This is a genomic window from Cytobacillus spongiae (genome assembly GCF_021390075.1).
The window spans coordinates 2997884-3113226 of the sequence record NZ_CP089997.1 but is presented as its reverse complement, the minus strand read 5'-3'; the positions used below and the strand labels follow the sequence as shown (position 1 = coordinate 3113226).

Below are 115343 nucleotides of genomic sequence, written 5' to 3'. Positions count from 1 at the left end.
ATGAATGGAAGTAAGAGGACATTGTACAAAGATGATATTCCGAAAAACAAATGACAATATATTTTAAAAATTTTTTCTATATAGTAGATTTTATGTATACGTTTTCTTGACGCTCTTATGTGTTGGGAGTAAAATGAACATGTCACATAATTGTAAGAAAATGATATAACATTTTCTAACTTATTTAATTGGTTAATCCATCCTTTTATAGGATTTCATCTTATTAGGATTAGCTAAAGTTGCTTTCATTATTTAGGGGGGGAAATTCATGGCAAGTAATCGAGAGTTTTTTAATCGCAGATTGCATTCGTTGCTAGGGGTAATACCGGTTGGGTTGTTCCTTGTGCAGCACCTTGTAGTGAATCATTTTGCTACAGGAGGAGAAGAGTCTTTCAACAAAGCTGCTCATTTTATGGAGAGCTTACCATTTAGGTATGTTTTGGAAACTTTAATAATCTTTTTACCGTTATTATTTCATGCTATTTATGGACTTTATATTGCTTTTACAGCAAAAAACAACACAAGCAAATTCAGTTTCTTCCGTAACTGGATGTTCATGCTACAACGTTTTTCTGGTGTTGTCACGTTAATCTTCGTAACATGGCATGTGTGGGAAACACGTATAGCGGCGGCATTTGGAGCAGATGTAAACTATCAAATGATGGAGAATATTCTGTCTACCCCATTTATGTTTTGGTTCTACATCATTGGAGTAGTATCAACCGTTTTCCACTTTGCAAATGGCTTATGGTCATTCTGCGTAAGCTGGGGGATTACAGTTACTCCAAGGTCTCAAGTTATTTCTTCTTACGTAACAATGGGAATTTTCGTAGCACTTTCAATCGTAGGTATTCGCGCTATTTTAGCATTCGTCTAATAGTCTGCTAAATTATAATAGAAATATGAATATATTTAGAGCGGAACATGTAACAGAGCGTATCTCTATAAAATATTAGTTTTTAAGTTCGGATTATGATAATGGATTACGGGAGTGAGTCACGATGAGTAAAGGGAAAGTTATCGTAGTCGGCGGTGGTTTAGCTGGCTTAATGGCAACAATTAAAGTTGCAGAATCAGGTACTCCAGTAGAATTATTCTCTCTAGTACCAGTCAAGCGTTCTCACTCTGTTTGTGCCCAAGGTGGTATTAATGGAGCGGTAAATACAAAAGGAGAAGGGGACTCTCCGTGGGAACACTTTGATGATACGGTTTATGGTGGAGACTTTTTAGCTAATCAACCACCTGTTGAAGCAATGACAGCAGCTGCACCAGGAATTATTCATTTATTAGACCGCATGGGAGTTATGTTTAACCGAACTCCTGAAGGATTATTAGATTTCCGCCGCTTTGGTGGAACGCAGCATCACCGTACGGCATTTGCTGGAGCGACAACTGGTCAACAGTTACTATATGCGCTAGATGAGCAAGTGCGTCGTCATGAGGTTTCTGGATTAGTTACAAAATATGAGGGCTGGGAATTCCTTGGTTCTGTAATTGATGATGATGGTGTTTGTCGTGGAGTTGTTGCACAAAACCTAACATCGATGGAAATTAAATCGTTCGCGGCTGATGCTGTAATATTAGCAACTGGTGGCCCAGGAATTATTTTCGGCAAGTCAACAAACTCAGTTATTAATACGGGTTCAGCAGCTTCTATTGTATATCAGCAAGGGGCTTATTATTCAAATGGAGAATTTATTCAAATTCATCCAACTGCAATTCCAGGGGATGACAAGCTTCGTCTGATGAGTGAATCTGCTCGTGGTGAAGGTGGACGTGTATGGACATACAAAGACGGTAAACCTTGGTATTTCTTAGAAGAAAAATACCCAGCATATGGAAATCTCGTTCCGCGTGATATTGCAACACGTGAAATCTTTGATGTATGTGTAAATCAGAAGCTAGGAATTAATGGCGAGAACATGGTTTACTTAGATCTATCTCATAAAGATCCTAAGGAGCTTGATATCAAGCTTGGTGGAATTATTGAAATCTATGAAAAGTTCATGGGCGATGATCCACGCAAGGTACCAATGAAAATCTTCCCAGCTGTTCACTACTCAATGGGTGGTCTGTGGGTAGACTACGATCAAATGACAAATATCCCTGGATTATTTGCAGCAGGTGAGTGTGATTACTCCCAGCATGGTGCAAACCGATTAGGAGCAAACTCTTTACTGTCTGCTATCTATGGTGGAATGGTTGCTGGACCAAAAGCAATTGAATACATCTCTGGACTTGAGAAGAGTGCAGATGCCATTTCTTCTTCTGTATTTGAACGGTTTGTTAAACAGGAAGAGGAAAAATGGAATCAAATCATGTCAATGAATGGAACGGAAAATGCATACGTTCTTCATAAAGAGCTAGGGGAATGGATGACAGATAATGTGACGGTTGTTCGTTACAATGACAAGCTTTTAAAAACAGACGAGAAAATCCAAGAGCTATTACAACGCTATGACAACATTAATATTAACGATACGGCTAAATGGAGCAACCAAGGAGCAATCTTTACTCGTCAGCTTCAAAACATGCTTCAATTGGCACGTGTTATTACACTAGGTGCATACAATCGAAATGAAAGTCGTGGGGCACATTACAAGCCAGAATTCCCAGATCGTAATGATGAGGAGTTCTTAAAAACAACAATGGCTAAGTTTGTTGATGCGAAATCAGCACCAGCTTTCCATTATGAAGAAGTGGATACGTCGTTGATTGAACCGCGTAAGCGTGATTATACGAAGAAGAAAAAGGGGGAGAAATAAGACATGTCTGAAAATAGAACTGTTAGTTTTATCATAACTAGACAAGATAGTCCTGAATCAGCCCCTTATCAGGAAGAATTTAAATTAGCCTATCGACCGAATATGAACGTAATCTCCGCTCTTATGGAAATTCGTCGTAATCCAGTGAATTCCCAAGGGAAAGACACAACTCCAATTACTTGGGATATGAATTGTCTTGAGGAAGTATGCGGTGCTTGTTCTATGGTTATCAATGGAAAGCCTCGCCAATCATGTACAGCATTAGTCGATCAGCTAGAACAACCAATACGATTAGAGCCGATGCGTACATTCCCAATTGTACGTGACTTGCAGGTTGATAGAAGCCGCATGTTCGACTCGTTGAAGAAAGTAAAGGCTTGGATTCCGATTGACGGAACATATGACCTTGGACCTGGACCACGTATGCCAGAGAAAAAACGTCAATGGGCATATGAATTATCTAAGTGTATGACTTGCGGAGTTTGTTTAGAAGCATGTCCGAATGTGAACAGCAAATCAAACTTCATAGGACCAGCTCCTCTATCACAAGTGCGTCTATTCAATGCTCATCCAACAGGTGAAATGAACAAAGGTGAGCGTTTAGAAACATTGATGGGTGATGGTGGTCTTGCAAACTGTGGAAACTCACAGAACTGTGTTCAATCTTGTCCAAAAGGGATTCCTTTAACAACATCAATCGCAGCCCTAAACCGTGACACTACATTCCAAGCATTTAAAAACTTCTTTGGAAGTGACCAAATTTAATTATTTGATCTAATAAAGCGTAGTGATTCTTCATCTCACGTTCATTATAGAACTGTCGACTCATCATTCATGGGTCGGCAGTTTTTGATTTAGCATAAGATACCTCTTAATTTTGTCCTTCGAAATGATTGTCCGATCTATTTCTACGAATAAGAGACTATCTCTAGCAAATAATCGATAGTTTAGAAATAGGTTAGTATCGTCTGAAACTATTGTGGAATAAAAGTAAAGCAATGACTGAGGGAAGTAGTTTCATCACAGAAACGAAAAACAAATCTATTTTCAAATAATTTTAAAAACTTTATAATGTAACTAAGGTGAAACTGAATTGTCATTCATTTTGGAGGAGAAAAATTTTTTAGGAGGCAATAAAATGAGTCGTATTAGCTATATTGATAATCTTTCTGAATGGAAAGAAGGGTTTGAGTTTTTCTTTCCAGTAAAGGTTCGATTTTCTGAGACAGATATGTTTGGACATTTAAACAATACGGTTCCGTTTACATATTATGAAGAAGCAAGAACCGAATTTTTCAAAAGTAAGGGGTTTATGCAAGAATGGGTTAAACCAGATTTCGAAGCGATTCCAGTTGTAGCTGATTTGCAATGTGACTATTTAAAGCAAGTATTCTATGATGAACGAATTAACATCCATGTGAAGGTGAACCATATTGGTACGTCTTCAGTTGATCTTCATTATATGGGTAGAAAAGAAGATGGCACCATTTGCTTTGTCGGAAGGGGTACGATTGTTCAAATTTCAAGAGTTTCTGGAAAATCAGTTCCATGGACAGAAGAGATGAAGAATATGCTTGTTAACAAAGACAAGGTTAAAGTGAAGGGCTGAAGCATATTTTGAAAATAACCATTCTCTAACAGGCAATATTAGTCACTTCATTCCTTCGTTTTACATATGATATGGTGACTAAATATATACCCATCCCACGGTTCATATAGCTGGCGAAGGCAAGGAGGGTTACAATACTTGAAAGAGAATGAATTCAAACACAAACCTTTACTAACGAAAAGAGAAAGAGAAGTGTTCGAGCTGTTAGTTCAAGATAAAACAACGAAAGAAATCGCTAGTGAATTATTTATAAGCGAAAAAACGGTTCGGAACCATATTTCGAATGCGATGCAAAAGCTTGGCGTTAAGGGGCGTTCTCAAGCTGTTGTAGAGCTCCTAAGAATGGGAGAACTAGAACTTTAAACTAAGACCGGCTATCTTCCTCGGGATAGCCGGTTTGTACATAGGAAGAGGAAAAACGAATCCAATAGAAACCCGTCTAAACGCTTAAAGTTTTTGTTTCATCATAGTTCTGTCTTGATATTTACCCGTAAAAAGTAGACAATAAGAACACAAGAAATAGACGAATATGTCGAATCTAGCTAAAACCAAGATTCTTATGGGAGATGTTGATAATGACGACAGATCATCTTAATATAAATCATGACTTAGATATTGTGGCAGAAATAGAGAAGGACTTACGTTATATTTCAGGAATTATCAAACAAAAAGGCCGAGAAATTTTAAGTAATTATACCATTACTCCTCCACAATTTGTTGCATTGCAATGGCTTTTTGAAGAAGGCGATATGACAATTGGAGACCTTTCAAATAAAATGTATCTAGCATGTAGTACAACAACGGATCTTGTGGATCGAATGGAGAAGAATAAGCTAGTTGAGCGTGTGAAGGACCCGAATGATCGACGTGTCGTTCGAATCCATCTATTAGAAGAAGGCACGCGAATTATCGAAGAAGTAATTGAAAAGCGACAGGCTTATCTACAGGAAGTACTAAAGAATTTTTCTACTGATGAAGTTCGACTTCTGCAAGTGAATTTTAAAAAGCTGCATCAAGATATGCGTGAAGAATGAGGCGAGAAGTTTGGAACAACCGATCGGTGTAATTGATTCGGGAGTTGGTGGTCTCACAGTAGCTAAGGAAATCATGCGCCAGCTTCCAAATGAACAAGTCGTTTACCTAGGAGACACAGCACGTTGCCCATATGGTCCCCGTACTGGAACTGAGGTTAAGAAATTTACTTGGCAATTAACTAGGTTTCTATTAAAAAAAAATATTAAAATGCTTGTCATTGCTTGTAATACTGCAACTGCTGTTGCGTTAGATGAAATTAGAAATGAGCTACCGATCCCTGTTATCGGTGTGATTTATCCAGGTGCACGTTCAGCAATAAAGGTGACCAAGAATCATAAGATAGGCGTCATTGGTACAGAGGGAACTGTGAAAAGCAAAGCATACGAAAAGGCGTTAAAAGAAATAAACAACCTAATTGATGTGGAAAGCCTTGCATGTCCTAAATTCGTCCCGCTAGTTGAAAGCAATGAATATGTTGGTCCTGTCGCAAAAAAAATCGTTGCTGAAACGTTAAAATCAATCAAGAATCGAGGACTAGACACATTAATTTTAGGGTGTACCCACTATCCACTGCTAGAACCATTAATCAAAAATGTAATGGGTGAATCCGTAACTGTTATTAGTTCTGGGGAAGAAACAGCAAGAGAGGTTAGTACAATTCTCTTCTATAATCGGCTTTTAAATAAAAGTGAAAAAAAGCCTGTTCATGAATACTATACAACAGGGTCTGTCCCGATTTTTAAAAAAATTGCATCTCAATGGCTGGAAGGGCCTATTGATCATATAATGAAAATCAAATTATAAAAGTCTCTGAAGTGTGAATTCGAGGCTTTTTTATTTTGGCCATCATAAGGTCTTTCATCGAATACTCAAACGTACAAGGGAAATTTCCTCTAAACTCGGTCTATTTTAAAAAATAGCTCGTATACATAGTAGTACAAACTGTCTTTGGAGGGATTTTATATGTCTGTTAATAAAAAAACAACTATTGTTTCAGCTGTTCTAGTTTCGTCTGTATTGCTCTCAGGCTGCGGGTTGTTTGGAGGAGAAAGCAAAGAGAAAGTGGACCCACCACAGGAAGTGTCTTATACGGATGGTGGTAATGCTGAAGGAACAAATGGAGTAGAATCGAGCGAAGCAGGTCAGGAAGAAGCAGTAGCGAATTCAATTATGACAGAGCTCTATTTAGTTGATAAAAATGGATATGTTGTTCCTCAAACCTTATCCTTACCGAAAACATCCTCTGTTGCTAAGCAAGCACTAGAATATCTAGTTGCAAATGGTCCAGTTTCAGAAATGCTCCCTAATGGGTTCAAAGGAGTTCTACCTGCCGACACACAAATGAGTGTGAATATTCAAGACCAAGTAGCAACAGTTGACTTTTCTAAAGAATTTGCCAATTATCAGCCAGAAGATGAGTTGAAAATAGTAGAATCAATCACTTGGACACTAACCCAATTCGATTCAGTAGAAAAGGTCAAATTGCAAGTCAATGGAAAAGAATTAACGAAAATGCCGGTTAATGGAACGCCTATCGCAAATGGGCTTACGAGAGCGAATGGCATCAATATAGATACAAAGGATGCTGTTGATATTACAAATACAAAAGCAGTTACCGTGTACTATCTTGCAGGTGAAGATGGTTCATACTACTATGTTCCAGTAACACGACGCGTAGCGAATGAACAAGATAATAATATCGTCGCTGTTGTCAATGAGCTCGTTAAAGGACCTAACTATGCTTCTAATCTATTGACAGACTTTTTACCAGATGTACAGCTTCTCGATGAGCCTAAAGTAGAGAATGGAAAAGTAACCCTTAATTTCAATGAAGCGATCTTTGGAAGTATGGAAGAGAAGATGGTTTCCCAGCATCTATTAGATTCCCTTGTTCTCTCTCTAACAGAACAGCAAGGAATTGAAAGTATTGCAATTACAGTAAATGGAGAAGGGGAAATTGTGAACGAGAAAGGAGAAAAACTGGCTGAGCCGGTAACACGTCCCGAAAAAGTAAACACAGGTAGTTTTTAATAAATCCTTTTTTGATATACTATATATTGTACATGTTGAAGAGGTTGGCAAATACTGCCGCCTCTTATTTGTTGCAAAATAGATGTTTATTGGAACTTAAGGAGGAAGTAAAATGCGCTTTGACGGACGAAATCATGATGAGTTAAGACCGATACAGATTGAAACGGATTATTTAAAGCATCCAGAAGGCTCTGTGTTAATCACAGTTGGAGATACAAAGGTTATTTGTACAGCAAGTATTGATGAACGAGTCCCCCCATTTATGAGAGGTGAAGGGAAAGGATGGATCACGGCAGAATACTCGATGCTACCTCGCGCAACGGATCAAAGAAATATCAGAGAATCTGCAAAAGGGAAGATCGCAGGAAGAACGATGGAAATTCAGCGCCTGATTGGCCGATCTCTTCGAGCGGTTGTAGACCTTGAAGCATTAGGGGAAAGAACGATTTGGTTAGATTGTGATGTAATCCAAGCGGATGGGGGAACAAGAACAGCTTCCATTACCGGTGCATTTGTAGCGATGGCCCAAGCACTACATAAACTACATAGTACAAAGAAATTAAAAAAATACCCAATCACTGACTTCCTAGCTGCTACGAGCGTAGGAATTATCGCTGATAAGCAAGTTGTTTTAGACTTAAACTATGAGGAAGACTCAAAGGCAGAGGTAGATATGAATGTCGTTATGACAGGAAATGGTGAGTTTGTCGAGCTCCAAGGTACAGGTGAAGAAGCCACATTCTCCTTTGACGAGCTACAGCTATTAGTAAAAGCGGCCCAAAGCGGTATTGGGCAAATTTTTGAACTACAGCAGGAGGCATTAGGTGAAGAAATTTCACAAAAAATTAAAGGGATTTAAAAAGGGGAATAGACAAACATGAAAGAAATGATCATTGCTACAAAAAACAAAGGGAAAGCAAAAGAGTTTGTTCGGATATTTGAACCGATGGGTTTTCAAGTGAAAACGTTAGCTGATTTTCCAGAGCTAGAAGATGTAGAGGAAACCGGAACAAGCTTTGAGGAAAATGCCACACTAAAAGCAGAAACGATCTCGAAACAGCTTGGGAAAATGGTGATCGCAGATGATTCGGGCTTAGTTGTTGATGCTTTAGATGGAGAACCAGGCATTTATTCTGCTCGCTATGCCGGTGAAGTAAAGAATGATGAAGCGAATATGGACAAGCTTTTGGATAAGATGAAAGGAATGGATCATCGCTCTGCTCGCTTTTATTGTGCGTTAGCTGTTGCTTCTCCAGCCTTTCATACATTTACTGTTCATGGCACCTGTGAAGGTTCAATCTTGCATGAGAGAAGAGGAACAAACGGATTTGGCTATGACCCTATTTTCTTTGTAGAGGCGATAGGAAAAGCAATGGCAGAGTTAATGCCTGATGAAAAGAATCAACTTAGTCATCGTGCGAAAGCAATCAAAAAGCTAGAGGATCAAATTTCAGCACTATAGTGAGAGGAATGAACACAAGTGAGGAAAATCTTGATAGTGAGTGACAGTCACGGTTCTAAGGCCGAGCTTCAAAAATTAGTAGAGAAGCATGGAGATGAAGTGGATCTCATGATCCATTGCGGAGATTCTGAACTCTCAATTGACGATCCAATCATAGAAAAATTTCAAACGGTAAGAGGAAATTGCGACGTGGATCGACGGTTTCCAGAGGAGTTAGTTACAAGTGTTGAAGGCTACCGAGTATATGCGACACATGGACATCTCTATTCAGTGAAAACATCGTTGATGAGTTTGAAATATCGAGGGGTAGAGAAGCAGGCAAACATTGTTTGTTTTGGTCATTCCCATGTACTCGGAATGGAGCTAATTGATGGGATGCTGTTCGTAAACCCTGGAAGCATCAGGCTACCGAGAAGGCGAGTTGAGAGAACATACGTCATCCTTGAAATACACTCTGGTAAAGTAACCGCCAAAGTGTACGACGATGATCAAGGTGAGCTCTCTGAATTAGAAAGTTCTTTTTTACTTTCAAAATCACTGTGAACATAATATAATCTTAGGAGAGAGTGACTCTCTCCTAAGAAGATAAAAAACTTTATAAAAAGTGTTGACTTTATATTACTAGGGTAATATAATAAATATTGTCGTTGAGACAACAAATAATAAAAATTAAGTCCCAGTAGCTCAGCAGGATAGAGCAACGGCCTTCTAAGCCGTCGGTCGGGAGTTCGAATCTCTCCTGGGACGCCATTTAATCTACATACCAATAAATTCTTACTCACCATTTTGATGGTGAGTTTTTTTCTGTTTGTGTGAAAATCGAGCGAACGCTCATTTTTTAAGCGTTCGCTCACACATGGGCAGTATTCGCTCGCTTTTCTTGATTTTCGCTCGGAATCTACAAAGATTCGCTCCAATTCGACAGGGTTTCGCTCAAACAGTAGCAGGTTTCGCTCATAATTAGGGATTAGAGCAAAAATTATATCCATAGAGAGCTTGACATACTTACTTTATATCAAAAAGAGTCTATGTGCTTAATTCACCTTCAATACAAATGTATAAGACACGCTTCCATTTTCCCATTCTGCCTTGACTTCATAAAGATATGAACCATTATCCGGTGGTGAGATCATATGATTCGAGCTTACTTCAACTTCATTCCCTCTACCATTTTCATTCCAAATATATATTCTAATGCTAGGGTCTTTTTCTATTTGAATTTGGATTTTTTCCTGCGCATGGACAGTAATCGGGGTTATTTGTTCAGCCATTTGCAAAGGAGAGGCGTGATCTGTTGTAATGCTTTCAGTCTCAAGGCCCTTTTTTCTTTCCCAGCTATAGCCACCTGCTTCAAGTGGGAATTCTTCACCACTGGCTAGAATGACTCCTTTTCTTGTCGGCGGGAACTCCTCTTCTGTAGATGAAATAATCTGATTTGAACACCCTGCAAATAAAATGAGAGTCAAGAATATTAACAAAAATTTATGAGATGACATTCCATCCCTCCTCTTATATTTTGACGAGAAGCCTAATCTAATGTTACATCTGTTTTCAGTCATTTCAAAAAAATTTTCAAACTGAAAGAACGTGAATGTATCAACAATGTAAGCGTATCCAAATTAACAGACTTATCTAAATTGTCAAATAATTCATAAAAAGGGTGTTGACGAAGGGAGAAAATCGGCGTAAGATAGTCAACAAATAAACAAACTATGAAACAAAATCTAACATAACATCAACGAATAAACTCACATACAGCAAGGGATTTCATGTTTTTTTTTACTATTAATTTCATTAGTTTAAAGCGTCTTATGACTAAAGTGAGAGGTGGATCAAGTGTCTAACCAAGTTATTTTCTTAAATGGCGAATATGTATCAAAGGAAGATGCCAAAATCTCTGTCTATGATCACGGTTTTCTATACGGTGATGGAATCTTTGAAGGTATTCGTGTATATAGTGGAAATGTTTTTCGAATGAAAGAGCATATGGATCGTCTGTATCGTTCGGCAAAATCAATTATGCTTCAGATACCTTATGAACAAGAAGAGTTCACGAGGCTAGTCGTTGAAACGGTCGAAAAGAATCAATTAGAAGATGCTTATATTCGAGTAGTAGTATCGAGAGGAGTCGGAGATCTTGGGCTCGATCCGTTTAAATGTAAGCACGCAAATGTAGTAATTATTGTAGAACCTTTAGCGATATTCCCAAAGGAATTATATGAAAAAGGTCTAGAGATTGTGACGGTTGCCACTCGAAGGAACCGGCCAGACGTATTAAGTCCAAAGGTGAAATCCTTAAACTATCTAAACAATGTTCTCGTTCGAATAGAAGCACATCTAGCAAATGTAAGTGAAGCCCTTATGTTAAATGATCAAGGGTATGTGGCAGAAGGTTCAGCGGATAATGTATTTATCTTAAAGAATAATTGCTTTTATACACCACCTGGGTATGTTGGGGCATTGGAAGGGATTACTCGAAATGCCGTCATGGAAATTGCAGAGGAGTTAGGGTACGAAGTAAAAGAAGAGCCTTTTACTAGACATGATGTGTATACAGCAGATGAAGTGTTTCTAACAGGGACAGCTGCTGAAGTCATTGCGGTTATCAAAGTGGATGGGCGTTCAATCGGGGATGGATATCCTGGAGATCATACGAAGAAATTATTGGAAGAGTTTCGCAAAAAAGTAGTTAGTGATGGGGTAAAGGTTTTTTCAAAGCAACTGGCACCACATGTTAGCTAACTTCATAACTAAAAGCGCAGATGAGGATAAGTAGTTTTATGAACAAGAATCCACAGAGAGCCGGGATGCTGGGAACCGGTGATTCAACCATAAAATGAACTCACCTCGGAGCATTGATTTGAAAGCATCGCAAGTAGAATCAATCGGGTGCCCGCACCCGTTATCAAAAAGAATAGCGATCAGCTGTTCGAAAGTGCACGCAATCTTGCGTGAATAAGGGTGGTACCGTGGAGAGGAGTTCCAATGCCTTTTCATCCCTTCAGCCTATGGAGTAGTAGGTGTATGAGGGATGGGGAGGTTTTTTTAATGGCATAAAAGTAAATCGTAGTTAGGTTATTCGTTGTTAAATGGTTAATCGGCTCTAAGAAATAACGATTCTTCATATCTGGTATATTGCAGCTAAAACAGGAGTAGAGCCAAAAATTTATGATTTTGAGGAGGTAACACATAATGTTGCAAGAGGCTGCCTTTACAAATATAAAGGCTAAACGGCAAACGTTAAGTGGTGCAGAATTGTTATTGAGAGCCTTGGAAATGGAAAAAGTAGAAGTGATTTTTGGCTACCCTGGTGGAGCAGTATTACCACTATATGACAAGTTATATGATTCGAAAATTTTACATGTACTTCCTCGCCACGAACAAGGAGGGATACATGCAGCAGAGGGGTACGCAAGGATTACGGGAAGACCGGGTGTTGTGATTGCTACATCAGGACCCGGAGCAACCAACATTGTTACGGGGCTCACTGATGCCATGATGGATTCACTTCCATTAATCGTTTTTACTGGTCAGGTACCATCTGGAGTCATAGGAACAGATGCATTTCAAGAAGCAGATATTCTTGGAATTACCACACCGATTACAAAATATAACTATCAGGTTCGAAACATCAAGGACATTCCAAGAATTGTTAAAGAAGCCTTTTATATTGCTACAAGTGGTAGGCCAGGGCCTGTACTAATCGATATACCCAAAGACATCGCTACATTAGAAGGGGATATTCCAGAGGAACAAGATATTGACCTTCCTGGCTATCAACCAACGACAGAACCCAATTATATTCAAATTCGGAAATTAACAGAGGCAGTTAGTAGCTCGAAGCGCCCGGTTATTCTAGCCGGCGCAGGTGTTCTCCATTCGAAAGCTGCGAGACAACTAAAGGATTATGTGGAACAGCAGAAAATTCCTGTCATTCATACACTTTTAGGCTTAGGAGGGTTCCCAGCTGATCATCCACTCTATATGGGGATGGCAGGGATGCATGGATGTTACGGGGCGAATATGGGCTTATATGAATGTGATTTGCTGATCAATATCGGGGCGCGCTTCGATGACCGATTAACAGGAAATTTGGAGTGTTTTGCTCCACATGCTAAGGTTGCGCATATTGATATCGATCCAGCAGAAATAGGGAAAAATGTGAACACCCATATCCCAATAGTAGCCGACGCGAAGGCGGCGCTTCTGCAATTAATTAAACAAGATGGGAAACAGCCTCAGCATAATGAATGGTTAGATAAGATTCAACAATGGAAAGGAGATTATCCATTTTCTTACGAATCATCTGCTAGTTCATTAAAGCCACAGCGAGTGATGGAAATGCTGTATGAAAAAACAAAGGGCGAAGCAATTGTCGTCACAGATGTTGGTCAGCATCAAATGTGGGCGGCACAATATTATCCATTTAAATATGCTGATCGATGGGTGACATCAGGTGGGCTAGGAACAATGGGCTTTGGTTTACCGGCAAGCATTGGCGCACAGTTGGCTGACCGTAGTGCATGTGTGTTAGCGGTACTTGGCGATGGCGGTTTTCAAATGTCCACACAAGAACTTGCGGTTATCAAAGAGTTAAACTTGCCGATCAAAATCATTATCTTTAACAACCTTGCACTTGGAATGGTAAGGCAATGGCAGGAGATTTTCTATGAATCACGCTTTTCTCACAGCAAAATGACTGTTCAACCGTCTTTTGTAAAGTTAGCTGAAGCATATGGAATCAAAGCCTATCAGATACAAAATGAAGAAGAAGGAGAGCGTATCCTACAAGAAACACTATCTAGTCAAGAGCCTGTGTTACTTGATTTTCGAGTAGACCCAGATGAAAACGTCTATCCGATGGTAGCGCCTGGGAAAGGAGTTCATGAAATGGTGGGGGTGATAAAATGCAGCGAATCATCACATTAACCGTATTGAATCGTCCAGGGGTACTCAACCGAATTACGAATCTATTTTCAAAAAGAAACTACAATATCGAGAGTATATCGGTTGGGCTTACTGAGGTAGAGGGCGTGTCAAGGATGACCTGTGTGGTTCAAGTAGATAACGAACGGGTCATTGAACAAATTACAAAACAACTAAATAAACAAATTGATGTCTTAAAAGTAATGGATATTACCGATCAATCAATGGTGGCAAGAGAACTTGCACTTGTTAAGGTACTATCGACCCCACAGACTCGGAACGAAATCAATGCACTTATTGAGCCATTCCGAGCTTCTGTAATTGATGTTAGCAAAGATAGTCTCGTAATTCAAATAACTGGTGAATCACAAAAGGTTGAAGCGTTTATCGATCTGCTAAAACCTTATGGCATTAAGGAGATAGCACGAACAGGAACAACCGCCTTTCAAAGAGGAAGTCAACGAGCCTCGCATCAACAGAAATCTTATTCAATCATCTAATTGTTTAGTAGAGAGAAGGGTCCAGCCTGTTGATCAAGCACTTTAAATCCAAGATAAAATCTAAGTATAGAAAGGGAGATTAGAAGATGGCGACAATGTACTATAACGGAGATGCAAATGAAGGGTATTTAAAAGGAAAAAAGGTAGCGGTAATTGGATATGGCTCACAAGGTCATGCGCATGCTCAAAATCTAAGAGACAGCGGAGTAGAAGTGGTTATTGGTCTTCGAAAAGGTAGGTCATGGGATAAGGCAGTGGCTGATGGTTTTTCTGTTCAGCCAGTTGGGGAAGCTACTGCACAGAGCGATGTAGTCATGGTGTTATTACCTGATGAGCAACAGCCGAAAGTATACGATGAAGAAATTTCACCTAATCTATCAGGGCAGGCATTGATGTTTGCTCATGGGTTTAATATTCACTTCCATCAAATTGTTCCCCCTTCTTCAAGCGACGTATTATTAGTCGCTCCAAAAGGACCGGGTCATCTTGTTAGAAGGACATATGAGGAAGGGGCTGGTGTTCCTGCATTATTCGCCGTGCATCAGGATGTAACAGGAGAAGCGAGAGAACTAGCATTAGCTTATGCAAAAGGAATTGGCTCTTTGAGAGCAGGAGCACTGGAAACCTCCTTTAAAGAAGAGACAGAAACGGATCTGTTTGGGGAGCAAGCTGTACTTTGCGGAGGGTTAACATCTCTTGTAAAAGCTGGATTTGAGACGCTAGTCGAGGCCGGATATCAGCCAGAACTTGCTTACTTTGAATGTCTACATGAATTAAAGCTGATTGTCGACTTAATGTACGAAGGTGGATTAGAAGGGATGCGATATTCTATCTCTGATACTGCCCAATGGGGAGACTTTGTCAGCGGACCTCGAGTGGTAAATGAGAATGTAAAGGAAGAGATGAAAGCAGTCCTTAAGGATATTCAAGCAGGACAATTTGCAAAAGGTTGGATTCTAGAAAATCAGGCAAATCGACCAGTCTTTAATGCAATTTATCAAAGAGAAAAAGAGCATCAGATTGAACAAGTGGGAAGAGAGCTTAGGAAGATGATGCCATTTGTTCAAAATGGGAAAAAGAAAGAAGTGGTCACTAGTGCAAAAAATTAAGATATTTGATACCACGCTAAGAGATGGGGAGCAATCAGCCGGTGTCAATCTTAATTTTTCAGAAAAGTTAGAAATCGCAAGACAGCTGGATCGCCTACAAGTTGATATTATTGAAGCTGGTTTTCCAGCAGCATCAAAAGGGGATTTTTCTTCAGTTCAGCACATTGCGAATTCGATAAAAAACTGTTCCGTTACGGGCTTGTCCCGATCGGTCATATCTGATATTGATTCAGCTTGGGAAGCGCTTAAAGGAGGAATTGAGCCTAGATTACATTTGTTCATTGCTACTTCTCCTATTCATCGGAAATATAAGCTGAAGCAATCAAAGGAGCAGGTAATCGAAACAGCGGTAAATTCGGTGAAATATGCGGCAAGTAAATTTCCGATTATACAGTGGTCCGCCGAAGATGCCTGCCGAACAGAACTCCCTTATTTAGCTGAGATTGTAGAAGAAGTGATTCAAGCCGGTGCTTCCGTAATCAATATCCCTGATACGGTTGGATATATTACACCAAAAGAATACGGTGAAATTTTTCAATATTTAAATAATCATGTTCCTTCAATTAATAAAGTATCTCTTTCTGCCCATTGTCATGATGATCTTGGTTTAGCCATCAGCAATTCATTAGTTGCTATAGAAAACGGAGCTACCCAAGTGGAAGGGACTATTAACGGAATTGGTGAACGAGCAGGAAATGCTGCATTAGAGGAATTAGCAGTAGCATTGCATATTCGTCAAGACTATTATCATGCTTATACATCACTACAATTAAATGAGATTAGCCGAACAAGCAGCTTAGTTAGCAAGCTAACAGGGATGGTTGTACCAGCAAACAAAGCCATTGTAGGTCGTAATGCATTTGCACATGAATCAGGAATTCATCAAGATGGTGTGTTGAAAGAAAAATCAACGTATGAAATCATTTCACCAGAATTAGTTGGTTTTCATTCGAATTCTATGGTTCTTGGAAAGCACTCAGGAAGACATGCATTTAAAAATCGTTTAAGTGAACTTGGTCTATCCATTGACGATAAAGAAATTCAATCGCTATTTTCCGTATTTAAAGACCTTGCCGATCGCAAAAAGGAAATGACGGATGAAGACCTAGTAGCGATTGTCTTGGAAGAACAAATGTCAAAAGAAACAAGATTCTATGAGTTGATTCACCTTCAAGTTCAATATGGTACGAATCAAGTTCCGACAGCTACTGTCACTCTGTCAGGAAGTCAAAACGAAGTAATACAGGAAGCAAGTACAGGTGGAGGAAGTATTGAAGCTTTATATAATACTTTAGAAAAATGTGTGAATGGGGAAGTCAATCTTCTCGACTACCGCATTCAATCTGTCGGAGCAGGCAGAGATGCATTAGCACAAGTGTACGTGAAATTAAAGTATTGTGAAGTTGAAACAAGTGGGCGTGGCCTTGCTCAAGACGTACTAGAAGCTTCAGCTAGAGCCTATTTAAATGCAATTAATCGCGAGATATACATGAGGAAATTGACGAAACAACCAGTCAAAGGATAACTACAAATATCAGGATAAGGGAGGAATTGGAATGAGGAAGCAAATTGCTGTACTTCCAGGAGATGGGATCGGTCAAGAGGTTGTCAAGGGGGCAGTCGAGATTCTGCGAGCAATTGGTGAACGATTTGACCATCAATTTCGGTTTACTTATGGGGAAATTGGAGGCATTGCACTTGATTCAACGGGAACTCCTTTACCTGACGATACTATTGAACTTTGTAAAGCTAGTGATGCAGTTTTGTTAGGGGCTGTAGGTGGACCCAAATGGGATCATAACCCTCCGCACCTTCGACCTGAACAAGGGTTATTAAAGATTCGTAAAGAGTTAGGTTTGTACGCAAATTTAAGACCAACCAGCTATTACGCTAGTCTAGCTGATTCTTCACCTTTAAGGAGAGATGTGATTGAAGAGGTAGACATGGTGATTGTAAGAGAATTAACAGGCGGCTTGTATTTTGGAAAGCCTAGTGAGCGAACCTACTCAAATGGTGAGGAAGCTGCTGTAGATACATTATATTATGAACGAGCAGAAATGAAGCGTGTAATCCAACAAGCCTTTGAATTAGCTCAAAAAAGGAGACAGAAAGTGACATCTGTTGATAAAGCAAACGTGTTAGAATCGAGCCGAATGTGGAGGGAAGTTGCAGAAGACGTTGCGAAGAACTTTCCTAATGTAACCCTTGAACATATGTTGGTTGACAATGCAGCAATGCAGCTTATTAAAAACCCTAAGCAATTTGATGTCGTTGTGACAGAAAATATGTTTGGCGATATTTTAAGCGATGAAGCTTCTGTTCTAACAGGTTCACTTGGAATGCTGCCTTCTGCTAGCTTGTCAGAACAAGGTCCCTATTTATTTGAACCAATCCATGGTTCAGCGCCAGATATTAAAGGATTAAATCTTGCCAACCCGATTGCGATGATTCTTTCCGCAGCTATGATGCTTCGTATATCGTTTGGGATGACAGAAGAAGCAGATGCAGTAGAATGTGCTGTCCAGCAAGTATTAGAAAATGGCTATCGTACGAAGGATATTTATTCATTTGGCAAAAATGCTGTCACAACAGATGAGATGGTAGAAGCTATTAAAGCAGAGATTCTAGATAATGGAACGATTCTTCATATTATGGGAGCTTATGCTTAATAAATATTACAGAGGGGGATGACGAATCAAATGTCTCCCCTTTTCACTTCTAGCATGATTATAGGGGGGAGTATCATGGGGAAAACCATAGTAGATAAGATTTGGGAAAAACACGTCGTCTTTCGTGAGGAAGGAAAACCAGACCTTCTCTATATCGATCTTCACTTAGTACATGAGGTAACTTCACCACAAGCCTTTTCGGGATTACGTATGAAGGGAAGAAGGGTGAGAAGACCTGAACGGACTTTTGCGACAATGGATCACAATGTTCCTACACAAAACCGAGAAGTAATTAAAGATAAAGTGGCTTTAATCCAAATGACGACTTTAGAGAAAAATTGTCAGGAGTTTGAGATTAGGTTAGCTGATATGGAGAGTCCCGATCAGGGAATTGTTCACGTAGTGGGGCCTGAGCTTGGTTTAACTCAACCAGGAATGACGATTGTTTGTGGAGACAGTCATACGTCTACACATGGGGCATTTGGCGCATTAGCTTTTGGTATTGGAACAAGTGAGGTGGAGCATGTATTAGCTACGCAAACACTTTGGCAATCGAAACCCAAAACACTAAAACTAGAAATTAATGGTCAGCTTTCAAGAGGGGTAACAGCAAAGGATGTAATTCTCTATATTCTAGCAACCTACGGTATAGACTTTGGAACAGGCTATGTAATCGAATATTGTGGTGAAGCAATTAGGAATATGACGATGGAGGAGCGAATGACAATTTGCAATATGTCCATTGAAGGAGGAGCACGTGCAGGCCTTGTTAGTCCAGATGAAGTCACTTTTGAATATATCTATGGAAGAAAATATGCTCCAGAAGGAGATGAGTTTACTAAGGAGAAAGAAAGGTGGTCAGACCTTAGCTCTGACGCTGATGCTGTCTACGATCGGGAGATTTATATTGATGCGGCTACAATTGCACCAATGGTAAGCTGGGGGACAAACCCTTCAATGACAAGCAGCGTGACAGGTTCTTTACCATACCTCTTTGACATTAAAGAATCCTCAAAGAGAATCTCTCAAGAAAGAGCTTACCACTATATGGGGTTAAAAGAAGGCCAGAGTATTCAAGATATATCAATACAGCACGTCTTCATTGGGTCATGTACGAATTCCCGACTAGAGGACCTGCGAAGTGCCGCTCAAATGATTAAAGGAAAGAAAGTGCATCCTAATGTGAGAGCATTAGTGGTTCCTGGTTCACAACGGGTGAAAAGGGCTGCAGAGGAAGAGGGATTGGATGAGGTATTCATCAAGGCGGGATTTGAATGGAGAGAGTCAGGGTGTAGTATGTGCTTAAGTATGAATGATGATCGAGTTCCGAAGGGAGAGCACTGCGCTTCTACATCCAATCGGAATTTTGAAGGAAGACAAGGTGCAGGAGCTAGAACACATCTCGTAAGCCCTACCATGGCAGCTGCAGCTGCATTATACGGAAGATTCGTAGATGTGAGAGAAATGGTAGAGAGAGAATTAGTTCACTAAGAGGAGGGGATGAATATGGAAGAACACGTTGGTACAGCAGTGAGCATGGACCGATCAAATGTAGATACAGATCAAATCATTCCAAAGCAATTTTTAAAACGAATTGAAAAGACTGGCTTTGGCACGTATTTATTTTATGACTGGCGTTATACAGAAACAGGACAACTAGACCCTCGCTTTGAGTTGAACAAAATCAACCATCAAGGATGCACGATCTTAATTGCTAATGAAAACTTTGGCTGTGGATCATCTCGAGAACATGCGCCATGGGCACTTTTAGACTACGGGTTTAAAGTAATAATTGCCCCAAGCTTTGCGGATATTTTTTATCAAAATTGCTTAAAAAATGGCATCGTCCCTGTTCAGTTAACAAAAGAAGACGTTAAATATTTGTTGGAAAAAGGAGGCGAAGAGAAATATCGATTAACTGTATCAATTGTAAATGAAAAAGTGACAGACGATTATGGATTTATTGGGTCCTTTTCATTGCATCCCTACTGGAAGCAAATGCTTATCAATGAGTGGGATGAAATAGAAGTAACCCTGCAGTTAGAGGATGAAATAGCGAAATTCGAAGAGAGGTAGAGCTATTAATGAATTTGAGGTAGGTGTATAGCCTGCCTTTTTGTTTTTTTAAGCTTTACATGCTAAACTTACGTAAAATGACAATGCATAAGGCGGTATAAAGCATGAAGAAAAGAGATCGAAATCAATCAGAACATAAGGTCGTTCTCTTTCCGAATTTGGAAAAAAGGTTAATGGAAAAGGGCTTGGATTGCTTAACGCAAAAAAAATATCAGCAAGCTATCCAATTACTAGAGGAAGCTAAGCAATACACCTCAGACCATGAAGAAATCTATATTGGCTTAATTGTAGGTTACTATGAAACAGGAAACCTTCAGGAAGCAAAGCGGTTAGCAAAAGAAGTTTTACATAAAGGGTTAGGAGATTATATTCATACGGTAGATCTTTACTTAATGATTCTTGTACAGCTACATGAATATGAAGAAATCGTCTCCACAATTGAAGTACTATTAGAAGAAAAGGAAGTGCCAGCGGAAAAGCTGGAGCATTTTTCTAAATTGCTTCATTTTAGTAAGCGAATGGTGGATAGTCAAGGACATCTTTCTGAAGAAGAGGAGAACGGTAGCACTGAACTCCCTAACCTGCTCTCTGTCGAAGATCCAAATGAGCAAATGCTCATAATTGCACAGCTTCAAAGTAAAAATATTCGCCCTTATATTGAACAAATTGAGGCATATTTAACTTCAGATAGCGGACATCCGTTTATGAAAACAATGCTTATAAATCTCTTAGTTGAACAAGAATATAACAAAGAAATAATCATCAAGAAATTGAATCGAGAGGACAAGATGAATCCAGTTCACCTCCCAGTGTTCGGTGAGTTTCCTCAAATGAAGGCAATCGTAAACGAGTTACAGCAACAAGTTGAAAATGAAAACCCAGTTCTATACGGCAATATTGTCAGTTTAGTAGAACGACATTGCTTTATTACCTATCCGTTTGCGTTAGATCCCGATAATGTAAAAGCTTGGGCTGCTGCATATCACATTGTTGGGAATGAATTCTTTGGAATAAAGGAAGAAACATGCGACATTATTGAACAGTATCAAGCACAAATAAGTGATGTAGAGGAGATAAAGGCTACTATCTATAAATTAGAAGAAATTTCTTTTCCTATTATTTAGGCGGGACTGTTGAAACAAAAACAACGTATGTTATAATGTAGTGGTTGTAATGTGTAAAAAAGTACTTTACATATTAAAGAATGGATAACCCTTGTACCGCAGGGCTATATTCATACTAATTCGGTTACGAATGAAATGATAATAGATTTTTGGAGGGAAACATTTTATGTCTACAAAAGTAGAAAGATTAGAAGGGAACCAAGTGGTTCTTACAATTGAAGTAGATGCAGAGAAAGTAAATGAAGGATTAACCGCTGCATTCAATAAGGTTGTTAAACAAGTAAATGTTCCAGGATTCCGTAAAGGGAAAATGCCACGTGCTATGTTTGAAAAGCGCTTTGGTGTGGAATCATTATACCAAGATGCAGTGGATATTCTTCTTCCAGAAGCATATACAAGTGCAATTGATGAAGCTGGAATTGAGCCTGTAGATCGTCCGGATATCGACGTAGAACAAATTGAAAAAGGCAAAAGCCTTATCCTAAAAGCAACTGTAACAGTTAAACCTGAAGTGAAGCTTGGCGAATACAAAGGTTTAGAAGTAGAACCGCTTAGCACAGAAGTAGCTGACGAAGATGTTACAGCTGAACTAACATCTCTTCAAGAAAGACAAGCTGAGCTTGTTGTAAAAGAAGAAGGAACAGCACAAAACGGTGATACAGTTGTAATGGACTTTGAAGGATTCGTTGATGGAGAAGCATTTGAAGGTGGAAAAGCTGAAAACTATTCACTTGAACTTGGTTCAGGTCAATTTATCCCAGGCTTCGAAGATCAATTAGTTGGAACGGCTACTGGAGTGTCTAAAGATGTAGAAGTTTCATTCCCAGAAGAATACCATGCAGCAGAACTTGCAGGTAAGCCAGCTGTTTTCAAAGTAACAATTCATGAAATTAAAACAAAAGAACTTCCAGCGCTAGATGATGAATTCGCTAAAGATGTTGATGAAGAAGTTGAAACTTTAGATGCTTTAAAAGAGAAAATCAAAACGCGTTTAGAAGACAACAAAAAGCATGAAGCAGAGCATTATGTGCGTGATACAGTTGTAGAAAAAGCTGCTGAAAATGCAGAAATTGATCTTCCAGCTGTTATGATTGATACGGAAGTTGACCGCATGCTTCAAGAATTCGAGCAACGCTTACAACAACAAGGTATGAACCTTGAGCTTTACTTCCAATTCTCGGGACAAGATGAAAGTGCACTACGTGATCAAATGAAAGAAGAAGCTGAAAAGCGTGTACGTATGAACTTAACTCTTGAAGCAATTGCGAAAGCTGAGAGCATCGAAGTCACAGATGAAGAAGTAAACGAAGAAGTTCAAAAAATGGCTGATATGTACAACATGACTGTTGAAAACATTCAAAAAGCATTAGGTAGCTTAGAAGGGTTAAAAGCAGACCTTAAAGTTAGAAAAGCTGTTGAATTTCTTGTGGATAACAGCAAGACAGTTGCATAAGATAAAGTAAACGTTTTTCCAATTAGGCAAAAATTGTTACATGATGATATAGAACAAGGCGCGATCTAATCGTGCCTTGTTTTCTACAATTTATACTTACATACATATGATAAAAATGAGTAACACTAGTTTTTATATACCGGTTTATGGTTAAGCTGAATAAGTACATAATTTTTTAGCGGACCACCATTCAACACATTCATTCCATTTGATTGAGCCAGTTCAATAAGAGTTATTATTACCTATGAAGGTAGTATATGTGTTAAAATGCAAATTACATAACAAGTGAATGTGTGAAAAAGGTTTGCGGTGATCCGCTCATTTTTATATAGGTAAGAAAGTTTGTTCAAGGGGTGAAGATATTGTTTAAATTTAATGATGAAAAAGGGCAATTAAAGTGTTCTTTTTGTGGAAAAACACAAGACCAAGTTCGTAAATTAGTTGCCGGTCCAGGTGTATATATATGTGATGAATGTATCGAATTATGTACCGAAATCGTAGAAGAGGAACTTGGGACAGAAGAAGAAGTTGAATTTAAGGATGTTCCGAAGCCTATGGAAATCCGAGCAATTTTAGATGAGTACGTCATTGGGCAAGAACAAGCGAAAAAATCGTTATCGGTTGCTGTTTACAACCATTACAAACGAATTAATTCAAATAGCAAAATTGATGATGTTGAATTATCTAAGAGTAATATTGCGATGATTGGTCCTACTGGAAGCGGAAAAACATTATTAGCGCAAACATTAGCAAGAATACTGAATGTTCCATTTGCGATTGCAGATGCAACTTCTTTAACTGAAGCTGGTTATGTAGGGGAAGATGTAGAAAACATCTTATTAAAATTAATCCAATCCGCTGATTATGATGTAGAAAAGGCTGAAAAAGGAATTATCTACATTGATGAGATTGATAAAGTGGCTCGTAAATCTGAAAATCCTTCTATCACTAGAGATGTATCAGGAGAAGGTGTTCAGCAGGCATTATTAAAGATTCTTGAAGGTACAGTAGCAAGTGTACCTCCACAAGGTGGACGCAAGCATCCTCATCAAGAATTTATCCAAATTGATACGTCCAACATTTTATTCATTTGCGGCGGTGCATTCGATGGTATCGAACAAATCATTAAACGCCGTTTAGGTCAAAAAGTTATTGGATTCGGATCAGATAATAAAGAAGCAGAAGTAGATCAAAAAGAGCTACTTTCTAAAGTGTTACCAGAAGATTTATTGAAATTTGGGCTTATTCCAGAATTTATCGGTCGTTTGCCAGTCATTGCTAGCTTAACGCAGCTAGATGAAGAAGCGTTAATTGAAATTTTAACAAAACCGAAAAATGCACTTGTTAAACAATATCAAAAAATGCTTGAGCTAGACGATGTGGAGCTTGAATTTGAAGAGGAAGCACTGCATGAAATTTCAAAGAAAGCAATTGAAAGAAAAACAGGTGCTCGTGGTCTTCGCTCCATTATTGAAGGAATCATGCTCGATGTTATGTTTGACCTTCCTTCACGTGAGGATATTGTTAAATGTATCATCACAAAGGAAACAGTTTTGGAAAATAGTGCACCGAAGCTTGTACTTGAAGATGGAACGGTTATTGATGAAGAACGTAAAACATCTGCATAATCTTTCTGAAAAAGGGGTTTGGAATGTAACTATTCCAAACTCTTTTTTTGCTTTCTCGATGTCGTGCTCCATTTTGCTGTAGAAATTTGTTCTTCCTCCCTCTTTGCAAATTAGCCGATATAATTAGGAATATGGCACACACTGGAGGATAGAAAACACAGTATTACTAAACACAAGCAGCCTATAAGTTTTCTGTAAAAATTGGTTTATTCCAACTTGGTCAAGGAGATACTAGCAAATATCACCTAGACTATTATGCAGGAGGGATCACGCGATGAGTTGGACGGGGATTGCTTTATTTATTCAGCTATTTTTCGGAATCGTAATCGGGCTGTACTTCTGGAATTTATTAAAAAACCAACGGACTCAAAAAGTATCAATAGACCGAGAATCAAAGAAGGAAATGGATCAACTGAAAAAAATGAGATCCATTAAGCTAACAGAACCACTTTCTGAAAGGGTACGTCCTTCAACCTTTGACGATATAGTTGGTCAAGAAGATGGAATCAAATCGTTAAAAGCAGCGTTATGTGGACCGAACCCACAGCATGTCATTATTTATGGACCACCGGGAGTCGGCAAAACTGCTGCGGCTCGCCTTGTGTTAGAAGAAGCGAAGAAGAATGCAAAAACCCCTTTTCAAGAATCATCTGTTTTCATCGAATTAGATGCAACCACTGCTCGATTTGATGAAAGAGGGATTGCTGATCCTTTAATTGGTTCTGTTCATGATCCAATCTATCAAGGGGCAGGTGCTATGGGGCAAGCGGGAATTCCACAACCCAAACAAGGTGCTGTAACGAATGCACATGGGGGAGTGCTTTTTATTGATGAAATTGGCGAACTTCATCCTATCCAAATGAATAAGCTCCTCAAGGTACTCGAGGATCGAAAAGTATACCTTGAGAGCGCATACTATAGCGAAGAAAATACGCAAATTCCAAACCATATACATGATATTTTTAAAAACGGACTTCCAGCGGATTTTCGTTTAGTTGGTGCAACAACGAGAACGCCAAATGAAATTCCACCTGCCATTCGCTCTAGATGTATGGAGGTCTTTTTTAGAGAGTTAACAGAAGATGAAATTTTCGATATTGGTAAAAAAGCAGCTGAAAAGGTAAAGTTGTCAATCAGCGATCAATCATTAAATACATTGGCATCCTATTGCCGAAATGGAAGAGAAGCAGTGAATTTGATTCAAATTTCAGCTGGAATTGCGATAAATGAAGACCGAGATTATATGAAAGAAGAAGATCTAGAATGGGTGATTCATTCAAGTCAGTTGAACCCGAGGATGGAACGAAAAATTTGTTCAAACCCAGCAGTTGGACTTGTGAATGGTTTAGCTGTACATGGACCAAATACAGGAGCATTATTAGAAATAGAAGTAACGGTGATACCTGCTAAAGAAAAAGGTTCTATTAATATTACTGGTATTGTTGAAGAAGAGAGTATTGGAAATCAAGGGAAATCTGTAAAAAGAAAAAGCATGGCAAAAGGATCAATTGAGAATGTGATTACGGTACTTCGTGCTATGGGTGTACCAGCAGATGAATACGATATTCATGTGAACTTTCCAGGCGGTGTGCCAATAGATGGACCTTCAGCAGGAATTGCGATGGCAACGGGTATATACTCTGCCATTTACAAACGTCCTATAGATCATACTGTTGCGATGACAGGAGAAATAAGCATCCACGGAGCTGTAAAGCCGATTGGTGGAGTGCTACCGAAAGTAAAGGCTGCTTTAAAAGCCGGAGCCAAAACCGTCATCATCCCAGAAGAAAATATGCAATCCATTCTAAAAGAAATAGATGGTATTGAAATTATCCCAGTAAAACACTTTAGTGAAGTGTTAGAAATGTCATTGTTAAAAGAGTATTCAAAGGAACAACCACTGTCAGAAACCATCGATTTGTCGAAACGGGAAAGCGTATAAGGAGAAACTTCGGTTTATAGGAGCTATTGCTATGAACCGAAGTTTTATTTCTTTTGGTTAAGGATGAAATTTCACATATTTTATTAAGGGATTAATGATACTATAAATAGATAACTCTTGTGAATAGACACTTGTACTTAAATAAGATAGAATTGTACAAAGAATTATTCTAATTCCTAATAACGGATATAGTTTTTGCATTTGGAGGTGCAATTGAATGGCGAATACGAAAGAAATCATCGTCCCCCTCCTGCCGCTTCGAGGTTTACTTGTTTACCCTACAATGGTACTACATTTAGATGTAGGGAGAGAGAAGTCTGTACAGGCCCTTGAAAAAGCAATGGTAGATGACCATCTCATTTTTTTAACGACGCAAAAGGATATTTCAATAGATGATCCAATTGAAGATGATCTATATCAAATGGGGACGTTAACGAAAGTTAAGCAAATGCTTAAACTCCCTAACGGTACAATCCGAGTTCTCGTAGAGGGACTACAAAGAGCGGAAATTGTTTCATTTTTTGATGAAAAAGATCATTATGTTGTGAGCATTAAACCTCATGAAGATGAATCAACAAAAGATGTTGAAGATGAAGCATTAATGAGAACCCTGCTCGAGTACTTTGAGCAATACATAAAATTGTCGAAGAAAGTTTCTGCAGAAACGTATTCAACTGTCTCTGATATTGAAGAGCCTGGTCGACTGGCGGATATTGTCTCTTCACATTTGCCTCTAAAGCTTAAAGAGAAGCAAGAGATCTTAGAGATTACAACTATTAAAGAACGATTGAACCGAGTGATTGAAATCATTCATAATGAAAAAGAAGTATTAAACCTTGAAAAGAAAATAGGCCAGCGCGTAAAGAAATCAATGGAACGAACACAAAAAGAATATTACTTACGCGAACAAATGAAGGCCATTCAGAAAGAGTTAGGCGATAAAGAAGGAAAAACAGGTGAGGTCGCAGATCTTGCAGAGAAAATTCAAAACGCAAATATGCCAGATCATATCCTAAAAGCTGCCTTAAAAGAGCTTGACCGCTACGAAAAAGTCCCATCAAGCTCCGCTGAAAGCTCTGTCATTCGAAACTATTTGGAATGGTTAATTTCTCTCCCTTGGTCGAATGCAACGGAAGATGATCTAGATATACTTAAAGCGGAACGGATTTTAGAAAAAGAACATTATGGCTTAGAAAAGGTAAAAGAGCGTGTTCTTGAATATTTAGCTGTTCAGCAATTAACGAACTCATTAAAGGGACCGATTTTATGTTTGGCGGGACCTCCAGGAGTTGGGAAGACGAGCTTAGCACGCTCAATCGCTACCTCATTAAACCGTAATTTTGTGCGAATTTCTCTTGGGGGTGTTCGCGATGAATCAGAAATTCGTGGTCATCGAAGAACATATGTAGGTGCGATGCCAGGTCGGATTATCCAAGGGATGAAAAAGGCGGGAACAATTAACCCTGTTTTCTTATTGGATGAAATTGATAAAATGTCTAGTGATTTTAGAGGAGATCCCTCAGCAGCGATGCTAGAAGTTCTTGATCCAGAACAAAATCATACATTTAGTGATCATTATATTGAAGAAACATATGATCTCTCAAAAGTGTTATTTATAGCAACAGCAAATGACTTAAGTACAATTCCTGGCCCATTAAGAGATCGTATGGAAATCATTACAATTTCGGGTTATACAGAATTAGAGAAAATTCATATTGCAAAGGATCATCTTTTTCCTAAACAAGTAAAAGAACATGGATTATCTAAATCTCAACTGCAAATTCGTGAAGATGGCATTCGTAATATCGTTCGTTACTATACTAGAGAAGCAGGTGTTCGTGGTCTAGAAAGACAGCTTGCAACTGTTTGCCGGAAAACGGCAAAAATTATTGTATCTGGTGAGAAGAAACGCCTGATTATTACGGAGAAAAATGTTGAAGAATTTCTAGGAAAACCGAAATTCCGATATGGACAAGCAGAGATTGAAGATCAAGTAGGCGTGGCAACAGGGTTAGCATATACAACTGTTGGAGGAGATACGTTACAAATTGAAGTATCTCTCTCTCCAGGAAAAGGAAAATTGATTTTAACTGGAAAGCTTGGAGATGTAATGAAGGAATCTGCTCAGGCAGCCTTTAGCTATGTAAGATCTAAAGCGAAAGAGTTAGAAATTGATGAACAATTCCATGAAAAGCATGATATTCATATTCATGTTCCAGAAGGTGCCGTTCCGAAAGATGGTCCTTCAGCTGGAATAACAATCGCAACTGCCCTCGTATCAGCTTTATCTGGTAAGCCAATTCATAAAGAGGTAGGAATGACGGGTGAAATAACCCTACGTGGCCGCGTTTTACCTATTGGTGGAGTAAAAGAAAAAACCTTAAGTGCCCACCGTGCAGGCTTAACAAAAATTATTCTTCCAAAGGATAATGAGAAGGATATAGATGATATCCCAGAAAGTGTTCGAGAGGAATTAGATTTTGTTCTCGTTTCACATGTGGATGAAGTATTAAAACACGCTTTAAGTAATGGAGTCGAATTATGAAAGTAACTAGCGCAGAAATTGTTATTAGTGCAGTAAAGCCTGACCAGTACCCTGGTGAGGCTTTGCCTGAGTTTGCCCTTGCTGGACGTTCAAATGTAGGCAAGTCATCATTCATTAATAAGATGCTCAATCGTAAGAACCTAGCACGAACTTCGTCTAAACCGGGGAAAACACAAACGTTAAATTTCTACTTAATTAACGAGATGCTACACTTTGTCGATGTCCCTGGATACGGATACGCTAAGGTTTCGAAAAAGGAACGTGAAGCTTGGGGAAAAATGCTTGAAAAGTATTTAACGTCTAGAGAGCAATTAAAGGCTGTTCTTTTAATTGTCGATCTCAGACACCCACCAACAAATGATGATATCATGATGTATGATTTTTTAAAGCATTATGAAATTCCGTGCATTGTTGTTGCAACAAAAGCAGATAAAATTCCGAAGACGAAAAGACAGCAGCATTTTAAGAAAACAAAAGAAGCATTAAATTTAGACCCTAATGATCAAATCATCCTCTTCTCTTCTGAAACTGGGGAAGGGAAAGAGACGGCATGGGGAGTATTACAAAGCTATATGAAATAATGAAAAGCTTAGCAGTCGATATTTAGACTGCTAAGCTTTTTATTTTGAAAAGGAGTATGTTGAAAGATTGAACCCTCTTTCTATCAAAAGTGTTCGAGAATCCTCGAATCCTCAAGAGAAAAATGTCAACTAATAGGGAATTAAAAGCATCTGTGAGTAAATGGTGGTTATTGGGAGGGATTTGAAAATAAACTCGTAAGATGGAATAATATCAAAATGTATCGCGTAATATAAACAAATATGAATTTTGAGAATATTTGTACAACATGATAAAGTTAAATTGTCCAATACATATAGATATTAAAAGGGGGAGTTTCACATAGTGAGAAATTGGATAAAAGGTTTATTATTAATGGTAGCTGTTTTTGCTCTAGCAGCTTGTGGATCTAAAGAAACGTCATCAAGCAATGGAGTGGAGTTAGCTGAGGAAGGTAGTTTTATCTTTGCTGCTTCAGGTGAATTTAAACCGTTCAGCGTAACGGATGCTGATGGGAAAATGACGGGCTTTGACATTGAAGTTGGTGAAGCTGTAGCAAAAGAATTAGGTCTTGAGCCAGTGCAGAAAAAGTTTAAATTTGGCGGCATTGTTGAAGGTGTGAAATCTGGTCGTTTTGATGCAGCTGTCGCAAGTCATACGATTACAGAAGAAAGATTGCAAGCTGTTAACTTTTCTACCCCATACTACTATTCGGGACCACAAATCTTTGTTCGTCCTGATAGTTCATCAGAATCCCTCGATGATCTAAAGGATCTAGAAATTGCTGTATCAAAAGGCTCCACTTATGCAGATCAAGCAAAAACTGTAACGGATAAAATTATTTATTATGATAGCGACGTAACCGCATTAGAAGCCCTTAGCAGAGGTAAGCATGATGCTGTTATTACCGATTTTATTACTGGAAAAGAAGCAATTGGCGCAGGAATGGAAATTGAAGGTAGAGAGCTGCTTGGTCGAAGCGAACAAGCAATTGCCATTGGAAAAGACAATGAAGTGCTGCTTAAGAAGGTAAATGAAGCACTCGAAACCTTGCGTGAAAATGGTACCTTAACAGAAATAAGTAAGAAATATTTCGGTGAAGACATCACTGTTGATCCTGAGAAGGAGTAACACGAAAGGGCGAATGGGGATTGTTCCACATTCGTCTTTTTTGGTCTAAAGGTTAGGTATAGAAAGGAGAATGTACTTGGAGCTATTTACTAAGTTTATCGATACATATCCCGTGTTTTTAGACGGTATGCTATTAACATTTAAATTGACGGTCGTATCTATTTTTATCGCAATATTTATTGGTCTGTTTTTTGCTTTTCTAAAAATCTCTAAAATTAAGATACTTGAACTACTGGCCGATTTGTATATCTTTCTTGTGAGAGGAACACCGTTAGTTGTTCAAATCTTTGTTTTCTATTTTGGATTAACGTCGTTAAATATTTCACAATTCTGGTCTGTTGTTCTAGGACTTGCCTTCCATAATGGAGCCTATATAGCAGAAATATTTAGGGGTTCTATTCAGTCGATTGATAAAGGGCAAATGGAAGCAGGAAGGTCATTAGGGATGACGGTTGGATTGTCGATGAGAAGAGTCATTTTGCCACAAGCTTTTCGCAGAGCCCTACCTCCCTTGGGGAATCAATTTATTATCGCATTGAAGGATTCCTCGTTAGCTTCCTTTATTGGGATGTATGAGTTATTTAATGTGGCTACTACGTATGGTTCAAACGAATATGACTACATGAGCTACTTATTAATTGTTGCCGTTTATTATCTAGTTCTAGTGCTATTCTTCTCCATATTAGTGCGTTATGTTGAAAATAAAATGAGCATAAGTGATTAACTGGAAGGGGGACATCAGATGAGTGATTCCATAATGATTACCGTTGATAAATTAAATAAATCGTTCGGAGACCTTCATGTATTAAAGGATATTGATATGACTGTGAAAGAGAGTGATGTGGTCTGCTTAATTGGAGCAAGTGGCTCTGGCAAAAGTACATTACTCCGCTGCTTGAATTTTTTAGAAATGAAGGATTCTGGCAAAGTGATTATTGAAGGAGAACAAATTGAACGGGAAACCCATGATTTAAATAAAGTGAGGGAAAAGGTAGGGATGGTCTTTCAGCACTTTTATTTGTTCCCCCATCGAACGGTCATTGAAAATGTAGTAGACGCTCCTGTTCACGTGAAAAAAGTTCCAAAGGCAGAGGCTATCAAACATGCTGAAGAGCTATTACGAAAAGTGGGTTTAATAGAAAAAAAGGATGTTTACCCTTCTAAGCTATCAGGCGGTCAAAAGCAGCGTGTGGCGATTGCTAGAGCATTAGCGATGAAACCAGACATCATGTTATTCGATGAACCAACATCAGCACTAGATCCTGAGCTAGTTGGCGAGGTACTTTCGACAATGAAGGAGCTAGCTGAGGAAGGAATGACAATGGTCGTTGTTACTCATGAAATGGGATTTGCAAGAGAAGTAGCGGATTGGGTCGTATATATGCATGATGGGCAAATCGTTGAAGTGGGTCATCCAAAAGAGCTCTTCCACGCACCTAAAGAACAGAGAACAAAAGACTTTTTGGATTCAGTTCTTTAAGGACATTCTTACAAAGGAATGGAAGTAGCGTTTGTTTAAGTTACATTCTCAATTGCTTAATAGCAAAGTCTCTCAAATAGTAGGTGAAAATCGTTCAAAATAAAGGTACTTGGTCGATAAAAGCCAAGTACCTTTATTCTTTAATTATTTTCTTTTGAAAAACAACAGATAGCAGCCAATGAGAATAAAGGCAGCTGGCCAGAATCTCCACGCAAAGGAGACGCCATTTTCTAGAAGCCCAAACCACCCGAAGATCTGATCATAGAATAAAAGAAAAATGGCTAAACATAAAAATAACAAGCCCTGGAATAATCCTGTTCCAATTTTTTGATACCTGAGAAGGAATCCTAGTGCGATGATTAAAATAAATGCCCCGACATGATCAGGCCATATGTCAAAACGGTCTACCACATGAAAGTGTAACCCAAATCCCGATAGGATCACTCCTGGAAGAATGACTTCGTAATCCTTCGCCCAATACCCCTGAAATAAGAACGCGATACCGACAATGATTAAAAGAGTCGGCCATGTATAGATTTCTTGAATAATGCTTACATTCGTTTGCTGCAAATAGAAGTAAGCCCCAAATCCAATTAAAATAATACCTGGAAATATTTGTTGATTCTTCATTTGTCACCTCTTCCAATAAGGTCTACTTGAATGTTAGCGCAATATTTGGTACTGTACATAAGGAAGTATTTTGTAGGTATATGTATGTATTTGTTTAGAATATATTTCAATATGTAATTTTACCATAGGATGTCATCATCTGTTCACATTTTTTTAAGTGGTTGCATGTTATAATTAATGTAGTTATTTGTGTAATTTTTTTATTGGGGGGGTCCATTAAATGCACACAATAGTCGTCGGTCTAAATTATAAAACTGCCCCTGTCGAAATTCGTGAAAGATTGACGTTTAATCCGAATCAGCTTGGAGATGCGATGAAAGTTTTACAAACAAAGAAAAGCATCTTAGAGAACGTCATTATATCTACTTGTAACCGAACTGAAATTTATGCGGTAGTTGATCAACTGCATACAGGACGCTACTATGTGAAGGAATTCTTATCAGATTGGTTTAATATAGATCAAAATGAATTTTCTCCGTATTTGTTTATTTACGAGCAAGATGGTGCAATCGAACATCTATTCAATGTTTCTTGCGGATTGAACTCAATGATTCTAGGCGAAACACAGATTTTGGGACAGGTGCGGTCTAGCTTTTTGTTAGGACAAGAAGAAAAGACAACAGGAACTGTTTTTAACCAATTATTTAAGCAAGCGGTTACTTTAGCAAAGCGTGCTCATTCGGAAACTGATATTGGGGCTAATGCCGTATCTGTCAGCTACGCTGCTGTAGAACTAGCTAAGAAAATTTTCGGTACACTCGAAAATAAACATGTTTTAATTTTGGGTGCTGGAAAAATGGGAGAACTCGCTATTCAAAACTTGCATAGTAATGGTGCGAAAAAAGTAACAGTCATTAATCGTACATTTGAAAAAGCGCAGGATTTGGCTAGTCGTTTTGAAGGAAATGCGAAGACTTTACAAGAGCTACAGTGTGCTTTGACTGAAGCAGACATACTGATTAGCTCTACTGGTGCAAAGGAATTTGTTATCACAAAGGACTTAATGTCAAATGTAGAAAGATTGCGTAGAGGCAAACCGCTATTTATGGTAGATATAGCTGTTCCCCGTGATCTCGATCCAAAGCTTGCTGAGTTAGAGTCTGTTTTTCTATATGACATTGACGATTTAGAGGGAATTGTTGAAGCTAATCTTCAAGAACGCAAAAAGGCTGCAGAAGCGATCATGCTAATGATTGAAGCAGAAATCGTCGACTTCAAGCTATGGTTAAATATGCTTGGAGTGGTTCCAGTCATTTCTGCGTTAAGAGAGAAAGCACTCTCTATACAAGCAGAAACGATGAAGAGCATTGAACGAAAAATGCCGAACCTATCTGAGCGGGAAATGAAGGTTTTAAATAAGCATACGAAAAGTATTATTAACCAACTTTTAAAGGATCCTATTTTACAAGTGAAGGAGTTAGCTGCTCAACCAGATGGAGAAGAAGCTCTCGATTTATTTGTGAAAATGTTTAATATTGAAGCGTATCTTCATAATGAAAAAATTGAATCTAATATAGCAGCCGAAACAAAACCATTGATTGTTAAGGCACCTCAGGCTTCCTTTCAATCATAAAAGGAGAGCGTTTCATGTTTGATATGTATATGACACGGCTGCATGAACTTACAGTAGTTCTTTACGCCTTGAGCATATTATTATATTTTATTGATTTTCTGCATGATAACCGGAAGGCGAACCGATTTGCCTTCTGGTTACTTGCATTTGTATGGATTTTACAAACATTATTTTTATTTTTGTATATGTTAAAAACCGGTCGATTCCCGGTGTTGACTATCTTTGAGGGCCTATATTTTTACGCTTGGGTCTTAATCACTCTATCTTTGGCGATTAACCGTTTGTTAAGGGTGGACTTTACCGTATTTTTTACGAATGTTTTGGGCTTTATTATTATGGCCATTCATACATTCGCTCCTGTCCAATTTGATTCACAGGTAATGGCTCAACAGTTAGTTTCAGAGCTGTTGCTGATTCATATAACAGTCGCAATCCTATCATACGGTGCATTTTCAATTTCATTTGTGTTTTCTCTCCTGTACCTCATTCAGTATGATTTATTGAAGCGGAAGAAATGGGGAAAGAGACTACAAAGAATAGCAGACCTATCTAAGCTCGAGCATATGTCTTATGTCTTAAATGTTATTGGCGTTCCTATGCTCATGATTGGTGTCATTCTCGGAATGCAATGGGCGTATATAAAAGTGCCAGATATGCACTGGTATGATGCAAAAATTCTAGGTTCTTTTATAGTTCTAATCGTGTATGGGGTGTATCTCTATCTAAGAGTAAGCAAGGGGATGTTCGGAAAGTCATTAGCACTTTGGAATATCGGTTCTTTTTTAATCGTGCTAATTAACTTTTTCCTATTTGGAAGGTTGTCTTCCTTCCATTTATGGTATTCGTAAATTTTGGCTATACTTTACTACAATTGCGTAATTGGAGGCTACTATGAGAAAAATTATCGTTGGTTCAAGACGAAGTAAATTAGCATTAACTCAAACGAATTGGGTGATTAATCAATTAAAGAAACTCAATCCGTCATTTGACTTTGAAGTAAAGGAAATTGTCACAAAAGGTGATCGTATTCTAGATGTGACCCTTTCTAAAGTAGGTGGAAAAGGGTTGTTTGTAAAGGAAATTGAGCAAGCGATGCTCGATAAAGAAATCGACATGGCTGTACATAGTATGAAGGATATGCCAGCTGTTCTACCTGATGGTTTAACAATCGGGTGTATCCCTGTGAGAGAGGATCATCGAGATGCATTGATATCGAGAAATCATGTATCCTTGGCTGAGCTAAAGCCAGGTTCTATTGTTGGAACAAGTAGTCTTCGTCGCAGTGCGCAAATATTAGCCAAAAGACCTGACTTAGAAATTAAATGGATTCGCGGGAATATTGATACTAGACTTGCAAAATTGGAAACAGAAGAATATGATGCAATTATTCTAGCAGCAGCTGGGTTATCACGAATGGGATGGGCTTCAGATGTTGTGACCGAGTTCCTTGATGCTGAAACATCCCTTCCTGCTGTTGGACAGGGGGCATTATCGATTGAGTGCCGTATGAGCGATACTGAGCTATTGGCACTTTTAGATCAATTTAATTGTATTCAAACGAGCCAAGCTGTTAAAGCAGAACGAGCTTTTCTGAATAAAATGGAAGGTGGCTGCCAAGTTCCTATTGCTGGATACGCAACAATTGATGATCAAGATGAAATTGTTCTTACAGCTCTTGTTGCTTCACCAGATGGAAAGATCATTCATAAAGAACAGGTCACTGGTCAAGACCCCGAGCAATTAGGCAATCTTGCAGCAGAACGCTTAATTGCAAAAGGTGCGAAGAAGTTGATTGACCAAGTGAAAGAGGAGTTAGAACAATAATGACCTACCCCCTTCCTTTAGACGGAAAAGGAGTTCTCATTCCAAGAGGGAATGGACAGGCCAAGTCTTTTTCAAGCCTCGTTGAAAAGTTTGGAGGGATTCCAATTGAAATCCCTCTCATTGCTTTTCAGCCTGTTAATGAAACGAAGCAGTTATTGACTATTTTTCAGCAGTTACATACATACAATTGGATCATATTCACTAGCAAAGTAACGGTTGAAACGTTCTTTTCATTTAATCCAACACCACTCCCAAAAATAGCTGTAATTGGAGAAAAGACCAAAGAATGGGTAGAAAAAAAAGGTTATGATGTTGCTTTCCTGCCAACTGGATATGTCGCTGAAACTTTTGTAAAAGACTTTCTACCGAGGGCTTCTAAGGGAGAGAAAGTACTTATTCCAAAAGGAAGCTTGGCAAGAGATTATATAGCAAATAGTTTAAGTGACTCCGGAATATATGTTGACGAAGTAGTGATATATGAGACGTACTTTCCTAAAGATAGCAAAGTGCAACTAAAGAAGGCTATAATGGAAAAGAAGTTAGATATTCTTGCATTTACAAGTCCTTCTACTGTTAATCATTTTATTGAATGCATAGAAGAGTATCATTTATGGGAACAGATTGAGAATTGCCTAGTTACTTGCATTGGTCCTGTTACCTATGAACGTGCCATTGCATTGGGGCTTTCTGTTCATGTAGTACCAGAGCAATACACAGTTGAAGCGATGATAAAGAGCATAAATAATTTTATAACGAAATGAATAATTCAAATGGAGGGAAACGATATGGAATTACAATTCACTCGCCATCGACGTTTAAGGAATTCAGCTAATTTACGAGCTATGGTTCGTGAAACACACTTACATACAGAAGATCTTATTTATCCGTTATTCATTATTGAAGGTGAAAAAATCAAAAACCCCGTTTCCTCTATGCCTGGAGTCTTTCAGATTTCTTTAGACCTTTTAAAAGAAGAAATGGAAGAGATTGTCTCATTAAATATTAAATCGGTCTTGCTTTTCGGTATTCCAGCTGAAAAAGATGAATGCGGAACAGGGGCATATCATGATCATGGAATCGTTCAAGAGGCGACGAAGCTGATTAAAAATGAATTTCCAGAAATCATTGTAATTGCTGATACATGTCTTTGTGAGTATACAAGTCATGGACATTGTGGCGTAATTGAGGATGGAAAAGTAATGAATGATCCTTCCCTAGAATTATTAGTACAAACAGCTGTTAGTCAAGCGAAAGCGGGAGCTGATATCATTGCCCCATCAAATATGATGGACGGATTTGTGGCAGCAATTAGAGCCGGACTAGATGAAGCAGGCTTTTCGGATCTACCTATCATGTCTTACGGTGTTAAATACTCTTCTGCGTTTTATGGACCGTTTAGAGATGCGGCTGAAAGCGCTCCCCAGTTTGGCGATCGTAAAACATACCAAATGGACCCAGCGAACCGTCTTGAAGCATTGCGGGAAGCAGAGACGGATGTGCTTGAGGGAGCTGACTTCTTAATTGTGAAGCCAGGTCTTCCTTATCTAGACATTGTTCGAGATGTAAAAAACAATCATCATTTACCGGTAGTGATTTACAATGTAAGTGGTGAGTATTCCATGGTAAAGGCTGCAGCACAGAACGGATGGATTGATGAAAAAGCAATCGTTATGGAAATGCTAGTAGGGATGAAGCGTGCAGGAGCTGATCTCATAATTACTTATCATGCAAAAGATGCCGCTCGTTGGTTAAAGGAACAATAAACAAGGAAAGAGGGATAGCATGCGCTCTTACGATAAATCAATAGCTGCTTTTCAAGAAGCAAAGACATTAATGCCTGGTGGAGTTAATAGCCCAGTTCGTGCCTTTAAGTCTGTTCAAATGGATCCAATTTTCATGGAAAGAGGAAAGGGTTCAAAAATATACGACATTGATGGAAATGAGTATATTGACTATGTACTATCGTGGGGACCACTTATTTTAGGCCATAGCAATGACCGTGTAGTCGAGTCAATCAAACAGGTAGCGGAATTGGGTACAAGCTTTGGTGCACCTTCGTTAGTGGAAAACAAACTAGCAAAGCTTGTAATTGAACGAGTCCCATCGATTGAAGTTGTTCGTATGGTATCGTCGGGAACGGAAGCGACGATGAGTGCATTACGTCTGGCACGTGGTTATACAGGAAGGAACAAAATCTTAAAGTTTGAAGGCTGCTATCATGGTCATGGAGACTCACTCTTAATTAAAGCTGGTTCTGGGGTAGCAACGCTTGGCTTACCAGACAGCCCTGGAGTACCTGAAGGGGTTGCTAAAAATACAATAACCGTCCCATATAACGATTTAAATAGTGTGAAGTTTGCGTTTGAACAATTTGGCGAGGATATTGCTGGAGTCATTGTCGAGCCTGTTGCCGGAAATATGGGAGTTGTTCCACCTCAACCAGGTTTTCTAGAAGGTCTTCGAGAGATTACGAGCCAATATGGTACATTATTAATCTTTGATGAAGTTATGACTGGGTTCCGTGTGGGGTATCATTGTGCTCAAGGCTTCTATAATGTCACACCTGATATAACTTGCCTTGGAAAAGTAATTGGAGGCGGACTGCCAGTCGGAGCATATGGTGGAAAAGCAGAAATCATGGAAAGAATTGCACCAAGTGGACCGATCTATCAAGCGGGTACATTATCTGGAAATCCGCTTGCGATGTCAGCAGGCTACGAAACACTCAGTCAGTTAACAGAAGATACGTATAAGGAATTTTCTCGTAAGGCCGATTTGCTTGAACACGGATTAAAAGCAGCGGCGGAAAAGCATGATATTCCACATACAATAAATCGTGCGGGTTCAATGGTTGGACTTTTCTTCACAAATGAAGATGTCATTAATTATGAAAAGGCGAAAACCTCTAACCTAGAATATTTTGCAGCTTATTACCGTGAAATGGCAAATCAAGGAGTATTCCTTCCACCTTCACAATTCGAAGGACTATTTTTATCTACTGCGCATACAGATGAAGACATTCAAAAAACAATTGAAGCTGCAGACCATGCCTTCTCAAAATTAATAGGATAAAGTGATGAGAACGTTTCTATTTCTGAAACGTTCTCTTTTTTTGATTTCTTAAGAAATTATTCATATTATGAATTGCTAATAAGCGCTTCGACAACCGGCTCAACCGCCTAGTCCCTCGAGGTCAGAAGCGGGTATAGAATTGAAGACAAAGAACCCCTTCTATTCTAACTTAGCTTCTGCTTGTCGGGTTTGACCAAGGCGCACTTAGCTTTTGTTCTGTAAGATTGTTCATTTTGCGTTACTTTAATATCTAAACAGCAACAATCTTAAATCTAGTCATAAAACTATTTTTGAACTCATAAAGTGGTAATGACATAGTGATTATGCATTTAGGAAATGAAAGGAGGAGTCGCTTTGTCTCACGGAAATCAATCGTGTTTGCGATTTTCATTAGAAGAATCGGTGTGGTTTCAAAAAGGACAGGAAGTAGCCGAACTCGTATCGATTTCGCTAGATCCAAATATAACAATCCAAGACAACGACCAATATGTTTCGATCAAAGGGTCTTTAGAATTAACAGGCGAATATAAACGTAGTGAAGAAGGAGAATTGGAGCAAGGAGAAGTCTTTCAAGCTCCTAAGTTTGTACAATCCATAGAAGACCGAGGAGAAGGGGTACTTGAATTCTCTCATCGTTTCCCGGTTGATATTACTATTCCAAACAATCGGATTGACAGCATTTATGATATTGATGTAACTGTTGAAACATTCGATTATGTTTTTCCAGAGCGAAGTTGTATGAAACTTACAGCTGAATTGAAAATTACCGGCTTGTACGGAGAACAGCAACATACAACTGTAGAAGAACAGCAACAATCATCCGTAGAAGAAAGACAGGATGAGGCAGAATTAGCTTATCGGTCAGTATCACAATCAACAGAAGTAGAAGTTGAATACGATGATGAGCAGGAAATGGCTTCACAAGAAGATAACTGGGCTCCACCTACTATGCCAAGTGTAGAAGAGTATCCTTCTTTTTCAACAAATAAACGAGATGAAAATGAGCACGTAAACAATGAAGTTAGCTATTCTGAAAAAGAAGAAGAGCTCTTTACTCCTTTTGTAGTGGAAGCAAGAAAACTTCCTAGTACAAACGAAGGTGAAGAAAGTGCTGATGAGGGTACTCCATCAGTCCAACTCCCAGCTCCAGAAATCTCTTTTTCATCTCAAAGAAATGAAGAAGCTAAACCAGCGGACATATATCAATTTGCCGAAAATAATGAAGAGAAATTTGAAAGCCACATGGTTCATTCTGAGGAAAGTTCTTCCTCGTCCTCATCTGAAGAACAGCCGAAAAAGAAAAAGAAATCATCCAAAAAGAACTCTCTTTCATTAGCTGAATTCTTAGCTAGAAAGGAAGAAGAGGATGATTTGGTGAAATTAAAGGTATGTATTGTTCAGCATGGAGATACGATTGACCAATTATCTGAGAGGTATGAAGTGTCCGTTCAGCAGCTTCTGAGAGTCAACCATTTAGAAATCAATCAGGATGTATATGAGGGGCAAGTCTTATATATACCTGTAGCGGTAGTTCATAAGTAAAATGGAATTAGATTATTCTAGAATCAATCGAAAAAAGTTAGAGGCTCGTAACTGACACCATCTTTTGAAACAAAAAATTAAAAAGCAGCGATAATAAACATACAGTCCAGGATAAACAGGCTGAGTAGGGTAGGTATAAAACACATTCCCTGCTCAACTGTTTTCTTTTATTTCATCGATAACTATTTCCTATACGACTCTAACTCAAGCGGAAGAGAGAGGATCGTTATGAATGAATTGCAAGAAGTAGCACCAATAATTAAGAATTACTCTTTAGAACCAAAATTTGTTGAAGGTTTTGGTAAAGTTCAAAAAGTTTATACTGATAAGGGAGTCTTCGCATTAAAAAAAATCAGCCCTTATCATGGCACTGATTTTATTCGACATATCCAGTACTTGTATCAGAAGGGGTATAACCGTATTGTCCCTGTATATCCGACAATGGACGGGCGTTACGCTATCCTGCATAATCAAGCTCTATATTATTTAATGCCTTGGCTTCCTAATGAAGAACGAGAGAATCGCTCAGAACGTCATCAAAAGCTGTTTCGGGAGCTGGCACGCATGCATACGATTTCTAGTCGAGAAATTCCAATTGATCAAGAAGAACGGACCGAGCATTATGAAAAGACATTGGAGCAATGGGAGAAGGAAGAGGAGTTTTTAGAAGGGTTTATGGAACAGTGTGAGGAAAAAATTTATCCTTCCCCGTTTGAAATGGCTTTTATCTTATATTTTAACGATATTAACCAAGCACTAAGATTTTCGAAAAATAAATTAAAAGAATGGTATGAAAAGACAAAAGAGGAGGAAAAAGCAAGAACTGTTGTTGTTCATGGGAAAGTTTCAACGGAGCACTTCCTTTATGATGACAGAGGGTATGGATACTTAGCAAACTTTGAAAAAGCTCGTGAAAGCTCACCATTCCACGATTTGTTACCTATCCTATCAAGGTCGCTAAAGACATATCCGAAGCAATGTGAAGAATGTGTGGATTGGCTTTATACGTATTTAAAATATGCTCCATTTAAAGAGGCAGAAATGCTCTTATTTACAAGTTATTTAGCACACCCAGCTCCAATTATAAAGGCTGCTGAAAAATATTATCATACAGAAGGAAACAAGAGTGAAAGAAAGAATCTTCAACATCTACAAAAGCAATATTGGCTACTAAAGAATACAGAATATGTGGTCATGAGAATTGATGAAATTGAGAAGCAAAAGCAGCAGGCAAAGGAGCAAGCCGCTCAAGCAGAAGCACAGAAAGGAGCCCAAGACTAACGTAGTTAGGGCTCCTTAAATAAATTCTAAATGAAATGCAACAGCAATCAGAATAAAGATGGCTAGTAGCATGACATCAAAAGTTGTTGGTATTAAAAAAGTTCGTATTCCTTGAAAGATGCAAAACGGAATAATCAGTTGAGAGCAAATTCCCCTAATTGAACGTAACCAAGGTGGTAGCGTGTATGGATTATATTTTCTGCGCATCTGTCCCCATCCTTTCGTCAATAATAAGTTTTGAGTACTTAAACCGTAGAGATAGGATTACTTTATCTTATGTATATGTTTGTTTGATTGTGTCTTTCACCTAAATTTTTCCCTCGTAATGTATAAAAGTAAAAAAAATCGTATATGCTTATTGACGTAAATCCCTTTTTTTCGGTAGTATATCTAATATAATCATTCCATATTTGTAGCTAAGATAGGGAAGAGTACAGTGTCCTTTACTTTTAAAGAGAGGAAAGCCATTTGCTGAAAGGCTTTCTAAGTAAACCATTGGAAGGTCGCCCTGGAGCTTCTTTTGCGAAAGGCTTGGTCTGAGTAGTGAGAGACGGAGATCCGTTATCCATGTAAGTGCCAATTTGGTTTATTTGCCAATTGGAAAAAAGGTGGTACCGCGAAATAGCATCCATTCGTCCTTTTATGAGACGGATGGATTTTTTTGTTTTACGTAGGTTCTTGTTCTCTAGGCTTTTGCATAGCAGGTCAGATGAACTGAAGTGGAACAGTGTAACTAGAATTTCAAGTTCTTAAATGGAGGAATAAAAAATGGAAAACAATGAGTTACAAATGCCTACAAAGTATAATCCAAGTAGCATTGAAAAAGGCCGTTATAATTGGTGGTTAGATGGGAAATTTTTCGAGGCGAAGGATGATGAGGAAAAACAGCCATATACGATTGTCATTCCCCCGCCGAATGTAACAGGAAAGCTTCACTTAGGTCATGCCTGGGATACGACACTCCAAGATATATTAACTCGTATGAAGCGTATGCAAGGCTACGATGTTTTATGGCTTCCGGGAATGGATCACGCAGGTATTGCGACTCAAGCAAAGGTAGAAGAAAAGCTTCGCAATGATGGAAAAAGCCGTTATGATCTAGGCAGGGAGAAATTTGTAGAAGAAACTTGGAAATGGAAGGAAGAATACGCAAGTCATATTCGTGAGCAGTGGTCGAAGCTAGGCTTAGGCTTAGATTATAGCCGTGAGCGTTTTACGTTAGATGAGGGGCTATCAAAGGCGGTTCGTGAAGTATTCGTATCTCTTTTCAACAAAGGCCTAATATACCGCGGCGAATATATCATTAACTGGGATCCAGCTACGAAGACGGCTTTATCCGATATAGAAGTAATTTACAAGGATGTTCAAGGTGCGTTCTATCATATGAAATATCCTCTAGCAGATGGATCTGGGCATATTGAAATTGCCACAACCCGTCCAGAAACAATGCTTGGTGACTCAGCTGTTGCTGTTCATCCGGAAGATGATCGCTATAAGCACTTAATTGGAAAAATGGTTACATTACCGATTGTTGGTCGTGAAATTCCAATTGTAGGTGATGATTATGTTGATATGGAGTTCGGTTCAGGAGCCGTGAAAATTACACCAGCACATGATCCAAACGATTTCGAAATCGGAAACCGACACAATTTAGATCGGATCCTTGTGATGAACGAGGATGGAAGCATGAATGACAAAGCTGGTAAATATAGTGGAATGGATCGTTTTGAATGCCGTAAGCAGATTGTGAAAGATTTGCAGGAGCAAGGAGTGCTTTTCAAAATCGAAGAGCATATGCACTCAGTTGGACACTCGGAACGAAGCGGAGCTGTAGTTGAACCATATTTATCTACTCAATGGTTTGTAAAAATGCAACCATTAGCAGATGAGGCAGTTGCACTTCAAAATAAAGAAAATAAGGTGAACTTTGTTCCAGAACGCTTTGAAAAGACATACCTACATTGGATGGAAAATATTCGCGACTGGTGTATTTCTCGACAGCTTTGGTGGGGGCATCGCATTCCAGCTTGGTATCATAAAGAAACAGGTGAAGTATATGTAGGCAATGAAGCTCCTTCAGATATTGAAAATTGGGAGCAGGATAAGGATGTCTTAGATACATGGTTCAGTTCTGCCTTGTGGCCTTTTTCAACGATGGGCTGGCCAGATACAGGAGCAGCTGATTTCAAACGCTATTATCCAACAGCTTGTTTAGTAACAGGCTACGATATCATCTTCTTCTGGGTATCGCGAATGATTTTCCAAGGGCTTGAATTTACCGGTCAACGTCCATTTAACGATGTATTAATTCATGGTCTTGTTCGTGATGCACAAGGGAGAAAAATGAGTAAATCTCTAGGCAATGGAGTTGACCCAATGGATGTTATTGACCAATATGGAGCGGACTCTTTACGTTATTTCTTATCTACTGGCAGCTCGCCTGGTCAAGACCTTCGCTTTAGCATGGAAAAGGTTGAAGCAACTTGGAACTTTGCTAATAAAATTTGGAATGCCTCAAGATTTGCGTTAATGAATATGAACGGTATGAAGTTTGAAGAAATTGATCTAACAGGTGAAAAGTCTGTTGCCGATAAATGGATATTAACACGACTAAATGAAACGATTGAAACGGTAACAAGGCTATCAGACCGTTATGAATTTGGGGAGGTTGGCCGAATACTCTACAATTTCATCTGGGATGATTTCTGTGATTGGTATATTGAAATGGCGAAGCTTCCTTTAAATGGAGAAGATGAAGCAGCCAAGAAAACAACTCGTTCAATTCTTGCATATGTATTAGATCAAACTATGCGTCTGCTTCACCCATTCATGCCATTTATAACAGAAGAAATTTGGCAAAACCTACCACATAAAGGGGAATCAATTACAATTGCAAAATGGCCACAAGTGAACGAGTCACTTACAGATGTTCAAGCCGCAAACGAAATGAAACTTCTAGTTGAGATTATTCGTTCCGTTCGTAACATCCGAGCAGAAGTGAACACTCCGATGAGTAAGAAGATTAAAATGGTCGTTAAAGCTAAGAATGCGGAAACCCTACAAACCATTGAAAAGAATAAAGCCTATATTGAGCGTTTCTGTAATCCAGAGGAGCTAGTGGTTGGCATCGATGTTCAAACGCCAGATAAGGCAATGTCAGCTGTGGTAACGGGCGCTGAGATTATTCTTCCTCTTGAAGGTCTTATTAATATGGAAGAAGAAATTGCTCGATTAGAAAAAGAATGGGATAAACTGAACAAGGAAGTAGAACGTGTTCAGAAAAAACTAAGCAATGAAGGCTTTGTGAAAAAAGCACCAGAAAGTGTAATTGAAGCAGAAAAAGCAAAAGAGCAAGATTATTTAGAAAAAAGAGCTACGGTTGAAGGCAGAATAAAGGAAATGAAAGGAGAATAATTTCTCCTATGGGTCAAACTCTACAGCTAGAGTATTAGTATTTGTAGAGTTTGACCCTTTCCTTATATAAAGTGAGGTGTACAAATTGTTTACAACTTATGATGAGGCGCTTCATTGGATTCATACTCGTTTAAGATTAGGCATAAAGCCAGGACTAAAGAGAATGGAATGGTTGATGGAAAAGTTAGGTCATCCAGAAAGACGGATTCGTGGGATTCATATAGGAGGTACAAATGGCAAGGGGTCGACTGTAACGTATTTACGGTCTATTCTCCAAGAGGCTGGCTATCAGGTTGGTAGCTTTACGTCTCCTTATTTTGAGAGGTTTAATGAACGTATTAGCTTGAATGGAACCCCAATTTCTGATGAAGAAATTGTCGAGTTAGCCAATGTCATCTATCCACTTGCTAATGAACTAGAAACTACAGAACTTGGTGGTCCTACAGAATTTGAAATCATTACCGCAATGAGCTTTTACTATTTTGGTTGTAAGCATCCAGTTGATATTGCCCTCTTTGAGGTAGGGTTAGGTGGACGCTTGGATTCTACTAATATCATACATCCGATGCTCTCCATCATTACAAGTATTGGGTTAGATCATACGGCCATTCTAGGACCTACTTATGCAGATATTTCATTTGAAAAAGCTGGAATAATAAAAAACGGTGTTAGCACAATTACCGCGGTAAAGCAGCCTGAAGCTATAGATGTCATTCGAAATACCGCTGCTGAAAAGAAGTCTCGAATATATGAATTAGACAAAGACTTTTTTATCAAAAATGACTATTCAACAGAAACTGGTGAATGTTTTTCCTTTCATAATTGGTTTAATTCGCTGGAACATATTGAAATTAAAATGATGGGAAAGCATCAAATTGAAAATGCCTCCCTCGCCATCATGGCAAGTCAATTATTATCAAAAAACTATTCATATATAATTGATGAGATCGATATAAAAGCAGGCTTGAATAAAGCCTATTGGCCTGGTCGGTTTGATGTTGTTTCAAAAGAACCGCTTGTCATTGTAGATGGTGCTCATAATGAAGAGGGCATTGACGCTTTAGTTACGGAATTGCAAAAAAGATATTCACATAAAAAAATTAATATCATTTTTGCAGCGCTATCAGATAAGAAGTTGGACCATATGATTGAAAAGCTAGAAACTGTAGCAGAGAAAATGACGTTTGTTAGCTTTGATTTTCCCCGGGCAGCTGATGCAAATACGCTTTACCAATTGAGCAAACTGGACAATAAGCGCATGGAGAATGATTGGAGGATAGCTGTTAAAGAAGTGATTTCATCACTACCTTCCACCGAAGCACTTGTAATCACAGGCTCCCTATATTTTCTGTCAGAAGTACGTCCGTATGCTGCAAAAATCGTAAATATTAATAGGCTGTAAATCATATATTATTAATGTGACAAAAGTTTGAATATTTGATAAAATATCTATTACGACAAAAACTATTTTTTTACAATAATAACAAAGAAAGGGGGGGAGAAATGGTTCAGCCGCATATAAAAAAATTGATTTGGATTTGTTGGTTTCTGATTGTACCAGCTGGAATGTGGATTGTATATCAACAATTTCCACCACAATATGCCGGATCATTTGTTGACCTTACTGCTTTCTTTGTCTTAGTGTCATTTGTTGCAGCTATGCCATTGGTAATAAATAATACACCGATTTTTCTTATTCAATGGGTATCTTTAGCTGTGTTTTTATCTTTCGGCCTACTTGCTGAAATGATTCTCGTGCAATTGGCCATTGTCGTTCTATTGCTTAGGATTCGCATTCGAAAGAGCCAGCTCTTTCGTTTTCCGCTAAATTCGCTTATGTTTTTTATTGTCTCACTTATCAGTGGGCTTGCGTATTATTCATTGGGAGGAAAGCACGGTGTAGCGATTATAGAAAATCCATCGGCCATCTTGCTTGCCTTAACCTATGCCATTTTATACTATGCCATTAATCAGATTATCCTCTCTATTTTCTTTTATTTCGTATATGAACAGAAGACGAACTTTTTTGAGAAAGATTTCATCTGGGAGACCTTTCTTTCTATTCTAACTTTCCCGATTGGGTTAGTTCTCTATATTTTATATAAAGAGGTTGGACTAATATCCTTATTGTTTGTTGGTGTTCCATTTGCAAGCTTGTCTATTATCTTAAATCTCTATCATTCTAGTGAAAAGGTAAATGATTATTTGCAAAAGGCAACTGAAATTGGCCATCAGCTTGCTGAGCGCTTACAGGTCAAAGATGTAATGGACCTGTTTATACAAAAGCTAAGCGGTATGCTTCCAGTTGATTATGCATATATATTAGATGTTGTGGATCAAAAAGAGCTTCACCTCATTTTGCGCATGGAGCATGGGAAAGAATTGGAAACCGATCTAAAGCCACTGAAAAAGCATGAAGGTATTAGTGGGTTAGTCTGGGCAACAAAAAAGACGGCATTATTTAACAAGAAAAAAGAATGGAGAAACATTGTTAAAGGGTATATGCCGCCATCTGTAGAAAGTGTTTTAAGCGTGCCAATTGTTAGAAATAATGAAGTGGTAGGTGTTCTGGTTCTAGCATCTGAGCAAAAGCGAGCCTATGAGAAGTCACAGCTGATGATTGTTGATATTCTCTGTTCACATCTCGCAATTGCCTTAGATAATGCCCGACATTACGAGGAGACAAAGGAAAATAGCGAGAAATGTCCGTTAACAAAATTATATAATTATCGCTTTTTCGACCTGTTACTAGGCAATGAATTTGCCAAGCTTGAACAGAAAAAACGAAGTGTTCTCTCGCTCATCATACTAGATATTGACCATTTTAAATCAGTAAATGACACGTTCGGTCATCAAAGTGGGAATGAAGTCTTATGTGAACTTGCTGCCCGTCTGATTAAGCTTGTTGGGCAAAAAGGTACAGTCGCTAGATATGGTGGTGAAGAGTTCGTTATTCTTCTTCCTGATATCGATAAAAGCGAGGCATTAGCAACAGCTGAGTTAGTGAGGCAAACGATAGCTAATCGACCTTTTACACTAAAACAGCAAATTGAACAAAACGAAAGCAAGCAATTTGTACGGATTACGGCATCGATTGGAGTCGCGACTGCACCAAAGGATGCGGATGATTCGATGGCACTCGTTCGCCATGCAGACAGGGCGCTCTATGTAGGAGCGAAAAGAGCAGGGCGGAATCGGGTTGCGGAATATATAAAATAAGGCTGTGTACTAAAAAAATTGGTTATTAACTAATCGATTGTTGTTCACTACCAGGTAATGTGCCCTTTTTGATTCGAGGGCTAATAGTTGCAGCGGAAGTATGCGAGACGGCTGCTGGAGCAGTGGACAGGTGAGTCTCAACAGGTGAAGCCGAGGAGGATTACCGAACGCCAAGCGGAAAGCTGCCTATGTTTCAAAACAACATTGGATACGTGAATTGTAAAAATATTACACGAATAATGGATAAGAGCAAAGGACAGCTATTTAGTTGTCCTTTTTTGCGTTATAATGAAGAGGATATAACAAAAAAAGTAAGAATATTAATAAATAATTAACAATTACCTATGTAGTTGACATAGGTAAATTGATATAATAATAGTAATAAAGACTTATAATACCTAGATGAACATATAGATAAGAATAAGTGGGAGGAGGAAGGAAGTTGAAAAAGGTATTTTCAAGTGTATTGGTATTGTTATTATTAGTAAGTACTTTCCTACAACCTAGAACAACTGTATTTGCAGATAAAAATATTCCACATTTTAATCCGAAATTAAAAATTCTCGAGATTGTCGATGTAAACCCACAAAATTCCCGCATAAAAGAGGCTTTAGGGGAGGAATCGTTTGAATTTGAAACGATTACAATGAAGCAGTTTGTAGCTTCGAGGGAAGAGTTAGATGGGAAGTACGATTTTATTGCCATCACGGAGGGGGAATATTCAACAACGAAAGTCCCAGAAAAATTAAGTAACAATAATTTAAAAGATCAATGGCATAACACAACAAATGTGATGAATGACATGACAAATTTAAAAGCTAACCAAATTATTGAACAATTTATTGAAAAGGGTCAACCTGTTATTTTAGAAAGAAAAAGTATAGATAATGGGGGATTGTTGGAACAAAATTTCACATCATATAATGGTAAGGATAAAAATGTTATTTTTTATAATGGCAGTGGGAACAGCAAGCAGCAAGACTTAGTAGCGCATATGAAAAATTTCTTAACGAAAAGCGACTATATCCCAAGACCAAGATTTGAATTATCTGTTATTCCTTCTGAGAACAAAAGTGGGAACCAAAAATACAAGCCTGGTGACACCTTGCTGTTTGAGATTAATATGTTAACAAGTGTGAAAAATAAGGATTTAAAAGCCATTCTTTATATTGATAGCGACTTTAATGACCGCTATGAGCCTGCAGAGATGGTGTTAGAACAGCCAGTTTCATCCAATAATACAACACTTTCTTATTCATTGCCACGTGGTTATAGCGGAATTCGGAATTGGAAGCTCGAAGTTATTGATATGGGAACCAATTTAAAGGACTACAAGAAAGATAAAGTCTACTTTAATGATGAAATGGTAGAAGTAAATGTCCTACAGGTCAAGAAACAATCAAGTGATAATACAAGCCTTAGAAGCTCAACCAATATGAATCAATCATACTTACATGTTCCAGGTGAGTATAAAATTAATATTGATGTAACTGACATGGACACATTTAATAAAGATGGAAATAGAGCACCGCTTTATTCTCATGAGAGAATAAACGGAACATACGATATGCTTATTTTCGGGTTTAAGGATGTTTATAACAGTTCTGCAATTAATACAAATGCTGCCAACTCAGTGGAAACATTTATTGAAACAAACCAAAGTATTCTATTTACACATGACACGATCTTCGAGAGTAATAACAACTGGGTAAATTACTTTATGGATGATACAGGTCAGAAAGCTCCGAGAACCGATCTAGGAAAAGGAGCACGTAAAGCTTCCACGGAAACGAATAAAATGAATGAAGGGCTAATCACTACTTATCCCTTTACCTTAGATGACAATATTAGAATTGCTTTAACCCATAACCAATATTACACCTTAGACTTGGAAGATGAAGAAGTAATTCCTTGGTATAACATTCGGGGTGGAACTAGAGATATGTATGACAGCTGGAACCATTATTACACATATTCCAAAGGGAATATTACGTATTCTGGAACAGGACATACTAGCTCAGGATTCCCAACGGAAGAGCAACAGCTTTTTGTAAATACAATGTATCGTGCTTTTCTTGGATCAAACCATGCACCGAAAATTATCGTTAACACGCCAAAAGCAGGTGATGTGATCCCTTCACATCAAAAAATTGAAGCTTCTTATCAAATTCAAGACTTCGACTTAAAGGACAATAAAGTTTCAACCAAGATTTTTGTAAACGATCAATTGATGTATACAGAAGAAAATATTACGAACGGCTCAACTATTGTTCAATCAATCCCACATGGACTTCCAAACGGAGGAGATGTCACACTTAGGATTGAAGCTACCGATGAAAGTGGAGCAAAATCAGAAGAAATCATTCAGCTAAAAGTGGAGAAAATTGCAGCAAATCTAGAAGTAAGTCGTTCAATTGAAAACACTCAAATCATACAAGTGAATGACGTAAAAAGCATTAACTATCTAATTAAGCCAAGGGACATTCAAGGTTCAGCCATCAACCAAATAGATACAGATGAAATCTATGTAAACGACATTACCTATTCAGAAACATTTCCTCCGAATGTGGATGTAATTGTACCAAATGGATTTCAAAAAACTGGTACATTGGCTAGTGGTTATACAGTTACCACGGACTTAGGCCGAATTAAATATACCCGTAGCGGAGATAAGTTTACAGCTGAAGAATTGAATTTTACGATTAAAGTAAAGCCTACAGATAAAGGTGACTTTACGCTGAATACATCAGCTATTACCTATGAAGACATCGCCACAAATAAGGAAACAGCTACCTTTAATGCAATTACGATTCGAGCTGATTATGCATTAGATCGAGTAGAGCTGCCTGGAAATATGGTCATCAATAAAGGGGTACCAAAAAACTTAACGTTAGATCTGAAGCTTTTCCCTGAAAATGCTGGAATTAAAGATAAGACTTGGTCAATTGTGGAAGGTCAATCTGTAGTGAGCATTGATCCGAAAACTGGGGTTGTTACGGCAAATACAAAAGGCAATGCAACGGTGAAAGTGACTGTTACAGATATGTTTAATAATGTTAGAGAAGCCACAACTTATCTTAATGTCCGTATCCCGGTAGAAACGATTACGTTAGCAGATGTAACTCTTAATGTAGGAGAAACGAAAGGGATACCTTTAACGGTTAATCCAGAAGAAGCATATTCTGGAGTGACCATTACGTTAAATGATCCATCGATCGCTACTGTGAATAAAGCAACGAAAGAGATCACCGGATTAAAGGCTGGAACAACGAGGATAACTGTCACTGGAACGAAAGCAGATGGTGAATTGATTACAAAGACTGCAGCTATAACGGTACGTGAAATTCTAATTAGTCAAATTTCTGTCGAGCCATCCTCTATTCGACTTGATAAGTTTGAAACGTTCGATGACTTTACGGTGACAATAGAGCCTAGCAATGCAACGAACAAGCAATTAGAATGGAAATCTCTTGATCCAACAATTGTCAAGGTAATTGAAAATGGTGTCATTCAAGGGGTATCGACAGGTACAGCAGAGATAGAAATCACTTCCAAAGATAATGGGGATGCACGTACGGTGATTACAGTTCAAGTAGGATCTCCATTAACTGGCATCTCGACGAATCCTTCACAGGTTTCCATTGTCAAGGGAGATAACAGCAAGAATATTTCTAGCTTCTTAGTTTACCACCCTAGCGATGTAACGAATGTTACCGAAGAGTACTATCAATCACAAAATGATTATTATGTTGGCGTAAATTCTGATGGAGCTATTTCTGCCAAACGCCTTGGTGAAGCAGACATCTTAATTACAGTCAAAGATGATTCAGGAAAAGTATATTCGGCGAAATTAACTGTGAAAGTAGTGGAATCAGGTACTAACACAGGTGATGATGACGATAAGTGGTAATCACTCCAAACAGGAGCCATAACGTTTGTTATGGCTCCTCTGTTTAGAGATGAAGAGAATTGTAGCATAAGCAAAAAGGAAGTGTTACTTTGAATAAAAAATGGGCTTTGACGGTGCTATTGATCCTTAGTGGATTGTTGGCAGTTACCTTCCTCGTGATGAAATTGGATCTGATCGAGTTAAAGAGTGAGGAAGAAAAGCAAAAGGAAGTTATTTCTGCCATACTTGCTGATGATGAACAGCAATTGACCATCTTAATTGATAAAGGCTATCCTCTGCAGTTCATTTCTGATGAAGGAGATACTCCGCTTGAAACAGCGATAAAAAATTATTCCATCGACATGACCGCCCTCCTCATTAAGCATGGAGGAAAACTGAAGGAGGATGTGGAAGAGCCATTATTCAATCAACTTATATATCTTTTTGATGATGAACAGCAATTGATTGGGCTAGAGGAGTATAAGGAAATGGTTGAGTCCTATGTGTCATTACTGGAAATAGCCAATAATCAATATTCAGAAGAAATAAATGAAATGAACGAAGATGGACAAGGGGTCTTGCATTTTGCAGCCGATCGAGGAGTACCAGCAGTTATTAAATCTCTTTTAGAAATGGGAGCTGAAGGACAAATGAAGGATCATCAAGGTCTTACTCCATTTTTATTTGCAGTAAAAGCAGGTCATCTAGAAGCAGCTATGCTACTTTACAATGAGACTTCTGCAGATGATACCGATCATGAAGGCAATACACCATTGATCAGTGCAGTATTAAATGGTCGAGAGAATATAGTTGAATTTTTAGTAAAGAACGATCCGACTCGTATAGATAGTCGAAATCATTATGGTGATACGGCCTTAATTGTAGCAGCTAATTATGGCTACAAAGAAATTGTTCAATTTCTTTTAAAAGCAGGTGCAGACCCATCGATTCAAACGAAAGAAGGAAAGACAGCTCTGGACTATGCAGCCAATTGGGGGCATAATGATATTGTTGAGTTATTAAAATAAAGGCTGCTCATGCAGCCTCTTAATCTTTTTCTATCAAGTCTGTAAGTACTTCAAGCTTGTTCACTTTTGGCAACCCTTGTGCTTGATTTAAAAAGAGCTTTTTATTATTTTTTAAAGTGAGTCTTGAACGAAGGTAATCATTATTTTGATTAAAGATTAGATCAGATACTCCGTCAGTAGTTTCTCCTCTAAAAGCATTCACTTCTAAATGGCCTTTAGCAAATATACCACCATCTACGGAAATGTATGACCCAACTGCATAAATTTCTGCACTATCTGCAGTATATAGGTAGGCTTTCATTGTACTGCCTATATTCGTGTTAAATTTGTTAACCTTCGATATATCTAGCTTACCTTCTGTCATTAAAATAAGCTCGCTATTACTTAGCCCAGTTAATTCAGCATTTTTAATCGTTGTATCACCTAATACATACATGGTCGAATCAAAGCCGATTTTCCCTTGTATATATACATTTCCAGTAACAAGAATGTTAGCTGAAATATCCATTTGACTGGATCCGACATTTTCAAAAAAAGCATCACCGTTAATAACTAACCATTTTCCTTTATCTACCGTAAGGGAATTCGTATCAATATAAGCATTTCCTAAATACAGATAACTTTTATCACTTTGGTGGTTAGGAATAGCGCTTGAACCAAATGAAGTGATGATGTTAACTGAGCTCCCACCAGTTACAGAAGGGTCGTTAAGATCATCTTTGATTTCCGTCTGTGTCATTGAAGTGCCACCTGTGAGCTGAAATCCGCCTTCACGTAATTTTTCTACAACTGTCTCTCTAATTTTAACTTCGATAAATTCGGTTTGTTCCGTTGAGTACGTAGGTGGGTTTGGATTAAAGGCGCTAGCTAAATTCGCAGGGTCTAACTTAGCCCAATTGATGGATACAGAGCTCCCATCTTGATAACAATCGAAGGAGCAAACTTCCATTTGATTGCTTTCTACTAATACAAAGCTAGAAGACGTTTCTTTAACAGATGGAAATTCAGTTACCACTTTTTTGTCCAAGCTATCATATATATATTTCGCATGGTTACTTATTTTGAGTCCATTATTTGCGTATATATTTCCTTCCTCAAAATAGGTGGATCCGTTGATTGTGAGAATATCTCTAGAGCCTAACGCATATTTTAAAAAGCTTGGCATAGCAGTGATATAGACTTTTTGGCGGTAGCTCTTGCCGCCCGCATATTCAGAAGATACCTCTAACACGCGGGTGTAGTCTTTATTTGAAATATTATATGCTGTGCTTTTATTTGCAATTGAAGCCCCTGAATAAGTGGTTATTATCTCATTGATAATATCTTGATAATCGGAAAGAGTCATGTCTGAACTGTATTCTTCTTTTATTTTCGCTTTAATAAATGCGACACCTTCATTTACCGCCTTGATCGCATCTAAATTTTGTACCACTTCATCTTCCCGTAATTCAGTTCGTTTCGCCCCTCCAATACTAGCAGAGAGGATGGCAAGACCAAGAGTTGTTAAGACAAGGACCGTCAGCATGACAATAATTAATGAAGATCCCCGTTCGTTGTTTATCATATCATCCCTCCGTTAAAATCCAAATGTACTTTTCAGAATTAAGGGCTTGGTTTCTAATAAGCTACTGTTATTGCTCTTGTCATCTTCTATAACTATACTTAAAGCAATTGTACCATGTGTACAGTGACCATTAGAATCATTCGAGCTGCATTGTCCAATTGATATATCTGTCGTTTCTGGTGTGCCGTCTACCGTGGTAGAGGTTGTATTTGATGTATCAACTGATATTTCCCTAGTTTCTTTTTCACTTCCATCAGGATTCATTTCACGTACATAGAATTGATTATTTAAATAAAAAATATAGATATCTGTAGCTGTTGCCGTTGATTCTTCGATAATATATCGATTAACTGTTTTGGCTTCAAAGCGTACCAGTCGAATCCCTGTTGCACCAGTTGTTGTATCTTTGTAGTCTTCAATATAATTCGGAGTATTTTCATATAGCTCATTCAAAATCATGGTAGCAATATAATCGGCGTCGTCTCGAAGTTGACCTTCGATGCCGATTTTTTGATACAATTTTATCCCTGTTATAAATACACTATAAATAATCGAAGAGATGATCGTCATTATCACTAATGTTACAAGAACTTCAATTAGAGTCATCCCACGTTCGGATGAAAGTAGTCTATTCATCTTTTATTACCCCTCTAACTGTAGCAGTTTGGTCGCCCCAGGAAACATGAACTTCGACAGGTATTAAATATTCCTTTAGCTTTGGATCACCATGTGATTCGACGACAACCTTTGTATTGAAAACCTGGTTATTAATCCTTGTAGTGAAAAATCCCTTGCAGACAGATTCTTCGAAGATATGTTCATTGCTTGAAGAGTTTTTATCTTCACAATTTGTAAGTGTGAGTTCTTTTTGAACAGGAGTGGAATCATTCCATTCGCTTGTCGTCCAATAATAGTCCTTGAAGACATCATAATCCTGTTGTTCCATATAGTAGAGAACATTTCTTGCTACGTTAATCCCCACCGTTTTGTCTTCATTTCTTTCCGTGTAAGAATAGGCTTGATTGAATAATGAAAGAACGGATAGAAAAACGATCCCTAAAATAGTAATCGATAATAATATTTCTATTAATGTTACACCTGTTTCGGTTCGCAAAAATTTACAGTTAATCATTTACTCGCCTTCTTTCAAAATACCTAATTATATTATACAATATGTAGGAGTCGAGTATTGTCTTTATAGGACGAAAATATTAAGTTACCAAAAAAGTATTATTGAACAGTTATAAGTAATTTATACTATAGTTAAAAGAGGGGTGAACAAATGGATAGTCTCCTAATGGCTCTTGCGTCATTACTCATCCTAGTTCCAATTATCTATTTATTACCAATCGGAATTTCGACAAAAGGGAAATTTGTCTTAATCATCACATCATTTTTTCTAGCGAACATTGGAATAGTAGCTAAAGTGAGTTTCACCATTTGGCAAACGGCTTTGATTCTACTTCTACTTGTCGTTTTGATGGCTTATATGTTGGATAAGCGTTCAGGGAAATGGATGTATGTCAATAGTGGCGTTACAGAGCCTGGTGATTGGCAGGAAGACCACGTTGATATGACTACTTCTGCTAAGGTAGAACCTAATATGAACGAAGAGGATTCCTCAACTGAAGCATCGGAAGCGTTAGAGAAACATATACCAATTCCACTCGAAGCTAGCATGAATACCTCTAAAGAACAGGATGAAGTTAGAGAGGAACCTGATTATATTAAAGAAATCCATATGGAAAATGAGCTACCTCAAGAATCAAAATCTAGCGATGCACAAGATTTAGACGTAGATGACATGGAAGACGGGCTTTCTCAACTACTAGAAAGAGAGAGCATTTCAGAAGATGAAGATCCATCCGAAGAGACTCATTCATTCTCGACAGTTGATTCAACTGAACCTGATCTAGGCTATATGTCAGAAATTGAGAAGTTATTGGAAAACGATGAAATGGAAGAACAAGATGCTGACATTCAATTGGATGAGGTTGATCCGATGGAAAATCAATTGGATCACCATGAGCCTTCGGAAGTTGAATTGGTTGGAGAACTTGAACCATTAGAAGAAATAAATATAGCTAGCTGGGACAGCGCAGAACTTGAACCGATTATCATGGACAAACAATTGGTAGATAATGAAAAGCAAGAAGAATTACAAGCTTTTCAAGGGGAGCAAGAAACCAATCTAGATGAAAGCCTTGATCAGCGAACGGATCATCTAAAAGATACTCAACAGGAATATGATGCTAAAGAATTGAGTGAGTATGAGTTTAATCTTGTTTTAGATGAATTGGAATCTGAGGATACGGAAGAACTAGATGAACTAAAGGCAATAGCTGAACTAGAAGAACAAGAAGAACAAGAAGAACAAGAAGAACAAGAAGAACAAGAAGAACAAGAAGAACAAGAAGAACAAGAAGGACAAGAAGAACAAGAAGAACTAGAAGAACTAGAAGGTTTTTCGATGGATCTACTAGAGGGGCATAAGGAAGAAGTTCAAGACAGTGAGCTTTTAACAACAAGCGCTTTGCAACAACAACTTTTGCATACGATGGTGGCCCAGATTAAGCTAATGAGGAACCAAATTGCTGATGATGAATACGAGCAACTGATTAAAGAGCATTTACACCCGAGATTACCTAAGCAAGAGTATTATACATTTGCATCATTGCTTGTTGAACATTATATGAAAACGAAACAAACAGATCGCCTACAAGCATTAGTAGTCGAACTGAATGACCAATTTCTAGATTTCCCAATGATTCATATGCAGGTGGAGTATTTGTATCAACAATATTGTGAAAATATCAACTAAATGTAGTTCAAAATGGTAAAATAGTTAGTATACAAAAATACGTTGTGAATGAATAGGTTAGGTGTGATGACGACTATGAAAAAAAGTGTTGAAATTATTGGATTACCGATTATTAGCATTTCAGATGGAAATCAAGTAGGTAAAGTGAAATCTTTAGTGATTAACCCGGATAAAGGTTCTGTTGATTTTTTAACCATTGAACATGAAGACTTTCAAGTAAGTGTAAAGGCGATTCCTTTTAAAAAGGTTGTTGGAATTGGTGAATATGCTGTAACAGTTGAAAGTGAAAATGCTGTAATTGATTTAAATGAAATTCCAATTGCCAATCAGTTAGTGAATAAGAAAATCAAAATTACAAACACAAAGGTTATGACTCGCAAAGGAGCGTTATTAGGAGAGATTACTGAGTATTTAGTAGATGATGAAACGGGCATGATTCTTGGTATGCAATTAAATTTACCAAGTCAAGAAGTGGCACTGCCATCTGAAGCGGTTGTTACATATGGTAAAGATATTATCATCGTAAAAGAAGATGCATCAGAATCCTTCCTTCATACAATCGAGGAGTTAGAAGGAAAGAATAAAGCTTCTGATGCCATTGAAGAAGAGCTTGCTGAGCAACCTGCTATTATTCCCTCAGAAGATGTAGAAGTAATGGCATTAAAAGAAAAGCAAATTGAAATCTTGAGCGGGAAAAAAGTAACGAAAGATATCTATGATGCAAATGGAGTGGTACTTTTTTACGAGGGTACAATTTTAACTGCTGACCATATTGAAAAAGCACAAGAGGTAGGACCAAGTATTGTTGTGGAATTGTCAATGAATGTTGAAGCTTAAAGATAAGGAGGGCGATGAATGTGAGAAATCAGCAAAGTATTAAGCTGTTTCTTGTTCTTATTATTTGTACTTTTTACATTTTCAGTTTCTCACATTTCGGCGCCTTTGCTTATGATTCAATTATGTCAAAAGACAATCGGTTTGAAGAGGGTACAACAATTGGTACGACGGATGTTGCTGGGAAGCTTGAGTCAGAAACATTGCAGCTTATCCAAGAACAACTGGTCAGTTGGAAGGCAAATTCTTCTGTCCTTTTAAAGTTTAAAGAAAAAGAGCAAATGGTAGACTTGAACCTGTTTCAATTTCGTATGGATGAAACGGTTAACTCTGCGAAAAATGGTCAAAAGAATTTGATTGTTGTCGATATGGATCAAGGGGAATTAGAGGATATTATTTATGCAGTTGCTATCGATTTATCCTCTTCCAACCTTGACATGGATAATCTATCAAGTGATTTATTGCTTAATGCGAGAATGCTAGAAGTAGGTCAATTGGAATTGAGATTAGAAGACTATTTAATAGATTCAGCGGATGAAGTTGTTGTACTTCATGAATCAACGCTTGAGGCAGCTGCCTCAAATGAGTTGAATACATTTATTGAAAAAGCTTCAACCATTGAAATTAAGCCGCAATCTCAATTTTCGTTTCTAAAATTTTTAGAAGATCTAGATATGGAGAAGCTTACTTCGAAAACAATGAACTTGATTGCTACGGGAATATATGATGCCATCTTGCCTTCTAACTTTTCGATTATTGAAAGACATATTAGTGGCGATCTTCCTTCATATGCAAAGCTTGGATTCGAAGCGAGCGTTAATCAAGACAAAAACCTCGATTTGGTATTCTCTAATCCGAACGAAGCGACGTTCTCGTTACAATTCAAAGCAGCAGGTGGAAAACTAACTGTCTCTTTAATTGGTCATAGCTTCTTAAATGAATATAAAGTTCTAAAAAAGGACGAAACAAAATTTAAGCCTAAAGAAATAATCCAATTTAACCCTCAGCTAAAGCCTACTGATAAGAAACTCAAACAAGAGGGGACAGAAGGCTTATTAGTGAAAGTGGTAAGAGAGGTTTATGATGATAAAGGAGCTTTATTAAGAACTGAACCGATTTCAGAGGATTTCTATCCGCCAATTCATCGGATTCTTTTGCAAGGATTAATTGTGGATAAAGGTCAGTCAGGATCATCTAATAGCAATTCAAACAGTTCAGGTTCATCAGCTGATGAGGATCAAACAGATCAAGATGAAGATGGCTCATCTCCTTCAGGAGATGACAATTCCGATGATGAAGAAACTGGAAATGAGGATTCTTCAAATGATCAAAGCGGTGAAGATAACGATGAAGACGATAATCTTTGGGGAAAACCAAATGAACAACCAAAATAATCACCAAATGGAGCGGGGATGATGAGATGAAACAAACCCGAAAGCGTCTTGGAGATTTACTTGTTGAAGCTGGTCTGATTTCGGAGGATCAGCTTCAATCTACATTAAAGGAAAAAAGTGCTGGGCAGAAGCTCGGGGATGCCCTATTACAAAGAGGTTTTATAACTGAACAACAGTTAATTGAAGTTCTAGAGTTCCAATTAGGAATTCCACATATAAGCTTGTATCGCTATCCATTTGATACAAAGCTGTTCTCAATTATTTCGAAAGAAACAGCGAAGCGAAACCAGCTTATCCCGCTAAAAAAAGAGGGGGATAAGCTATTTGTTGCGATGGCAGACCCGATGGATTACTTTGCGATTGATGATTTACGTTTATCGACTGGCTTCCAAATTGAAACGGCGATTGCAACAAAGGATGATATATTAAAAGCGATTAATAAATATTACAACATTGATGAGGGCTTTGAGGAGTTAATGGGAGACCTCCCTCAAACTGAAGCCGTTCCAGATGAGAAAATTACCGATCAAGATTCCCCAATTGTTAGACTCGTCAATCAATTGTTATCTAATGCCGTCACCTTAAAGGCAAGTGACATTCACATTGATCCACAGGAAACAAAGGTAGTTGTAAGGTACCGTGTAGATGGAATTTTAAGGGTTGAACGAATCTTGCCGAAACATATGCAAAGTGTACTAACTGCGAGAATAAAGATTATGTCAAACTTAGACATCACCGAGCACCGTGTCCCGCAAGATGGTCGCATCAAAGTAAATATTGACTTTCATCCAATTGATCTTCGTGTATCGACATTACCTACCGTTTATGGCGAAAAAATAGTTATGCGTATTCTAGACTTAGGGAGTGCGCTTAATGATATTAGCAAACTTGGCTTTAATAAGCTTAATTTGAAGCGGTTTATGGACATGATCGAAAAGCCAACAGGAATTGTGTTAATCACTGGTCCTACTGGCTCAGGTAAATCATCTACATTATATGCGGCACTAAACAAGCTTAACAATGAAGAAGTGAATATTATTACGATTGAAGACCCAGTTGAGTATCAAGTGGAAGGAATCAATCAAATTCAAGTGAATTCCAATGTAGGGATGACCTTTGCGAAAGGCTTGCGTTCCATTCTTCGTCAAGATCCAAATATTATCATGGTTGGAGAAATTCGAGATAAAGAAACAGTTGAAGTGGCTATTCGTGCTTCTCTAACCGGCCACCTTGTTCTAAGTACGCTTCATACGAATGATTCCTTAGGTTCGATTACACGGCTAATCGATATGGGTGTAGAGCCTTTTCTTGTGGCATCTGCAGTAAGTGGAATAGTTGCCCAACGTCTTGTTCGTAAGGTATGTCGGGATTGTGGAGAAGATCAGCCTGCAACTAAGCGAGAAATAGAAATTTTCGCTAAGAGGGGCATGAAGATTGACACAATTAGACGAGGGCGTGGCTGTTCATCATGTAATATGACAGGCTATAAAGGTCGTCTTGCCATTCATGAGGTATTAGTAATTAATGATGAAATGCGTCGCGTGATCTTAAATGGAGAATCCTTCTCGAAAATGAGGGAGCTAGCCATAAAAGCAAAGACAATCTTTTTAATTGATGATGGATTATTGAAAATAAAACAAGGATTGACTACAACGGAAGAAGTATTACGAGTAGCAATTCCTGAATAGGGGTGCGCTAGATGAAAGAAAAAATCGACTATTTACTACGCGCCGGATATGAGCTGAAAGCATCTGATATTCATTTAACAGTTGGGGTCCCACCGATCATGCGAATGAATGGCGATTTAAAAAAGTATGGAAAAGATACTTTAAAGCCTGAAGATACAGAAGGTATGGCGAAAGCGATCATTCCTGAAAATATGTGGAAGCAGTTTAAAGAAAAAGGGGAGCTCGACTTTTCTTATGGTATCCCAGGGATATCTCGCTTTCGTGTAAACACATACTTCCAACGTTCATGTGTGGCAATGGCAGTACGTGTCGTTCCGACGAAAATCCCTACTATAGAAGAGCTTGACCTTCCAAATATATTAACGAAAATTGCCGAAAAGCCACAAGGACTTGTCCTTGTAACCGGCCCAACAGGTAGTGGTAAATCTACGACACTTGCTTCAATGATACAGTATATGAATCATCATATGCGCAAGCATATTATTACGTTAGAAGACCCAATTGAATATTTACACAAACATGGAAATTCGATTATTGACCAGCGCGAAGTAGGTTTTGATACGAATAATTTTGCTAATGGACTTCGAGCTGCGTTAAGACAGGACCCAGATGTCATTCTAGTTGGAGAGATGAGAGATTTAGAGACTATACAAACAGCGATTACAGCTGCAGAAACGGGCCATTTAGTTTTTGGAACACTACATACGTCTAGTGCTCCGGCAACGATCAACCGAATAATTGATGTTTTTCCTCCGGCACAGCAGGCACAAATTCGAATTCAGCTTGCCTCTGTGTTAGTATCAATCGTGTCGCAGCGCCTTTTTCCTACTGTTGATAAACAAGGCAGAAAGGCAGCAACGGAAATTCTGATTAATAATGCGGCTGTAGCTAACCTTATTCGCAATGAGAAAATTCATCAAATCGTTAATATTATGCAAACATCTCGTGCGCAAGGGATGCATACGTTAGAGAGTAATATTAAGGAGCTCGTTAATAGAGGATCCATATCAAATGAGGTCGCGGCTCCATTCTTACAGGAGATGCATAACTAATGGCACGCTTTAAATATTCCGGTCGAACGCGTCAAGGGAAAAAGTCTGGTATGATCAGTGCTTCCTCAAGGCGGGAAGCGATGCAAAAGCTTCGAGATGAAGGAATTCGCGTAGTAGAAATGTCCGAAATAGCAGAATCTTTGTTAACGAAGGATATCTCCATCGGAAATCCGGTGAAGCTACAGCATTTTGTCATTTACTTAAGGCAGTTCTCCACCCTGCTGAAGGCAGGTGTATCAGTAGTAGAAGCTACAAGTATTTTAGCGGTCCAAACAGATAGTAAGCCACTAAGGAAGGCATTACTAGATGTGGAGCAAGAGTTGAAGGAAGGAAATCCATTATCCGATGCCACCGCCAAGCATCGAAAGATTTTTTCGCCAATGTTTATCAATATGATTCGAGCAGGTGAAGCAGGCGGGAATATGGATGATACTTTAGATCGCTTAGCCGAGCATTTTGAAAAACAGCATAATACAAGACAAAAGATTGTTTCAGCTCTTGCCTATCCTGTTGTAGTCGGGATTATTGCCATCGCGGTTGTGATCTTTTTGCTAGTATCAGTTGTTCCGACATTTGTCGATATGTTTGCAGACTTTGGCGGTGAGCTTCCTGCGATTACGCAATTTGTATTAAACTCTAGTAAATTTATGCAAAAATTTTGGTGGCTCATCGTATTGATGATGCTCGCATTTGTCGTTTTTATTTTCATGTTAAGAAGAAATAAGCAAACCAAATACTATCTAGATTATTTTATTTTACGTATTCCGATTTTCGGGAAAATGCTGCAAAAGGCAGTGCTAGCAAGAATGACAAGAACATTAAGCTCATTATTTACTAGCTCAGTCCCAATCCTTCAAGCAATGTCCATTGTAGAAAATGTCGTTGAAAATGAAGTCATTGCCCGCGTTGTTAGAAGGTCACGAGACTCACTCGAAAAGGGACAATCATTGACAGACCCAATGAGAGCACACTGGGCCTTTCCGCCCCTTATCACTCAAATGATTTCCATTGGGGAGGAAACAGGGGCACTTGACGCAATGCTTGGCAAAGTAGCTGATTTCTACGAAAAAGAAGTGGAAAATAGCACGGACCGAATTAAATCCTTAATCGAACCGTTAATGATTGTCGTCCTCGCTGCACTCGTGGGAACAATCGTAACCTCAATCATGGTTCCGATGTTTGAAATATTTAATCAAGTTGGTAATACACAGTAGTAAAAAAATGTTAACAATTTTATCTATGTAATAATGTCTATTTTCTGTATAATGTTAATAGAGTACTAATATCATAGGTAAAAATATCTAAAAAGGAGAGATTTTCTATGTTTCAACAAATGAAAAAACGTTTGAAAGATCAGCGTGGATTGACATTAATTGAATTACTAGCAGTAGTCGTCATCCTAGGGATTATCGCGGCCATTGCGATTCCTAGTATTGGTGGGTTGATTGATAACTCTAGAAAAGATGCACATGTTTCTAATGCACAACAAATGGTATCAGCAGCAAAAATGGCTGTTTCTGCTGATACTGATATACTTCCATCAACTGTAAATGAAGAAGTATACCTACCATTAGAATTCTTGGAGTCAAGTGGTTATTTAGAAACACTAAAAGATCCTGATGGAGATGAAACAAGTGCTAATGGGTACAAGAGAGGAACAGCGACTGCTGAATCTTCTACACAAGTAAATACTTCATATGTAGTGATTGAAAAGACTGCTCAAAATCAATTTGAATATAGTGTATTTTTAGATGGTAATAGTAGAAATATTGGTACAAGCACTGTACCAATTGCTGATAGCTTAATAGATAGAGATGAAGTAAAAGAATAATATTCCATATGAATTTTTCAATATTATTATTTATTTTTTTCCTCGGCCTCATCCTCGGCTCCTTCTACAACGTAGTAGGACTGAGAGTGCCGGCTAATCAGTCAATCGTTGCGCCAAGGTCGGCATGCCCGAATTGCAAGCATCAGTTAACAGCCTTGGAGCTTATACCGGTTTTTTCTTATGTAGTTCAAGGGGGGAAATGCCGCCAATGTCGGGTTGGCATTTCGCCCATTTATCCAATAGTCGAGCTAATGACAGGGCTTTTGTTTGTTAGTGCGCCACTAGTTTTAGGCTGGACAAGCGAGCTTTTTGTCGCTTGGACGTTAATTTCTTTGTTTATGATTATTTTTGTTTCTGACCTCACCTATATGCTGATCCCTGATAAAATACTGTTGGCATTTGCGGGGATTTTTTTATTTGAGCGCCTATTTAATCCACTTACACCTTGGTGGGACTCTTTGTTAGGTGGAGCGATTGGCTTTAGTTTGCTGCTCCTCATTGCTGTCGTAAGTAAAGGTGGAATGGGCGGCGGAGACATTAAGCTGTTTGCTTTAATTGGCTTTGTTGTGGGAACGAAAACATTACTGCTTTCGTTTTTCCTAGCAACTCTAGTTGGTGCCCTCTTTGGCGGATTCGGACTTGCGTTCAAGCTACTGCAAAAAGGAAAACCGATCCCATTCGGACCATTTATTGCACTTGGGACACTAATCGCCTATTATTTTGGTGATTCAATAATCACCTGGTACTTACATTTATTAACTATAGGAATCTAAAAGTAAGGGGAATTGGACATGGCCTTCTCGTTGTTTTCTCGTAAAAATCGCATAATTAACCTAGTCATTACGGACCATTCGATTCGTTATGTTGAATTAAAGCAATCGAATCCACCAATGGCACAAAACTATGGGGAACGATACCTTCCACATGGTATTATCACAAACGGGAAAATAGTAGATTACGAGACATTGTCAACGATTTTAGAAGAATGTGTTCGCGAATGGAAGATTGCCAAGCGGCCTGTGCGCTTTATCGTGCCAGATTCGTTTGTCATTATCCGGAAAGTTACAGTTCCATCTGATGTGAAGGATGATGAAATCAAGGGATACTTGTATCTTGAGCTCGGGTCTACTATTCATCTTCCTCTTGAAGATCCTGTGTTTGACGCGAAAATATTGTTCACTGAGGAAAATAAAAAGCAGGTACTCATATTTGCAGCTCCAGAACAAAGTGTGATGGAGTATTCAAATTTACTACTTGAACAAAAGCTGAACCCGATTGCAGCTGATATTTCTCCGCTTGCCCTTTATCGTTTGTATTATCAACTGGACCAAGCAGCAACGGGAGAAAGGCTGATGATGATTCAATTGGATGTACAAACAGCTAATATTTGCATTTTCGAAAATCATACACCATTTTTTATGCATCATCTTCCAATCGACTATGATGAAACGAAATGGGAATTACAATTAAACCGAACAGGTGAATATGAGCTGAAATATATTGGAGAAACAAACGAATTGATGCGGCAATTCTCGGATGTTTATAAAGAGGTTAGTCGGCTGATGGACTTTTACCGCTATTCCCTACACCAAGGCAAAGAGCAAGTAAACAAGCTCCTCCTTCATGGGGACCATCCTCTTATAGCAGGAATAAAAGAAGAAATGAGCCAACAATTTGATGTACCTATCGAGATCATTCAAGAAGATCGTATCGAACAAGGAAAAGAAGGGCCACTTCCAAGAAACCATTATATTGCTATGGGACTGGCATTAAAAGAGGTGTAAGAATGCTCGTAGAAATTAATCTTTTACCGAAAAAAGAATCAAAAAGCTTTGCGCTTTTAATTATTGCGGGTATTCTTATTCTCCTTCTTCTAGCTAGTAGTTTTCTCATTTACTGGTTTGGACGAGGCTATACTCAAGATAGGAATCATCTGCAGAAACAAATTTCGGCAACCCAAGAGCTCGTTGCAATCGAACAGCAAAAGCTTGTAGACTTTGAGGCTTCCAATTCTGTTACTGAGCTAAACAATACGGTTGGTTGGGCGAAGCAATACCCAATTAAAACGGTGCCTGTTATCCAGCAATTATCCTCATTGCTTCCAGACCGTGGCTTCATGCTCGATTTTACATATGAAGAAACGGGTAATATTCAGCTTTCAGTTCAGTTTGACACGAGTCGTGAGGCTGCATACTATTTGACCTCCTTGCTAGACTCAGAGTGGGTGGAAGATGTTCGGCTTCTTGCGTTAACTACTGGAGAATGGATATATGACGAGCCTGATGGTCAAAGTGAAACCCGTTTAAAAAACGACCCTTATATCCCAAGATATGTAGGAGATTATGAAATTACGCTCAATAGGTCGTTTATTAAAGAAGAAGTAACCAAAGAAGAGTCTTCTGGGCAAGGAGGGGAAGATTCATGAGCCTATCAAGAAAAGAAAAGCTAATCGCCATTATTTTATCTCTTTTATTAGTAGCGACAATTGCAGCTGGTTACTTCCTCTACCTTCAGCCGAAGAAAGCAGAGGTAGAACGTACGGAAAAAGAACTGCAAATGGAAGAACAACTATTAACAGTCATTCAAGGGAAAGTGATGGCTGCGAGTACGACAACTTTTGAAAGTACAGTAGAGCTTCAAAAACAAGTACCGGTCAAACCTTTGCTATCAAAGCTTTTACTTGATATAGAAAAAGCAGAAATTATTTCTGAAAGCTTCGTGACAAATATGAGTTTTACAGATGGTGAAATTACTATAGAGAATATAAGTCAAATAGAAGAAAAGGTAGAAGAAGACTTAAATGGTGATATGACAGGTAACGGAGAATCAACTGAAGGTACAGAATCCACCGATACTGGACAAGCAGATGCTTCTCCAAAAGAAAATACGATTCCACTACCAACGGGCGTAAAAAAAATCACAGTAAATTTAAGTGTAGAGTCTCCTACTTATTTCGAATTAGAAAAATTCATTGAAACATTAGAAGACAATTTGAGAATTGTAGTTGTAGAGTCCATCGAGTTCAATGGATATGAGGAAATAATAAAGCTTGAACAGCAAATAGAACCATTATCATATAATCTTGCCGTCTCTGCTTTTTATATGCCAACATTACTTGACCTACAAAATCAATTGCCAATTATAGAAGTACCAATCCCTAGTAATAAAAAGAACCCTTTAAATACATTCCCAGACTTAAAGGACGAGGAAAAGGATATGAACGCCAGCTCAGAAACTACTAACTAGATGATGGGGCCTTTTCTACCTCCTTTTGTTTGAAAGAGGAGGAGGGCATGTTAAGTAAACAGATTAATAATGATAGAGGCTTAACGTTAATTGAGCTCTTAGCTGTTATTGTCATTCTAGGAATTATTTCAGCTATTGCTACAATAGCTATATTAAATGTAATACAAAAAGCAAAGGATCAAGCAATTGTCGCTAATTCTTATGCACTTAGGGATTCTGCAACCTTTTATGTAAAGGATAAGATACTAAGTGAAGAAGTAGTGCCGACACAGCTTTCCTATCAAACATTAGTGAATGAAGATTATATCGAAAAAATAAGGGATCCTGATACAAATTCATACTTAGACCCTGCTGTAAATACCTCGTATGTAGTCGTAAGTGGTGAAAGGATTACGGCGGTTTGCTTCAAAGGCTTGAAAAGAAACCTGTGCACAAAGAATGGTATCGAAACGCCTATCCCAATAGCTGAACTATCAACCAAACTAATCCAATCGAATAATTGAATAATTTGACGAAAGCATTCAATAACAAGACGACAAAAGTCTTGTTATTTTTTTTTGTTAGTATGTTAGGATGATAAAAAATCAGCAATCGACAAGGAAGGAGGCGAATAGCTTGGACAAGCTAGCGAATGGGAAAACGAAAACGATTACAATAAAAATTAATGGAAAAGATCGAACGTTTGAAGATAAACAATTTCACCCACAAGGTCAACAGGCCGAAAGTGATAGTGATACAAAGTCTGTTTCCTTTCACGAAACTGCGGCATCACAAGAAGCCGTTGAGGATGAGAGCTTTGATTGGATTCTTCCAGAACTCGATGATGATGTACAGGTAGAGGTAAAAGAATATAAGCTAGGAAACTCGGAAAAAAAGACAAAGAAGAAAGGAATCTCTCAATTACAAAGCGCATTAAACAGAAAGAATGATAAAGGATTCCTACCTTCAATATTCCTTGCTTTTGTCTTTGCCGTTCTATTAGGGACAAGCTTTGGGTTCATTATGTTAAAGCTTGTCATAACGGATGGTGGTATAGTGGGCGGTACCCCTACCCCTACAGCGAGTTCAGGTTCAGATGAATCCCTTACACCAGGAACTGCCGAAGCTACATTGCAACCAATCGTAAGCTTTGTCATTCAAGGTGGAGTGTATTCGGATATAGAGGCTGCTAAAGAAATTCAAGCTTCCATTAATGAAAAAGGGATACCAAGCCAAATTATTGAAATCGATGACCAAGCCTATTTATTTCTAGGGGTAGCAGATAGTTTAGAAGATGCTAAAGCAATTGGTACTCAACTAAAAAGCAAAGGTGTCGATACGTATGCGAAGGAATTGTCATTTGGTGGAGCGTCAGTAGCAAGTTTGGAAGAAAATGAAAAGCTTCTATTAGAACAAAGTAGACCTTTGTATCAATTATTAGCAGCGGGGGTGGGTACGATAACCTTATCAAATGAAATCCCGAAGCAATTACTAGATAGCATTGAGAAGCAAGGAAGTTCCTTTATTGATGTGAATCCTGATAATATTACTAACAAAAACATCCAGCAAATGCAAATTGACTTACAAACGGTCATGAATCAAATGATATCCTATCAACAAAAGCCGGAGCAAAAGCTAATAAATAATATGCAGCAGAGAATGTTATCATTTCTAGCTATGTATCATTCAATGTAAACACTCAAATGAAACTAAAACAAAATGTCGTATTTTGTATATTTTCTGGGAAATATCATAAATTAATGAAGCCTGTCGAATTTTCCGGCGGGCTTTATGTATGTAGAAGGTCTTCTTCAGTTTCATAGTACAACTGAGAAGTCTTCAGACTTAAACATTTTAGGAGATGTCATTTGCTAGAAAAAAATTCTAATTATTCTAGTTAAAAATTGTGAGAATTGAGGATATTTGATACGATAGGAATGTATTTCTCTTTTTGATTTTTTCTGATAAGGAAAGGTGATTATGTATGATGCCCCTCATTTTAGCCTCAGCTTCTCCACGTCGAAAAGAACTTCTTGAAAATCTTCATTTAACATTTCAAGTCATCAGTAGTGATGTTGATGAAACCTTTAATGAGAAGCTTACGCCGAGTGATGTAGTTATGGAGCTAGCATTGCGAAAAGCGAGAGATATTCGTGCGAAGCATGGGAATTCCTATGTGATTGGATCTGATACAGTAGTGGTATCGAATCAACAAATACTTGGAAAGCCAACCGATAGCGATGAAGCATATAAAATGTTGAAGATGCTATCAGGTCAAACACATTCGGTTTATACGGGTGTTGCAATTGTTGCTCCAGAAAAACTAGTAAATTTCTATGAAAAAACAGATGTGGAGTTTTGGGAGTTAACAGATGAAGAAATTGAATCCTATATTCGTACAGGGGAGCCTATGGATAAAGCAGGTGCCTATGGAATACAAGGGCTTGGAAGCTTGCTTGTAAAGAAGATAGAGGGGGATTATTTCTCAGTTGTTGGATTGCCTCTTTCAAGAACCATTCGCGAACTAAAGCAATTAGGGTTTGAACTGCCATATTAGACCACGCCATCTGGACTCCCTGATTCACAAGGGAGGAAGAAAATTGAATTCAGAAACATTAATGATCCGTGATTTTCCTGTGGACGAACGACCAAGAGAACGTTTCATACACAGTGGTCCAGAGAGTCTGTCTAATCATGAACTGATTGCCCTTTTACTGCGAACGGGGACAAAGGATGAGTCTGTCCTCCAATTAGCGAACCGGCTGCTAACCCATTTTGAGGGCTTACGCTTGCTTAAAGAAGCTACTCTTGCGGAAATTACCTCAATTAAGGGGATAGGTGAAGCAAAAGCCATTCAAGTATTAGCAGCTGTTGAAATTGGTCGACGAATCTCAAATTTATCGTATGATGATCGTTATGTCATTCGTTCTCCAGAAGATGGGGCCAAATACGTAATGAATGATATGCGGTTTCTTACCCAGGAACATTTCGTTTGTCTATATTTAAACACCAAAAATCAAGTGCTTCACAAACAAACCATCTTCGTTGGCAGCTTAAATGCATCGATCGTACATCCAAGGGAGGTCTTTAAGGAAGCATTTAGGCGGTCAGCAGCCTCAATTATTTGTCTCCATAACCATCCTTCGGGAGACCCTTCACCAAGTAAAGAAGATATTGAAGTGACCAAACGATTAGCAGAATGCGGTAAAATCATTGGGATTGATGTATTAGACCATTTAATCATAGGGGAGAATAAATTTGTCAGCTTGAAGGAAAAAGGGTACTTATAATACTATGATTTTAATTAGCGTTAAGCTATAATATTGTTTGTGATTTTTGAGATTGTCTAAAAGTTAAAAGTTCATTTTCATTTAGATATATAATCACCTGTTTAGCATATACCTTATTATGAATTAGTACTTCGTATCAGAAAGGGAGATACAACTATGTTTGGAATTGGGACAAGAGATCTCGGAATTGATTTAGGAACAGCAAATACCCTCGTTTATGTAAAAGGGAAGGAAATCGTTTTAAGAGAGCCATCTGTCGTGGCTTTGCAAACTGATACAAAAAATATCGTGGCTGTTGGAAACGACGCCAAGAATATGATTGGTCGAACTCCAGGGAATGTCGTGGCGCTTCGCCCAATGAAAGATGGCGTAATTGCTGATTACGAAACTACTGCAACCATGATGAAATATTATATTAGACAAGCTACGAAAAACAAGGGACTTTTTTCAGGAAAGCCTTATGTTATGGTGTGTGTGCCATCAGGAATTACAGCAGTAGAAGAGCGAGCCGTTATTGATGCGACAAGACAAGCAGGCGCAAGGGATGCCTATCCTATTGAAGAGCCCTTTGCTGCAGCAATTGGTGCGAATTTACCTGTTTGGGAGCCAACTGGTAGTATGGTTGTAGATATTGGCGGCGGGACAACAGAGGTAGCTATTATTTCACTTGGCGGTATTGTAACAAGCCAATCGATTCGTATTGCTGGGGATGAAATGGATGATGCAATCATCAACTATATCCGCAAAACGTATAATTTGATGATTGGAGATCGGACAGCTGAAACAATTAAAGTAGAAGTGGGCTCTGCAGGTGATCCTGAAGGGATTGAAAATATGGAAATCCGTGGACGCGATTTGTTAACCGGTCTTCCGAAGACAATTGAGATTACGGCTGAAGAAATTGCAAAAGCATTAAATGATACAGTATATGCGATTGTTGATGCAGTAAAGGTGACACTAGAAAAAACTCCACCTGAGTTAGCTGCTGATATAATGGATCGTGGGATTGTCTTAACTGGGGGCGGCGCCCTGTTACGTAACTTAGATAAAGTAATTAGTGAAGAAACGAAAATGCCTGTATTAATCGCTGAAAATCCGTTAGATTGTGTAGCAATTGGAACAGGAAAAGCATTAGATCATATTCATTTATTTAAAAATAAGTCAAAAGATTCTCGTTAAGTTATAGCGCTGTTACCTAAACAGCGCTATAACAAAAAAACAGAGAAAGCTAGACCAACAAAATTTGAGGTGTCGAAAATGCCACAATTCTTTCTGAATAAGCGTTTAATTATTTTGCTCGTCAGCATCATAATTCTCGTGGCATTGATTGGATTTTCTCTAAAAAGCAGAGATCAACTAACATGGCCAGAACAATTTATTAAGGATACAACTGGCTGGGTACAAACCGTTGTTTCAAGACCTGCCCATTATGTGGCTGGTTTTTTTGAAAATTTAGAGGATCTGCAAAATACATATCAAGAGAATAAAGAGTTAAAAAAACGCTTAGATGAGTTAGCAGTACTTGAAGCCAATGTGCAGGAGTTAAAAAAGGAAAATGTAGAATTACGAGATATACTTGATAAAAAAGATTCGTTACGAGATTTCGAGCCAAAACAAGCAACTGTAATTGGAAGGGATCCGAGTCAATGGCATGAGCTTTTAATAATAAATAAAGGGAAAAGCGCTGGAATTAAGGCGGATATGGCTGTTATTACATCAAACGGGCTAATTGGAAAAGTGAAAAGCAGCCAGCAGTTTACATCAACTGTTCAGCTATTAAGCGCAATGGATCCGACGAATCGAATTTCTGCTAAAGTAAATGGAGATCAAACCTACTACGGGACAATTGAGGGCTATGATGAAGAACGAAAATTATTAATGCTAAAAAAGATACCATATGATGCAAAAATTGAGAAGGATCAAACTGTCATCACCTCTGGTCTAGGAGGTGTTTTTCCTGGAGGACTTCCAATAGGAAAGGTTGTTGAAGTGGTTCCAGATGAATTTGGCTTAACGCAAACAGCGTATGTCAAACCAGGTGCGAACCTATATGACATTGAGCATGTAATGGTTGTTAAACGCCAAATGATTGAGCCGGGAGTAGAGGATAAGGAGGAAGAACAGTGAGAAGACTCCTTCTTCCCGTAATGTTAACGTTATTTTTCGTTCTTGAAAGTACGTTTGTCGAATTATTACCAGCAGAGGCTTTTAATAGTGACCGGATATTAGTACCTCATTTTTTATTGGTGATCATCCTGTTTTTTACAGTGTATGTGAATGAAAAACAAGGAATCATTTATAGCATTATTTTTGGACTATTATTTGACATTGTATATACAGAGATTATTGGGATTAATCTATTTATGTTTCCGCTAACCACCTATCTTGTTTCCAAAATCATGAATGTACTGCAAACAAACATCGTAATTGTAAGCTTAGTGAGTTTGATAGGGATTGTTTTTCTTGAGCTTGGTGTATATGAAATGAATTTTTTGATCCATCAAACGGATATGGTGTTTCAATCATTTCTGAATGATCGACTATTTCCAACCCTATTGTTAAATCTAGCATTTACGATAATCATTGCTCACCCGTTAAAAAAGATTTCAGAAAAACAGGCAGACTATCTAAAAAATGACTAGGTCATGATATAATGGAGAAAAGCCTTAATAAAGCCAGTCAGATTGCTTTGTTAAGGCTTCTTGTTAATCGTAAAAGAGGAGTTATGACAAAGCTTGTCGAAGATACATATAGTAAATCTTATATGATAGAATCATTGAATTTTATACTAGATTATAAGCGCTTTCGAATGGCTGAAGGAAATACATTTTATATTGAGATAAGTGTCTAGCTCCAGGAAAAGCTTCTTAACATGCTTCTAATTGACATGTGTTAGGAGCTTCTTGCGCTTTTCTAATTGAGGTGAACATCTTGATGAAAAAAATGCCAAATGTAACGATTAAAGGAACAAAGGACGGATTAACTTTACACCTAGATGATACATGTTCCTATGCAGAATTAATACAAGAACTAGATGAGAAGCTCTCTGAAAGCTCTCGGGCTCTAGAGGACAGGCAGCTAATATCTGTTCGTGTTCAGGTAGGTAATCGTTATTTATCAGATAGTCAACAAGAAGAGTTGAAAAATTTAATTCGTCAAAAGAAAAATTTAGTTGTCGATCGTATTACAACAAATGTGATGACAAAAGAAGAAGCAGAAAAATTAAAAGCCGAGAATGAAATTGTCTCTGTAGCTAGAATGATTCGTTCGGGTCAAATCCTTGAAGTGCCTGGTGATTTATTATTGATAGGAGATGTAAACCCAGGTGGAACAGTAATTGCTGGCGGAAACATATTTATCATGGGAGCTTTAAAAGGGATTGCCCATGCTGGACACAAAGGAAATAAGGATGCCGTAATCGCAGCGTCATTAATGAAGCCTTCCCAGCTGCGGATTAGCGATTGCTTTAACCGAGCACCGGATGGAACGAATGCAGAGACAGAAACACGTGAAATGGAATGTGCTTACATAGACGATCAAGACCAAATTGTTGTTGATCGATTACAAGTACTTATGCACCTGAGACCAAATTTAACTCGTTTGAAAGGGGGATGCTAAAGTGGGAGAAGCAATAGTCATTACTTCTGGCAAAGGTGGAGTAGGAAAAACAACTACCTCTGCAAATATTGGAACAGCTTTGGCTCTTCAAGGAAAAAAGGTTTGTTTAATAGATACAGATATCGGACTTCGTAACTTAGATGTGGTAATGGGATTAGAAAATCGGATTATTTACGATCTAGTCGATGTAGTGGAAAATAGATGTAAAATTCATCAAGCCCTTGTAAAGGACAAGCGATTTGATGATTTATTGTACTTACTACCTGCAGCACAAACAAGCGATAAAACCGCTGTCACTCCAGAGCAGATGAAGAGGCTTGTGAATGAATTAAAGCAGGATTATGACTATATCATTATTGATTGCCCAGCTGGTATTGAACAAGGATATAAGAATGCTGTAGCAGGTGCTGATAAAGCAATCGTTGTCACAACACCCGAAGTTTCAGCTGTCCGTGATGCAGATCGAATTATCGGATTGCTTGAGAAGGAAGAAGGTGTTGAAGCCCCGAAGCTGATCATTAACCGTATTCGCAATCATATGATGAAAAATGGCGACATGCTTGATGTAGATGAAGTAACAACACACCTCTCCATCGACTTATTGGGCATTGTTGCTGATGATGAAGAAGTAATTAAAGCTTCGAATCAAGGTGAACCAATTGCTCTAAATCCGAATAGCAAGGCTTCTATCGCATATCGAAATATTGCTCGTCGTATCCTTGGAGAGTCTGTACCATTACAGCCACTTGACGATGAAAGCAATGGTGTTTTTTCTAAACTAAAGAAGTTTTTTGGTGTGAAATAAACCAACATATTTTGAAAATGGAGTAGGTTATACACCGAATTCCATTTAAGGTCTAACCCCAAAATTACAAAGCTTGTAAAACAGCAAATCGTGAGAACCGAGGAGAGCAATCAAGTGCTCCTCGGTTTTTTTATTTTTGCTGTGTTAAACCTTATGGTTGATTATTAACAGCAAGTTGATTGGATCGAAAGGCGGGAGCTTACAGCAAGCGAGTATCTTGGAGCTGAAAACTGCACATGTTTTAAAAGTATCAAAGTATACGAAAAAAGCCTATTTTAAAGAACATTTGGACTACCCCTATTAAAATCTCCTGTCATACTCTATGTGGACAACTCATAGACTTGTACAAATTGGTTAAAAGGGAATGGTGGGGAGAAAATGCATTCTAGAGCCGATGAAGTCCGTCGAAGAATAGCAAAACGAAAAAAAGAAAGAGAAAAGATTGGGAACAATCAAAGCAGTCCAAGGTTTTGGGCAGATGATGAAGAGAGGTATGGGCTTGATAAAATGCCAGTCTATGAAGGTGGATCAAACGAAGGTAATCACCCTTTATTTAAGAAAGAGGTATTTATCTTTAAGGTTCTAGCTTCCATCACATTATTATTGGTAGTTGCTATTATGTTTAAGAATACTAGTTCTGTTTTTGATCCTGCGAGAACATTTGTTAAAAATTCAATGGATAAGGATTTTCAATTTGCAGCTGTATCTGACTGGTATGAGGAGCAGTTTGGGAAGCCTCTCGCACTACTGCCTTTTTCTGATAATGAAACATCTGATGAAGATCAATTTACAAACCAGTACGCGCTGCCAGCATCTAGAATATTAGAGGAGTTCGATACTACCGGGCAACGAATCTCCATCGAAATTGGTAAAGGTGCAGCAGTTGAAGCCATGAATGAGGGAATGGTCCGTTTTGCAGGGGAAAAAGAGGGCTTTGGCAAAACAGTTATCCTTCAGCATGGAGATAAAAGTGAAACATGGTATGGCAATTTGGATTCCATAGATGTGAATCTCTATGAATATATTAGCAAGGGGACAAAAGTAGGGGCAGCCTCCACTAGTGCGGATGGTACAAAAGGAACCTTTTATTTTGCCTTAAAAAAAGGGAATGATTTTATTGATCCGATTCAGGTGATTGAATTTGACTAAAGTACTGAGAGCATTCACATATATTCATATCCATCCGCTCTTATGGATTGTCATTGCAGTAGCTGTTGCGACCGCGCATTTTATTGAACTATCCCTTCTTCTTTTGATTATTTTCATTCATGAAATGGGACATGCGGTCGCAGCGTCTTTTTTTTCGTGGAGAATAAAAAAAATATCCCTCCTTCCTTTTGGAGGAGTAGCTGAAATGGATGAACACGGAAACCGTCCACTGAAAGAAGAGGCAATTGTCGTGCTTGCGGGCCCCATGCAGCATGCTTGGCTAATTGGAGTGGCTTTTTTGCTTTTCCAGTTTGGAATCATGTCAGCGTCGTTATACACATTATTTATCCAGTACAATATAATGATTCTTTTATTTAACTTCTTGCCAATTTGGCCATTGGATGGGGGGAAGCTCGTGTTTTTATGGTTATCCCTTAAACAGCCATTTCCGGTTGCTCATAAAAGGACGCTATGGATCTCACTTGTAGCCGTTATCCTTTTTGGCATCCTTACTTTGGTCACTAGTCCCATCAATTTAAACATTTGGATTATCATCTCCTTTTTAGGTTTTACCTTGTATCATGAATGGAAACAAGGGAGATATATTTTTATTCGCTTTCTATTGGAGAGGTATTATGGCAATAGTACAGAACTTCGGGATCTTAAACCGATTAAAGTCCAAGAGGATGAATTGGTTATTCATGTATTAGAGCAGTTTCAAAGGGGTTGTAAGCATCCGATTGTCGTACTAGAGCAAGAAAAGGAAAAGGGGATGTTGGATGAAAATGAACTGTTGCATGCCTATTTCTCGGAGAGACTATTGACAGCAAAAATTAGAGATTTGCTTTATATCTACTAACCATAGGATAATAAAGTAATTAGTAGATAAAAGTGAGGAAAACATGTTGAAGAAATTGATCATCAATTATCTTGGAAGAGAAAAACGCTATGCTTTAGTGGATGGCAAAAAAATTGAAAAGCTAATCATCGAGCAACCGAAGCATCAATCAGATGTGGGTAGCATTTATTTAGGTACTATCACAAAAGTTTTACCTGGGATGAATGCTGCGTTTGTTGATCTTGGTGAGGATCGGAATGGCTATTTACACAGGGATAAGCTCCCTGCATTTGTATTGTCTCCTCTAGAACAAAAAGTGAAAGACCAGAAAGGAATTTCGTCCTTTGTTCATCAAGGTGAAAAGCTATTGGTGCAAGTGGAGAAGGATGCGACTTTCGGGAAAGGACCTAGGCTATCAGGGCTCATTGAGTTAACTGGAGAGGCACTCATCTATATGCCACATGGAAAGTATGTAGCCGTTTCAAAAAAAATTGCCGATCAAACAGTACGGGAAGAATTTCGTCAGCTTGGCTATCAATTGAAGGATGAGGCAGAAGGGCTAATTTTTCGTACAAATGTAAAGGAGAAAACTATGGCTGAACTACGTGAAGAATTAGATCAGCTCAGAGAACAGTATGAAGATATTAGTCGAAAAGGAGAGAGGTTGAAAAAGCCTTCTTTGATTAAACGGACCGACTTATTTATGGACGAAATCCTTTTTGAGATAGAAAAAAATTCATCTATCGAAGTGCTGGTAGATGACCTTGAGCTAAAACATGTCCTAGAGTCATTCTATAAAGAAAATAAAATTAGCTTTTATCAAGGGAAAGAAAATATTTTTACCGCTCATCAAATTCAGTCTGAGGTTGAAAAAGCATTAAAAAGAATTGTATGGCTCGAAAATGGTGCTTATATCATCATCGAAGAAACGGAAGCGTTAACCATCATTGATGTAAATACAGGGAAGTTCTCAGGTAAAAGTGACCGGAGTCAAACGGTAAGGCAAACAAATCAATGGGCAGCGGCTGAAATTGGACGGCAAATTCGCCTTCGAGACCTTGCGGGCATTATCTTAATTGATTTTATCGATATGAAAGATGATTCTGATCGGAAAGAGGTCATGCATGCCCTTGAAAAGGAGCTAAAAAAAGATCATCGTCAGTCACGAATAATAGGTTTTACTTCACTTGGTATATTACAATTGACAAGGAAGAAAACAAAAGTATCACTTCAGGAGTCTCTAACAACCAGGTGTCAAACTTGTGAAGGGACAGGGAGAGTACTCAGTGCGGAAACCGTTGCCTTTCAATTAGAAAGAGAGCTTTGGGAGTACAAAACATCAGATTATGAAGCCGTTCAGGTAGAGCTCTCAGAATCTGTTCAATCTATATTCTCAGGGGAAGATCATGTTCATTTGAAACGCTTAGAAGAAGCACTTAGCTTCAAAATCCTCTTCGTTACTAGGCAGTCTCCCAAACCGTTTTTTCACATTCGTAAGCTAGGAAGTGTAAAAGAGCTAATAGAAAAAGAGAAATAAATGATTTAGAATGGGATATTCTATTGACAGGATTCTTCGAATTGTGATAGTATTTTCATGTTATTGTTTGTAGCGCACCGTGCTACAACCGCACAGATCAGGCTTAAGTTTTTGCTTTGCAAAACGCCTGTGAATGGCGAGTCTTAGTCTATAAGGAGGTGCAGTTCATGTACGCTATTATCGAAACAGGTGGAAAGCAAATTCGTGTAGAAGAAGGTCAAGCAATCTACATCGAAAAGCTAAACGCTGAAGCAGGAGAAACAGTTACTTTTGATAAGGTTTTATTCGTTGGTGGAGATAATGTAAAAGTAGGAAGCCCAGTAGTTGAAGGCGCTACAGTTACAGCTAAAGTTGAGAAACAAGGTCGTGCGAAAAAGATCATTGTTTTCAAATACAAAGCGAAGAAAAATCAACGTAAAAAGCAAGGTCATCGTCAACCGTACACTAAAGTTGTTGTTGAAAAAATCAACGCTTAAGGTATAAATTGATATGATTCATGCGACGATTACTCGTACAGAGTCCGGAAGAATTCAGTCGTTTACGATGAGCGGTCATGCATTATTTGCTAACAGAGGCAATGATATTGTCTGTGCTGGCGCTTCAGCTGTATCGTTTGGAGCAATTAACTCGATTATTGCTCTAACAGGCATTACCCCTGACATTGAACAAGGGAAAGATGGCTTTCTCCGCTGTGACGTTCCAGATCATTTATCTGAGGATATTCAAGAGAAAATTCAGCTGTTGCTTGAAGGTATGATAGTTTCATTGCAAACAATTGAAAGAGACTACGGAAAGCACATAAAAATAACCTTCAAAAACTAGGAGGTGGGAATAATGCTAAGATTAGATCTTCAGTTTTTCGCATCTAAAAAGGGAGTAGGTTCTACAAAGAACGGACGTGACTCTATCGCAAAGCGCCTTGGTGCTAAGCGTGCAGATGGTCAATTCGTAACTGGTGGTTCTATCCTTTACCGTCAACGTGGTACGAAAATCTATCCAGGTGTAAACGTAGGTCGTGGAGGAGATGACACTCTATTTGCAAAAGTAGATGGTGTTGTTAAATTCGAGCGCGTAGGTCGTGACCGTAAGCAAGTAAGTGTTTACCCTGTAGCTCAAGAAGCTTAATTTTCTAATTAGAAAACTCTAGCCCTTAGGTTAGAGTTTTCTTTATTTTGAACACCTTCTTTGCTTATAAATGAGAAGCGAGAGGTAAATAATACTAGTTTTTTTCATTTACCGAATAAATTAGCATACGTTCTCTTCTTTTTTTGTTATACTAACAGAAAATAGACTATTTGCTATACATTATTCGTAGGAGTGCATGTATGAAAAAAGATTGGGATACGGTTGAAGTGTTGCGTCATGCAAGGCATGATTGGTTAAATAAAATTCAATTAATTAAAGGGAACCTTGCTTTAAATAAGTTGGACAGAGTTAAGACAATTATTGATGAGATTGTAATGGAAGCACAGAATGATTCAAAGCTATCCAATTTGAACAGCCCTCATTTTGCCACATTACTCTTTACATACAATTGGGAGAGTCATTCGTTTCAACTAGAGTTTGAAGTGCTGAACGATTTAAATCAGATTAATTTAGACGATGAAAAGCTAACAGCATGGACGACGGAATTTTTTAGCTTGCTAGATACCTCTATTGAAGCCTTTCATCCTAACCATCTATCCATTTCGATTGAGCCACATTTGAACGGAGCCCGTTTCTTTTTTGATTTTAGCGGAATAATAAAAGAAAAAGAGCAGTTAGAAAAATTTCTGACTAGTCACCCGAGCTTTCAGGTGAATATACAGGAATGGACGGATCAGGAACTCGCATTAGAATTATTCATCCCTACTGTATAAGGGACGAATTAGCGATTCTCGTCAACTGAAATGCTACTCTAACTTACTTCGGACGGGAGGAAAAACATGTTTGTCGATCGAGTCAAAATATATGTTAAAGGTGGAGACGGTGGAAACGGTATGGTTGCGTTTCGCCGTGAAAAATACGTACCAAAAGGCGGTCCAGCAGGTGGAGATGGAGGCAAAGGAGCAGATGTTGTCTTTATTGTAGAAGAAGGTCTTCGTACATTAATGGACTTCCGCTATCAACGTCATTTTAAAGCACCACGTGGTGAACACGGAATGTCAAAAAACCAGCATGGGAAAAACGCGAAGGACATGATTATTAAAGTTCCACCTGGAACAGTAGTAACCGATGCAAATACAAACGAGGTTATTGCGGATCTAACCGAGCATGGTCAAACAGCTGTTATCGCAAAAGGTGGCCGTGGAGGTCGTGGAAACTCTCGCTTTGCAACTCCAGCAAACCCTGCCCCTGAGCTTTCAGAAAATGGAGAACCAGGACAGGAAAGAGATGTTAGCCTTGAGCTTAAGCTATTAGCAGATGTAGGATTAGTAGGTTTTCCAAGTGTAGGAAAATCCACATTGCTTTCTGTTGTGTCTTCCGCCAAACCCAAGATTGCTGAATACCACTTCACAACAATCGTTCCTAATTTAGGAATGGTTGAAACAGAAGATGGGAGAAGCTTTGTACTAGCAGACCTTCCAGGTTTAATTGAAGGCGCTCACTCTGGCGTAGGTTTAGGACATCAATTTTTAAGACATATTGAAAGAACACGTGTTATTGTACATGTTATCGATATGTCAGCAATGGAAGGAAGAGATCCATACGAGGACTATGTCACCATTAACCGGGAGTTAAAGGAATATAATCTTCGTTTAACGGAAAGACCACAAATTATTGTTGCAAATAAAATGGACATGCCTGATTCAGAGGAGAATTTGAAAAAATTCAAGGAGCAATTAGGAGAAGAATATCCAATCTTCCCAATCTCTGCTTTTACTCGCCAAGGATTAAGCAATCTGCTATTTGCCATTGCCGATAAATTAGAGGATACACCTGAATTCCCGCTAATTGATGAACAAGAAGAGGATACAGGAGTTCACCGAGTGCTTTATAAGCATGAAGCGAAAGAAACTGAATTCGTCATTACGAGAGATCCAGACGGAAGCTTTGTCGTTAGTGGAGACACCATTGAGAAGCTATTCAAGATGACGGACTTTAGTAGGGATGAATCGGTTCGCCGTTTTGCTCGTCAGATACGCGGAATGGGTGTAGATGATGCATTGAGAGAAAGAGGAGCAAAAAACGGGGACACAGTCAGATTATTAGATTACGAATTCGAGTTCCTTGATTAACCTTCTCGATTATTACGAGGTGGAAATATGAAACAGGATAAATCAGATAAGAAGTTTTATCTAGTCCGTGAAGATGTACTGCCTGAAGCAATGAAAAAAACATTAGAAGCAAAAGAAATGATAGAACGAGGAAAAGCAGAATCTGTTTGGGATGCTGTTCACCAGGTAGACTTAAGTAGAAGTGCTTTTTATAAGTACCGTGATACGGTATTCCCTTTTCATACAGTTATTAAAGAGCGACTAATTACGTTATTTTTTCATTTAGAGGACCGCTCAGGAACACTTTCCCATTTGTTAACCGTAGTGGCTTCTTCCGGTTGCAATGTGTTAACTATTCATCAAACCATACCATTACAAGGGAGAGCAAACGTCACGCTCTCCTTAAACACAAGTGGGATGGAGATTGAAATTGATGAATTAATGTCTAAGCTTAAGAAGCTTGAATTTGTAGATAAAGTAGAGGTGCTAGGATCAGGCGCGTAAAATTGCGGCTACCTAGCCCATTTTTTTATCATAAGAAATAGCTGATACGAAAAATTAGCATAATGTTGCATTAAGAAATACAAATATAGTTGGAAAGAAGTATTCCCGCTCAACATTTCTTTAAAAGATTCTCATTATGAGCGAAAATTGAGGTTCAAGGAGCGAAACGTTATCGAATGGGAGCGATTTCTCGTTAGTTCAGAGCGATATTCAAGAAAAGTGAGCGAAACCAGTCCAGACGGGAGCGAGCGCTCAGAAAAGGAGCGTTCGCTCACATTTACGAGCTAACACCATGTTCATCAAAGGAAAAATCTATCTTTTTAACAATGCCTATCAAGGGGAGCCTTGTAGTTGAAAATACTTTATCTATTTGTTTCGATGGTCCTTTTCACTATAATTTTTGTTTCCACTACGCCTCTAGCATTAAAGGTAATGATGGTTGTGTTAACGATCATTTTTTTTCTCCAACAATTAATACTTTCATCTTCCAATATGGAGCTATTTGGCGAAAAGTTCAAGCGGCTCTTTACACCTCACTACTGTTTACTACAGGCTTAATGACCTTCTCGATGCCCGCGGCCTTCGCTGATCAAACCTTTAATGAGGACTATATAATTGGGTATTTATTCATCTTAATTGTTAGCTTAATTGGAAATTTTTTATATGGTTTTCCTGTATCTATGGTAGCTGAATTACTTACCCGAAAGCTACCTAGGCGATATCGCATTGTAACATCTGGTTTCATCCATTTTGGTTTTGGTTTACTTACGTATTTTTTTGAAGTTGGCATAGCATTGCCAGCCATTATCTGCTCGATTCTATTTTTTACTATAGATGAATTCCTTCGAAAGAGAAAATGAGGGATTAATACATAAGGGGGAAAGGTTTTGAAGGTTGGATATCTAGGACCCAAAGCAACATTTACTGATTTAGCTGTGAGAGAAATATTTGCGAATTTGAAGGCGGTACCTTTTTTAACCATTCCAGATTGTATGGATGCCATTATTGATCATCAAGTGGATCTTGCTGTTGTGCCAGTTGAAAATGCATTAGAAGGATCTGTCAATATTACGCTAGATTATTTAATTCATGAGGTAGATTTGCCGATAGTCGGAGAAATCACTGCACCCATTCAGCAGCACTTAATGGTGCATCCAAATCACAAAGAAGATTGGAAAAGAATCGACACTGTCTATAGCCACTCACATGCTATTGCTCAATGCCATAAATTTTTACATAAAGAGTTAAAAGGTATCCCGTGGGAAACAACAACATCGACTGCTGCTGCCGCTCATTGGGTACAAAGTCATCCAAAGAAGAAAATTGCAGCAATTGCGAATAAACTAGCAGCAGAAGAGTATGGGTTAGCGATTGTGCAACAGGATATTCATGATTTTCACTTTAATCACACCCGGTTTGTCATCCTAGCAAGGTCTCCTGTCGAAGTACCTGTTCATTCCCACCCACCCAAAGGATATAAAACGACGGTACTAGTTATGCTTCCATCTGACCGTGCGGGAGCTCTTCATCAAGTGCTTTCAGCCTTTTCTTGGAGGAAGCTCAATTTATCGAAAATTGAATCTCGCCCAATGAAGACAGGGCTAGGGAATTATTTCTTTATTATCGATGTAGATATGAAAATGGATGACGTATTATTGCCTGGGGTAGCGGCGGAACTTGAAGCTTTAGATTGCCGCGTAAAGATATTAGGCTCCTACCCATGCTTTCAAATCGGTTAAGAAGATTAGGAATTCATTTATTCGCTCCAATAGAGTGTCGACTCCAGTCGTTGAACACGTACTAGTTCGATTTCCGCTGCAGGCGCTTGCTTTCCGGGGGGCGTGCGCCAAGCCTCCTCGTCCTTCGTCCTGTGGGGTCTTGGCTGTCACGCAAATCCCCCAGGAGTCAAGCGCCTTCCGCTCCAATCACCAAGGTTGACTTTCTAATACTTGGGTCTACATACAATCCATTGAAACGAACTGGATGGAAATTTAATGCCCCGCTACTTTTAATGTCAATTTATCGAGTTACAAAACACGTACTAGTTTGATTTCCGCTCCAGGCGCTTGCTTTCCGGGGGCGCGCGCCAAGCCTCCTCGTCCTTCGTCCTGTGGGGTCTTGGCTGTCACGCAAATCCCCCAGGAGTCAGGCGCCTTCCGCTCCAATCACCAAGTGTGACATTCTAATACTTGGGTCTACATACAATCCATTGAAACGAACTGGAAGAACATTTAATGTCCTGCTACTTTTAATGTCAATTTATCGGGTTACAAATCACGTACTAGTTCGATTTCCGCTGCAGGCGCTTGCTTTCCGGGGGGCGTGCGCCAAGCCTCCTCGTCCTTCGTCCTGTGGGGTCTTGGCTGTCACGCAAATCCCCCAGGAGTCAAGCGCCTTCCGCTCCAATCACCAAGTGTGACATTCTAATACTTGGGTCTACATACAATCCATTGAAACGAACTGGAAGAACATTTAATGTCCTGCTCCTTCTTAATGTCATTTAGAGGAAATCTCACCATATTATTTTTCGTATTCGTATCATATGTCTTAAAACAAAAAAACTGAAGGCAAACTCGAATTGAGCTTAGCTTCAGTCTGAAGGGGACATTCTCTCGCCCTTTTTTCCGTTAAAAAGATACATCAATTAAGAACCGTTCTTTTTTTAATGCTTCTACAGCTTCATCCAAAACCTTCTCAGAGGAGGCTGAAAGGGTATGAAGATGGGTTCCGTCTGTTAATTCAGAAAGGTAAGAGGCATTTGTTGAGTTTACTTTTGAGATAAATAGTTGGACTTCCTTACGGTTTGACACCATGATAGAGGCGGTTAAGTCACCGTAGACTGGGTGTTCAATTTTTACATCTTTTACCGTTACCCCCAGATCAACAAGGAGGTTTAACTCCTCTTCAGTTCGGTCAGGTGAATGATGGCAGGCTACTGTCCGCTCAAAGGCTGCTAGTGGATTATGGCTTAAATACATATATCCCTGGCTCGTGGCTATAATTGGTTCGTTTTTAGCTTTTAAAAGAGTGATATCTCCGACAATGACTTGTCTACTTACATTTGTTTTCGAGGCTAGATCAGCACCAGTAATCGGTTCCAAACTACTTTTTAATAACTCTAGAATAAGTGTCCGTCTTTCCTCTCCAAGAACCTTCTTTTGATTTGACATGAATGACTCTCCTTACAACCTATATTTATCCATGTTAACACGAAAAAAAGAATTTAAGAAGAACTAGCTAATTCCAAGAGGGTTTGTGCGAGACCGACGACATCTTCTTTCGATGTATCTCTTCCAAAAGAAACTCGAATAAATTCCTTCGCTTCCTTTTCATATACACCAAGGGCTACCATCGTTTTAGAAGGGTTCATCGAGCCAACCTGACAGGCGCTTCCAGTAGAAATCGCATATCCTTTTCGATTGCATTCAAGCATGACCCATTGCCCTTCGATTCCCTTTATCCGAAGTCCAACTATAGATAAATTCTGTTTAAAAGGGTCGTTCGTACCGTATATAATGAATTTTTCATTTTGAGGCTTTAACTGTTCTAAAAATAGATTCCGTAGCATTTGATAATGCTCGGTATGCTTATTAAGGTGAGAGATGGCTTTTTCAGCAGCTATGGTCATGGCGACAATCCCTGGTACATCGATCGTTCCTGGACGAAAGCCCTTTTCATGTGTAGTGCTGGGATAATAACTTTTCCAGCCATTCTTAGGATTTAAGTAGGCTATTCCAACGCCTTTTGGTCCATAAATCTTATGTGCCGAAAGCGAAAAACTATCGACTACTGAGCTCACTTCTTTGATATCGAGTTTCCCAAACGATTGAACTAAATCGCTATGAAGGAGGATACCTTCTCTATTGCAAATATCTCTAATTTCTAAGAGAGGCTGTATGGTTCCGATTTCAGAGTTACAATGCTGAATAGAAATTAGCACGGTATCTTCTTGAATCACTTCTAATAACTGGCTTACATTGATTTCTCCCTCTTTATTCAAGGGGAGAAGGGTGACCTTGTATCCATTTTGTTTTAATAGTTCGATCGTGCTGTGTATGGAGGTATGCTCAGCCATGCTACTAATGATATGATTCCCGCTTTTTTGCCGAAGGGATAATAGATTTTGAAGCGTGAGGAAATTACTCTCTGAGCCACCGCTTGTAAAATAGATTCCCTCTGAATAAACACCAAGTAGCTTTGCGAGTGTAAGGCGACAGTGTTCAAGCAAACTAGCTGCATTACCGCCAATATCATGTAGACTTTGTGAATTACCGAAAAATTCAGTAGCTGCTTTCACATATGCTGCAGCGGCCTCTTGATCAAGAGGGCAAGTCGCTGCAAAATCAAAATATTTCATTTCTCTCCCCTACTTCCAATCTTTCAGTCTGAAAAAATACTTGTTATTAGTTTAAAACTATGTAAATATAAGTGTCAAGACACCTGTTAACCAGGAGGGTATAGAACCATGAATAACACAAATGTGTTAATTATTGGAAGTGGTATGGCAGCTCTACAATTAGCAAAGCGACTTCACTGTCATACAAATGTGATAATTCTCACAAAGTCAACACTCAAAGACAATAATTCTTATTTGGCTCAAGGAGGCATTGCTGCAGCAATAGGTAAGCAGGATAGCCCAATAAAGCATTATATAGATACGATAGAAGCTGGCCGAAACCATAATAATCGGGAACAAGTGCTTGAAATGACAAAAGCTGCCCCAGTTCTAATAAAAAAGTTAAGGGAAGACGGATGTCTATTTGATCAAGATCATAGTGGTTCTCTTCAGCTGGGGATGGAAGGTGCTCATAGTGAGAAGCGGATTGTCCATAGCGGAGGAGATGGAACAGGTAGGAAAATAATTGATTATTTCTCTGAATCACTAAGTGATAATATTCACGTTCTGGAGAATATGTTTGTTTATGAATTACTTGTCGACCCACTTTACAATTATTGTTATGGCGTAAAGGCGAAAAATCAAGACGGAGTAATACAGAACTTTTATGCGGATCATATTGTTTTAGCAACAGGTGGAGCGGGTCAACTATTTAACTTTACTTCTAACGCTAGAACCGTTACAGGAGATGGTATTGCCCTTGCTTATCGAGCTGGAGCGGAGATAACGGACATGGAGTTTATACAGTTTCATCCAACCTTACTATCCAAGAATGGTAATGGCTGTGGATTAGTGTCCGAAGCGGTTCGAGGGGAAGGAGCTATACTAATAACGGAAGATGAGACTCCCATTATGGAAGGGATTCATCCACTTAAAGACTTAGCACCAAGACATATTGTTTCGCAGACGATATATGACTATCTGAAAAATGGGAAAATCGTTTATTTAGATATTTCAATGATTCGTCAATTTTCAGAACGATTTCCAACGATTACTGGACTATGTAAGAAGAATGGAATGGACCTGAGCTCCGGAAAACTTCCTGTCGTACCAGGGAGTCATTTTTTAATGGGAGGGATTAGGGTTGATTCCTATGGAAGAACGAATATTCAACAACTGTATGCAATTGGGGAAGTTGCATCGACAGGAATTCATGGTGCGAATCGGTTAGCAAGTAACTCGCTATTAGAAGGACTTTATTTAGGTGCAAGGCTAGCAGAGCGAATCGAAAGTATGAATCGTAAACCTACCGTACTCCCTTCAAATTTTTCAAAAGGGATTGTCAACGATATAATTTCAACTTTACCAACCATCGAACAGATTCAATGTTCAATGATGGAAAATGTAGGGATTGTTCGTCAAGAGAAGGGGCTAAGAAAACAGAAGGAATGGTTAGAAAAATTTGGCTATAGTCAATGGAAGACCACTGACTTGGATGGGGTATCAATAGGAGATATTAATCGTCTATACATGGTTATTACCTCATGGTTAATGACGACGTCCGCATTAAAACGAACGGAAAGTCGTGGTGGGCACTATCGAACGGATTATCCATTCGAGGATGATGCTAATTGGCTCGGTAAAAGAATCATCCATAGACAAATGGGAATTGAGGTTGAGCAAAATGAACAAATTGAAGCTGCGTTTGCAACTTGAGCAATTCTTTATAGAGGATATAGGTGAAAGAGATGTTACAAGTGAGCTTATTTTCGGAGAGAAGGAACGAGGTGAAATCGTCTTTATTGCAAAAGAAGCAGGAGTATTCTCTGGTGAAGAAGTGATTCGTACAGGTTTTCGTGTATTAGATGAAGATTCAGATGTCGTCCTTTATGTTCATGATGGAGAAATCGTCTCTAGAGGACAGCAGCTTGCCAAAGTAACAGGTCATATCGCTAATTTGCTTAAAGGAGAGCGCGTCGTTTTAAACCTTGTCCAACGAATGAGTGGGATCGCGACTATTACGAATGAGGCCGTTCGAAAGCTAGGCGATTCAATAGTGAAAATTGTTGATACAAGAAAGACGACTCCTGGGCTTAGGATGCTCGAGAAGTATGCGGTTCGCTGTGGAGGTGGCTATAATCATCGATTCGGCTTATATGATGCAGTTATGATTAAGGATAATCATATTTCCTTTGCAGGTTCAATTGAAGCTGCAGTCGCAAAGGTGAAAGCAGAACTAGGACATATGGTGAAAGTGGAGGTAGAAGTCGAGACGAAAGAGCAGATGTTTGAGGCAATTAAAGCGAATGTAGATGTAATCATGTTCGATAACAGAAAGCCTACTGAAATTAATGAATGGCTCCCATTCGTACCTGAGGGATTTACTACAGAAGCGTCAGGTGGGATCACGTTAGAGAACATTCATGAATATGGATTGACGGGAGTTGACTGTATTTCATTAGGCTTTTTAACGCATTCAGCAAAAGCTTTAGATATTAGTGTGAAAGTTTTCAACGAAAAGCTCAAAGGGTTGTAATGGGTTGAATCATGAAGAATAGAAGGGGGATACAAGGGAATGAATCTATTTGAAACGGTAGAGAAAATGAATGGAATACCTGACAAGTATAAAAATATGTCGATCAAAGAGCTTGAGGAAATAGTAAGGTCCATTAAACAGAGATTAGGAAGAAAACTATTTATTCCTGGTCATCATTATCAAAAAGATGAAGTGATTCAGTTTGCGGACGCAACAGGTGATTCATTAAAGCTTGCCCAGCTATCAGAAGAAAATATTGATGCGGAATTTATCGTTTTTTGTGGCGTGCATTTTATGGCTGAAACGGCAGATATATTAACAGCTCCACATCAAAAAGTCTTTTTACCTGATATGCGTGCAGGCTGTTCAATGGCAGATATGGCGGATATTTATCAAACAGAACGAGCTTGGGAGGAATTGACTAAGCTATTTGGAGACACTATTATTCCGTTAACCTATGTCAATTCGACAGCAGCGATCAAATCATTTGTTGGGGAGAATGGAGGGGCAACAGTAACCTCATCGAATGCAGAGGAAATGGTGAAATGGGCATTTCTGCAAAAAGAAAGAATTGTCTTTCTTCCAGATCAACATCTTGGTCGAAATACAGCATACAATCTAGGAATTGGTCTTGATGAGATGGCTGTTTGGAATCCAATCGACCAAAAGTTAGAATATGATGGACCAATAGAAAAGGCGAAGGTAATTCTTTGGAAGGGGCATTGCTCAGTTCATGAAAATTTTACGGTAGATAATATTCAGTATATGAGAGAACATGATCCAGAGATGAAAATTATTGTCCACCCAGAATGCCGTAGAGAAGTGGTAGCTCTTTCCGATTTAGCTGGGTCAACAAGCTTTATCATTCAGGCGATTGAACATGCTGAAAGCGGCACAGCTTGGGCAATTGGCACAGAGATGAATTTAGTCAAAAGAATTATCAATAATCATCCAGACAAGCATGTTGTTTCGTTAAACCCCCATATGTGCCCGTGTCTAACAATGAATCGAATTGATTTGCCTCATTTAGCTTGGTGCTTAGAGTCTCTTGAAGATGGAGACAACCACAACATCATTCAAGTAGAGCAACCAGTAGCTGAAAATGCAAAGCTCGCACTACAAAGAATGCTGAATCTATCAAGATAATAGGCTGTTTTCGTATACATGGTTGTTTTGAAACAAGGGCAGTTTTCCTCTCCAGGATACTCCCTTGCCGGGAGGCGTGCGGTGAGTATCCTCGGAATCGTCGGTGGTGTCTCACCAGTCCTAAAGTTCCAGCAGGCGTGGCACATTCTTCCGCTCCAAAATTTAAACCTTGGTATGACGATAGTTATCTTACTTAGTATAAAACAACACCCTTTTAGAAAATAGCCAAATAATAAAAGAACAAAAGATCCCTCTTTTAACATTGAGGCAACCGAAGCTGCTGTTTTTTTAGGATCTCAAGAAAATCCAGACGAAAGAACCGATTCCATTCAGAGAATGGAATCGGTTCTTTTTCTATTTTTTTTGTTTCTTTTTGCTTCTATTTTTGTACCGCTCATTTTAGAATTCTCTTTTTATGGGTCAGTAAAATTGCCCATGGCTCCAAGTCGCATCTTGGATTAGTTGCACAAGGTGAATGGGAACGGAAGGTGCGTAGGTTCCTGTTCGATTAACGGGGCAAATGACGGAAGCGCTTTAATCACAGAAAAGGCTTACTTAACGCTGGAAAGCAAAACAACCTATATTTGTGTTCATCTGTCCAACTTATTAGAGCCATCCCTTTAAAGACTTTTCTGTGACTTTTCTAATGGAAGGATTTTTTTATGAAAACCTCTACATGGCGGTATATTTAGAGCAGAAATCTCAATTAGGATTCATAATTCTTTTAAAAAAAGCATAAGTTTTTGTGTAGATTGTTAGCAATTTGCCCATCTTTTCATACAATGTATGGAATTATGCAAATTAGCGGGCAATCATTTTCCCCTTACAATACATGGTGAATGGTAGAAAAATGAGGAGGTACTGCCCGCGTTATGCCTAGTTGAGAGAACATCAGCAAATAAAAAATGCATTTGCTGAATTAAGTTTCACCTTATGCATAGGAGGGAAAGCAGAGTGAAAATCCATATCGTACAGAAAGGGGATACTCTTTGGAAAATCGCCAAGAAATATGGCGTTAACTTTGAAGAGTTAAAGATGTTAAATTCCCAACTTAGCAACCCAGACATGATCATGCCTGGAATGAAAATTAAGGTACCTACAACTGGAGGGTCTATAAAGAAAGAAGCTCCTATTAAGAAAGAGATGCCAAAAGCAGAGCATCCGTTTGCTAAGGAAAAGCCGCAAACCATGCCTGTCGAAAAAGCACCAAAGGAATTACCTAAAGTAGAAGCACCAAAGCCAGTGGAACAGCCAAAGGCAGTAACACCGAAAAAACCATACACACCAAAGATGCCAAAACCAGTTATGCCAGAAATCGATATTAATAATTACTATTTAATGAATATGGCTAATCTATCTGTACCACAGCAACCTGCACCACCAAAACAGCCAGTAAAACAGCCAGTAAAGCAACCGTCTCAATTACCACCAAAACAACAACCACAGCAGCAATTGCCTAAGCAACAGCCACAATTACCACCCAAACCAGCAAACATTCTTCCACAGGTAAAACCAATGGAGGAAAGTCCCGAATCGACGGAATCAATTGAAATGCCTATACATCAAGGAGGTTATCAACCTATGTATCCACACCATTGTTACCCAATCTCACCTGTATTACCAGGATCTGGCTTAAATTATCCAGCTCAAGCTTATGGAGGATATCCACACTCTCAAGTACAAGGTGCTTTCTCTATGCCTTACCAACAAGCGCCGCAAATGCCAGGCCATCACGGAATGATGCCAGGGGTTGAGAGCCCAAGCTATATGCAGGGTCAACATTATCATGATGAATCATCGTCCTTTATGCCACAAATGCCGTTTATGCAGCCAGGAGCGGTAATGGGAGCACAGGATCAAGCACCACAAATGCCGTTTATGCAACCAGGAGCAGTAATGGGAGCGCAGGATCACGCACCGCAAATGCCATTTATGCAACCAGGAGCAGTAATGGGGGCGCAGGATCAAGCACCGCAAATGCCATTTATGCAGCCAAATGCAGTAATGGGCGCACAATCACCATACGGATACCCACAGCATATGGTCCCAATTTCCCCTGTATTACCAGGATCAGGGCTAGGTGAATGGTGTGAACAGCCAGCTGTAGCTCCATATGGGCAAATGCCACACCAAATGCCACACCAAATGCCACACCAAATGCCACACCAAATGCCACACCAAATGCCTTTTGGGTATCCAAATCCGCAACAAGGGATGATGCCTCAGGTTCAAGGTGCGATGGAAGGATATGAGTCACCAGAGATGAGTGGTCATCAGCTGCCATTCATGCCACAGCAAATGCAACCACAAGCAGTTCAAGGAATGGAAAATGACTGCGGCTGTGGTGGAGGTGCTCAGCAAATGGGACCTGGCTACGGGCATGGAGCGTACGGACCAGGAATGGCCCAAGGCTTCCCTGCTCCATATGGTCAACAAATGAATTTTGCTCAACCTCCATATATGAATCCTTATGGGTATGGTCAAATGCCAGGAAGTGCATTTGGAATGCCACGCTTTGAAGATGAAAGTAGTGAATATGAAGGTTAACAATGGAGGAGACGATTATGCTCATAATCGTCTCCTCTCTTATCTAAGAAAAGAGGTTACACAAGAAATTGAAGAAATAGTACCTTTACGTAATCATGTATTTTTAGTAAAAGGAGAAGAGTTTGATTTTATTCTTAAAGGGTTTTCTTCGTATCACCGCTTAAAGCTTCAAGAAACCTTTACATCGTCGTTATATAATGTAGGATTTCATCAAACATATCAATTTCTACAACTAACAGATGACCCACCTTTATATTGGAATCAAGTATATTACGGATGCTTATCCTATATTCCTCCTTCTGAGGATTCTTTTACATTTAAAAATCGTGATGACCGAAAAGAAGGGTTAGAACTATTAAAGGAGTACCATCATTCGACAGAAACCTTTGTCACTCGTTACCGTACGTTAATAGCTAAGTTTAAAATAATGGAAAAATGGCAGGAACGGACCGCTACATTTTTAACTAATCTCCATTTGATTAAATTTTTCGTTCAAAAAGAAATAATAAATGAGCTTCTAAACTGGGCGGATTGGGCGTTAAAGGGGATGGAGGAAGAAAAGGATTTTTTCGTTAGTGGTCCTTCCGTCATCTTACACGGAGACGTAGCCCACCATAATTTTCTAAGAAATCAGCTAAACCAAGACCTATATTTACTTGATTTTGATCTAATTAGTATTGGCCCCACCTATTCAGATTATCTCCAATACTCTAATCGGATATTACCATTTATGATGTGGTCTTTTGATGAATTAGCTACGTATAAAGAACTCGACCCCTTTTTAAATGAGAGGGCTTTTCTTTATGCATTAGCTTTTCCAACTGATATTTTTCGCGAATGGAATCGAATTATTCGAGAAAAATCATATATGGATACTTATAAAATCCGGCAAGTATTAGACTTGACTGTTAGGCAGTTTTCTCAAAGGCAAAATTTCGTAAATGAATTAAAAGAAAGGGTAAATTAGTTTGCTCCCTTTATTTGGTCATCATAACTCGTATGAAATCCCCCTTTTGCTCACAAGCTATTAAGGAGCATCACATGCTCTTTATTCTTGCGAAGGGGGTTTTCGCTTGCATAAAAAATACTTGATTGCATCAGTTACAGCCATCTTATCAATGGGTTTAGTGGGTTGTGGAAACAACGATGAAACAGCTAGACAAGATCGACTCAATGATGTGGGTCAGCCGATAGGATACTATTCAAATGATGATATGAACAATGGTGGAAATGCGCGAGTCCTTGATGAAAAGGATGGACCTTACAAAGAGTTCTATGATCATACGATAGGCTCTGAGAGTGAATGGATGAGAAAGCAAGCAGGAAAAACAGAAAACCCAAATAAGCCATTGGCTAATTATGATAAAAGCTTCTTTGAAAGAGATAACCGGTTCAGTCACAGTGATGCCAATTATCATGGGCATCTTGACGATCAAACAAGAAAAGCTAAAAACTCCTATTACACGGCCTATGAAGGTGAATTAGCAGAAAAAATAGGCGATGTAACAGCCAGTGTAGAAAATGTTGAAGATGTTCGCTCTGTTGTATATGGCAGTAATGTTCTCATTGCTGTAGACTTGACCGATTATTCGAAGGATGAAGAAACAAAGGAAGAAATAAGCCAAGCAGTTAAGCCATATCTACGTGGCCGGTCAACGACTGTTGTAACTGATGAAGGTACATTTAGCCGTATTCGAAACATTGATAACGACTTAAGAGATGGTGGACCTAGGGAACAGATTGACTTAGATATTAAGGATATGTTCCGCACGATAAGAAATGGTCTTCAAGGAAATATGGACTAGTATCTTACAGACTGTTTCAAAGGGATTTAGTTGGCCTTTGAAGCAGTCTTTGTTTGCTTCAGAAGATAATTAAGGACTACATACCATAGCTTAATGGATAAAGATGAAAAATTTGGTCAAACTATGAATGGATATCTTAACATAAGCCGATTTTAAATGAGGTGATCAATTATGAAAGTAATGTTGGGAACAATATTTGTTGCTATGATCCTAATGATTCAGCCAACATTTCTATTTGGAAATGATCATGGAGCAAATAGTGTAGCAGCTAATGGAAATGAGGAACAAATAACACCTCATGAAATGACAATAATTCTGGAGAGGGCTTATTTAGATGGAGAAATAAGTGAAGAAAAGATCAAGGATCAAATATGGTCAATGGAAGAGTTTTGGGCCAAGTATGATCAGTGGCAATTAGTAGATATCAGTCAAAAATATGTTGTGTTCCGCCAAGATGTAGATGATATCTCTCCCCTATTAAAAGCAAATGGATATTTCGGAATAACTGAGGATGGAATATTAACGATTTTTAATGGAAAACCACAGGATTATAATGTGATACAATCTTTTTTTCAAATAGATATTGGTAAGCTTGAAAGCACGAAACATAAAGAACTACAAGAAGGCATCCGGATAAAAACAAAGGATCGATATGTTGAGGTGCTTGAAACGTTCAAAAACTATTCCAAACAATCGAAAGAGGCAAAATAGAAAAAGAGGTGATGGGAATCACCTCTTTTAAATATGCTTTTCTTATTTTTCTACACCTGTAACGATGTATTTTTCATCTTTTAATTCTACAGTGTAAGTAATACCATCTGTCTTTACAGTGCTTTTCTTATCGTCACCTTCAATAGTTACACTATCTTGAGTTGTTTCTAAGAAAGAAGGCGTGAAATAAGTGTCAGCTTTTACAATCATTTGTCCTTCAGCTGTCTTATCAGCAGTAGCATAATGGCTATAGATTTCTTTTGCTACTTCTTCACTGTAATATGTAGATAAAAAACCTACAGCTGTTGCTTCATCAGCAAAGCTTGGATTAATAATTGGAGTTTCTTCATCTGCAGCAACTGCTTTATGAAAAACTTCATTTACTTTTAACTCTGCAACACGCACGGTGTTATAGACTTTGCTCTCAATTTGCTCTGTAAGTCCAGCAGCTTTTTCTTCAACTTTATTCTCTTCTTTATTATTGTCCGCAGAAGAGCAGCCCACAATTGAAAGCACAAGTGTGAAAGCTACGAATAATCCGAAAATTTTCTTCATTATTATGACCCCCAGTCATTTTTATGCCATGCTCTACCATTATATAGAAATCGAATTGAAAATTGCAATACTTTTCTTCTTCTCTACAAAAATAGTATGATACAATGAGGTACAGAAAATTAAAGGAGAGAAAAGTCTTGTATGATTTTATAAAAGGTAAGGTGTACTTTGTTGGTCCTGAATACATAGCTATTGAAAATAATGGGATTGGCTATCAGATCTTAACACCGAATCCTTTCATCTATTCTAAAGATTATCAACAGGATATTCATATATATACATATCATTATGTACGTGAAGATGCGATGGCCCTTTATGGGTTTCATTCGAGGGAAGAAAAAACCCTGTTTACGAAACTATTAAATGTATCTGGAATCGGTCCAAAAGGTGCACTGGCTATTTTGGCTTCAGGGAATCCAGAACAGGTTGTTCAGGCAATTGAAAATGAAGATGAAGCCTTCTTAGTTAAATTTCCTGGTGTCGGAAAGAAAACAGCTCGACAGATGATCCTTGATTTAAAAGGAAAGCTTCAAGATCTTGTACCCGATTTCTTTCCAAATCTTTTTCATCCTGAAAAAGGAGCGCATGAGGAAAGTGATAATCATGATCTTGAGGAAGCTACTTTGGCATTAAAGGCATTAGGTTATTCAGAAAGAGAAATTAAAAAAATCATACCAGAGCTGATGAAAGAAAAGCTTACGACAGATCAATATATTAAAAAGGCTTTGCAAAAGCTACTTAAATAAGGCTCTAGTTACATATCGTACATAAGTTAATTTTGTAATGGGTATTTCAATTGTAAAGGGGTGAAAGTGATGGAAGATCGAATTATTTCAAGCGAGGCAGATGTGCAGGAGCTGTCCTTAGAACAAAGCTTGCGCCCACAATTCCTTCAGCAATATATTGGGCAAGATCAAGTAAAAGAGAATTTGAAAATTTTTATTGAAGCTGCGAGGCTTCGGCAAGAAACATTAGATCATGTACTACTATATGGTCCACCTGGTTTAGGGAAAACAACCCTAGCTACTATTATTGCTAATGAAATGGGCGTTAATATTCGAACTACCGCTGGTCCTGCAATTGAGCGCCCAGGGGATCTAGCAGCCATTTTAACAGCTCTAGAGCCTGGGGATGTACTATTTATTGATGAAATCCACCGGTTACCTCGAGCGATTGAAGAGGTATTATATCCAGCGATGGAGGATTTCTGTCTAGATATTGTGATAGGAAAAGGTTCAAGTGCAAGGTCCGTTCGGTTGGATTTGCCTCCATTTACATTAGTCGGTGCTACGACCCGTGCAGGCTCTCTGTCAGCCCCTTTAAGAGATCGTTTCGGAGTGTTAAGTCGTCTAGAATATTATCGTGAAGATCAGCTGAAAGATATTGTCATTCGTACGGCTGAGCTTTTTGAAACAGCTATAGATGTGAATGCAGCAGAGGAAATTGCTAGAAGGTCTAGAGGGACACCGAGAATAGCGAATCGGCTATTAAGAAGGGTTAGAGACTTTGCTCAAGTTCGCGGGAATGGAGTAATTGATGAAGCACTTGCTATTGAAGCATTAGAGCTTTTGCAAGTAGACCGTTTAGGACTAGATCATATTGACCATAAATTATTAAGAGGGATTATTGAAAAATTCCGCGGAGGACCAGTAGGTCTCGAAACAATTGCTGCCACAATTGGAGAAGAAGCGTTAACGATTGAAGATGTGTATGAACCATACTTATTACAAATCGGCTTCCTGCAACGTACTCCGAGAGGAAGAATTGTAACCAACCTAGTTTATAGACACTTTCAAATGGAGGTGCCATCTGAGTGAGTGAGATTCCAAAGCTCCTCATGATTGTAGGTGGAGTGATTTTTATCATCGGTTTTTTAATGAAATTTATCGATATTGGGAAACTACCAGGTGATATAATCGTTCGAAAAGGAAACGCTACCTTCTATTTTCCAATCGTAACATCTATTGTTTTAAGTGTCGTTTTGTCCGTGATTTTTTATTAAATTGGAAAATTTCGCTAGTCATTAGCAATATATAGATAGGGTGACAACATGAAAGTAGATTTATTTGATTTCCATTTACCAGAAGAGTTAATCGCTCAAACTCCGCTCGAGCAGCGTACACATAGTAAGCTGATGGTGTTAGACAGAGAGACAGGAGAGTTATCCCATGATATTTTTAAGAATATCAAACAATACCTACAGCCTGGAGACTGTCTGGTCTTAAATGATACGAGAGTGTTACCAGCGCGTTTGTATGGTCATAAGGAAGATACAGGAGCTAAGATAGAGGTGCTTTTACTTAAACAAGAAGAGGGTGACACATGGGAAACCTTGGTGAAGCCAGCTAAACGTGTGAAGGAAGGCACGAAGATTGTCTTTGGTGAAGGTCTATTAACAGCAGTATGCGTAGGTAGCTCTGACCAAGGAGGACGATTGCTTCAATTTCAATATGAAGGTATTTTCTACGAGGTATTGGATCAGCTAGGAGAAATGCCGTTACCACCTTATATTAAAGAGCAGCTAGATGACCAGGATCGCTACCAAACGGTTTTTGCGAAAGAGCGTGGCTCAGCTGCTGCCCCAACTGCCGGCTTGCATTTTACTGAAGAGTTACTAGTGGAATTAGAGGAAATGGGTATCCATATCGCTTTTATCACCCTCCATGTAGGCTTAGGAACTTTTCGACCTGTTAGTGTTGAGGATATTCATGAGCATGATATGCATTCTGAATTTTATCAAGTATCTGAGGGAACGGCTCGCTTGTTAAATGAGGTAAAAGAGCAAGGCGGTCGAATAATCACCGTTGGAACAACCTCAACAAGAACCCTAGAAACGATTGCAACAGCTAATGATGGTCATTTTGAGGCAGGAAGTGGCTGGACGGATATTTTTATTTATCCAGGTTACCCATTCAAAGCAATTGATGGGATGATTACGAATTTCCATCTTCCTAAGTCTACATTAATTATGCTTGTAAGTGCTCTTGCAGGGAGAGAATATGTATTACATGCGTACAATACAGCGGTAACAGAACGTTATCGATTCTTCAGCTTTGGTGATGCTATGCTCATCCTCTAGGCAAATGGCTATACACGAAAATGCATAAGAAGATGCTTTTTCATGACAACGAAGAAAGAATGATTTGGAAGGAGAATAGTCAAATTGACAGCTATTCGTTATGAATTAATAAAAACTTGTAAGCAAACGGGTGCACGTCTTGGTCGTGTACATACTCCTCATGGATCCTTTGAAACACCTGTGTTTATGCCAGTAGGCACATTAGCAACTGTAAAAACGATGTCTCCAGAGGAACTCGTACAAATGGGCGCAGGAATTATTTTAAGTAATACGTATCATCTTTGGCTTCGTCCAGGACATGAAATTGTAGAAGAAGCAGGTGGGCTTCATAAATTTATGAACTGGGACCGTGCAATCCTTACTGATTCAGGCGGATTCCAAGTGTTCAGTTTAAGTGAATTCCGGAAAATCGAGGAAGAAGGAGTACACTTCCGTAATCATCTAAATGGGGATAAGCTATTTCTTTCTCCAGAAAAAGCGATGGAAATTCAAAATTCTCTAGGCTCCGATATTATGATGGCATTTGATGAGTGTCCTCCATTTCCAGCAACATATGAATACATGGAAAAGTCTGTTGAACGTACATCAAGATGGGCTGAAAGATGCTTAGAGGCGCATAAACGTCCAAATGATCAAGGATTATTTGGAATCGTTCAAGGGGGGGAATTTGAGGAGCTTCGTAAACAAAGTGCGAAGGATCTCGTTTCAATGGATTTCCCTGGATATGCAGTTGGTGGACTATCAGTTGGAGAGCCGAAGGATGTCATGAATCGGGTTCTTGACTTTACCACACCACTTCTTCCAACTAATAAACCTAGATATTTAATGGGTGTTGGTTCACCGGATTCGTTAATTGATGGAGCGATCCGTGGAATTGATATGTTTGATTGTGTCTTACCAACAAGAATTGCACGAAATGGGACACTGATGACAAGCAATGGTCGATTAGTCGTGAAAAATGCAAAGTTTGCAAAAGATTTTGGCCCAATTGATGAAAATTGTGATTGCTACACATGTCGAAATTATAGCCGTGCATACATCAGACATCTTATCAAATGTGATGAAACATTCGGAATTCGACTTACAACTTATCATAATCTATATTTTCTGTTAAAATTAATGGAACAAGTCAGACAAGCGATCCGTGAAGATCGTTTAGGTGACTTTAGAGAAGAATTTTTTGAGCGCTATGGCTTTAATAAGCCGAATGCGAAAAACTTCTAATTACTATAGAAAGGGGGGAAACAAATGGAGTTATTAGGTACATTAGGACCATTATTATTAATGTTTGTTCTTTTCTACTTCTTGCTTATTCGTCCACAGCAGAAGCGCCAAAAAGCGGTTCAGCAAATGCAAAGCGATCTAAAAAAAGGTGATAAGATTGTAACAATCGGAGGCCTTCATGGATTTGTTGATGCATTGGATGAAGGGAAAGTAGTGATTAAATGTGGCGATGGAAGCCGTCTTACATACGATCGTTCAGCAATACGTGAAGTTGTAGCAGCATCCGAAACACAAAACTAATACAAAAAGAAGCGAGAATGAAGATTCATCGCTTCTTTTTTATTGCTTAAGAAAGTAGTAATTTTTCAATTGTTGATAAGTACTTCGACATTCAGCTCTCCACCGTCTAGCTACCCATAGGTCATAAGCGAATTTAGAATGGGCCATCTATTCTAAACTGTTAGCCTGATCAAGGCACTTCCGCTTTTGTTTACCATTCTAATAGGCATGGTTATGCATTTCTTTGAGAATTAGAGGTCATATTTACTCCTAAAATCCCGCCCATCATGGCAATAAGCATATAGCATACATGATAAACCATCTGCTCCATGTTGAAGAGGGAATCATGACCAAGGAATTGAAATAAGAAGATGACTAATGAATAAGCTAGTCCGGTTAATCCTCCAATTAGCCAGCCTTTTTGTTTCCCTTTTCCTCCAGCAATAAACCCACCTGCAAACAAGCCAATAAATGAAACCGTTGTGATAATAAATTGTAGTGAAGCTTCTTCAGTTGCTGTAAAACGTAGGATTAATGAAAAAATAAGACTGCTGACAATGGCAAACAAGAAAATTGTGATGATTCCATAGAGAATCGCACTTCCCATATTTTTTGACTCTTCCATTATGACACTCTCCCTTTCCATACTTCCTAAGCTAGTTAATCCTATCTGTTTTTAAAGACTGTTTTAGCCATTTTGATTAGTGTGAATGGGATCTGATTCCATCAAGCGGAGTGAATGACATGTGAGTAAAACAGCAGTTAAATGCATAACTAGCCTAAGGCAAGCTTGTTAGTACAAGCATATTCATGAAAATAAAAAAATAGAATATAAATATTTTATCGGACTAGCTTCATATGATGGATAGAGAGGTTTATTTTCTAATGTATAAGGAACCCAGAAAAAGCCTAACTTGCATCATTATAAGGAGAGGTCTACTATGTCACCTTTACTCATCTTAATCATATTTATTGTGTCCTATCTTGTCATTATGTCAGAAAAAATGAACCGAGCCCTAGCAGCTGGAATTGGGGGAGTCTGTATGCTGTTTGTCGGTTTATATGACATAGAAGCAGCATTATTCCATCATATCGATTGGAATACGATCGCTCTATTATTTTCGATGATGATTATCGTTAACATATGTAGCAAAACCGGGATGTTTGAATACACAGCGATTTACTTAGCGCAAATAGTGAACGGGCAGGGGTTTTCCCTTTTGGTTGTTTTCTCCTTATTAGCAGCTGTAGGTTCTGCATTTCTAGCAAATGTAACGATTGCCATGCTTCTTGTTCCCATTCTATTTACGTTAACAAAATTATTAGACCTCCCTCCTGTTCCTTATCTAATTAGCATGATACTTGCATGTAATATCGGTGGAACAGCTACTTTAATAGGAGACCCACCGAATATGATGATTGGTCAGGCCGTTAAGCATTTAACATTTAATGCTTTTCTTGTAAATTTAACGCCTGTCGTTATCATTGTCTTTCTATTTGTTCTACTCGTGCTAGCCTATTTGTATCGAAAGGAGCTCCAAGTTGCACCTGATAAACAGCTTTTATTGAAAACAATCAAGCCAAGCACCTATATAAAGAAAAATGGCGCTCTGATTCAATCGATTGCTGTTTTGTTATGTACCACAGTTGGATTTGTGTGTTATCCATTTCTGCATGTCGATCTAACAACCATTGCTCTAGCAGGAGCATTGCTGCTTCTATTTTTAACTGAACCAATTTATGATACAGACGATATTTTAAAAGAGGTGGAATGGGGAACTCTATTCTTCTTTGTTGGTTTGTTCTTACTCGTAGGTGGACTAGAAGAAGCTGGGTTTATTGACGAACTCGCAAGGAAGATTATCTATGTAACAGAAGGAGATATGAAAACGACATCCATCTTTATCCTATGGTCTACTGGCATTCTTTCAGGCTTCATTGATAACATTCCTTTTGTTGCAGCGATGATTCCTATTATTCAAGAGTTTAAGGAGTTTGGGATGGTAAATATCGACCCATTATGGTGGTCCTTATCTCTTGGCGCTTGTTTAGGGGGTAATGGTACACTGCTTGGTTCGTCTTCAAATTTAGTAATTGCAGGACTCGCTTCAAAGGAAAAGGTACAAATTCAATTTAGAGAATTTCTGTTTATAGGTTTTCCGATTGTCATTTTTTCGTTGTTAATATCAACCATTTACATCTATTTCCGCTATCTAGGGGACTTTGTATAGAGCCTGACATTCATGGGCTTTTTTGGTGGAAAAATAAAACAATACTAGAAGAACCTTCACATTATGTTTCTATAGGAATTGGAAAAAATAGTAGAAAAGGGGGAGCTTTCGTGGAGGAGTATTTAGTCATTATTTTACGAACGATTGTACTTTACGCGATCATTGTTTTAATTTTTCGGCTGATGGGCAAGCGAGAGATTGGGGAATTAAGTGTACTGGATTTGGTCGTCTTTATCATGATAGCAGAATTGGCTGTAGTAGCGATTGAAAACCCTCAGGACCAATTTATTAAGACGGTGCTTCCGATGTTTATCATTATGATTACACAAATTATTCTTGCCTACTTTTCATTAAAAAATAAGAAATTACGGGATATGATTGACGGGCAGCCGAGTATTATCATTAATAAAGGAAAAATCGATGAACATGAGATGAGAAAGCAGCGTTACAATATGGACGACCTGCTGCTGCAATTAAGGGAAAAACAAATCCGAAACATTGCTGACGTAGAATTCGCCATTTTAGAGTCCTCCGGGAAGCTTTCTGTATTTGAAACAAACGAAACGGATGGAGGCATTACCCTTCCATTGGTGATTGACGGAGATATATTAGAAGAAAACTTAAATAAACTGGATAAAACCAACCTTTGGTTGCGTCAAGAGCTACGTAAAAGAGGATATAAAGACCTGAAGGCAATTTCCTTCTGTAGCTATCAGGACGGGGAATTTTATGTTGATTTAAAAGATGAAATGTAGATTTTCTTCAACATCGCATGATTTGATCAGCAGGGGGGAAGGGGAAATCTATAGATAAAATATAGAGGCTGGGACATAAGTATTTCAGTCAATAATATATCCGAACGATCAGGAGTTATCTCCTTTTACTAGTTCGGGTATTTTTATTTGTTCGGAAAACGAATTTTTTGAAAATAGTGGAATGGACTGGAAGACACTCGACTACTAGTGGAAATAGAGGAAAGACTGAGACCCCAAAGCGCAGCGAGGAGAATCAGAATCCTCCCCGTAGAAATTGAATGTCTGTAGCGCAATGGAACGAACTTGTTTTTACAACCTAACTTTTTAAAGTCATTGTTCGTCTTTTTGAGAAAGAGTCATTTAGTTATGTCCCAGCCTTTAAAATAGTTAAGCAAATACAAACCTAGATAAAAAATGACCAACGTATGGAATTCGTTTGATTTCATGCTTCTGCACCAAGCGAAGAAGTATGAGTAAAATCCCGTAAAGGAAGGAAATAACAATTGTAATAAGGAGCACCTTAAGAGCAAGCATCATCTCGTTCGGTAGATGATGATACAGCGAGGATCCCCCATAACCTGATACTAGCATGGCAGTAAACGTTTTCACATAATCTCGAACATAGAAGGAAAAAGAAATAGTCTTTAAAACGGTAGCAAAATGAAGAATTGTGACGGCAACTGTTCCTACGACAATTCCTAAAGCTGCTCCTTTAATGCCAAAAGTCGGTTGACTAGCTAAAATAAAGATAACGGCTGTTTTAAAGATCGCTCCAATTAAACTGTTAATCATAGCGGCACGGGCTAAGTTTAAGGCTTGAAGTGTAGCTTGAAGTGGTCCCTGATAATAATAAAAGATAAAAAACGGTGCCATTAGCTTGACGAAAATAGCTCCAGTTGTTGATCCGTACATAACCTCCATTAATGGATCTGCTAGCACGTATAACACGACAACTGACAGACCTCCAGTCATAAAAGCAAACCGAAGCGCTTGCTGAAGTCGATATTCAATAAGCCTCATGTCATTTTTCGAATTTGCCTCACTAATAGCTGGAACGAGTGAGGTAGATAAAGAGTAAGTCACAAATGAAGGAAGTAATAATAACGGCATCGCATACCCTGTAAGAGCCCCATATTGCTTTGTTGCTGTCACAGCCGCTACTCCTGCAAGTGCCAAACTATGAGAAACGACAATCGGTTCGAAAAACCATGACACAGAACCAATCATACGACTTCCAAGAGTAGGTATTCCTACACTCATTAATTCACTAAATGTCTGTTTTCCCGAATGAACATAGGAGAAAAATTGCTTTCTAAGTTTGAACCGTTTCTTTAATTTGAAGGCTGTAATCATATAAATTAACGATACGAGCTCTCCGATGACTGAGGCAAACATAGCAGCAGCAGCTGCATATTCGACTCCATATGGCAAAAAGGCCTTTGTTAAAACAGCGATTAACGTAATCCGCACAATTTGCTCTAATACCTGTGAATAGGCGGCAGGTTTCATATTTTGTCGCCCTTGGAAATAGCCGCGAATAACAGAGGAAATAGCGATAATCGGCACAATAGGTGCGATAGCCAGTAAAGGCAGTCGAGTACGTGGGTCAGTAAATAAGGTTTCAGATAAATAGGGTGCAAGCAGGATGAGAGCAGGTGTAAATATGAGAGACAGAGTGATAGTTGTTGCTAAAGAAACAACTAATATCTTTTTAATTTTCTTATAATCTCCCTGTGCTTCGGCTTCTGCCACGTTTTTGGAAATGGCTACTGGTAGTCCTAGCTGAGTAATCGTGATAACGAGGATCAGTGTAGGAAATGCCATCATATAGAGTCCAACACCTTCTTCACCAATAAAGCGGGCAATTACAATTCGGTTAATAAATCCCAACACCCTGGTGACAAGGCCTGCTAGTAATAAGATCAATGTACCTCGTAAAAATTTAGACATCCTAGTCCCTGCCTTCTCAAAATACGTGTAATCATATACAATAACTATATGCAAGACAGTGGACAAAGCATGACAAGTTATCTTTAGTTTTTTCTATTGGCTGTGTAAGTTGGAATTTCAAGCATGGTCTTTTATTAAAGAAAACGATCATTGAGGAGGTGGCTGTATGAAAATCAGCCATGAATACGAACATTTTCGCAACGAACTTCAACCAGCATTAAAGAGCAAAGTAGAAGAATTCCACATGTTAGGATATGGAAGAATTTCAGAGAGGGAACTTTGGAATTTTCTAACACACAAAAAATGGCGTAAGCCGAAGCTTGATATTCGAATGTACGAATTGGTTCAAGATATTTTAGGTCTTAGAATTGGTGAATATATGAACTACGCCACAATTGAAGCGTTTAAATTATCTGATTTTTCTTTCGATAATAAAGAGGACCGTGATGCTCTTCTAAAATAATATATTTTTTCCATTTTTTTGCTGGGGTGTTTTTAGAGGATTAAATTGACAGCTTTTTCAATCTGTCTCATAATTAATATGTTGCGCAAGTCCAGAAATCATAGATGGGCTGATGTTTGCTCGATGAACTCAATTTGCTTTAGGTAACTAGCTTTATGATGGCTAAGAGCCAAGCTTTTGTGGCTCGAATTAAGGAGGACTTATACATAATGGTAAAACGCAGTAGACTCGTTGCTTTCTTCCTTATTGTAATATTGATTGGAAGTACAATAGGAGTAACGACAAAAGACATCTTGAAAAATATTAAGCTAGGTCTTGATCTTCAAGGTGGCTTCGAAATTCTTTATCAAGTGAAGCCAGAAGATGATCAAAAAATCAATAAAGAGATTCTAGCAAGTACAGCAGAGGCATTAGACAAACGGACCAATGTTCTTGGTGTTAGTGAGCCGAACATTCAAATTGAAGGAGACGACCGCATTCGCGTTCAGCTAGCAGGTGTTGATAATCAAAACCAAGCACGCGAAATTTTATCGACAGAGGCGAATTTATCATTTCGTGATGTAAATGATAATGAGTTAATGTCAGGAAGTGACCTAGTTGAAGGAGGAGCAAAGCAGGTCTTTGATGATAAAGGTCAGCCAAGTGTTTCACTACAATTAAAGAGTGCAAAGAAGTTTAAAGAAGTAACTGAGCAAATTGTTAATATGGCTCCAAATAATCTACTTATCATTTGGCTTGATTTTGAGGAGGGAAAGGATTCATTTAAAGCAGAATCAGCTAAAGAGAATCCAAAATATTTATCCGCTCCGACGGTTAGCCAAATTTTCAACCAAGATACGGTGTCAATTGTGGGAAGCTTTACAATTGAAGAAGCGAAAACATTATCATCCCTTCTAAATGCGGGGGCATTGCCAGTTGAGCTTGAAGAGATGTATTCGACCTCAGTGGGCGCAAAATTTGGTGAGCAAGCTATGGAGAAGACCGTTTTCGCTGGGCTAATTGGTGTACTCGTTATTTTCTTATTCATGCTTGGGTACTATCGCCTTCCTGGTTTAGTGGCGACTGTCACATTAAGTGCGTATATTTATATCATTTTACTCGTTTTTGATTGGATGAATGGAGTATTAACACTTCCAGGAATTGCTGCCTTAATTCTAGGAGTAGGGATGGCCGTTGACGCGAACATTATTACGTATGAACGGATTAAGGAAGAAATGAAGGTTGGAAAGTCTATTCGCTCTGCTTTCCAAGCGGGTAGTAAAAACTCGTTCTCTACCATCTTTGATGCGAATATTACAACCATTCTAGCAGGTATTGTCTTATTCTTATATGGGACAAGCTCTGTAAAAGGGTTTGCCACTATGCTGATTGTCAGCATTTTAACTAGCTTTATCACAGCCGTATTTGGCTCAAGATTATTGTTAAGCTTGCTGGTAAACAGTAAATGGTTCAATAAAAAGCCAGGCTGGTTTGGCGTGAAGCCATCTGAAATTAAAGACATTGCCGAGAATTATGATACATTAGATCTTCCGACCAAATTCGAGAAAGTCGATTTTGTGAAGCATCGTAAGAAATTCTTTATATTCTCAGGTGTATTAATTGGTGCAGGATTAATTATTCTAGCCGTATTCCGTTTGAATTTAGGAATAGACTTTGCAGCAGGTACTCGAGTAGAACAGCTTTCAGAAAAACCAATTACAGTTGAACAGATGAAAACCGAGCTGGCACATCTAGAATTAGAAACAGATGACATCGTGATTTCAGGAAATAACAAAGAAATCGGAGTTGCTCGATTCAAAGATGTCTTATCCAAAGATGAGATTGCAGAGGTGAAAACTCATTTTGCTGAAAAATTTGGCAGTGCCCCAAATGTTAGCACCGTTTCACCGACTGTAGGAAAAGAGCTTGCTAAAAATGCTGTAATTGCTGTAGCAATTGCTTCATTAGGGATTATCCTCTATGTTACTTTACGATTTGAAATGTACATGGCAATTGCTGCCGTTGTCGCATTAATGCATGATGCATTCTTTATCATTGCACTTTTCAGCCTTACGAGACTTGAGGTAGACTTAACCTTTATTGCTGCTGTATTAACAATTGTCGGTTATTCAATCAATGATACGATTGTTACCTTTGACCGCATACGCGAAAATATGCGCAAGAAAAAGCGTCTTAAATCTTTCGATGATATTGTTGAGGTCGTAAACAAGAGCTTACGTCAAACGTTAGGAAGATCGATTAATACAGTGATCACGGTAGTCTTCACCGTAATCGCATTATTAATTTTCGGAAGTGAGTCGATCACAAACTTTTCATTTGCTTTATTAGTTGGGTTAATAGCAGGGACATACTCCTCCCTATTTATTGCCTCTCAATTATGGCTATTGTTTAAAGGCAAAGAGCTAAAGAAGAAAGGTGTTATTAAAACCTATAAGGAAAAGCGCGTCTCTTCAGACGAGCCTCAAGTATAAACCGTAGATTTTTCTACGGTTTTTCTTTTTTTATGAGTATTCAGAAGCCTCTTCTGAAAAAATAAAAGGAAATGATTTCGAAAAAGCTAACTTTTAGGTACACTATTATTAGATAAGAATGGAAGGAAGTAGAATGATTGGAAAATCATGAACGTTTTAAAAAAGCTGAATTTGCGGCGATAATCGGGATCGTAGGAAACATCGTTTTAGCGATTTTAAAATGGGGAATAGGAATATATGCAAATAGTCGAGCATTAGTAGCAGATGCGGTTCATTCAGCATCAGATGTGGCTGGTTCCTTTGCTGTATATGTTGGATTGAAAGCTGCAAAGCAGCCACCAGATGATGATCACCCATATGGACATGGAAAAGCTGAGCTTATAGCAGCAATTATCGTAGCAGTCTTATTATTACTTGTAGGAGTTGAAATTGGTAAAAGCTCGATTGAAGCTTTTTTCCATCCAATTGAAGCACCAAAAACAATTGCGATTGTGGCGGTCGTTGTGTCTATTATTGTAAAAGAGGCGATGTTCCGATATAAGTACCAGCTCGGGAAGCAGCTAAATAGTGAAGCCTTAATAGTAAATGCTTATGAACATAGGTCAGATGTCTATTCCTCAATCGCAGCGCTAGTAGGCATAGGGAGTGCAGTGATAGGTGGAAAGCTAGGGATTGGATGGCTGGAATATGCCGATCCTGTTGCTGGATTATTTGTTGCTCTCTTAGTCATCCACATGGCGTGGAAATTAGGGAAAGAATCAATTCATAACACGATGGACCATGTTCTCCATGATGAGGATACGATTGAACTTAGAGAAATTATTGAGTCCGTACCAAACGTACTGAGGATTGATACGCTTCATGCAAGAGAGCACGGACACTATGTAATCATTGACTTGAAAATTTCGGTGGATCCTCACATTACTGTAGAAGAAGGTCATCATATCGGTAAAAAAGTTAAAGAAAGACTGCTAGAAGAAAGCAACGTTCAAAATGTATTTGTTCACATTAATCCATACCATCCAGATGAGGTGTAAAAAGACTAAGTACTAGGGAAGGGGAGAATGCAATGAGATCGCAATGGACTTTATTATTCGGTATATTCTTTGCACTAATCGTAGCAATCTTTGCCGTAATAAATGTAGATTCAGTATCTGTAAATTACTTATTTGGCGAAAGTGAATGGCCATTAATTCTCGTAATCTTAAGCTCTGTTTTTATGGGGGGCATCATCATTGGTTCAGTTGGACTTTTTCGATTATTTGTCTTGCAGCGAAGAGTGAGAGCACTATCCAAAGAGAACGCTGCACTCCAAACAGAATTAATGACGTATAAAAATCAAGATAAAACAGATAAAAAAGTAGAAGAACCTGTTGTTGAAGATATTCATTAACTTTACACCCCGTAACATATCCTAAAGGATGAGTTACGGGTTTTTTTGATTACATTAAGCAAGAGTTCGGATAGTCGGGCAGTATGGGAATCCGAGCCGGAAGATAGAGCTTTTTCGGACAGGAAAGAGGGGATCACGTCAATCCGAGTTCGAAGAGAGAGCGTGTACGGTCAGGAAAGGGACAATCCGGTCAATCGGAGTGCGAAGAAAGCACCAGTTCGGGCAGGAAAGAGAGAATAAGCGCGATTCAGAGGCTATTGAGAACAAATCATGAAAGTTTTGGATTGGCGATTTCTTTCATTGAAACGCGGTCCCCCCTCTTGTATAATAGAAAAGCTGAGGGGTGACCGTATGTTAAAATCAAGAACACGATGGAATGTTCGACAATCGAATACTGAGACAGTCGATAAACTCGTTGCAGAATTAAACATCACGCCTCTTGTTGCATCGTTACTTGTGAATCGCGGAATAGATACCGTTGAAGAAGCACGGTATTTTTTGTTTGACAACCAACTTGATTTCCATGATCCTTTTTTACTAACTGGAATGGATCATGCAGTTGCGCGAATTAAAGAGGCGATCGAAAAGCAAGAGCCTATTATGATTTTTGGAGACTATGATGCAGATGGTGTAACAAGTACCACTGTTATGATGAAAACACTTACAGACCTAGGAGCGAATGTTCAATTTTATATACCTAATCGGTTTACAGAAGGATATGGCCCAAATGAAGCAGCCTTCACTTACGCTGCAGAAAGTGGAATACAACTGATTATTACGGTTGATACAGGTATATCTGCATTACACGAAGCAAACGTAGCAAAAGATCTTGGGGTTGACCTGATCATTACAGACCATCATGAGCCAGGTCCCATGTTGCCAGAAGCTTTGGCGATCATTCACCCAAAGCTTGAAGGTAGCTCCTATCCGTTTAAAGAGCTCGCTGGTGTAGGGGTAGCATTTAAGCTTTCTCATGCACTATATGGAAAAGTACCCGAGCATTTATTGGAGATTGCCGTAATTGGTACCATTGCTGACCTCGTTTCATTAACTGGAGAAAACCGATTAATTGCTAAACGCGGTTTGAAAAAATTAAGAACAACAAACAATATCGGGCTTAAAGCTTTGTTTAAACAAACAAAGGTAGAGATGGACAAGATAGACGAAGAAACAATTGGTTTCTTAGTTGCTCCAAGAATTAATGCGGTGGGTCGTTTGGAAAGTGCGGATCCTGCTGTTCATTTACTACTGACTGATGACCCATATGAAGCAGAGACACTTGCAGAAGAGATAGATGGCCTAAACAAAGAAAGACAGGACATCGTGAGTAAAATTGCCGAGGAAGCTATTCAAGAGGTGGAAGAGAAGTATCCAGCTTCAGAGCACCCTGTATTAGTCATCGGTAAAGTTGGATGGAACGCAGGTGTGATTGGAATTGTTGCTTCAAGATTGGTGGAAAAATACTACAGGCCAATAATTGTACTTAGCTTTGATGAAGAAAAAAATCAAGCAAAAGGGTCTGCTCGTAGTATTGCTGGCTTTGATCTATTTAAAAATCTATCAACATGCCGTGATATCCTTCCTCATTTCGGTGGACATCCAATGGCAGCTGGGATGACTCTCAAACTGGATGATGTGGACGAGCTAAGGAGCCGCCTTAATGATCTTGCAAAAGAGCAACTAAACGAGAATGACTTCATTCCAGTAACGGATGTGGATGGTCAATTTGCATTAGAGGACATTCACTTATCTGCATTAGAGGAATTACAAATGCTTGCTCCGTATGGAATGAATAATCCAAAACCACGAATAATAATAAATGATACTCATTTATCAACGATTCGAAAAATTGGTTCAAATCAAACACATTTGAAAGTAACGCTTTCAGCAAATGGGGCTACCCTTGATGGAGTCGGCTTTGGACTAGGTCATCTATGCGATCATATTTCGCCATTTTCGAAGCTGTCGGTTGTGGGCGAGCTCTCAATTAATGAATGGAATAACATTCGGAAGCCGCAATTATTTCTTCATGATTTAACGGTAAAAGAATGGCAGCTTTTTGACTATCGCGGAATGAAACAGCTGGGGAAATTTAAAGATATGATTCCCAAAAATGAAACGATTTGGGTTATTTTTAATAAAGAGAATTATCAACCATTGCAAAATCTTCTTAAAGAAGAACTTGTATTGATAGAAACAATAGATGAAGCAAGAGCGATGATAATTGATCATCAATCAGTCATTCTTGTTGACTTACCTTCATCAGAAGATGTCTTGAAACAATTGGTGGCGAATAAGAAGCCTACAAGAATTTACACACATTTTTATAAAGAAGAAAGTGATTTCTTCAGCACGATACCAACTAGAGATCACTTTAAATGGTTCTATGCCTTTTTAGCAAAAAAATCACCGTTTGACCTCAAACGATATGGCGATGATCTTGCGAAACACAAAGGATGGTCAAGAGAGACAATCGACTTTATGTCAAAGGTGTTTTTTGAATTAGATTTTGTTAAAATAAGCAATGGAATCATATCCTTAGATACATCAGCTTCAAAGAAGGATTTAAATGCTTCACCCACATATCAAAGAAAGCAAGCACAATATGCTCTTGAGAATGAATTGCTTTACTCGTCGTTTCAGCAATTAAAAAACTGGTTCGATCAGCATATTCAAGGGTCTGTTATGATTGAGGAGGAAATGAAGGAATGGATTTAAAACAATATATAACAATTGTCGAGGATTGGCCGAAACCAGGAATTAAATTTAAAGACATTACGACGCTAATGGATAATGGTGATGCATATAAATATGCAACAGACCAAATCGTGAATTATGCACGTGAAAAGGATATTGACCTTGTGGTCGGACCAGAGGCTCGCGGGTTTATCATCGGATGTCCAGTAGCTTATTCTTTAGGAGTAGGCTTTGCTCCAGTTCGTAAAGAAGGTAAGTTGCCGCGTCAAACTATTAAAGTAGACTACGGTCTAGAATATGGGAAAGATGTATTAACCATTCACCAAGATGCGATCAAGCCTGGTCAAAGAGTTTTAATTACAGATGATCTGCTTGCAACAGGTGGAACAATCGAAGCAACAATCAAACTAGTTGAAGAGCTAGGAGGCGTTGTAGCTGGGATTGCATTTTTAATCGAATTGTCTTATCTAGATGGCCGAAGCAAAATCGGTGGTTATGACATTCTAACATTAATGAAATACTAAAAATTAGGAGGCTGGAACATACGTATTTCAGTCAATGGTATATCCGAACTATCAGGAGTTATCTCCTTTTAATAGTTCGGGTATTTTTGTTTGTTCGGAAAACAAAGTTATAAAATATAGTGGAATGGAGCGGAAGACACTCGACTACTAAGGGAAATAGAGGAAAGGCTGAGACCCCGAAGCGCAGCGAGGAGGCTCAGGTTCATCCCCGTGGAAAGCGAGTGTCTGCAGCCCATGTGGAACGAACTTGTATTTATGACCTAAATATTTTTAAAAAAGTCATTGTTCGTCTTTGAGAAGGAGACATATAGTTATGTCCCAGCCTCTTTTATATTAAGCTTGATAAATGAACATATAGTGATTTAAAAAAGCAGTTGCTTCTTACATGATGTGGTAGACTTAATTTCTTCACCGAGTAATGCAGGTAGTTGAAGAGTTTTGTTAAACAATCTATTGCGAAAATATCCTTATATAATAGAAATACTATGAATAGTAAACGAATACTCATAAAAGAGAAGAAGGTAGTTAAATGGTGGGGATTAAGACGAGAATTTCCTGTTTTCCCAAACAAAAGACGTTTTCAATAATCTGACAATTATAATTTTCGACATTTTTTTTAATTTTGCCAGAAAAATAACATTCTATCCCTTTACATATGCTCTATTTTTTTCGATAATAGTAACAATCATTTATTTTTTTCTTTTTTTTAGATTCATTCAAGATTTATTAATTTCATTTAAAAAAAGTACTATACGACTAACATATAAAGGTGATTCTATGGCGAATGATCAAGTGTTGACCGCCGAGCAAGTCATCGACAAAACGAGAAAATATTTAAGCGAAGAGGATGTTCAGTTTGTTCAACAAGCTTATGAATATGCCAAGCATGCTCATCGTGAACAATATCGAAAATCTGGAGAACCGTACATTATCCATCCGATACAAGTTGCCGGGATTTTGGCTGACTTAGAAATGGACCCTTTTACGGTTTCTGCAGGATTTCTCCATGATGTTGTTGAGGATACTGATATATCACTTACTGATATTGAAGATGCCTTTAACAACGAAGTGGCTATGCTTGTCGATGGCGTGACAAAGCTAGGAAAAATTAAATATAAATCAAAAGAAGAGCAGCAAGCAGAAAATCATCGAAAAATGTTTGTTGCCATGGCGCAGGATATTCGTGTCATTCTCATCAAGCTCGCTGACCGCCTTCATAATATGCGTACCCTTAAGCATTTACCTGCGGAAAAGCAACGCCGAATATCCAATGAAACACTAGAAATATTCGCTCCATTAGCCCATCGCTTAGGGATTTCAAAGATTAAGTGGGAGCTTGAAGATACTTCTTTACGCTATTTAAACCCACAGCAATACTATCGAATCGTAAACCTAATGAAGAAAAAGCGAGCGGAGAGAGAGCAATATCTCGATGAAGTCGTTGACGAAATGAAGCAAAGAATGAATGAGGTTTCGATTCGTTCCGATATTTCTGGGCGTCCAAAGCACATTTATAGCATTTATCGAAAAATGGCGCTTCAAAACAAGCAGTTTAATGAAATATATGATCTATTAGCTGTAAGAATTATAGTCAATAGCATTAAGGATTGCTATGCCGTACTTGGGATTATTCATACGTGCTGGAAGCCTATGCCTGGACGTTTTAAAGATTATATTGCTATGCCAAAGCCAAATATGTATCAATCCCTTCACACGACGGTTATAGGACCTAAAGGCGATCCTCTAGAAGTTCAAATTCGTACTTCAGACATGCACCGC

The 115343-nt window shown here is 38.6% G+C and carries 105 protein-coding genes, 1 tRNA gene and 3 other annotated features (1 of these 109 cut by a window edge); of the genes, 95 read left to right on the top strand and 11 right to left on the bottom strand.

All coding sequences use genetic code 11. The annotated features are described in order from the left end of the window. The first annotated feature begins 268 nt into the window (after positions 1–268). The 12 genes from LS684_RS15755 (at position 269) to LS684_RS15700 (ending at position 9652) form a co-directional block, all read left to right on the top strand. Positions 269–877, top strand: a complete 609-nt coding sequence (locus tag LS684_RS15755) for a succinate dehydrogenase cytochrome b558 subunit (RefSeq protein WP_233807327.1) — start codon at positions 269–271, stop codon at positions 875–877. 124 nt (positions 878–1001) lie between these two features. Then, entirely contained in the window at positions 1002–2765 is a 1764-nt protein-coding gene (gene sdhA / locus LS684_RS15750; protein WP_233807326.1) for a succinate dehydrogenase flavoprotein subunit, read from the top strand. Positions 2766–2768: 3 nt separating this feature from the next. Then, positions 2769–3530: a succinate dehydrogenase iron-sulfur subunit gene (sdhB, locus tag LS684_RS15745; RefSeq protein WP_233807325.1), complete on the top strand. Its 762-nt coding sequence runs from the start codon at positions 2769–2771 to the stop codon at positions 3528–3530. 373 nt (positions 3531–3903) lie between these two features. Continuing rightward, positions 3904–4374: an acyl-CoA thioesterase gene (locus LS684_RS15740; RefSeq protein WP_233807324.1), complete on the top strand. Its 471-nt coding sequence runs from the start codon at positions 3904–3906 to the stop codon at positions 4372–4374. A 138-nt stretch (positions 4375–4512) separates the two neighbouring features. Continuing rightward, positions 4513–4737: a spore germination transcription factor GerE gene (gerE, locus tag LS684_RS15735; RefSeq protein WP_233807323.1), complete on the top strand. Its 225-nt coding sequence runs from the start codon at positions 4513–4515 to the stop codon at positions 4735–4737. A 212-nt stretch (positions 4738–4949) separates the two neighbouring features. Then, the gene (locus LS684_RS15730) at positions 4950–5408 is read left to right on the top strand and encodes a MarR family winged helix-turn-helix transcriptional regulator (protein ID WP_233807322.1); all 459 of its coding nucleotides are present in this window, start codon (positions 4950–4952) and stop codon (positions 5406–5408) included. A gap of 10 nt (positions 5409–5418) precedes the next feature. Beyond that, complete coding sequence (gene racE, locus LS684_RS15725) at positions 5419–6213, top strand: glutamate racemase (RefSeq protein ID WP_233807321.1); 795 nt, start codon at positions 5419–5421, stop codon at positions 6211–6213. Between the two features lie 159 nt (positions 6214–6372). Then, positions 6373–7440 (top strand): GerMN domain-containing protein, encoded by a 1068-nt coding sequence (locus LS684_RS15720; protein ID WP_233807320.1) that lies wholly within the window; start codon positions 6373–6375, stop codon positions 7438–7440. A gap of 112 nt (positions 7441–7552) precedes the next feature. After that, positions 7553–8299 carry a ribonuclease PH gene (rph, locus tag LS684_RS15715; protein WP_233807319.1) on the top strand — a complete coding sequence of 249 codons (747 nt, stop codon included), beginning with the start codon at positions 7553–7555 and terminating at the stop codon, positions 8297–8299. A gap of 18 nt (positions 8300–8317) precedes the next feature. After that, on the top strand, positions 8318–8902 hold the full coding sequence (locus tag LS684_RS15710) for an XTP/dITP diphosphatase (protein WP_233807318.1): 585 nt from the start codon (positions 8318–8320) through the stop codon (positions 8900–8902). A 36-nt stretch (positions 8903–8938) separates the two neighbouring features. Further along, positions 8939–9445 carry a metallophosphoesterase family protein gene (locus tag LS684_RS15705; RefSeq protein WP_233807317.1) on the top strand — a complete coding sequence of 169 codons (507 nt, stop codon included), beginning with the start codon at positions 8939–8941 and terminating at the stop codon, positions 9443–9445. Between the two features lie 130 nt (positions 9446–9575). After that, positions 9576–9652, top strand: a tRNA-Arg gene (locus LS684_RS15700). 284 nt (positions 9653–9936) lie between these two features. Here LS684_RS15700 and LS684_RS15695 read toward each other — a convergent pair. After that, positions 9937–10398, bottom strand: coding sequence for a hypothetical protein (locus tag LS684_RS15695; protein WP_233807316.1), 462 nt, complete (start codon positions 10396–10398; stop codon positions 9937–9939). Between the two features lie 340 nt (positions 10399–10738). Between LS684_RS15695 and ilvE the strand changes: the two genes are divergently transcribed. From ilvE to LS684_RS15610, 17 genes are all read left to right on the top strand, one after another. Then, a complete protein-coding gene (gene ilvE, locus LS684_RS15690; RefSeq protein ID WP_233807315.1) occupies positions 10739–11644 on the top strand; it encodes a branched-chain-amino-acid transaminase in 906 nt (301 codons plus the stop codon). Positions 11645–11652: 8 nt separating this feature from the next. Beyond that, positions 11653–11906: a binding site (T-box leader), on the top strand. A gap of 188 nt (positions 11907–12094) precedes the next feature. After that, entirely contained in the window at positions 12095–13831 is a 1737-nt protein-coding gene (ilvB, locus tag LS684_RS15685) for an acetolactate synthase large subunit (RefSeq protein ID WP_233807314.1), read from the top strand. Continuing rightward, positions 13810–14328 carry an acetolactate synthase small subunit gene (gene ilvN, locus LS684_RS15680; RefSeq protein ID WP_233807313.1) on the top strand — a complete coding sequence of 173 codons (519 nt, stop codon included), beginning with the start codon at positions 13810–13812 and terminating at the stop codon, positions 14326–14328. Before ilvB ends, ilvN begins: the two co-directional genes overlap by 22 nt. A gap of 86 nt (positions 14329–14414) precedes the next feature. Next, entirely contained in the window at positions 14415–15437 is a 1023-nt protein-coding gene (ilvC, locus tag LS684_RS15675) for a ketol-acid reductoisomerase (protein ID WP_233807312.1), read from the top strand. Beyond that, the gene (locus LS684_RS15670; RefSeq protein WP_233807310.1) at positions 15424–16962 is read left to right on the top strand and encodes a 2-isopropylmalate synthase; all 1539 of its coding nucleotides are present in this window, start codon (positions 15424–15426) and stop codon (positions 16960–16962) included. The genes ilvC and LS684_RS15670 overlap by 14 nt, the downstream gene beginning before the upstream one ends. Before the next feature lie 31 nt (positions 16963–16993). Continuing rightward, positions 16994–18106 (top strand): 3-isopropylmalate dehydrogenase, encoded by a 1113-nt coding sequence (gene leuB / locus LS684_RS15665; RefSeq protein WP_233807308.1) that lies wholly within the window; start codon positions 16994–16996, stop codon positions 18104–18106. A gap of 75 nt (positions 18107–18181) precedes the next feature. Continuing rightward, the gene (leuC, locus tag LS684_RS15660) at positions 18182–19597 is read left to right on the top strand and encodes a 3-isopropylmalate dehydratase large subunit (protein ID WP_233807306.1); all 1416 of its coding nucleotides are present in this window, start codon (positions 18182–18184) and stop codon (positions 19595–19597) included. A gap of 15 nt (positions 19598–19612) precedes the next feature. After that, positions 19613–20182 (top strand): 3-isopropylmalate dehydratase small subunit, encoded by a 570-nt coding sequence (gene leuD / locus LS684_RS15655; RefSeq protein ID WP_233807303.1) that lies wholly within the window; start codon positions 19613–19615, stop codon positions 20180–20182. Positions 20183–20286: 104 nt separating this feature from the next. Beyond that, positions 20287–21306 carry a tetratricopeptide repeat protein gene (locus LS684_RS15650; protein ID WP_233807301.1) on the top strand — a complete coding sequence of 340 codons (1020 nt, stop codon included), beginning with the start codon at positions 20287–20289 and terminating at the stop codon, positions 21304–21306. A 166-nt stretch (positions 21307–21472) separates the two neighbouring features. Further along, on the top strand, positions 21473–22759 hold the full coding sequence (gene tig, locus LS684_RS15645; RefSeq protein WP_233807299.1) for a trigger factor: 1287 nt from the start codon (positions 21473–21475) through the stop codon (positions 22757–22759). A gap of 362 nt (positions 22760–23121) precedes the next feature. Continuing rightward, the gene (gene clpX / locus LS684_RS15640; RefSeq protein ID WP_233807296.1) at positions 23122–24387 is read left to right on the top strand and encodes an ATP-dependent protease ATP-binding subunit ClpX; all 1266 of its coding nucleotides are present in this window, start codon (positions 23122–23124) and stop codon (positions 24385–24387) included. Between the two features lie 274 nt (positions 24388–24661). Beyond that, entirely contained in the window at positions 24662–26329 is a 1668-nt protein-coding gene (gene lonB, locus LS684_RS15635; protein WP_233807294.1) for an ATP-dependent protease LonB, read from the top strand. A 217-nt stretch (positions 26330–26546) separates the two neighbouring features. Continuing rightward, positions 26547–28874, top strand: a complete 2328-nt coding sequence (gene lon / locus LS684_RS15630; RefSeq protein ID WP_233807291.1) for an endopeptidase La — start codon at positions 26547–26549, stop codon at positions 28872–28874. Beyond that, a complete protein-coding gene (yihA, locus tag LS684_RS15625) occupies positions 28871–29455 on the top strand; it encodes a ribosome biogenesis GTP-binding protein YihA/YsxC (RefSeq protein WP_233807290.1) in 585 nt (194 codons plus the stop codon). Before lon ends, yihA begins: the two co-directional genes overlap by 4 nt. A 352-nt stretch (positions 29456–29807) precedes the next feature. Then, positions 29808–30563: a transporter substrate-binding domain-containing protein gene (locus LS684_RS15620; RefSeq protein WP_432418829.1), complete on the top strand. Its 756-nt coding sequence runs from the start codon at positions 29808–29810 to the stop codon at positions 30561–30563. A gap of 76 nt (positions 30564–30639) precedes the next feature. Continuing rightward, entirely contained in the window at positions 30640–31287 is a 648-nt protein-coding gene (locus LS684_RS15615) for an amino acid ABC transporter permease (RefSeq protein WP_267930281.1), read from the top strand. A gap of 18 nt (positions 31288–31305) precedes the next feature. After that, complete coding sequence (locus LS684_RS15610; RefSeq protein ID WP_284701570.1) at positions 31306–32043, top strand: amino acid ABC transporter ATP-binding protein; 738 nt, start codon at positions 31306–31308, stop codon at positions 32041–32043. Positions 32044–32187: 144 nt separating this feature from the next. On the opposite strand, the gene LS684_RS15605 is transcribed toward LS684_RS15610, so the two are convergent. Beyond that, entirely contained in the window at positions 32188–32673 is a 486-nt protein-coding gene (locus tag LS684_RS15605) for a LiaI-LiaF-like domain-containing protein (RefSeq protein ID WP_233807286.1), read from the bottom strand. 220 nt (positions 32674–32893) lie between these two features. Between LS684_RS15605 and hemA the strand changes: the two genes are divergently transcribed. The 8 genes from hemA (at position 32894) to ysxE (ending at position 41965) form a co-directional block, all read left to right on the top strand. Next, the gene (hemA, locus tag LS684_RS15600; RefSeq protein ID WP_233807284.1) at positions 32894–34246 is read left to right on the top strand and encodes a glutamyl-tRNA reductase; all 1353 of its coding nucleotides are present in this window, start codon (positions 32894–32896) and stop codon (positions 34244–34246) included. 14 nt (positions 34247–34260) lie between these two features. Then, positions 34261–35094 (top strand): cytochrome C assembly family protein, encoded by an 834-nt coding sequence (locus tag LS684_RS15595; protein ID WP_233807282.1) that lies wholly within the window; start codon positions 34261–34263, stop codon positions 35092–35094. Positions 35095–35137: 43 nt separating this feature from the next. Next, positions 35138–36070 (top strand): hydroxymethylbilane synthase, encoded by a 933-nt coding sequence (gene hemC, locus LS684_RS15590; RefSeq protein WP_233807280.1) that lies wholly within the window; start codon positions 35138–35140, stop codon positions 36068–36070. Beyond that, entirely contained in the window at positions 36070–36831 is a 762-nt protein-coding gene (locus tag LS684_RS15585; protein WP_233807279.1) for a uroporphyrinogen-III synthase, read from the top strand. The genes hemC and LS684_RS15585 overlap by 1 nt, the downstream gene beginning before the upstream one ends. Before the next feature lie 24 nt (positions 36832–36855). After that, the gene (hemB, locus tag LS684_RS15580; protein ID WP_233807277.1) at positions 36856–37833 is read left to right on the top strand and encodes a porphobilinogen synthase; all 978 of its coding nucleotides are present in this window, start codon (positions 36856–36858) and stop codon (positions 37831–37833) included. A gap of 19 nt (positions 37834–37852) precedes the next feature. Beyond that, complete coding sequence (gene hemL, locus LS684_RS15575) at positions 37853–39142, top strand: glutamate-1-semialdehyde 2,1-aminomutase (protein WP_233807275.1); 1290 nt, start codon at positions 37853–37855, stop codon at positions 39140–39142. 354 nt (positions 39143–39496) lie between these two features. Beyond that, entirely contained in the window at positions 39497–40684 is a 1188-nt protein-coding gene (gene spoVID, locus LS684_RS15570) for a stage VI sporulation protein D (protein WP_233807274.1), read from the top strand. Positions 40685–40912: 228 nt separating this feature from the next. Next, positions 40913–41965, top strand: coding sequence for a spore coat protein YsxE (gene ysxE, locus LS684_RS15565; RefSeq protein ID WP_233807273.1), 1053 nt, complete (start codon positions 40913–40915; stop codon positions 41963–41965). A 15-nt stretch (positions 41966–41980) separates the two neighbouring features. Here the strand turns inward: ysxE and LS684_RS15560 are convergent, their stop codons facing one another. Next, positions 41981–42172 (bottom strand): hypothetical protein, encoded by a 192-nt coding sequence (locus LS684_RS15560; protein ID WP_233807272.1) that lies wholly within the window; start codon positions 42170–42172, stop codon positions 41981–41983. Between the two features lie 202 nt (positions 42173–42374). Next, positions 42375–42608 (top strand) — a binding site (T-box leader). Positions 42609–42733: 125 nt separating this feature from the next. On the opposite strand from LS684_RS15560, the gene LS684_RS15555 reads away from it, so the two are divergent. From LS684_RS15555 to LS684_RS15535, 5 genes are all read left to right on the top strand, one after another. Then, positions 42734–45379, top strand: coding sequence for a valine--tRNA ligase (locus LS684_RS15555; protein ID WP_233807271.1), 2646 nt, complete (start codon positions 42734–42736; stop codon positions 45377–45379). Between the two features lie 85 nt (positions 45380–45464). Then, entirely contained in the window at positions 45465–46781 is a 1317-nt protein-coding gene (locus LS684_RS15550; protein ID WP_233807270.1) for a bifunctional folylpolyglutamate synthase/dihydrofolate synthase, read from the top strand. 101 nt (positions 46782–46882) lie between these two features. Next, positions 46883–48598, top strand: coding sequence for a sensor domain-containing diguanylate cyclase (locus tag LS684_RS15545; RefSeq protein WP_233807269.1), 1716 nt, complete (start codon positions 46883–46885; stop codon positions 48596–48598). Positions 48599–49040: 442 nt separating this feature from the next. Continuing rightward, positions 49041–52508, top strand: coding sequence for an Ig-like domain-containing protein (locus LS684_RS15540; RefSeq protein WP_233807268.1), 3468 nt, complete (start codon positions 49041–49043; stop codon positions 52506–52508). 89 nt (positions 52509–52597) lie between these two features. Continuing rightward, complete coding sequence (locus LS684_RS15535) at positions 52598–53515, top strand: ankyrin repeat domain-containing protein (RefSeq protein ID WP_233807266.1); 918 nt, start codon at positions 52598–52600, stop codon at positions 53513–53515. A 19-nt stretch (positions 53516–53534) separates the two neighbouring features. On the opposite strand, the gene LS684_RS15530 is transcribed toward LS684_RS15535, so the two are convergent. From LS684_RS15530 to LS684_RS15520, 3 genes are read right to left on the bottom strand one after another with little or no spacing between them, the layout of a single operon-like run. Continuing rightward, a complete protein-coding gene (locus LS684_RS15530) occupies positions 53535–55079 on the bottom strand; it encodes a hypothetical protein (protein ID WP_233807265.1) in 1545 nt (514 codons plus the stop codon). Positions 55080–55091: 12 nt separating this feature from the next. Next, positions 55092–55715, bottom strand: coding sequence for a PulJ/GspJ family protein (locus LS684_RS15525; RefSeq protein ID WP_233807264.1), 624 nt, complete (start codon positions 55713–55715; stop codon positions 55092–55094). Then, complete coding sequence (locus LS684_RS15520; RefSeq protein WP_233807263.1) at positions 55708–56211, bottom strand: type IV pilus modification PilV family protein; 504 nt, start codon at positions 56209–56211, stop codon at positions 55708–55710. The genes LS684_RS15525 and LS684_RS15520 overlap by 8 nt, the downstream gene beginning before the upstream one ends. Positions 56212–56361: 150 nt before the next feature. Here LS684_RS15520 and LS684_RS15515 point away from each other — a divergent pair, with 150 nt between their 5' ends. The 31 genes from LS684_RS15515 (at position 56362) to pheA (ending at position 84601) form a co-directional block, all read left to right on the top strand. Beyond that, positions 56362–57900 carry a hypothetical protein gene (locus LS684_RS15515; RefSeq protein ID WP_233807262.1) on the top strand — a complete coding sequence of 513 codons (1539 nt, stop codon included), beginning with the start codon at positions 56362–56364 and terminating at the stop codon, positions 57898–57900. A 75-nt stretch (positions 57901–57975) separates the two neighbouring features. Continuing rightward, complete coding sequence (locus LS684_RS15510; RefSeq protein ID WP_233807261.1) at positions 57976–58737, top strand: PRC-barrel domain-containing protein; 762 nt, start codon at positions 57976–57978, stop codon at positions 58735–58737. Between the two features lie 20 nt (positions 58738–58757). Then, positions 58758–60128 (top strand): VanW family protein, encoded by a 1371-nt coding sequence (locus LS684_RS15505; RefSeq protein WP_233807260.1) that lies wholly within the window; start codon positions 58758–58760, stop codon positions 60126–60128. Positions 60129–60154: 26 nt separating this feature from the next. After that, the gene (locus LS684_RS15500) at positions 60155–61816 is read left to right on the top strand and encodes a GspE/PulE family protein (protein WP_233807258.1); all 1662 of its coding nucleotides are present in this window, start codon (positions 60155–60157) and stop codon (positions 61814–61816) included. A gap of 11 nt (positions 61817–61827) precedes the next feature. Continuing rightward, positions 61828–62868: a type IV pilus twitching motility protein PilT gene (locus tag LS684_RS15495; protein WP_233807257.1), complete on the top strand. Its 1041-nt coding sequence runs from the start codon at positions 61828–61830 to the stop codon at positions 62866–62868. Further along, entirely contained in the window at positions 62868–64082 is a 1215-nt protein-coding gene (locus LS684_RS15490) for a type II secretion system F family protein (RefSeq protein WP_233807256.1), read from the top strand. Before LS684_RS15495 ends, LS684_RS15490 begins: the two co-directional genes overlap by 1 nt. Positions 64083–64189: 107 nt before the next feature. Then, entirely contained in the window at positions 64190–64699 is a 510-nt protein-coding gene (locus LS684_RS15485; protein ID WP_233807255.1) for a type II secretion system protein, read from the top strand. A gap of 20 nt (positions 64700–64719) precedes the next feature. Next, positions 64720–65472: a prepilin peptidase gene (locus LS684_RS15480; protein ID WP_233811678.1), complete on the top strand. Its 753-nt coding sequence runs from the start codon at positions 64720–64722 to the stop codon at positions 65470–65472. A gap of 18 nt (positions 65473–65490) precedes the next feature. Continuing rightward, positions 65491–66483, top strand: coding sequence for a type IV pilus biogenesis protein PilM (gene pilM, locus LS684_RS15475; protein WP_233807254.1), 993 nt, complete (start codon positions 65491–65493; stop codon positions 66481–66483). 2 nt (positions 66484–66485) lie between these two features. Further along, entirely contained in the window at positions 66486–67124 is a 639-nt protein-coding gene (locus LS684_RS15470; protein ID WP_233807253.1) for a fimbrial protein, read from the top strand. Beyond that, positions 67121–67945, top strand: a complete 825-nt coding sequence (locus tag LS684_RS15465) for a pilus assembly protein PilO (protein WP_233807252.1) — start codon at positions 67121–67123, stop codon at positions 67943–67945. Before LS684_RS15470 ends, LS684_RS15465 begins: the two co-directional genes overlap by 4 nt. A gap of 47 nt (positions 67946–67992) precedes the next feature. Continuing rightward, positions 67993–68448 (top strand): type II secretion system protein, encoded by a 456-nt coding sequence (locus LS684_RS15460; RefSeq protein ID WP_233807250.1) that lies wholly within the window; start codon positions 67993–67995, stop codon positions 68446–68448. A 112-nt stretch (positions 68449–68560) separates the two neighbouring features. Next, positions 68561–69619, top strand: a complete 1059-nt coding sequence (locus tag LS684_RS15455) for an SPOR domain-containing protein (RefSeq protein ID WP_233807248.1) — start codon at positions 68561–68563, stop codon at positions 69617–69619. A gap of 289 nt (positions 69620–69908) precedes the next feature. After that, entirely contained in the window at positions 69909–70481 is a 573-nt protein-coding gene (locus LS684_RS15450) for a Maf family protein (protein ID WP_233807246.1), read from the top strand. A 61-nt stretch (positions 70482–70542) separates the two neighbouring features. Beyond that, positions 70543–71214, top strand: coding sequence for a RadC family protein (gene radC, locus LS684_RS15445; RefSeq protein ID WP_233811677.1), 672 nt, complete (start codon positions 70543–70545; stop codon positions 71212–71214). 156 nt (positions 71215–71370) lie between these two features. Then, complete coding sequence (locus tag LS684_RS15440; RefSeq protein WP_233807244.1) at positions 71371–72393, top strand: rod shape-determining protein; 1023 nt, start codon at positions 71371–71373, stop codon at positions 72391–72393. 78 nt (positions 72394–72471) lie between these two features. Further along, on the top strand, positions 72472–73341 hold the full coding sequence (mreC, locus tag LS684_RS15435; protein WP_233807242.1) for a rod shape-determining protein MreC: 870 nt from the start codon (positions 72472–72474) through the stop codon (positions 73339–73341). Continuing rightward, on the top strand, positions 73338–73856 hold the full coding sequence (gene mreD / locus LS684_RS15430; protein WP_233807239.1) for a rod shape-determining protein MreD: 519 nt from the start codon (positions 73338–73340) through the stop codon (positions 73854–73856). Before mreC ends, mreD begins: the two co-directional genes overlap by 4 nt. Before the next feature lie 11 nt (positions 73857–73867). Further along, the gene (locus tag LS684_RS15425; protein WP_233807238.1) at positions 73868–74065 is read left to right on the top strand and encodes a hypothetical protein; all 198 of its coding nucleotides are present in this window, start codon (positions 73868–73870) and stop codon (positions 74063–74065) included. Between the two features lie 83 nt (positions 74066–74148). After that, entirely contained in the window at positions 74149–74832 is a 684-nt protein-coding gene (gene minC, locus LS684_RS15420; protein WP_284701568.1) for a septum site-determining protein MinC, read from the top strand. Between the two features lies 1 nt (position 74833). Then, positions 74834–75637 (top strand): septum site-determining protein MinD, encoded by an 804-nt coding sequence (gene minD / locus LS684_RS15415; protein WP_233807237.1) that lies wholly within the window; start codon positions 74834–74836, stop codon positions 75635–75637. Between the two features lie 378 nt (positions 75638–76015). Further along, positions 76016–76786, top strand: coding sequence for a M23 family metallopeptidase (locus tag LS684_RS15410; RefSeq protein WP_233807236.1), 771 nt, complete (start codon positions 76016–76018; stop codon positions 76784–76786). After that, on the top strand, positions 76779–77645 hold the full coding sequence (locus LS684_RS15405; protein ID WP_233807235.1) for a M50 family metallopeptidase: 867 nt from the start codon (positions 76779–76781) through the stop codon (positions 77643–77645). Before LS684_RS15410 ends, LS684_RS15405 begins: the two co-directional genes overlap by 8 nt. Before the next feature lie 43 nt (positions 77646–77688). After that, positions 77689–79161, top strand: coding sequence for an Rne/Rng family ribonuclease (locus tag LS684_RS15400; protein WP_349293066.1), 1473 nt, complete (start codon positions 77689–77691; stop codon positions 79159–79161). Between the two features lie 76 nt (positions 79162–79237). Continuing rightward, positions 79238–79315: a sequence feature (ribosomal protein L21 leader region), on the top strand. Positions 79316–79328: 13 nt separating this feature from the next. Beyond that, the gene (rplU, locus tag LS684_RS15395; protein ID WP_233807234.1) at positions 79329–79637 is read left to right on the top strand and encodes a 50S ribosomal protein L21; all 309 of its coding nucleotides are present in this window, start codon (positions 79329–79331) and stop codon (positions 79635–79637) included. 13 nt (positions 79638–79650) lie between these two features. Next, positions 79651–79983, top strand: coding sequence for a ribosomal-processing cysteine protease Prp (locus tag LS684_RS15390; RefSeq protein ID WP_233807233.1), 333 nt, complete (start codon positions 79651–79653; stop codon positions 79981–79983). A gap of 12 nt (positions 79984–79995) precedes the next feature. After that, positions 79996–80286 (top strand): 50S ribosomal protein L27, encoded by a 291-nt coding sequence (rpmA, locus tag LS684_RS15385; protein ID WP_097159102.1) that lies wholly within the window; start codon positions 79996–79998, stop codon positions 80284–80286. A gap of 200 nt (positions 80287–80486) precedes the next feature. Further along, on the top strand, positions 80487–81020 hold the full coding sequence (locus tag LS684_RS15380; protein ID WP_233807231.1) for a sporulation initiation phosphotransferase B: 534 nt from the start codon (positions 80487–80489) through the stop codon (positions 81018–81020). A gap of 66 nt (positions 81021–81086) precedes the next feature. Further along, positions 81087–82379 (top strand): GTPase ObgE, encoded by a 1293-nt coding sequence (gene obgE / locus LS684_RS15375; RefSeq protein WP_233807229.1) that lies wholly within the window; start codon positions 81087–81089, stop codon positions 82377–82379. Positions 82380–82406: 27 nt separating this feature from the next. Further along, entirely contained in the window at positions 82407–82862 is a 456-nt protein-coding gene (locus LS684_RS15370; RefSeq protein ID WP_233807227.1) for an ACT domain-containing protein, read from the top strand. A gap of 887 nt (positions 82863–83749) precedes the next feature. Then, a complete protein-coding gene (pheA, locus tag LS684_RS15365; RefSeq protein ID WP_233807225.1) occupies positions 83750–84601 on the top strand; it encodes a prephenate dehydratase in 852 nt (283 codons plus the stop codon). Positions 84602–85489: 888 nt separating this feature from the next. Here pheA and LS684_RS15360 read toward each other — a convergent pair. Beyond that, positions 85490–86032: a transcription repressor NadR gene (locus LS684_RS15360; RefSeq protein ID WP_233807223.1), complete on the bottom strand. Its 543-nt coding sequence runs from the start codon at positions 86030–86032 to the stop codon at positions 85490–85492. 53 nt (positions 86033–86085) lie between these two features. Continuing rightward, positions 86086–87219 (bottom strand): IscS subfamily cysteine desulfurase, encoded by a 1134-nt coding sequence (locus LS684_RS15355; RefSeq protein WP_233807221.1) that lies wholly within the window; start codon positions 87217–87219, stop codon positions 86086–86088. 108 nt (positions 87220–87327) lie between these two features. Here LS684_RS15355 and nadB point away from each other — a divergent pair, with 108 nt between their 5' ends. The 7 genes from nadB (at position 87328) to LS684_RS15320 (ending at position 95943) form a co-directional block, all read left to right on the top strand. After that, positions 87328–88914, top strand: a complete 1587-nt coding sequence (nadB, locus tag LS684_RS15350; RefSeq protein ID WP_233807219.1) for an L-aspartate oxidase — start codon at positions 87328–87330, stop codon at positions 88912–88914. Then, positions 88883–89734 carry a carboxylating nicotinate-nucleotide diphosphorylase gene (nadC, locus tag LS684_RS15345; RefSeq protein ID WP_233807216.1) on the top strand — a complete coding sequence of 284 codons (852 nt, stop codon included), beginning with the start codon at positions 88883–88885 and terminating at the stop codon, positions 89732–89734. The genes nadB and nadC overlap by 32 nt, the downstream gene beginning before the upstream one ends. Before the next feature lie 39 nt (positions 89735–89773). Further along, positions 89774–90880 (top strand): quinolinate synthase NadA, encoded by a 1107-nt coding sequence (gene nadA, locus LS684_RS15340; protein WP_233807214.1) that lies wholly within the window; start codon positions 89774–89776, stop codon positions 90878–90880. Positions 90881–91834: 954 nt separating this feature from the next. Beyond that, entirely contained in the window at positions 91835–93427 is a 1593-nt protein-coding gene (safA, locus tag LS684_RS15335) for a SafA/ExsA family spore coat assembly protein (protein WP_233807212.1), read from the top strand. Continuing rightward, positions 93402–94394, top strand: a complete 993-nt coding sequence (locus LS684_RS15330; protein WP_233811674.1) for a phosphotransferase — start codon at positions 93402–93404, stop codon at positions 94392–94394. Before safA ends, LS684_RS15330 begins: the two co-directional genes overlap by 26 nt. Positions 94395–94500: 106 nt before the next feature. Further along, positions 94501–95232, top strand: a complete 732-nt coding sequence (locus tag LS684_RS15325) for a YhcN/YlaJ family sporulation lipoprotein (protein WP_233807210.1) — start codon at positions 94501–94503, stop codon at positions 95230–95232. A gap of 171 nt (positions 95233–95403) precedes the next feature. Further along, positions 95404–95943, top strand: coding sequence for an intercompartmental signaling factor BofC (locus LS684_RS15320; RefSeq protein WP_233807208.1), 540 nt, complete (start codon positions 95404–95406; stop codon positions 95941–95943). Between the two features lie 42 nt (positions 95944–95985). Here LS684_RS15320 and LS684_RS15315 read toward each other — a convergent pair whose 3' ends face one another. Further along, positions 95986–96498: an endonuclease gene (locus LS684_RS15315; RefSeq protein ID WP_233807207.1), complete on the bottom strand. Its 513-nt coding sequence runs from the start codon at positions 96496–96498 to the stop codon at positions 95986–95988. 137 nt (positions 96499–96635) lie between these two features. Between LS684_RS15315 and ruvA the strand changes: the two genes are divergently transcribed. The 6 genes from ruvA (at position 96636) to yajC (ending at position 101101) form a co-directional block, all read left to right on the top strand. Then, positions 96636–97244 carry a Holliday junction branch migration protein RuvA gene (ruvA, locus tag LS684_RS15310; RefSeq protein ID WP_233807205.1) on the top strand — a complete coding sequence of 203 codons (609 nt, stop codon included), beginning with the start codon at positions 96636–96638 and terminating at the stop codon, positions 97242–97244. Positions 97245–97313: 69 nt separating this feature from the next. Next, on the top strand, positions 97314–98315 hold the full coding sequence (gene ruvB / locus LS684_RS15305; RefSeq protein ID WP_233807204.1) for a Holliday junction branch migration DNA helicase RuvB: 1002 nt from the start codon (positions 97314–97316) through the stop codon (positions 98313–98315). Continuing rightward, entirely contained in the window at positions 98312–98500 is a 189-nt protein-coding gene (locus tag LS684_RS15300; RefSeq protein ID WP_233807203.1) for a DUF2905 domain-containing protein, read from the top strand. The genes ruvB and LS684_RS15300 overlap by 4 nt, the downstream gene beginning before the upstream one ends. A 48-nt stretch (positions 98501–98548) precedes the next feature. Further along, positions 98549–99577 (top strand): tRNA preQ1(34) S-adenosylmethionine ribosyltransferase-isomerase QueA, encoded by a 1029-nt coding sequence (gene queA, locus LS684_RS15295; protein ID WP_233807202.1) that lies wholly within the window; start codon positions 98549–98551, stop codon positions 99575–99577. 84 nt (positions 99578–99661) lie between these two features. Beyond that, a complete protein-coding gene (gene tgt, locus LS684_RS15290; RefSeq protein WP_233807201.1) occupies positions 99662–100801 on the top strand; it encodes a tRNA guanosine(34) transglycosylase Tgt in 1140 nt (379 codons plus the stop codon). A 24-nt stretch (positions 100802–100825) separates the two neighbouring features. Further along, positions 100826–101101 (top strand): preprotein translocase subunit YajC, encoded by a 276-nt coding sequence (yajC, locus tag LS684_RS15285; protein WP_233807200.1) that lies wholly within the window; start codon positions 100826–100828, stop codon positions 101099–101101. A 211-nt stretch (positions 101102–101312) separates the two neighbouring features. On the opposite strand, the gene LS684_RS15280 is transcribed toward yajC, so the two are convergent. Then, the gene (locus LS684_RS15280) at positions 101313–101705 is read right to left on the bottom strand and encodes a TIGR04086 family membrane protein (RefSeq protein WP_233807199.1); all 393 of its coding nucleotides are present in this window, start codon (positions 101703–101705) and stop codon (positions 101313–101315) included. A gap of 316 nt (positions 101706–102021) precedes the next feature. On the opposite strand from LS684_RS15280, the gene LS684_RS15275 reads away from it, so the two are divergent. Next, positions 102022–103311, top strand: a complete 1290-nt coding sequence (locus LS684_RS15275) for an ArsB/NhaD family transporter (protein WP_233807197.1) — start codon at positions 102022–102024, stop codon at positions 103309–103311. A 110-nt stretch (positions 103312–103421) separates the two neighbouring features. Beyond that, a complete protein-coding gene (locus LS684_RS15270) occupies positions 103422–104066 on the top strand; it encodes a DUF421 domain-containing protein (protein WP_233807195.1) in 645 nt (214 codons plus the stop codon). Between the two features lie 387 nt (positions 104067–104453). On the opposite strand, the gene spoVB is transcribed toward LS684_RS15270, so the two are convergent. After that, a complete protein-coding gene (gene spoVB / locus LS684_RS15265) occupies positions 104454–106016 on the bottom strand; it encodes a stage V sporulation protein B (protein WP_233807193.1) in 1563 nt (520 codons plus the stop codon). Between the two features lie 166 nt (positions 106017–106182). Between spoVB and LS684_RS15260 the strand changes: the two genes are divergently transcribed. The 7 genes from LS684_RS15260 to LS684_RS15230 all read left to right on the top strand — a co-directional run. Further along, a complete protein-coding gene (locus LS684_RS15260; RefSeq protein WP_233807191.1) occupies positions 106183–106479 on the top strand; it encodes a post-transcriptional regulator in 297 nt (98 codons plus the stop codon). Positions 106480–106688: 209 nt separating this feature from the next. Beyond that, on the top strand, positions 106689–108950 hold the full coding sequence (gene secDF / locus LS684_RS15255) for a protein translocase subunit SecDF (RefSeq protein ID WP_233807189.1): 2262 nt from the start codon (positions 106689–106691) through the stop codon (positions 108948–108950). A gap of 137 nt (positions 108951–109087) precedes the next feature. Continuing rightward, on the top strand, positions 109088–109987 hold the full coding sequence (locus LS684_RS15250) for a cation diffusion facilitator family transporter (protein WP_233807187.1): 900 nt from the start codon (positions 109088–109090) through the stop codon (positions 109985–109987). 32 nt (positions 109988–110019) lie between these two features. Further along, entirely contained in the window at positions 110020–110343 is a 324-nt protein-coding gene (locus LS684_RS15245) for a LapA family protein (protein WP_233807185.1), read from the top strand. A 351-nt stretch (positions 110344–110694) separates the two neighbouring features. Beyond that, positions 110695–113061, top strand: a complete 2367-nt coding sequence (gene recJ / locus LS684_RS15240; protein WP_233807183.1) for a single-stranded-DNA-specific exonuclease RecJ — start codon at positions 110695–110697, stop codon at positions 113059–113061. After that, complete coding sequence (locus LS684_RS15235; protein ID WP_233807181.1) at positions 113052–113564, top strand: adenine phosphoribosyltransferase; 513 nt, start codon at positions 113052–113054, stop codon at positions 113562–113564. The genes recJ and LS684_RS15235 overlap by 10 nt, the downstream gene beginning before the upstream one ends. Positions 113565–114341: 777 nt before the next feature. Continuing rightward, a protein-coding gene (locus tag LS684_RS15230) for a RelA/SpoT family protein (RefSeq protein WP_233807179.1) crosses the window boundary here: on the top strand, positions 114342–115343 show its beginning. The gene runs 1194 nt beyond the window's last position; 1002 of the gene's 2196 nt are visible here — the first part of the coding sequence; its start codon is at positions 114342–114344; its stop codon lies off the right edge, out of view.

Coding starts and splice junctions, on each gene's coding strand:
- LS684_RS15755 (WP_233807327.1), top strand. CDS start 269: ATGGCAAGTAATCGAGAGTTTTTTAATCGCAGATTGCATTCGTTGCTA.
- sdhA (WP_233807326.1), top strand. CDS start 1,002: ATGAGTAAAGGGAAAGTTATCGTAGTCGGCGGTGGTTTAGCTGGCTTA.
- sdhB (WP_233807325.1), top strand. CDS start 2,769: ATGTCTGAAAATAGAACTGTTAGTTTTATCATAACTAGACAAGATAGT.
- LS684_RS15740 (WP_233807324.1), top strand. CDS start 3,904: ATGAGTCGTATTAGCTATATTGATAATCTTTCTGAATGGAAAGAAGGG.
- LS684_RS15730 (WP_233807322.1), top strand. CDS start 4,950: ATGACGACAGATCATCTTAATATAAATCATGACTTAGATATTGTGGCA.
- LS684_RS15720 (WP_233807320.1), top strand. CDS start 6,373: ATGTCTGTTAATAAAAAAACAACTATTGTTTCAGCTGTTCTAGTTTCG.
- rph (WP_233807319.1), top strand. CDS start 7,553: ATGCGCTTTGACGGACGAAATCATGATGAGTTAAGACCGATACAGATT.
- LS684_RS15710 (WP_233807318.1), top strand. CDS start 8,318: ATGAAAGAAATGATCATTGCTACAAAAAACAAAGGGAAAGCAAAAGAG.
- LS684_RS15695 (WP_233807316.1), bottom strand. CDS start 10,398: ATGTCATCTCATAAATTTTTGTTAATATTCTTGACTCTCATTTTATTT.
- ilvB (WP_233807314.1), top strand. CDS start 12,095: ATGTTGCAAGAGGCTGCCTTTACAAATATAAAGGCTAAACGGCAAACG.
- ilvN (WP_233807313.1), top strand. CDS start 13,810: ATGCAGCGAATCATCACATTAACCGTATTGAATCGTCCAGGGGTACTC.
- ilvC (WP_233807312.1), top strand. CDS start 14,415: ATGGCGACAATGTACTATAACGGAGATGCAAATGAAGGGTATTTAAAA.
- leuB (WP_233807308.1), top strand. CDS start 16,994: ATGAGGAAGCAAATTGCTGTACTTCCAGGAGATGGGATCGGTCAAGAG.
- leuC (WP_233807306.1), top strand. CDS start 18,182: ATGGGGAAAACCATAGTAGATAAGATTTGGGAAAAACACGTCGTCTTT.
- leuD (WP_233807303.1), top strand. CDS start 19,613: ATGGAAGAACACGTTGGTACAGCAGTGAGCATGGACCGATCAAATGTA.
- LS684_RS15650 (WP_233807301.1), top strand. CDS start 20,287: ATGAAGAAAAGAGATCGAAATCAATCAGAACATAAGGTCGTTCTCTTT.
- tig (WP_233807299.1), top strand. CDS start 21,473: ATGTCTACAAAAGTAGAAAGATTAGAAGGGAACCAAGTGGTTCTTACA.
- lonB (WP_233807294.1), top strand. CDS start 24,662: ATGAGTTGGACGGGGATTGCTTTATTTATTCAGCTATTTTTCGGAATC.
- lon (WP_233807291.1), top strand. CDS start 26,547: ATGGCGAATACGAAAGAAATCATCGTCCCCCTCCTGCCGCTTCGAGGT.
- yihA (WP_233807290.1), top strand. CDS start 28,871: ATGAAAGTAACTAGCGCAGAAATTGTTATTAGTGCAGTAAAGCCTGAC.
- LS684_RS15620 (WP_432418829.1), top strand. CDS start 29,808: ATGGTAGCTGTTTTTGCTCTAGCAGCTTGTGGATCTAAAGAAACGTCA.
- LS684_RS15610 (WP_284701570.1), top strand. CDS start 31,306: ATGAGTGATTCCATAATGATTACCGTTGATAAATTAAATAAATCGTTC.
- LS684_RS15605 (WP_233807286.1), bottom strand. CDS start 32,673: ATGAAGAATCAACAAATATTTCCAGGTATTATTTTAATTGGATTTGGG.
- hemA (WP_233807284.1), top strand. CDS start 32,894: ATGCACACAATAGTCGTCGGTCTAAATTATAAAACTGCCCCTGTCGAA.
- LS684_RS15595 (WP_233807282.1), top strand. CDS start 34,261: ATGTTTGATATGTATATGACACGGCTGCATGAACTTACAGTAGTTCTT.
- hemC (WP_233807280.1), top strand. CDS start 35,138: ATGAGAAAAATTATCGTTGGTTCAAGACGAAGTAAATTAGCATTAACT.
- LS684_RS15585 (WP_233807279.1), top strand. CDS start 36,070: ATGACCTACCCCCTTCCTTTAGACGGAAAAGGAGTTCTCATTCCAAGA.
- hemB (WP_233807277.1), top strand. CDS start 36,856: ATGGAATTACAATTCACTCGCCATCGACGTTTAAGGAATTCAGCTAAT.
- hemL (WP_233807275.1), top strand. CDS start 37,853: ATGCGCTCTTACGATAAATCAATAGCTGCTTTTCAAGAAGCAAAGACA.
- ysxE (WP_233807273.1), top strand. CDS start 40,913: ATGAATGAATTGCAAGAAGTAGCACCAATAATTAAGAATTACTCTTTA.
- LS684_RS15560 (WP_233807272.1), bottom strand. CDS start 42,172: ATGCGCAGAAAATATAATCCATACACGCTACCACCTTGGTTACGTTCA.
- LS684_RS15555 (WP_233807271.1), top strand. CDS start 42,734: ATGGAAAACAATGAGTTACAAATGCCTACAAAGTATAATCCAAGTAGC.
- LS684_RS15545 (WP_233807269.1), top strand. CDS start 46,883: ATGGTTCAGCCGCATATAAAAAAATTGATTTGGATTTGTTGGTTTCTG.
- LS684_RS15530 (WP_233807265.1), bottom strand. CDS start 55,079: ATGATAAACAACGAACGGGGATCTTCATTAATTATTGTCATGCTGACG.
- LS684_RS15525 (WP_233807264.1), bottom strand. CDS start 55,715: ATGAATAGACTACTTTCATCCGAACGTGGGATGACTCTAATTGAAGTT.
- LS684_RS15520 (WP_233807263.1), bottom strand. CDS start 56,211: ATGATTAACTGTAAATTTTTGCGAACCGAAACAGGTGTAACATTAATA.
- LS684_RS15515 (WP_233807262.1), top strand. CDS start 56,362: ATGGATAGTCTCCTAATGGCTCTTGCGTCATTACTCATCCTAGTTCCA.
- LS684_RS15510 (WP_233807261.1), top strand. CDS start 57,976: ATGAAAAAAAGTGTTGAAATTATTGGATTACCGATTATTAGCATTTCA.
- LS684_RS15500 (WP_233807258.1), top strand. CDS start 60,155: ATGAAACAAACCCGAAAGCGTCTTGGAGATTTACTTGTTGAAGCTGGT.
- LS684_RS15495 (WP_233807257.1), top strand. CDS start 61,828: ATGAAAGAAAAAATCGACTATTTACTACGCGCCGGATATGAGCTGAAA.
- LS684_RS15490 (WP_233807256.1), top strand. CDS start 62,868: ATGGCACGCTTTAAATATTCCGGTCGAACGCGTCAAGGGAAAAAGTCT.
- LS684_RS15485 (WP_233807255.1), top strand. CDS start 64,190: ATGTTTCAACAAATGAAAAAACGTTTGAAAGATCAGCGTGGATTGACA.
- pilM (WP_233807254.1), top strand. CDS start 65,491: ATGGCCTTCTCGTTGTTTTCTCGTAAAAATCGCATAATTAACCTAGTC.
- LS684_RS15470 (WP_233807253.1), top strand. CDS start 66,486: ATGCTCGTAGAAATTAATCTTTTACCGAAAAAAGAATCAAAAAGCTTT.
- LS684_RS15465 (WP_233807252.1), top strand. CDS start 67,121: ATGAGCCTATCAAGAAAAGAAAAGCTAATCGCCATTATTTTATCTCTT.
- LS684_RS15460 (WP_233807250.1), top strand. CDS start 67,993: ATGTTAAGTAAACAGATTAATAATGATAGAGGCTTAACGTTAATTGAG.
- LS684_RS15450 (WP_233807246.1), top strand. CDS start 69,909: ATGATGCCCCTCATTTTAGCCTCAGCTTCTCCACGTCGAAAAGAACTT.
- radC (WP_233811677.1), top strand. CDS start 70,543: ATGATCCGTGATTTTCCTGTGGACGAACGACCAAGAGAACGTTTCATA.
- LS684_RS15440 (WP_233807244.1), top strand. CDS start 71,371: ATGTTTGGAATTGGGACAAGAGATCTCGGAATTGATTTAGGAACAGCA.
- mreC (WP_233807242.1), top strand. CDS start 72,472: ATGCCACAATTCTTTCTGAATAAGCGTTTAATTATTTTGCTCGTCAGC.
- LS684_RS15425 (WP_233807238.1), top strand. CDS start 73,868: ATGGAGAAAAGCCTTAATAAAGCCAGTCAGATTGCTTTGTTAAGGCTT.
- minC (WP_284701568.1), top strand. CDS start 74,149: ATGAAAAAAATGCCAAATGTAACGATTAAAGGAACAAAGGACGGATTA.
- LS684_RS15410 (WP_233807236.1), top strand. CDS start 76,016: ATGCATTCTAGAGCCGATGAAGTCCGTCGAAGAATAGCAAAACGAAAA.
- LS684_RS15400 (WP_349293066.1), top strand. CDS start 77,689: ATGTTGAAGAAATTGATCATCAATTATCTTGGAAGAGAAAAACGCTAT.
- rplU (WP_233807234.1), top strand. CDS start 79,329: ATGTACGCTATTATCGAAACAGGTGGAAAGCAAATTCGTGTAGAAGAA.
- LS684_RS15390 (WP_233807233.1), top strand. CDS start 79,651: ATGATTCATGCGACGATTACTCGTACAGAGTCCGGAAGAATTCAGTCG.
- rpmA (WP_097159102.1), top strand. CDS start 79,996: ATGCTAAGATTAGATCTTCAGTTTTTCGCATCTAAAAAGGGAGTAGGT.
- LS684_RS15380 (WP_233807231.1), top strand. CDS start 80,487: ATGAAAAAAGATTGGGATACGGTTGAAGTGTTGCGTCATGCAAGGCAT.
- obgE (WP_233807229.1), top strand. CDS start 81,087: ATGTTTGTCGATCGAGTCAAAATATATGTTAAAGGTGGAGACGGTGGA.
- LS684_RS15370 (WP_233807227.1), top strand. CDS start 82,407: ATGAAACAGGATAAATCAGATAAGAAGTTTTATCTAGTCCGTGAAGAT.
- LS684_RS15360 (WP_233807223.1), bottom strand. CDS start 86,032: ATGTCAAATCAAAAGAAGGTTCTTGGAGAGGAAAGACGGACACTTATT.
- LS684_RS15355 (WP_233807221.1), bottom strand. CDS start 87,219: ATGAAATATTTTGATTTTGCAGCGACTTGCCCTCTTGATCAAGAGGCC.
- nadB (WP_233807219.1), top strand. CDS start 87,328: ATGAATAACACAAATGTGTTAATTATTGGAAGTGGTATGGCAGCTCTA.
- nadC (WP_233807216.1), top strand. CDS start 88,883: ATGAACAAATTGAAGCTGCGTTTGCAACTTGAGCAATTCTTTATAGAG.
- nadA (WP_233807214.1), top strand. CDS start 89,774: ATGAATCTATTTGAAACGGTAGAGAAAATGAATGGAATACCTGACAAG.
- LS684_RS15330 (WP_233811674.1), top strand. CDS start 93,402: ATGAAAGTAGTGAATATGAAGGTTAACAATGGAGGAGACGATTATGCT.
- LS684_RS15320 (WP_233807208.1), top strand. CDS start 95,404: ATGAAAGTAATGTTGGGAACAATATTTGTTGCTATGATCCTAATGATT.
- LS684_RS15315 (WP_233807207.1), bottom strand. CDS start 96,498: ATGAAGAAAATTTTCGGATTATTCGTAGCTTTCACACTTGTGCTTTCA.
- ruvB (WP_233807204.1), top strand. CDS start 97,314: ATGGAAGATCGAATTATTTCAAGCGAGGCAGATGTGCAGGAGCTGTCC.
- queA (WP_233807202.1), top strand. CDS start 98,549: ATGAAAGTAGATTTATTTGATTTCCATTTACCAGAAGAGTTAATCGCT.
- yajC (WP_233807200.1), top strand. CDS start 100,826: ATGGAGTTATTAGGTACATTAGGACCATTATTATTAATGTTTGTTCTT.
- LS684_RS15280 (WP_233807199.1), bottom strand. CDS start 101,705: ATGGAAGAGTCAAAAAATATGGGAAGTGCGATTCTCTATGGAATCATC.
- LS684_RS15275 (WP_233807197.1), top strand. CDS start 102,022: ATGTCACCTTTACTCATCTTAATCATATTTATTGTGTCCTATCTTGTC.
- spoVB (WP_233807193.1), bottom strand. CDS start 106,016: ATGTCTAAATTTTTACGAGGTACATTGATCTTATTACTAGCAGGCCTT.
- LS684_RS15260 (WP_233807191.1), top strand. CDS start 106,183: ATGAAAATCAGCCATGAATACGAACATTTTCGCAACGAACTTCAACCA.
- secDF (WP_233807189.1), top strand. CDS start 106,689: ATGGTAAAACGCAGTAGACTCGTTGCTTTCTTCCTTATTGTAATATTG.
- LS684_RS15245 (WP_233807185.1), top strand. CDS start 110,020: ATGAGATCGCAATGGACTTTATTATTCGGTATATTCTTTGCACTAATC.
- recJ (WP_233807183.1), top strand. CDS start 110,695: ATGTTAAAATCAAGAACACGATGGAATGTTCGACAATCGAATACTGAG.
- LS684_RS15235 (WP_233807181.1), top strand. CDS start 113,052: ATGGATTTAAAACAATATATAACAATTGTCGAGGATTGGCCGAAACCA.